The organism is Lewinella sp. IMCC34183 (assembly GCF_003390915.1).
Classification (GTDB): domain Bacteria; phylum Bacteroidota; class Bacteroidia; order Chitinophagales; family Saprospiraceae; genus Neolewinella.
Genome location: NZ_QMEM01000014.1, coordinates 1 through 91674, shown reverse-complemented (window position 1 = coordinate 91674; position 91674 = coordinate 1). Strand labels below are relative to the sequence as shown.

The following is a 91674-nucleotide window of genomic DNA, read 5'->3' as shown; positions in this document are numbered from 1 at the left end:
ATCTGTGACTGAATCTGCCGGCGCAGCCGATCTGCGGTAAGGAAGGTCTGCGTTGTTGGGTCTTTGAGTTGGTGCATTGGTGCGGTAGCCCGCATTGCTTCCGCCCCTCGCTGCGCTCGGATGCGTATGCCGCCGGGAGCGCGGAGCGCTATCCGCTAGTCTGCGTAATCCCTGCCCTGCGGGAGACTCTGTGTTAATCTGTGACTGAATCTGCCGGCGCAGCCGATCTGTGGTAAAAAAATACCACCCTACACCCTCGGCCGCCAGATTCAACAATCCACTCACTCACCAGGCAAAGCAAAGCAAAGGCCCCAAATCCCCGCTACGTCCGCGGTAACCCAAGCCCCTCCGATAAATCCATACCCACCGACCGCCCCAGTTTACCATAAGCCCCGCACCTGCGTCCCCGCCCGTACCTTTGACCCATGCACAAAAGCGGATTCGTCAACATCATCGGCCGGCCGAATGCCGGGAAGTCCACCCTCATGAACGCGCTGGTGGGGGAGCGGATGAGCATCATCACGGCCAAGCCGCAAACGACCCGCCACCGCATCATCGGTATCCTGACCACCGAGGACTGCCAGGTCGTCTTCAGCGATACCCCCGGCTACATCGAGGAGGCCAGCTACAAGATGCAGGAGAAGATGAACAGCTACGTCAACTCCAGTTTCGAAGACGCCGACGTGATGATCTACCTGGTCGATCCGCAGGAGGAATACGGAGAAGACGACCTGCTGGTCGGCAAGCTGCGCCGCATGGACGTGCCGCTGTTTCTGGTCTTCAACAAGCTGGACCTGGTAGACGAGAACCGCGTCAACCAGCTCGAGCGGCAGTTCAAAAAGTGGATGAAGCCGCAACGTATTTTCGGCATTTCGGCGCAGTCGGGCCTGGGGGTAGACGACCTGTTGGTGGCCATCAAGGAAGCCCTGCCCGAAGGACCGGTGTACTTTCCCGAAGATCAGCTCACCGACCGATCCGAACGCTTTTTCGTTTCGGAGATACTGCGTGAGCAGATCCTCGAGCAGTACCACCAGGAAATACCCTACAGCGTGGAGATCGAGATCGAAACCTTCGAGGAAACCGAAACCAAGGACGGAGAAGAGCTCGCCCGCATCAGCGCCGTCATCTACGTAAGCCGGAAAACGCAGAAGCCTATTCTCATCGGTAAGGGCGGCAGCTCCATCAAAAAGCTCGGCACGAATGCCCGCAAGCGGATGGAGGAATTTCTCGGACGAAAGGTATTCCTGGAGACCCACGTGAAGATCCGGGAGGACTGGCGGGACGACGAGCAGTGGCTCAAGCGGTTCGGGTACGATCGGTGAGGCACGCCAGTCGCTGCGCTCCTGACTGGTAGACGGGCGTGCGGCCCTGATAGAGACACGGCCGCGGTACCGTATGCTAGAAGGGAGTATGGCCCGGCACCGAACTTGTACGTACGGGCGGTACGTTGGGGAAGTACACCTAACTACTAGCGATCATGGCTGATTCCAAAAAAACCACCGACCACGACACCATCAAAAAATGGACCGAAGACCGCAACGGAGCACCTGCTAAAGTGGCGAGCACCGACGGGGGCGACGGCGAGATCATTCGCATCTACTTCGAACAGAAGACCGAAAACTCCGACCTCGAAAAGATCGGCTGGGACGAGTGGTTCAAGCAGTTCGACAACAGTAAGCTTGCCCTGCTGCACAGCACCGAAGCCGGCAATACCTTCAATAAACTGGTGAGCCGCGACTGACATCACGCCATCATTTTTTCAATCCAACAATCCCTAATTCCCCCCCCCATGGCAGAAGCCACCACCACCGACCACGCAACCATCCAGACCTGGGCCAAGAAGCACAACGGAGTGCCCGGCGTGGTCGAAGAAACCACGACCGCCAACGACTCCCGGCCACTCGCCATCATTTGGCCGGAGAACCGAAGCGACGCGAAGTTGCGCGAGATCAGCTGGGATACCTTTTTCGACCACTTCGAGCTGCGCCAACTGGCCCTGCGGCACGATAAAGAGGGAATGTCGAAAGATTACCGCTTCGTCGGAAGAGGGTAGCCCTAGGCCACCCCGCTGGCCGATTCTATTATTTCCAGTTGCAGAATTACGTCATCTAACGCGACGGCCGGAGCGGCCCCGTCGCGAACGACGGCGTGCATGTTTTCGAATAACCCCATCCACCGGCCGGTCTCGGTCATGACGGGCCCCCGCACGGTCAGCCCGTTCGTCTCCGTGTGCAGCAACCCGTGCTGCTCGGCCGGTTCCTCGCCGAAACGGTCATGGCCGGGCAGGATGCCGGCCTTCAACTGGTCCTCCTGCACGTCGATCCCGTACTTGACGTAGCTGCCCCGGTAACCGTGCAGGGTGTAGCGGGGGGTCGGCTCCCGCGCGAGCAGGCTGCAGGACAGGCTCACGCGCAGGGGAAGTTCGTAGGTAAGTTGCAGGTCGAAGGCGTCGGGGATGGAACTGTCCCTGCGCTGCGTCCAGGTGGCCCCGCTCACCTCCTGCGGACGGCCGAACAGGCAGATGGCCTGGTCGATGATGTGGGCCCCCAGGTCGTAGAGCATACCGGCCGCGGCCCCGGGCTTTTCTTTCCAGGGTTTGGTGTTGGGCTCGGGTTTCCACCGGTCGTAGCGGGCCTCGTAGTTGACCAGCTCGCCGAGGGCACCGCCGTCGACTACCTTGCGGGTGGTAAGAAAGTCGCTGTCCCACCGCCGGTTCTGAAATACGAACAGGTGCAGGTTATTGGCGGCGGCGAGGTCGCGCAGTTCCCGCAACTGGGCGGCCGTGGCGCAGGCGGGCTTGTCGACCAGCACGTGCTTGCCGGCCTCCAGGGCCGCCCTGGCGAATTCGTAGTGGGTCGCGTTGGGGGTAGCGATACTGACCAGGTCGATCGCGCGGTCGGCCAGCACGATGTCCAGGTCACGCGTGGGGTTCATCCCCGTAAATTCCGCGGCCAGCTCATCGGCCCGGCTGGTCACCACCCGTGCTACGTGGAAGCCGGGGTGGGCGCGGTAGAAGGGGGCCTGGAGATACCGGCCGGACAGGCCAAAACCAATAAGGCCAACGTTGATGGGAGGGGAAGAGCTCATGCGGGGGCGGTTGTGCGGGTAGTGATTTCCCCCTCCAACGCGATTCCCGTACCAAGGTTGGAGCGGGTTTCCGGCGCGGGTGCGCGGGTGCAGCGTATGCCGTAGCAGGGAAAAAAGCTCGCGGGCTTGTAGTACATTGCTTACGTATGGACGCGATCAGCATTTTGGTAGTGGAAGACGACCCGATCATCGCCGCCGATATCGAATCGAGTGTCAACCGGATGGGCTATGCGGTCACGGAAAAGATCGCGGCGGGCAAGGAAGTACTGCCCGCGGTCCGGCGGTCCCGGCCCGACCTGGTCCTGATGGACGTACAGCTGGGGGATGATATCGACGGCATCGAAGTGGCCCACCGCCTCAACCAGGAATTTCCCACCCCCGTCATTTTCCTCACCGCCAACAGTGACCGCGTGACCTTCGAGCGGGCCCGGGAAGCGGTGCCCGCCGCCTTTGTCTCCAAGCCCTTCGACGTGGTCGACCTGCAGCGGGGCATCGACCTGGCGATTCGGAATTTCAGCCGGCAGGATCAACCGGAGGCGTCCGACGGCGACAGCGTAATCCTGCAGGACCGGATCTTCATCCGGGATACCCGCCGCAACCTTTTCAAGGTGGAGTTTGCCGATATTCTCTACATCCAGGCACAGGGAAATTACTGCGACATATTCACCGTAGAGGGCAAGCATACGGTTACCTGCAACCTGAAGTACCTCCTCACCCGCCTGGATAACTACACTTTCGTGCGGGTACACCGCTCGTACCTGATCAACCTGGCCCAACTGGATTCCGTGGGGGAAGTATATCTCCACCTAAAGGGCCGGCAGGTTCCGCTCTCACACGGCTACCGCATCGATTTTCTTTCCCGCCTCAATACCCTCTGATCCATGCCCGCACGACCGCCGTTCCCGGGTCCGGCCCTCAGGATACTGCCACTGTTGCTGGGGGCCGTGCTGGCGTGTTTGCCCCTGGCGGCCCAGAGCACTTCGGCGGAGGCGGAAGCCTGGCTACAGCGGGCCCGCGAGTCCGAAAACGGCGACAGTACGGAATTCTACCTTGACCTGGCCCAAACGGCCGTGCAAGACCATGGCATGCCGCGGCTGGAAGCCGATATCCTCAGCGAATTGGCGGACGTATACTCCAACACCGGCCGGTTCGAGCAAAACCTCCGGGTAAGTCAGCGGGCCATCGACCTGTACCGGCTCGTTGATGCCCCCCGTGAAATTGCCTACGTCACCAACCGGCTGGCTCGCTCCTTTAAGAAGATGGGCGACGTGAACGGCGACCCGTCACTGCGCGACCGCGCCCTGGACTACGCCCGGCAGGCGGTCCACCTGGCCACGACCGCGCGGGACACCGCGGAAATGATGGAGGGATACAACCTGGTCGGCGTGCTGCACCGCGACCTCCGACAGTGGCCCCCGGCCCGGCAGGCCTACCTGGAGGGGCTACGGCTGGCGGAGGAGTCCGGCATCCGGAGCCAGGTCGTCGGCTCGCTCTACGCCAATCTCGGGCAGTGGTATATGGATTTCGAAAAGGATTATCAGCGTCTCATCGACGAGCTGGAGGCGGCCCGGGTGATCTACGACGAGCTCGGCGACTCCACGGGGATCGAGCATGCCTACCGCAACCTGGGACACGCGTACCTGCACATGGGAGATCTCGAGGAAGCTATTCGCTACGGCAAGCTTTCGGTGGCCGTGGCACAAGGTATCCGCGATCCCCACCGCCTGTTCAGTGCCTACGAGGAGCTGGCGGAGGCACAGGAGGAGGCCGGCCAGTACATGGAAGCCCTGCGTTCCTTCCAGACCGCGAGGAAGTACGAGCGGGCCACCCTCAGCCAGGAGGAAGGACGCACCATCGCCGAAATGGAAACCCGGTACCGGACCCGGGAGAAGGAAGCGACCATCGCCAACCGCGAAGCGGAACTTGCGCGGGTGCGCCGCACGCGGATGCTGGCCTTCGCCGGTCTCGGCCTGCTGGCCGTTGCTGTATTCTTCATCTGGCGGATCGCCCATCTCCGCCGACGGACCAATGAGGAGCTGACCCGCCGCAACGCCGATATCGAGGCACAACGCGCGGAGATCGAGGAGAAGAACCGGCAGAACGAGGCCCTCATCCACGAAATCCACCACCGCGTAAAAAACAACCTCCAGGTGATTTCCAGCCTGCTGAATCTTCAGTCGCACCACCTGGAGAAAGGCGACGCGCTGGATGCCCTGCGGGCCGGCCAGAGCCGCGTCAAAAGTATCGCGCTGCTGCACCAGACCCTATACCGACACGGCGCGCCGGCGGCGATCGGGATGGACGCCTATACGGACCTCCTGCTAAATAGTATCGGATCGGCCTTTGGCGTGCGGGGCGACCGCATACGCCTGGTCAACGAGGTCGTTCCCCGGGAGCTCGACGTGGACCGGGCCGTATCCCTGGGCCTCATCATCAACGAACTGGTAACCAACGCCCTCAAGTACGCTTTTCCGGGCGATCGCCGCGGCCGGGTGGTGGTCTCCCTGACCGAGACGGCCCCCGGCCGGCTGCGGCTGGGGGTAACCGACGACGGGGTAGGGACGCAGGCCACTTCCGACGCACCCGGGGCTACGCACTTCGGTACCCGGCTCATCGGTATCCTGGCGCAGAAACTGGGGGGTAAGCTTTCGTACGCCGCGGTAGGAGGGACCGGGGTGTACCTCGATTTTCGCGTCGACGAACCAGCGCTGGTGAGTTAGGTGCACGCGGCTCGTACAATTAAGTACCACTTTCGTACAACCCCGCGGGAGGCTCGTACACACGACCCGGGGAGCGGGCAGGGTAGCTGCTACCTTAGTGAGGCATACACTATGAACCACACTCTTTTCACATTCCTTTTTTAGACTTTTTTCGGGGGTTCCCTTTGACTTCCCGGATATTGGCGACCCCGGTTGCCGTTTTGCATTAGCCCTCCCTTTCGTGTGCGTACCGTTCGTCCCTCGGCGGGCGCCGGCCGCCGCGGGAGGGCATGGCTATGTATCGCGTGTACCCGGAACGTTACGGTCTTATCTTGGGCTTGTGCCTCCCTATTCTCTCCTTTCGTTACTCCTGCTGCTGGGCGTTCACCTGTCGGTGGGCTACCTGCGGCTATCCCGCATCCCCCGCAGCCGCTGGCTTTCTTTGGCCGGCGGAATATCGGTGGCTTACATTTTTCTGCACGTACTTCCGGAGTTTGCCGTGTACCAGGAGATTTTGTCCGGTAACGAGAAGATCGGCTGGCTGGCGTATCTTGAGTACCACGTCTACAGTTTCGCCCTGCTGGGCTTGGTGGTTTTTTATGCGCTCGAACGCGCGGCCAAGCGGTCGCGGGAGACTCACCGGGAGCCGCACAACGATCACGGGGAGCACAACGTGAAGATGTTCTGGATCCACATCGTCTCCTTTATGCTTTACAACGGAATCATCGGCTACCTGCTGGTGTGGCGGGAGGATCAGACGCTACTCGGGCTCCTCTACTACGTGGTTGCGATGGCGTTTCACTTCGTTGTGACCGACTACGGGCTTTATGACCACTACCGTGCGCGCTACCGCCGCCCCGGGCGGTGGCTGGTGGCGGCGGCCCTGGTGTCGGGTTGGGTGCTGGGGCTGCTGGGCCGCATCTCCCCGGCCTTCATCGGGATCATTTTTGCCTTCCTGGCCGGTGGGGTGATCATGAACGTACTGAAGGAAGAGCTGCCCGAAGAGCGGCGCAGCAACATCTGGGCCTTCGTGGGTGGGGTAGGGGCCTACTCCCTGTTGCTGGTGGCTACCTGACCCGCGGGTATCCAGGCTTGCCCGAACACCGCACCTGCGTTCGCGCCTAAATCGGATTAGCCAATTTGAAATTTCCTACATTGACGGGGCCAAACACATAAAGATGAAGACCGATCGCAGAAAATTCCTCCGCCAATCCGCCAAATTCGGGGCCGCCGGCCTGTTGCTGCCGGTGTGGGCATGCAACAACGGCAACACCAACGACACCGAAGCCGACGTGGAGGAGATCGACGCCAACGAGCAACGCGCCGAAGCCGCCGGGGGCACCCTTGACACCTTCGGTATTCAGCTCTACACCCTCCGCGACGTGTTCCCTCAGGACGTCAAGGGCACCCTGCGCAAGGTGGCCGATTACGGCTACAAGCAGGTCGAAGGGTACGAGGCCGACCAGGGTATTTTCTGGGGCATGGAGCCACAGGAATTCAAGGATTACCTCGACGAGCTCGGCCTCACCATGGTTTCCACCCACTGCAACATCGACCAGAACTTCGAGCAGAAGGCACAGCAGGCCTCAAGCATCGGCATGGACTACCTGATCTGTCCCTACATCGGCGCCCAGCCCAGCAAGGACGCCTGGCAGGCGGTCGTGGACAAGTTCAACCAGCGCGGACAGACCTGTGCCGACAACGGGCTGCGCTTCGCCTACCACAACCACGGCTACAGCTTCGAGAACGTGTACGGTATTGTACCTCAGGACTTCATGATGGAGAACACCAACGATATGGTGGACTACGAAATGGATATCTACTGGGTGGTCACCGGCGGGGCCGACCCCGTCGCCTACCTCAACAAGTACCCCGGCAAGTGGACGCTGTGCCACGTAAAGGACCGCGAACGGGACGCCGATCTCAGCGAAACGGAGGCTTCGGTCGACCTGGGTACCGGCTCCATCGACTTCGCCAAGGTGCTTTCGGTAGCCGAAGACCAGGGTATGGAGTACTACATCGTAGAGCAGGAACGCTACGTGGATTCTACCCCGCTGGAGAGTGCCGAAGTGGACGCACGCTACCTCCAAAACCTCAAGTTCGGAAACGGCTAATCGCTAGTCGTTGACCGCTACCCCCGTGTAAAACAGTACCCGGGTGCCTTCCTGCACTTCTTCGTCAATCCATACCTCCCCCTCGTGGTAGCGAATGATGCGGTCTACCAGGGCCAGTCCGATACCGGTACCCTCGAAGTCGCCGCTATTGGTCGAACGGGTAAACAGGTCGAAAATGCGGCGGTGCTGGTCGGGCGGGATGCCTATGCCATTGTCGGAGACATAAAACACCGGGAATCCGTTGCGGCGCTCCCCGGTAAAGCCTACTTCCACCCGCGGCACGGCCTGGTGGGCGCTGTACTTGAATGCGTTGGACAGGAGATTCGTAAACACGGTTACCAAGTGGTTCCGGTCGCCGGCGATGTCCGGAATATCGGGCTGGACGGTGCAGCAGGGCCGGCCATCCGATGAATTGGAAAAGTCGGCGAGGACGCGGTCTACGAGCTGGCTGACCGACAGGCTGTTGACCACCATGCGGGAGCGGTCGATACGGCTGAGGGCGAGCAGGTCATCCATAAAGACCCGCATGCGGTCCGCGTTCTGCTGGATCACCGACAGGTGGGCGATGCCCTCCTGCCCCAGGTTCGAGGAGAAGTCTTCCCGCAGAATTTCGGCATAGCTGGAAATGCCCCGCAACGGCGCGCGCAGGTCGTGACCGATGGTATAGCTAAAGACCTCCAGGTCTTCGAGTGCCTCCTGCAGGAGAGCATTGTGGCGGCGGGTGCTGGTATAGCGCTCCATGACCGTCTTTTGAATGAAGAACTGCAGCGCCTGCGCGGAGCCGATGTCGTCGTCGCTCCAGGAGGTGGAATGTTGCCGGCGGGTTTGCTCGTTGATGGCGAATTGGCGTTCCCCCCGTTCCCCGGCATGGCTGCCGAAGCGTACGGTTTGAACCGTTTCCGGCTTGAACCAGATTATCCACTGGTTGGCGGCGGGGTCGAGCGGGAGAAACATCATACCCGCGGCCTTGCGCACGAAGGGTTTCGCCGGTGGATAGTGGGCGCAGAGGTGATCCGTGTGCCAGATCGCGGTGTCGCCGACTTCCGCCTTCATCCAGCGCATGATCCCGTTGATCTCCTCTTCGGTGGGGCAGGCGCCGTGACGCGTCATCTCGTCTTCGGAACAGATCACGGCGCCGCGCGTCCCGCGAATGAGGTCCAGTACGGTCGTTCGCCCCTCGGTCAGTCCCTCGGCAAGGCCCTTTGCGTACACGATCTGGTCGTACAGCCGGTCCCGTACGCTATTGGCCTTGCGCCGCATCCGGAGGCTGCGGTGGTAAATGTGGTAGCCGATCTTTTGCTGGGCGACGCGCCCGGCCACCCGCAGGAAGGAGCGCATTTGGTAGTCGATATACACCGGCTCCACGCCGTGCATGTATACCGACCCCCACAGCTTGCCATCGATGATGAGGGAGAGGTGGCCGAGGGTCTTCAGTTCACTGTCCTCCAGGTACTTGATAAAGTTGGGGTTGGGTTCGCGGGCGGCGAGGTACTGGCGGAGTACCTCTTCCACCTCTGCCGATACCTCACCGCGGATATCCACGAGTGGGCGGTCCACGGACACGAAGTTCATGACGCTTTCCGCAACCTGGTGCCGACGGCTGGTAGCCGGTACGTCCGACGTCACGAAGCGGACATCCAGGAGGGAAGGGAGCTCGTCTTTCTTCGCCTCGTGGGTCACTATCCCGTTGCCGCTTTCGTCAAACTGCAGAACGATGGCGCGGTCGTACGCAAAGTGAAACGTGAGTCCGTCGCATAGGACCTGTAGCAGGTCATTGGTACTCGTATTGGACTCCAGCTCGTAGGTGAAGTCATTGAGCCGGGCGGAATAGTCGCCGGAGTGGGGCCAGGTGCGTCTTTCCTCGATCTCGAGAACGAGTTCCTGCCCGACGGTAGCCACCACGGCCTGGTAATCGCCCTTCGACCACCCTTCTGGATTCTGGAGGGCAACGACCGCGGGAAAGTCCTCGTGGATAAACTCGCAGATGTTCCGCACGAGCGGCTGGTCGAAGAGATCGTGCAGCGTCAGGTCTAGTAAATCCTCCGGATCCACCGGTAGAAATGCGCGCGCATTCGAGCTGGTTGCCCGAATGGCCAGGGTCCGACGATCGACGACCAGCACTAATGCATAAGATTGCACCTGGATATTCGGTGGCATGAAAGGCAAAGCTTTATATGCAAATCTACTATATAAGAAAAACTTAGTGCCCCAGCTCATTCTTCAAAAACCGCCCGGTATGACTTTCCGCCACCTGAGCTACGTCTTCGGGCGTTCCCGCCGCTACCAGCGTTCCCCCGCCCCGACCGCCTTCCGGTCCCATGTCGATAAGGTAGTCGGCTACCTTGATGACGTCCATGGTGTGCTCGATCACGATGACGGTGTTGCCCTTGTCCACCAGCTTTTGCAGTACTTTGAGGAGGTACTTGATGTCCTCGAAGTGCAGGCCGGTGGTGGGTTCGTCGAGAATGTATACGGTCTGCCCGGTGTCGCGCTTGGAGAGCTCCTCGGCCAGTTTCACCCGCTGGGCCTCGCCGCCGGAGAGGGTCGTGGCCCGCTGTCCGAGGGTGATGTAGCCGAGTCCGACGTCCCGTAACGTCTTCAGCCGGCGGTAGATCTTGGGGATGGGCTGGAAGAAGTCGGCGGCCTCCGCCACGCTCATATTGAGCACGTCGGTGATGGACTTTCCCTTGTACAGGATCTCCAGGGTCTCGCGGTTGAAGCGCATACCCTGGCAGTTTTCGCATTCCACTTCTACGTCGGGGAGGAAGTTCATCTCGATGGTGCGCATACCGCTGCCCTTGCACACCTCGCAGCGGCCACCCTTCACGTTGAAGCTGAAACGGCCGGGCTTATAGCCCCGGATCATGGCTTCGGGCAGCTTGGTGAACAGCTGGCGGATATCGGTGAAGACACCGGTGTAGGTGGCGGGGTTGGACCGGGGCGTGCGGCCGATCGGCGACTGGTCGATATCGATGACCTTATCAATGTTCTGCAGACCGTATACGCGGCTGTACTCCAGCGGTTTTTTCACGCTGTTGTAGAAGTGCTGCCGCAGGATGGGGTAGAGGGTCTCGTTGATGAGGGTAGACTTCCCGCTCCCCGACACGCCCGTCACGCAGGTGAGGGTGCCCAGCGGGATCTTGATGTCTACGCCCTTGAGGTTATTCCCCTCGGCGCCCTTCAGGGTGAGGAATTTGCCGTTGCCCTTGCGCCGCTTCTCGGGCACCTCGATCCGGCGGCGGCCGGCCAGGTAGTCGCTGGTGATGCTGCCGGCGTACTCCTGCTTCAGGAACTCTTCCGGTTTGCCGGCGGTCACCACGGCACCGCCCCGGACGCCCGCCCCCGGGCCCAGGTCGAGCAGGTAGTCGCTCGCCATCATGATGTCCTTGTCGTGCTCCACCACCAGCACCGTATTGCCGATGTCGGTCAGGTCGCGCAGGGCTTTGATCAGCCGCTGGTTGTCGCGCTGGTGCAGCCCGATACTGGGTTCGTCGAGAATGTAGGTGATGCCGGTGAGCTGGCTGCCGATCTGGGTGGCCAGGCGGATGCGCTGCGCCTCGCCGCCGGAAAGGGTACGGCCTGGCCGGTCGAGGCTCAGGTAGCCCAGCCCCACGTGCAGCAGGAACTGCAGGCGGAAGCGGATCTCCTTTAGAATGTCGGTAGCGATGAGGGTGGTGCGCTCGTCCATGCCCTCCTCGGCTGTCTCCATCCAGGTGCCCAGCTCGCCGAGGTCCATGCGGGCCAGGTCGCTGATGGTCTGCTCCTTGATCTTGTAGTGGCGGGCCTCCAGACGCAGGCGGGCGCCTTCACAGTCGGGGCAGGTATCGATGGTCATGAACTCCTCGGCCCAGGTGCGGATGCGCTCGCTGGTGGTCTCCTCGTACCAGCGCACGATCATGTTGACCAGGCCGTTGCTTTCCACGTCCCAGACCATATCGTGGGCGCTCTTGTCGTACTTGCTCTTCTTCTTTTTCTTGGTGTCCTGGCGGCCGTAAAGGATCACGTTCAGGGCGGCGGGGGGGATCTTCTCGATCGGGTCGCTCAACTTGAACTTCTCGGACTTGGCAATGGCCTTGATCTGTTTGAAGGTCGTGTTGTCGCGGGTGTCGCCCAGGGGCACCAGTCCGCCCTTATTGATGCTCAGCGAGCGGTCGGGGATGATCTTGGTGATGTCCGGGCTGTTCACCTGCCCCAGTCCCTTACAGGTCGGGCAGTAGCCGTAGGGGGAGTTGAAGGAGAAGGTATTGGGGCTCGGCTCCTCGTAGCTGATGCCGTTCTCGGCGTCCATGAGGTTCTTGGAGTAGGGGCTCACCTCGTTGGTTTCGGCGTCCTGTACGAACAGCAGGCCGTCGCCCAGCTTCAGCGAGGTCGCCACGCTCTGCCGCAGGCGATCGAGGCGGTCGGGGCTCATCTTGATGCGGTCGACCACCAGTTCGATGTCGTGCACCTTGTAGCGGCTCACCTGCATGCCCTCCTTCAGGTCCTGGATCTCGCCGTCGACGCGCACCTTGGTGTAGCCCTGCTTGCGCACCTGGTCGAAGAGTTCGCGGTAGTGGCCCTTGCGCCCGCGCACGAGCGGGGCCAGTACGATAATCTTCCGGCCATCGTAGGTATCGGCGATCTGGTCGAGCATCTGCTCCTCGGTGTAGCGCAGCATGGGTTGGCCGCTCACGTAGCTGTAGGCGGTACCGGCGCGGGCGTAGAGGAGGCGCAGGAAGTCGTAGATCTCGGTCACCGTACCTACGGTAGAGCGGGGACTGCGGTTGGTGGTCTTCTGCTCGATGGAGATCACAGGGCTCAGGCCGGTGATCTGCTCCACGTCGGGCCGTTCCATGGTGCCCATGAATTGCCGGGCGTAGCTGCTGAAGGTCTCCATATAGCGCCGCTGCCCTTCGGCGTAGATCGTATCGAAGGCGAGGCTCGACTTGCCGCTGCCGCTCAGACCGGTAATGACCACCAGCTCATTGCGCGGCAGTTCCACGTCGATGTCTTTCAGGTTGTGCTCCTTCGCGCCGATGACGCTGATGAAGCGCTCCGTGTGGGGGATTTCCGGCGTTTTCTGGGGCGGGGCCGCGGGTGCAATGCGGGCTTCCGGGGAGGGGGCCCCGGTAGGCTTAGCTGTCGATGAAGGCATAGCCTTAACAACCCGGTTGGGCGGGGTGTGGTTGTGTCGCCTGGTCGGGGTAGACGTTTGTTGGCGGTCGGGGCGGAAGCGATGCGGGTTACCGCAACAACGCAACAACGCACTGACTTTTCTACCACAGATTCGGCTTCGCCGGCAGATTTAGCCGCAGATTGACACAGATCAGCTTCGCTGCTGCCTTCGGCGGTTCCCGCACAACAGGGATTACGCAGATTAGCGGATAGCGCTGCGCGCTCCCGGCGGCACACCCGAGCACAGCGAGGGGCGGGAGCAATGCGGGCAACCGCAATAACGCACTGACGCAATGACCCAACAACCCACTGACTTTTCTACCACAGATTCGGCTACGCCGGCAGATTTAGCCACAGATTGACACAGATCAGCTTCGCTGCTGCCTTCGGCGGTTTCCCGCAGGACAAGGGATTACTCGGATATACGGATAGCGCTGCGCGCTCCCGGCGGCACGCACCCGAGCGGAGCGAGGGGCGGGAGCGATGCGGGCTACCGCAATAACGCACTGACGCACCGACCCGCCAACAAACCCGGTAACCCGGATCGGACGTGGACGTCCTCAACCCGAGCGGAGCGAGGGGCGTGAGCGATGCTGGCAACCGCGACAACGCACCAACCCAACAACCCACTGACTTTTCTACCACAGATTCGGCTTCGCCGGCAGATTTAGCCGCAGATTGACACAGATCAGCTTCGCTGCCGCCTTCGGCGGTTTCCCGCATGACAAGGGATTACTCGGATATGCGGATAGCGCTGCGCGCTCCCGGCGGCACGCACCCGAGCGGAGCGAGGGGCGGGAGCGATGCGGGCAACCGCAACAACGCAACAACTCAACAACGCAAAGACCCCAACAACCCCTAGGCCAGCCCAGCCAGCTCAACCCCATCAGCCACGTACCCTTGCGGCCCGTCCCGGAGAACGAAGCGGACAAGGTCGCCCTTACGCACGACGGGGACGCGGAGGTTCCGGCGGCGGAAATAAAACTCCTCGCGGCTGCCGTGCAGGCGGAGGTAGCCGTAGCCCGGTCCGGGGAGGTAAAAGACGACGGTACCGAGCGATGTAGGTTCCACGGCCGAAAGGTACGGGGGCGGGGCCACGCTTCGGGGTGGTGCGGCATCTTCGGGTTGGTTAAGCCAACGACCAAGCTTTCCCGGCCGGGCGTGGCACCCGCGCCCGCGCCCCTCCGTACCTTTGTACTATGCTGAAACCCGTATTCCTGGGCCTGTTCCTTCTGCTAGCAAGCGGCGCGCACGCGCAGCTCGATACCCTCGGTCGGTGGACGAGCCTGCAGTCGCAATCGAAGGGAGCTTTCGTGACCCAGAGCCCGGAAGAGATCATCTATACCACGCGGAACCTGATCTTTTTTGTCGACAAGGAGGACTTCAGCGTCCGCTCCCTTACCCGCACGGAGGGGCTGGCCGGCGGCCGGATCGACCTAATCCGCTACCACCCGCCCACGGGCACGCTGCTCATCGTCTACGAAAACAGCACCCTGGACCTCTACCGAGACGGGCGTTTCTCCACCCTGCGGCAGATCGACAATTTCAACTTCAGCGGCGACAAGCGCATCTACGATATCGCCTTCGGCGAGGATAACGTCGTATACCTGGCCGCGGGGTACGGAGTCAGTGCCCTCTCGCTCGACGAGCAGATCTTCACCTTTACCACCTTTACCGGGGTGCGGGTCAATAGCGTGGCTACCCGCGACGGCCGGCTCTACGCAGCCACGCCGGAAGGACTCTACGGGGTATCGCTGCGCGGCGTCAACATCAACGACTTCAATACCTGGGAACTGCTCGGCCCGCAGACCGGCCTGCCGGGGGACTACAACTCGCGGACCATCGTCACCTGGCGCGACAATCTCTACTTCGGGGTCGACAACGATGTATACCGCCTGGCGGGTGATACGGCCCTGCTGCACTACGACGCCCCGCCCCTGGACAACCGCCTCGCATACCTGAGCGGGGGGGCGAGTGGACTGCTGGCCGGTTACCGCTGTACCGGTTCCGGGTGCCGCGACCGGGTAGTGCTTTCGCTGGGAGAAACCCCGGGCGACGCGACACCCCTGCGCGACTGCGCCTACTTCACGAATTACGCCATCGAGGACGAGCGGGGACGCATCTGGTTCGGCGACGACGCCAACTTCATCCACTACCTCACCGAAGACGGCGCCGACTGCCGTAACCTGCAGTACCCCGGCCCCCCGACGGACCGCGTATACCGTATGGTGCACGACGGTACCGACCTGTGGGTAGCCCCCGGGCAGCTCGACGAAAATACGACCCCCTCCTTCGATTACGATGGCCTGTGGAAATACGACGGTGTCTCCTGGACGGTGTACAATCGCTTCAATACCGAGGTGCTGCGGGGGCAGGACGGGGCCGTCAACGGCGACGACGATTTTGCTACCATCATTGATGTCGATTACGATCCGGTCAACGATATTCATTACTTCAGCTCCTTTTTTGAAGGCGTAGTGGCGCTGGACCCGGAGGGAGAATTTACCCTCTTTGACGAGCGAAACAGCAGCCTCGAGCTGGCGCCGGACGCCGGGCCGGGGCGCATCCGCGCGGCCGGCGCGGCTACCGATGCCCAAGGGTATACCTTCTTCGCCGTGAGCCGGGCGGCCCGCAACGGCATCGTGAGCGTGCGCAGTCCGGACGGGGAGTGGGCCGCGCTGGGGCAAACGTGCGACCTGAATATCGCCATCGACCTCGCGGTGGACAATTACGGTTTTGTCTGGGTCGTCCACCGCGGCGGCGCTAACGGCGGTCTGACGGTCATCGACACCAACGGTACGCCGATGGACCCCTCCGACGACCGCTGCCGTACGATCCTGGCCAGCAACAGTCAGTTGCCCACCAACGAAACCCGCAGTATCGCCGTCGACCTGAGCGACCGCGTCTGGGTGGGCACGGCCGAGGGCATTGTCCTGTTCAGTTGTGGGCCTAACGTGTTCGACGGAGAATTTTGCGTCGGTTCCCGTCCGGCGGCGGAGGCCGAGGACGGCTTCGGCGGTTACCTGCTGGAAACGGAGGAGGTGCGTACTATCGCCGTCGACGGCGCCGACCGCAAGTGGGTAGGGACCAACGGCGGCGCCTTCCTGCTGTCCGAAAACGGCCGGGAGCAACTCCTACTTTTCGACCGAGGAAACAGTCCACTCCTCGACGACGTGGTGAAGAGTATCGCCATCGACCCGGTGTCGGGAACGGTCTACTTCGGAACCGAGCTGGGCATCATCAGTTACCGGGGGGACGCGACATCGGCGGCGGAGGGCTTCGTGGAGGAAATCGTCGTTTTCCCCAATCCGGTCGAGCCGGGCTACGATGGGCCGGTAGCCATCCGGGGGCTGGGGCGTGACGCCCGGGTCAAGATCACCGACATAAGCGGTAAGCTGGTCAGCGACGGCGTTGCGCAGGGCGGACAGTATACCTGGCAAGGCACCGACTATACCGGGCGGCGGGTAGCTACGGGCGTGTACCTGGTCTTTGCGTCCAGCAATCGACGCTTTGCCGTAGAAAACCCGGGTAGCGCGGTGGCAAAGATCGTCTTCATCCGGTAGCCCGCCCGGGGGATGTGGGCGAACGGCACTATCTTGGGCGGCGTGATCCCCGACTACCACTACCGTGCCGACCAGCCCGATCCGGCTACGACCCGCCTGCTCCACGTGCTCTTTTACGCCGCGGCGGCCCTGCTCCTGGTGGCCGGCGTCCATTCGCTCTACGTTTACGTTACCGGCTGGACGGCGGGCGACGACTACAGTCACCTCTGGCAGCTGCTCCTGGCTATCCTGTACCTGCTGGCCGCCGGCGCGGTAGCCTACGCGACGTACAACCACGGCGGGGGGAAGGAGGCGGCCCCGGAACGCTACGTGGACGTGGCGGCGGGCACGATGACCTACGCCCTCGATCAGTTGGCCGGGAAGCAGCGCGTGGACCTGACGCAACTGGCGCAGGTGACCCGGCCCTCGGTCCGGGAGCTCATCCTGGAATTCCGGGACGGGCGGCAGGTGATCCTGCCGGTATACCTGATCGAGGGGGAGGAGAAGCAACGCGAGCTCGAGGCGCTCCTGCAGAACGCCGCGCGTGCCTGATCAGGCCTTGTTGGCCAGCTGTCCGCAGGCCGCGTCGATGTCCTTGCCGCGGCTGCGGCGTACGGTGACCATCACGCCGCGGTCGCGCAGGTAGGTCGCGAAGTCGTCAATGCGGTGCTCGCTCGACTTGCGGAAGGGCGCGTTGTCGATGGGGTTGTACTCGATGATATTCACCATGGAGGGGACGCGGCGACAGATGCGGTACAGCTGCTCGGCATCCTCGAGGGTATCGTTGAAGTCCTGGAAGGTGATGTATTCGAAACCGATGCGCTTCTTGGTCTTTTCGTAGAAATACTCCAGGCTCTCGACGATGGATTCCAGGTTATTGGTCTCGTTGATGGGCATGATCTCGTTGCGCTTCGCGTCGTCGGCGGCGTGGAGGCTGAGGGCCAGGTTGACCTTGGTGTCCTCGTCGGCTAGTTTGCGGATCATCTTGGCGATGCCGGCCGTGGAGACGGTGAGGCGGCGGGGGGCCATATTGAGGCCGGTGTGGCTGGTGATGCGGTCGATGCTGCCTACTACCTCGCGGAAGGCCAGCAGCGGCTCGCCCATGCCCATGTACACGATGTTGGTGAGCGGCTTGCCGTAGGTTTCCAGGCACTGCTCGTTGACCAGGTATACCTGGTCGTAGATCTCGGCGGCGGTGAGGTTGCGCAGCCGCTTCATGCGTCCGGTAGCGCAGAAGCTGCAGGTGAGGCTGCAGCCGACCTGGCTGGATACGCACACCGTGAAGCGGTCGTCGGCGACCACGGGAATAAGTACCGACTCGATCAGGTGGCCGTCGTGGAGGCGGAAGCGGCTCTTGAGGGTACCGTCGGCGCTGCGCTGAAAGCGGTCGAGGGTGATCACCGGCAGGGTGTAGCGTTCCTTAAGCTTCTCACGTAAGGGAAGTGACAAATTGGTCATCTCGTCGAAGCTGCGGGCGCCTTTCTGCCACAGCCATTCGTACACTTGCTTGGCGCGGAACTTCTTCTCCCCCGACAGAATAAGGTCGGAGGTCAGCTGTTCCAGGCTGAGTGAGCGGATGTCGGGTCGGGTAGCGGTCAGTGTGGCCATGCACGAGCAACGCCTGACCCGCGACGGGGGTTGAAGCGGCAACCAAGCTCCCGGTCATACGTTACTAAACTCCGGCCCCCGGGCCCCTTTGCTTGCAGTGCACTACCTATGAACGTACCACCTAATTATCTGGACCTTTACGAGCAGGCGCTTCGCTACGACCGCGTGGGAGACCCCTACACTGCCGTGAAGCTCCTGAAGAAGGTGACCCGCATCGTGCCCGAATGGGCCGACGCGTTCCGGGTACTGGGTACGATCTATAGCCGCCGCCACGAATGGAAGCCGGCCTTCCACTACTGGAGCAAGACGGTGGCGCTCGACGCCGACGATCGCGACGCCTGGTGGCAACTCGGTCTGGCGGCCGTGCCCCTCAAGCGGATGCGCATCGCCCAGACGGTATGGTCCAAATTCGGTTTCGCGGACCTCGATACCAAGCGGCCCCTCGGTCTGCAGCTGCGTCACCAGGATGGCTACGAAATTCTCTGGATGCAGGCTTTGGACGCCGCCCGCGGCCGGGTCGTCAGCATTCCGCACCCCGGCAGCGGCATGCGTTACCGCGACCTGATGCTTTACGACCGCCGTGGTCAGCAGGGCTATAACGTCATCGGCCGCCGCCGCGTACCGATCTACGACGCGGTCACGCGCATCAAGCGGTCACCCTATCAGACCTTCAGCTGCCTGCTGCACACCGGTGACGCGGCCCGGATCGAGCAGCTCGAGCAACTTTGTTACGATGCCGGACTGGGGTTTGAAGTGTGGAGCAACGCGACGCGGGCCGTTCAGCACGATCGCGCCAACGCCAGCGACGACGAGCGGCGAGCCTTCCCGGAGTACTACAGCGACCTGCTGCCCCGACCGGAGAACGGTACCGCCCTGGTGGCAATCGCCGCTGTCCACCCGGCCGAAGTAGAGCGGGTACTCAACGCCTGGCAGATCATTTCACTGCAGCAATATTCTGACTTGCGCGGTTACTGAGCGATTCAACGAAGCGGATGGTCTCGGTTAGCCCGCCCAGGCAGGTAGCGCGGGGGTATTCGGAGAGATCGTGCAGGGTGGCCTGGTAGCCGGAGAGGAGCAGGCGGCTGTCGGGACAACGCTCGAGAATTTCCGCCGCGAGTTCCTCGACGGGCCGGGCCACGAAGGTGCTGGAAAGAATGGCGAATAAGTAATCCACCTCCGTGACGCGGACCAGATCCTCCAGGTCCTGGGGGGAAACGTCGGCGCCCAGGTACAACACGGGAAACCCACGCTTGCGCAGGAGGTACTGCACGAACAGGGTGCTGAGTTCCTGCCGTTCGCCCTCGGGCAGGAAAAGGGCGAAACGCGGTAGCCCCCCCGGCCCGGCGAAGGGAAGCTGGTCGGTGGCCGCCAGTAGTTTCTGGCGAATCAGGGCGCTGATGAGCGACTCCTGCACCGACCGGACCGAGCCGGTAAAATAGAGCAGCCCCAGCTTATCCAGCATGGGGTAAACCACTTCCATCATGGTCTCCTCGAAGCCCCGCTGGGCCACGTTGGTGTCGATGATGAAGCTGAACCGTTCGGGGTCGGGCTCCACGGCGCAGAGCGTGAGGGCGTCGAGCTCGGTGTCGGCGCTGATGTTGAGGGAGGATACCGACGCTACGGCCCGGCGGCGCTCCCGGTCGGAAAGGGCCGCGATCTTGCTGATGCGGTAGCCGTGGCGGTTGAGAAGGGCAATGTTGCAGAGCTCTTTCAGGTCCGGCTCCAGGTAGTACCGCACGTTATTCTCGTCGCGCCGGGGAGTGACCAGGTCATACCGCTGCTCCCAGGCCCGTAGCGTATGCGCCCGGATACCGGTAAGTTTTTCAACGTCGCTGATGGTGTAGACGACCAAGGGAATATGGTGATAGCGTGAAAGAACGGTGGCCGGGGGACTAACGCCACCCTAAATAAATGGTTCAGGAGCCCCCGCGACCTAACGTTCGGGGCCTTTGTGGTATTTTTCCCGGACGGAATCCTGCCCTATGCGTCTACCTCTACTTACTTTTCTTCCCCTCCTGCTACTCTCTGCCCTTCACGGCCAGGACTGCTATTACCAGTTGCAGCTAACGGATCAGGGCGGCGACGGCTGGAACGGTGGTGAGGTAACCGTGAGCGTGGACGACGTGACCACCACCTACACCCTCGACGCCACCAACGACGACGGGGCGCGGCGCGATTTGTTCTTCCCCGTGACCAACGGGGCGGAGGTGCGCATCGGATACCGCGCCGGGGCTTTCCCGGAGGAGGTGGGCTTCAGCGTGCTGGACAACAACGACAGCCTGCTCTATACCGTACAGGCTCCGGCGACCAACCCAACCCTGAACACCCTTACGGCCAGCTGCCGCACCTGCGCGCCGCCGCCGCTTTCCTCCATCGACTTGTACCGGGTGCGGTACAATTCCGTGGACATCCGCTTTCGCGGCACCCCCGGTGCCCCTACCTACGTGATCCGCTACGGGCCGGCGGGGGTAGATCCCGAGAGTGAGGACGTCACCCGCCTCGCTACCCAGGATACCATGCTCCGGGTGAGTGGACTGGATACCCAGACCGCCTACGACTTCTACATCGAAACCGAGTGCGCCGGTACCGACGAGACCAGCGTCCGGCGCGGGCCCTTCCGCATCCGCACCCAGATCCGGCGGGACGTGGGCGTGACCATGCTGCGGCAACCCGTAAGCGGCTGTCAGCACGACGGGATGGACTCGTTGACCGTCGGAATTACCAACTTCGGGGGGGAGGCCCAGCAGTTTATCCGGATCAACTTTACAGTGAACGGAGAGGACGGCGGCGTCAATTTCCCCTTCGACGGTATCTATACCGGCGTGCTGGGCGTGGACAGTACCAAGTACTTCACCTTCGATACCCAGGTAGACCTCAGCGAGGCCGGATACTACGAGATCAGGGTATGGACCGAGCTGGAGGACGATCAGGCTACCGGAAACGATACGCTGACCGCCACCGTCGTGAGCCTGCCCAAGATCGATGCCTTCCCCTACGTCGAAACCTTCGAGACGGACAACGGATTCTGGCTGCCCGCGCAGGGCGGTGCCGGACCGGTAAGCTGGGCGCGCGCCCGGCCCCGCGCGCCGCGTATCGACCGGGCGGGCGCGGGCGCGTACGCCTACGTGACCAACGCCACCGGCACCTACAACGACGACGAGCTGAGCTACCTCTCCTCGCCCTGCTTCGACTTTACGGGGCTGAACGAGGATCCCTACCTCTCCTTCCTGCTGTACGTGGACACGGAGGCGGAATTTGACGGCCTCTACCTCCAAAGCAGTACCGACGGCGGCCGCAGCTGGCGTCGTCTGCCCCGCAACGCCACCGGTATCAACTGGTATAACAACGGCCAGCAGCGGCAGTGGGACGGCGACGGTGGATTTGGCGGACGGTACGCCCTGGTGGAGCAGCAATTGGCCGGCCTGGCCGGGGCCGACGAGGTACGGCTGCGGTTTGTCTTCGAGAGCGACGGCGACAACCAGCGTGAGGGCGTATCCATCGACAACGTACGCATCACGCGCAGGCAGGGCACGGACTACGCCGCGGTACGTGCCCGCCTCTCCAACGCCCAGAACTGCGGGGAGCGCATCGATACGCTGGCCTTCACCTACACCACACTCGGCGGCCAGCCGGTGGATTCCGTCACCGTCAGCTACTCGCTCAACGGCGGTCCGGAGGTGAGCGCGCGCGCCCCCGCCCCCCGGGTACCCGGTACCCCCCTGACCTACCGCTTCCCCGAGCCGGTAACCACCGACAATGCCTTCCCCAACCGCATCCTCTTCCGGGTCACCGCAGACGGCGATATGGCTACCTACAACGATACCCTAACCTACGTCTACCCTCTGGCGCAGCAACTGCCCTTTCTGGTGGACTTCGAGGACGGGCGCCGGCCCGACGGCTGGGAAATTCCCGCCGACCTGACCATCGCCCGGCGGGCGGGTACCCCCTCCCTGGCCCTGACCGATAACCTCAACGGGCAGGACGGGGAAATGAACTTCACCACCGCAGCCTACGGTGATTTCCAGGCCTCCGACACCCTCACCTTCACCCTGCGGCTCCGCGATGCCGACGGCAACCCGGTAGCCGGTGGGCTGGTCGGGCTGACCGTGGACGCCCTGCAGAACTGCCCCGGTGTCGATGTCGGCGAGACGCTCATTGACCTCGCGGCCGTTCCCGCCGATTCGGTATTCCAGCTTACCGGCCTGACCGGCAGCGGCTACCGCTTCACCTTCACCGTCACGGGCGGCAGCCAGGACGTCTTCGTCACCTTTGACGACTTTGGCGTGCGCCGGTGCCCCGCCGATCTTAACCTGCGGTACGCGACCGACCCGCCCTCAGGCATCTTCGCCGACGACGGCACGGCTTACGTGCTGGTGGGGGATGGCCTCTCGCCCTATACCTACGCCTGGAGCAACGGCGATACGACGCAATCGGCCGATAGCCTGAGCGTGACGGATTACACCGTGACGGTCACCGATGCCGTGGGCTGCACCGACCAGCTTGCCGTAAGCGTGGACCTGCAGGCCGTCTCGACCGACGACCCCTTCGGCGTGTTGGCCGCGCTGGCGGTATTCCCCAATCCCACGGCCGGCCGGCTTGAAGTGCAACTGGAACTGCCGACCTACGAGGCGGTACGTATCGAGCTGTTCGACGGCGCCGGCCGACGTCTCGAGGTACGCGAACTGGGGCGGCGAGCGCGGGTTGCGGAGGAGGTGGACCTACGACAGCGTCCCGCAGGTGTATACTTCGTGCGGGTTACGGCCGGCGAGGCCGTGCGTACGCTGCGGGTGATCCGGCGGTAGCGGCGGGCTAGCGTATGCCCCGTTCGCGTAGGTTGGCTACGTAGATGGCGATATTGCGGGAATGCCCGGCCAGGGTTGAGGCGAAATTGTGTTGTCCGCTCCCGTCGCCGCGGGCGCAGAAATAGAGATACTTGTGTTCCTCCGGATCGAGCACCGCGTCGATGCTGCCTACGCTCGACATCGTAATGGGGCCGGGGGGCAGCCCCGGGTAGCGGTAGGTATTGTAGGGGCTGTCGAACTCGATGTGCCGGTTGAGGACCCGCCCGACGTCGAATTCCCGCGTGGCGAAGACGGCCGTGGGGTCGGCCTGCAGCGGCATGCCGATCCGCAGGCGGTTGAGGTACACGCCGGCGATGCGGGGCCGCTCGGAGGCTACCAGGCTTTCCTTTTCCACGATACTGGCCAGCGTATACACCTCGGCGGGGCTGAGGTCCAGGGCTTCGGCCTTTTTCAGGCGGTCGTTGGCCCGCCAGAAGCGCTCGTGCTCCTTTACCATGCGGGCGACGAAGTCGCGCGGCGTGGCGTTCCAGTACATTTCGTAGGTATTCGGGATGAAGAGCGTCTGCAGGGTTTTGGCCGTGTAGCCCAGGCTGTCGACGAAGGCCGCATTCTCAAAGAGGCTGAGGAAGGCCGCGCTGTCCGGCTCCAGAAACCGTGCCACCTTGGCCGCGACGTTCATGGGTTCGCGTTCGGTGGTGAGGACCACGTCCACGGTAGCCTGGGCACCGCTCCGGAGCTTGCGGATCACCTGTACGGCACTGCTGCCGGGGTTCAGGGTGAACCGGCCGGAGCGCATGCGCTCCCGGTAGAAGCCCATCTGCTGCGCCAGCGGATCGAAGAAGGTGCGGTTGGGAGTAATACCCTGTACGGCGAGGGTATCCATGACCTGCTCGTAGGAGCTACCGGTCGGGATTTCCACGGCTACCGGGCCGGGCGCGTCGGCGGGTACGACGGGTACCACCATGATCTGGTAATAGGCATATCCGGCGACGGCGAGACACAAAAGAAGAATAAGTCCGAGGATCCGTTTCATAGCAGTATATCAGAAAAACGCCCTGCCGGGGCCGGGGTTGCCGATGCAAAGCTAAGAAGCTGTCCGCTACGGGGCGAAGTGACGCCTAGTACTGCTCCTCGTCGCCGGGGAAGTTGCGGGCCTTGACGTCGCTGACGTAGGCGCTGGTGGCGTCGCGAATGACGTCAAACAGCTCGGCGTAGCGCCGCAGGAAGCGGGGGTGGAAGTCCTGGGTAATGCCCAGCATATCCTGGGTCACGAGCACCTGTCCGTCGGTGTGTACGCCACCCCCAATGCCGATGGTGGGGATTTCTAGGGATTCACTCACCTTCTGGGCGAGATCGGCGGGAATCTTTTCGAGTACGAGTCCGAAACAGCCCAGATCTTCGAGCAACTTGGCGTCCTTCATCAGGCGGCGGGCCTCGGCTTCCTGCTTGGCGCGCACGGTGTAGGTGCCAAACTTGTAGATCGACTGCGGGGTCAGGCCCAGGTGACCCATTACGGGAATACCCGCCGTGAGGATGCGCCGGATACTCTCTTCCACTTCCTGTCCGCCCTCGAGTTTCACGGCGTGGGCGCCGCTTTCCTTCATGATGCGGATGCTTGACTTGAGAGCCATCTTGCTGTCGCCCTGGTAGGTGCCGAAGGGCAGGTCGACGATTACCAGCGCCCGTTGCACGCCGCGCACGACACTGCTGGCGTGGTAAATCATCTGGTCCAGGGTGATGGGCAGGGTAGTTTCGTGGCCTGCCATCACATTACTGGCCGAGTCACCGACCAGCAGCACGTCGACGCCGCCGGCGTCCAGGATTCGCGCCGTGGAATAGTCGTAGGCGGTAAGCATGGCGATCTTCTCCCCGCTTTCCTTCATGGCCCGCAGGGTGTGCGTGGTCACCCGCTTTACGTCGCTCGCTTTGTGTACGCTCATGCGGCAAAGGTAAGTTGCGCAGCGCTACGCGGGGCTACCGCAGTACGACGCGCCGGGCACCGGCGCGGCCGGTGGCGTCCCGGATACGCAATAGGTACACCCCGGCGGCAAGTCCGTGCAGCCGTAACGGCAGGCCGCGGGCACCCGGATCGACTGAAAGATCCAAGACGCGCCGGCCGTCGGGAGCGAACAGGCTGATCTCCTCGACCGTCAGCCCGTCGGACCACGCGACATGGATGCGGTCGCTGGCGGGATTGGGGGAGACCGTCCATTCCGTTTCCGGCAGGGGGCTGTGGCCGGCCAATACGCAATCGTCGCCGAGTACGACGGTACGGTCTTCGCCCGTCACGTCGTCGCAGCGGCTGGCCACCTGCACCTCGTAGCTGTTGCACAGGTTGAGGTTGTTGATGGTGACGGAGAGTCCCGTGACCATGCGGGTCGTCCACGGATCCGTACCCCGCGGGCGGTACCGCACGCGGTACTTATTGCCGGGGGCGGCACTGGCGCCCCACTCGAGGAGCGTTGCGCCGGTCCGGTCGTCGTAGGTGGCCATGAGCGCCGGTGGGGGCGGGCAGCCCTGGGCGGCGGTGATGTCGAGGCAGTAGTCTTCCACCTCCCCGGAAAATTGCTGGTTGCTGCCGGCGGGGCAGGCGCCGGTCTTGACGGAGGTGAATTGCATGACGATCCGCATGCGCGTCAGGCCGAGGGCACTTTCCGCGGGGACGGTAAGGCTGCCGCGCGCGGCAGCGCCGCGCGGCGCGGATTGCTCCAGGGCCAGCTCGTCGGCCGCGAAGGTTCCGTCCTGGTTCCAGTCGACGTATACGTGCACGTCCTGGGTGAAGCCGCTGCCCCGGTAGTCGGGCGTCACCTCTATGGGGTATACGCCACCGGGTACCATGCTGCCGAGGGTTTCGTCGCCGAAGTTGCGGTAGCCGTCGATCTCGCGGCTCGACCGCACGTCCAGGATACCCGGGATCTCCACGCGGGCGATCCACTCCTGTTCGTTACCGAAGCCGGTAGGTACGCAATACTCGGCATCGAGACAGACCCCGCAGCCCAGCGTTTTCTGCACGCGACGACCCTGAAAGCGGGTGGCACCCCCCGTACAGTTGGTGCGCAGCTCGACCTCGTACATGCGGCAGTTGCGCAGGCCGGTGAGTTCGATCTGGGATTCCCGGGTGGTCAGCTCGGTCCAGGGGTCCTCCCCCGTACGGTACCGCAGGGTATAGCTAAGGGCATTCAGCAGCGGCTCCCACTCGGCCACGAGCCGGCCGCCGGGCAGGGCGGCGACGCGGTAGGCGTCCGGTAGCCGGCAGCAACCGGGCGTTTCCAGGGTGAGTTGCTCGGACCGGGCCGTATCCGTTCCGCAGGAGGCTATTAGCTGCAGGTCGTACTCCTGGCAACTCGGCAGGCCGGTCAGGCGGTAGGGGGGCGTGAGGGCGGAAATGGTGGTCCACTCCGTCCTTCCGTGCAACCGGTACTGCAGGTCGGTCCGCGTGGTGGAGCTCGCAGCCTGCCAGTCGAGCCAGAGATCGGAGGAAGCGTCGCCCGGGGGCGCCGCGGTAAAGGAGGTCGGTGGCAGGCAGCCCACGCAATCTTGCATCAGGCGCCGCACCGCAGCCCCCAGGTCGAGCGCGCCACCGGTAGCCGTGACCCCGGCCAGGGTCGGCAGGGGGCGCAGCGTGGAGAGGAGCACCCCGCGCAGGTAGCGGGCAGTAGCGGGCGGGTCGCTGCGCAGGCGCAGGCCCAGGTTGGGGCAGGGGGCCGAGTAGAGCAGGGCGAAGGCCCCGGTCACCGCCGGTGCCGCGAAGGAGGTGCCGTATACCTGCCCGTAGGAGTTGCCCAGCAGGGTGGTGTAGACGCCCTCGCCGAAGGCGGCCAGGTCGACGGAAGTAGCCCCGTAGCCGGCGTCCTTTACCTTCTTGCCCCGGGTGTCGATATTGGTGACCACTACCAGGTACTCCGATCCGCAGAGCGAGGGCAGGTCGCCGACCTCGTCGACGTCGAGGTCGCGGTTCGGTACCGCGGCTACGTTGATGATGCCGTGGTGGCCCAGCGTATCGTACAGCGCGCACCACAGCGGACTCTGGGAGGGGAAGGCCCGGTCGCGGCCCCAGCTGGCGTTGGTGGCCACGACGTAGGCCCCCTCCCGCCCGCCGGTAGCGTCGTAGCGCAGCCGCGCCTCGAGGGCGTAGCCGTAGGCCTGGATCACTTCGGACTCCAGGGGGTCGAAGTCGTTGGTGATCGTCATCACCCTGGCGCGCCAGTTGACGCCGGTCACGCCCACGCCGTTGTTGCCGACGGCGGCGAGTTGTCCCGTGACCGGCGTGCCGTGGTCGCCCTTGCCCCCCTCCACGTCGTTGTTGTCGAGGGCCGTATTCCAGCCGTAATAATCGTCGATATAGCCGTTGCGGTCGTCGTCCCGGCCGTTACCGGGCACCTCGTCGCGATTTACCCAGAGGTTGGCGATAAGGTCTTCGTGGTCGAGGTCGATGCCATTGTCGATGTTGGCGATGACGATGGTGTCGCCGTTGGGGGTCACCCCGCCGGTGGTCACTTCCCAGGCGGCTTCGGCGCGGTAGTCGGCGCCGTTCTCGCCGCCGATCTGCCCGCTGTTGAAAAACTGCCACTGCTGTCCGTAGCGGGGATCGTTGGGCCGGCGGCGCAGCGACAGCCGTCGGTTCAGTTGTACGCCCACCACGTAGGGATCGCGGGCGTACTCTGCGCGCAGCTCCGATTCCGCGTACCGCGCCCAGTCGAACGTTATCAGCCAGGCGTTGATGCCGCGACCCAGGGGACGCCAGGCGGTGATTTCGGAATGGGTAAGGGACCAAGCCTTACCGTCCGTACCCGGCCGGAGCTGGACGATCAGTTGGCCCTGCGCGTAGTCCAGCGCCTGTCCCCCCAGACCGACGGGGCCGAGCAGCAAGAGGAGCAGTACCGGGAGGGGAAAGCGCATAGGGAGATTCTGACCGCCGAAGCCAATTTACGGGTTCCCCCGCCGGTCGCACGGCACGATCGCGGACATTGACGGTCAACTTACCTACGTCCGCAAGTAGGTATTCGGTTGCGGGTCAGGTAGCCGCGCGTCGCCACAGCGACCGAACGACGATCAGCAACAGCAAGAACAGCGCCACCGTGTACTGAACCTTTAATGCGGCCACCGGTACTACGCCCATCCGGTTGACGCCCCAGAGCAGCAGCAGTGTCAGGGCCACCATGGCCACCAGGCCGGCGAGGTGGCCGAAGCCGGGCAGGGTGGACAGCGCTACCCGCCGGTGGATGACGTAGGCGGTATAGAAGAAGCTGGCGACGGGGACCGCCAGCAGCACGAGGTCATCGGTGTCGCCGGCCGGGCCGCCCTCCACGTACCTGACCACCAGTAAACCAACGGCCACTGTAGCGGGTACCGCCACCAGGTACAGCAGGGCGCTGTAGAGGTAGTTCCAGGGGGGGAGGTGGTCCTCCTCCCGCTCCATCCAGCCGGCCAGCAGGGCGGCGAAGGGAATGAGCGCAAAGTAGAATACCACTTCGGTAGGGTGCTCCGCGGCGGACCGCAGGAAATCGGGCAACGTCATGCGGGCTAAGGTAAGGTATCGACCCACCGCCAGGGAAGCAGACGCGTCAGCCGCAGGCGGAAAGTTATCCGCTCCAGGAGGTTGCCCCGCTGGTCCAGCAGGAGACGGGTGTCGGCGTCGGCCACTAGCGGCACGGCGAGCTGAAACTGCTCCCCGAAAAAGTTGAGCGTGAGGCCGCCCACCCAGCGAAACTGATTCGTCTGCTCCTGATTGAGGGTGCCCCGGGCTCCGTAGGCCCCGGCGTCGAAGTACAGCCCTAGTGGGCCGGGGAAGGGCAGGTCGCCGTCGAGGTTCAGCGCCGCCAGGTAACTGTTGCTGCGCCCGAAGGGGAAGGCCGCGGGGATCGGCGCCCGGAAGCCGCCCTGCCGGGTCTCCAGCTGCTGCTGGTACCAGCCGCCCTGGCTCCGGCCCAGGTACAGATCGTCGTAGGCGTAGTCCGAGTCGGCGTTGTCCACGAGCGAAAGGGCGCTACCGGGGGCGGCCAGGCCGTCGCGGTTGTCGTGTAAGAGGTAGTACCCTCCGAAGAGGCGCCAGCGCAGAAACTTGTTCCGCTGGTACTGGTAGCCGGCCCGGTAGGTGGCGTCCAGCCGCAGGTAGTCCGAGGCAATGAATTCATCGCGGTCCCCCTCGCGGTACTCTATCCGGAAACCGTAGGCGACCGGATTGATCTCCCGGTCCAGCCGGCTTTGGTAGCCCGCCCGCAGAAAGGTGGTACTGATCCGGCGGGCGTTTTCCCGGAGTCCGCCCCCCGCATCGAAGTCCGGGCGCCGCTGCTCCAGACGGATGAACTGGGAGTAGAGCTCGCTGTACCGCCCGGAAGGGGCCGGGTGGTCGAGGACGAAAGTGGTGCGGGCCGCCCACCGGTCGTACCCGTAGACGCCATCGAGCGCCGGCGGGTCGAAGTCGCTGAACCGCCGTACCCCCCCGCCTACGGTCACCCGTTGCAGCCCCGGCAGCGGCCGCGTCAGGCGCAGGCGCCCCCCGGCGAAGCCCGCCAGCCGCTTGCTGCCGAAGCCGTAGAGCGGGGCCAGCAGGAATTCTAAGGGGCGGGGCTCCAGGGTGCGGTTGTGGAAGGCCAGGCCGGCCAGAACCCCGTCGTTCTCGTTGAATCCCAGCAGGGGAGAGACGAACAGCTGGCTGCGTGGCCCCTCCGCGTCGGTGATCAGCGCCAGTTTCGGTAGCCAGATGCCGGCTGCGTGCTCCCGCTGCCGGGCCGCCGTATTGAAGGCCCCCTCATCGACCGTTTCCATGGCGTCGCGCAAATAGTCGTCGGCTTCGAGTGGAACAAGGGCGGCGTAGAAATCATCGGGCTGCGGGTGGCGGAACTGCCAGTCCCGGTAGTACTCCCGGAAGGCCGCATCGAGGCGATCGATGCCTATGCGCTCCTCCAGGGCGGTCAGTACCAGTTCGGGTTTGCTGTAGGCGGCTATCCAGTAATTGATCGAGCCCAGGCTGTCGGCGGGCGTGTCCGGAGCCTGGTCGCGCCCCAGGCGGGCCATATAACGGTAGCCGAGGGCGTCCGGGTCGACCTCCCGGCCGGGGATGAACTGGCTGCGGCCGTTGCGGTCCGGGTAGAATTCGCGGGTGTAGCGGCCTTCGTAGTAGCTGTTGAGGCCCTCGTCCATCCACGCGTGGTCGCGCTCGTTGCTGCCCAGCACGCCGTAGAACCAGTTGTGGCCGATCTCGTGGGCGAGCACCTCGTCGAGGCCGTAGTCGGTATAGCTGCGGCCGATCACGGTGATCATGGGGTACTCCATGCCCGCGCCGGCGCTGAGTGCCGATTGTACACCCGTCACCTGGGGGTAGGGGTAGGGGCCGATGTGCTCGCTGTAGAAGCGGGTGGCCCGCTTCAGGTAGTCGATGGAATTTTTCCACAGGGCGGCCTCCGTATCGGTAAAGAAGCTCCACGTATCGATGGGCGGATCCTGGCGCGGACGCAGGTGCAAGGTGTCGTGTAACACCATAAACCGCTTGTCGGCAAACCAGGCGAAGTCGTGCACCCGTTCCGCCGTGTAGGTGAGGGTCTTCGATCCGGTGGCGCTGGCGGGAAAGAGCTGATCGACGTATCCGAAGGCCAGTTGCAGGGGGTCGGCGGCGTCCAGTTGTTGACGGGTCTTCGCGGCCCGTTCCAGCAGCCACTCGCGTTCCGTGGCGGTTTGCAGCTCGCCGGTCGCCGCTACCACGTAGTTCTCCGGCACGGTGATGCGCACCCGGAAGTCACCGAACTCACTGTAGAACTCACCCTGGTCCAGGTAGGGCATCGCGTGCCAGCCGTTGCGGTCGTAAACGGCGGGCTTGGGGTACCACTGGGTGATCTGGTAGGACTCGCCGACGTGGCCGAGGCGACTGAAGCTGGCGGGGATCTTCACGCGGAAGGGCGTGGTGATGGTGGCCGTCGCTCCGTTCGCCAGCGGAGCGTCGAGGTAGAGGACGCCGATGTCCGGGTCGTCGGTAAACCGAAAGCGTGCGGCCTCACCGTTGACCCGGAAGTCGAGGCTGTCGAGTGTACCGCGGCGGGCGGGGTCGGCGAAGTGGAAGGCGGTATTGCCGTTGCGCAGTTGCTGCCGGGCGAAGGCGGTATTGTCGCTACTGAAGGCGCGCGGCCAGAGGTGGAAGACGATGGAGTCGAGGGCCTCCGCGGCATTGTTGGTGTAGGCAAGGCGCAGGTCGGCCGCGAGCGTGTGGTCGGCATCATCGAGCCGTACGTCGATGTCGTAACTGACGTACTGTTGGAAGTAACCGGCGGGCTGGCCCAGCAGCGGACAGGATAGCAGAAGGAGTAGGATCAGGCGCATGGGTGTAGGTGTACGCTACAGCAGTTCACCGCTGAATCCGAACGGGAGCAGGTGCCCGGCCCGCTCGAAGACGTACACGGGACCGGCTTCCCCCCGCAGGATGAGGCGGATATCGTGACCGAAACGTCCCTCGTGCTCGCTAAGTATCTGCCGGCACGATCCGCAGGGGCTGGCCGGCGTATCCAGCACCCGGTTGGGGGCCTTTACCGTGACCGCCATGGCTACTACCGGCATACCGGGGCGCAGGGCGGCCGCGGCGGCCATGGCGTTGGGCTCGGCGCAGATGCACATGGGGTAGGCGGCATTCTCGGTATTGGCGGCGGCCACGACGGTGCCGTCCTCCAGCATTGCGGCGGCCCCCACCTTGAAGTTGGAGTAGGGGGAGTAGCTATTCTGGAGGGCGGTGGTGGCGGCGGCGAGCAGTTCGCGGTCCGCTTTGGAAAGTTCTTCGGGGCGCGGTACCGACAGGTAGGAAATGGTATGACTGCGTTGGTGCATGTCGAGGTTTTCGTTGTTGGTCCCGGCACGTCCGGCCAGGCAAGATAGTTACCGACATCGGATGTGGGGCGGTTTGCGATCCGCGCATCGGATGAAGGCTCCCTGCGGTCGCCGCGCATCCGATGAGCTGTGCTGTTGGGTATTTGCTACCGACATCGGATGTGGTGGACATCGGATGTCGGGTTGTCCGCATCGCGCATCGGATGAGGCCTCCCTGCGGTCGCCGCGCATCCGATGAGCTGCGCTACGCATCCCCCCGGGGGCGCAGCGACCGGCCGATGAGCCGCCGACTACAGCACTACCATACTACAGAACTAACCACCTACCGAATCTCCACAGCCTCAGCAGCATTCACGAACAGCACGTTGCCGATGTCGTCATAGCCGGCGAATACCTCTTCCTTCATCCGCTTCAGGGCCTCCTCCCGGAAACCCAGGATGACCAAGTCCGCCTCCCCCGACTTGCGGGCGATGACGCTGCGGCTATCCGTATTGTCGCCGCGGCAGAGCACCTCGATGTTGGCGCGGCTGATGGGCAGCTTGCCAGTCTCGATCAGGTCGTAGAGGCGTTGCTCCTCGCTGGCGAGCTTGGATTCCTCGAATACGGCGAACAGCCGGATCTCCGCGTTTTTCCAGTCGCTGTGGCCCGTCATCACGTAGGCCAGCAGGATCATGAGGTTGGAGCTCTCCAGGTGGGCGCGGGTGATCCAGATGTGGATGGTGCGCTTCAGGCCGAAGCCCCGCTCGGACAGCCCTAGGATACCGATGTTGAAATCCACCGATTTGATCAGCTTGAAGTTGTCGATGATGTCCTCCAAGCCGTCGCCGCCGCGCTTGGAATACTCCAGCAGCAATAGGTTGTTCTCCGTGCCCGCGATGCCCGGAAACTGGATGATCTGGGCGATCGCCGAGGTGTAGCTGGGCGACACGATGGTGTCGATGTAGATCCGGCTCTCGGTGGTCTCCGCCATGCGGATGATGCGCTCCTTGGTGACCTTCGCCGCTTCGGAGGTGTCGTGGCTGAGGTAGCCGTTGACGTAGTGCAGGTAGGTGCCGAAGCCGTACTTCTGCGACAGCCACCGCAGCAGGTCGAAGGCGCCCAGGCGCGTGAAGGTGGCGTCGCTGACGGCGATCACGCTCGGTCGCCACGTCTTGGTTTCCTCCTTTTCGGCCTTCTGCAGGAAGATCTGGATGCGGCGGCTCACCTGGAAGATCACCCCCTGAAAGATGAGCGCCAGGCTGCGTTTGTCGGGGTTACTCGCCGTGATGTACAGGTATAGCAGTCCGATCAGCACCACCGCCGCGGCCGCGTAGGTGGAGTTCATGAAGAACATGAGCCCGAAACAGGCGATGGCCCCGAAGAGCGATACGTACCACTTCGACTTGAAGGTGGGCCGGTAACTGGGGTCGGCGGCAAAGTGATTGAGGAAGCTGATCAGGCAAAGCGAGCCGTAGGTCACCATGAAGAACATCGAGATGATCTCCGCTACGCTGTCCAGCGCTCCCAGCAGGATGAAGAAGGCCGCCAGCACCACGGTGACGAGGCTGGCGTTGTACGGCTCGGCCCGCTCGCCCTTCCCCCGGGCCAGGAACTGGTTGATGCCGGTAGCGGGAAAGATATTGTCCGCTGCAATGGCCTGCAGGGTGCGCGGAGCCACCAGGATGGACCCGAGCGCGGAAGAGATCGTAGCGGCAGCCAGCCCCAGCGGCACGATCCACCAGCCCTGCCAGGCGATGTCGGCCATGATCAGGTTACTCGTGTCGGCCAGGGCCTCCGGCGGGGCGGAAGCGGCCAGTTTCCAGGCCATGAAGAAGTAGACCACCATGCCGCCGATCGTGGCCGCTAGCGTACCGCGCGGGATGGAGCGCCCGGGATCGCGGAGGTCACCCGAAAGCCCTACCCCCGCTGTCATGCCCGTAAAGGCGGGAAAGATGATGGCAAATACCGTAAAGAAGCTCAGTTCCGGCAGGTCGGGAGCGGGCGGGGCCGCAGGTGCGGGGCGCGCGGGACGGGCCTCGGCCACCCCGCCGGGATAGTACACCGTATCGGGCGTAGTGCCCCCCTCGGCCTCGGTGAGCAGGTCGGTGAGCGCGGCGTCCGTGGTTTCCGTATCCGCGGTGTAGCTGTTAAAGAATTCTACCTGGTGCGCCCGGCCGTATTCGGTAGTGCCCACGAAAAAGGCCACCAGGGCGATGGCCAGCGTGGCGACCACGGTGTAGAGCACCTTCACGCCGAGGTCGGCGCCCTTGGTCAGGATCAGCAACGTCAGCAACAGCAGGGCCGGGATACCGATCGTCTGCGGAAATTCCAGCAGGTAACCGACCCACGGCATCAGCACGTACGTCTCGCGCAGCCAGGAAACCAGCGGCTTGAACGCCTCGGTGAAGGCCATGATGTAGAAGGCTACCGAAATGGCCTGCGAGAGGTACAGCGCGATACCGATCGTGGAGCCGATGACCAGCCCGAAGCTACGGGAGATGATGTAGTACTCACCTCCTCCCTCCACCTTCTGGTTGGTGGCGATCTCGGCGATGGCCATCGCCGTAGGGATCGTCACGGCGTGCCCGATCAGGATGATGCCGATCGTTCCGGCCAGCCCCACCATGCCCACCGCGAATCCGAACCGCAGGAACATGATCGCGCCCAGGATCGTGGAGATCGCCGTGAAGAACACCGGGGCGGTGCCGAATTTTTGCTTATCCATGCGTTATCCCGGGCCGGGCGCCTCGGCGAGGTAGAGGTAGTTTTGGAGAATGGCCTCTACCTCCTGCCGCAGCTCGGCGTCGTCCTGGTTCCGCAACTGGAGCAGGAGCTGCTGGGCGATGTACTGCCCGCGGCGGCTGTCGATCCGGTAGTCGAAGCTGTTCTCGAGGATCTGCGGATCGAGGCTCGCGAAGTAGTCCAGTCGCTCGGCGGTGTTCTCGGCGAGTTGCAGGATCACGTCGCGCGCCCGGTCCACGTTCCCCGACTGGAAGTAGGGCCCCAGCATCGTGAAGGCCTCGTAGAAGAAGGGGAAGTTCATGTTCGGGAAGGACGCGAAGTACCGGTCCCCGATCTGTAGCGCCCGCTCCACGTCGCCGCGCTGCAGCAGCTCGTTCATGGTCCGCAGCATCATCACCTGCATCGACTGGATGGCCGGCCGGTAGCTGGTATTTACTTCCGTGTCCACCTGGTCGAAGTTGCCCCACGTCCAGACGTTCATGATGAGGTCGTAGTTCTTGTCGACGTCGATGCTGCCCGCTCCGATGTTGTTGTATACGTCCATTTGGGAGGCGGTGCGCGTGGCGGTCAGCTGCAGGGCCAGGCCCTCGAGCTGCATGTAGTCCTCCAGGCCCAGGAACTTGGACGGCTGGCAGGTCACCGCGAAGTAGATCGGGCGCTTGTAGAAGTTGGAGTTGATGATGTCCATGATGGCAATCACGTCCTTCTGGATCGCGCGCGGATCCACCCGGACCGGGATATTCTGCACCGGTGTCTGCCCGGCCGGCGTGAGCCAGGGCGCCTGGGCGAGTTGGCCGGGGTCGATACGGATATTGACGTTGCAGGAGGAGTACGTCGTCTCAATGATGCGCCCGCTTGGGGTAGCCAGGTTCTTGTCGGTCGCCAGTTCGTTCATGAACTGGTCCAGGGTGATCTGTGGTCCCGAGGCGCAGTCGGCCTCCGGGTTGGCGGAGTTGTAGAACTGGATCTGGTTGCGCAGGCGGCCGCGCATCTGGTCCTCGGTCAGTTGCAGGTCGATAGCCGGGGAGTCGTTCATCCGGTAGCGCAGCAGGTCGATGTACCAGTCGACGGCGATGAGGCTGAGGTTGACCACCCGTACGTCGGTGCGGATGCCCTCCACCTCCTGGGCGTACCACAGCGGATAGGTGTCGTTATCGCCGTACGTGAAGATGATCGCGTTCTGATCGACCGACTCCAGGAAGTTGTGGGCGTAGTCGCGCGCGGCGGTGTGGTTGGAGCGGTTGTGGTCGTCCCAGTTCTGCGTCACCATAAGGATCGGTGCCAGGAGCACCAGCGCGGAAACGCCCAGCGCGGCTACCGTACCCCGGGCCCGGAAGCGTTGTTTCAGGAACTCATAAATGGCGGGTACGGCCATTCCGATCCACATGCAGAATACGAAGAAGGAGCCGACGAGTACGTAGTCACGCTCCCGTGGTTCGTTGGGCGGCTGGTTGGTGTAGATGACGATACCGATACCGGTAATCACGAACAGCGCCAGCAGGGCCAGGAACTCCTCACCGCGCTTGCCGGAGTGCCAGAACAGGCCCATCAGTCCGAAGAGGAAGGGCAGCAGGAAGTAGGTGTTGCGGGCGGGGTCTTCGCGGTAATCGGTAGGTAGCTCGTCCAGGTTACCGAGCCGCAGCTCGTCGAGAAACTTGATGCCCGTGATCCAGTTGCCGTTGCTCTTGTCCCATTCGTAGTAGCCCTGCTCACCGTTCTGGCGGCCGGAGAAGTTCCACATGAAGTAGCGCCAGTACATCCAACCCAGCTGGTAGTTGAACATGAACTTCAGGTTGTCAATGGCCGAGGGGCGCCCGTAGGGCAGGGGCTGGGAGGGGTCCAGGCCCATCCATTGCTTGTAGAGTCCGGGGCGGCCCTGGGAGCCGTCCGCCATACGCGGGAAGAGCATCTTCTTCCCTTTTTCGTACTCCGGCGTGACCTTGAAGTTGGTGTATTCGTAGCGGTCGCCAACGAGCCCGTAGCGGTCCTCCACCTCCGTAGCGATGATGTCTGCCTCGAAGTGGGGCCCATAGATCAGGCTGCGCTCGCCGTACTGCTCGCGGTTGAGGTAGGGCAGCAGGCTGGTGACGTTGTCGGGGTTGTTCATGTTGACCGGCGTCTTGGCGTCGGCCCGAATGACGACCACCGCGATGACGCTGTACGCGATCAGGATGGAGGTAATGCCCATAGCCGCCAGCTGTACGCCCTGGTCGTGGTGATTGTGGGCGTAACGGAAGGCCAGGTAAAGCAGCCCGCCGTAGGCCGCGAGGGTGGGGAGGATGCCGATGTGGACGGGCAGGCCGGCATTGACCATCCCGATCTCGAACCACTGCCAGACCGAGGGCACGCCGATGATGACCAGCGTCTGGATGATGCCGATCATGAGCACGCCGCACACCGCAGCCACGATGAACTGAGCCCACTGCGGAAGCTTGCGTCGCCCCAGGAAAAACGTTGCACCTGCGATCACCGCAATCCCCAGTATTGACTTGCCGGAGAAGGCACCGGCCGTCAGCAGGAGGCTGGCGGCGAAGAGGTAGCCCACGATCTTTCCGACCCGGTTGAGGATCAGCTGCCCGCGCTCGCGCAGGTAAAACAGCAGCGTGATGAAGGGCAGTACCAAGATGCTGAGCAGGTGGACCCCGCTGGACAAACCGATACAGAAGATGCTGAAAATCAGCCAGCGGTAAGCGATGTAATCGCGGTCGGAGGGGGTGGTGTAGTAGCGCATCGCCGCCCAGACCGTCATACACGTGAAGAAGAAGGACATGGCGTACACCTCGCCCTCGACGGCGGAAAACCACACGGAGGTGGTGAAGGCCGCGCAGAGGCCGGCAACGAGGCCGGCGCCGGCTACCGCGATGACCTGTCCGCCGCCCACCTCGGCGGATTCGTCGCGGCCGGTCAGGGACAGCAGGCTAAATCGGATGGTCGACCAGGCGATGAAGGTGGCCCCAAAGGCCGTACAGATGGCGGACATACCGTTGACGAAGGCCGCGATGAGGGCCGGGTCGTCGGAGAGGATACTGCCGAGGCCGGCGAAGAGGCGACCGATGAGCAGGAAGAGCGGCGCCCCCGGGGGGTGGACGACTTCCAGCTTATAGGCGCCGAGGATAAATTCCCCTACGTCCCAGAGGCTGCCCGTGCGCTCCACGCTGAGCACCAGCACGGAGGCGGTAAGTAAAAAAACGATCCAGCCGGTAAGCTGGTGAAGGCGGTGGAGTTTACCCATGGCGGAAAGCTTGGAAAGTCGGAACGCCGCAAAGCTACTAATTATTAGGGGGCGGCCCCGGCTCGTCCTTTCGCCAACAAAGTAGGAGTTTTTACATCCAGTCGAAAGAGTCCTGTTTGCGGTCGGGATGGTCCCCGTCGCCGTGCGCCGCCGTGAAGTCCCAATCGTAGTTGTCCAGGCCGGCGAGGCCGGCGACGAGCAGGTCGATACAGTGCTCGATGTCCTGCTTGCTGGCCATCTCGGTGACCTGGTGCATGTTCCGCAGGGGAATGGAGATGGCCCCGGCGATGCTGCTCTGCTTGCCGTACCGCTGCAGGGCGGCGGTGTCGGTGCCGCCGGCGGGCAACAGTTCGAGCTGGGCGGGGATGCCCTCGCGCTTCGCCGTTTCCTTGAGGTAGTTGACCATGCGGTAGTCGGAGATCACGGAGCCGTCGAGCACCTTGATGGCCGCCCCCTCGCCGAGGCAAGTAACGTTCTCGCGCGCCGAGCTGCCCGGCACGTCGTAGGCGATGGTAACGTCCAGCCCGAAGCCGAAATCGGGATCGATGCTGCCCACGCTGCCCATGGCACCCCGCAGGCCCACCTCTTCCTGTACGGTGAAGGTGGCGTAGAGGTCGTAGGGCAGCTCCCGGTCCTGGAACCGCCGGAGGGTTTCCAGCAGGATGAATACGGAGACCCGGTTGTCCAGCGACTTGCCGGTTACGCAGTTTCCGATCTCGGTCAGGTCGCGTTCGCGGGTGATGGGGTCGCCGACGGATACCAGCTCGTCCACGTTTTCCTTGGGCAGGCCGAGATCGATGAAGTAGTCTGAGATGGGGACTACCTTGGTCCGTTCCTCCTGCTTCATGATGTGGATCGGCTTGCTGCTCATGACCCCGAGTACGTCGCGGCGGCCGTGAACAACTACGCGCTGGGCGGTAAGTGTCTTGGGGTCGAAACCACCGAGCGGCAGGAACCGCACGAATCCTTTCTCGTCGACGTGGTTGACGATGAAGCCGATCTCGTCCATGTGGGCCGCGACCATCACGCGCTTTTGCTCGCGCCCCCGCTTCAGGGCGATGACGTTGCCCATATTATCGACGGATACCTCATCGGCCAGATCACGGAGCTCGGCCAGGATCCGGTTGCGGATACGCCGCTCGAAGCCGGACACACCGGGGGCTTCGCAAATTTGTTTAAGGAGCTCGAAGTTTTGCATACACAGCGTTTCTCGATGCAAAAGTAAACGATTGTAAGGACAATGATTGTTCGAGCCATACAAAAGGGGGCTGCCAACCCCGGTAGTCGTTGAGGCCTCCCTACGGGGCTATGCGGCCGGCACTATAAACCCCGGCCCGCCGTTAAGCGTACAAGCATTTCTCTTTCTACCAACAAACCAACCATTTATGGACAGCATCAAGATCCTCTGGGCCGACGACGAAATCGACCTTTTCAAGCCGCAAATGTTATTTCTCAAGAAAAAGGGCTACGAAGTCGTAACGGTGACCAATGGACACGATGCGCTGGAAGAAGTAGAAAGCGATAAGGATATCGACATCATTTTCCTGGATGAGAGCATGCCCGGCCTCACCGGACTCGACACCCTGGCCCGGATCAAGGACCTGCAACCGTCCATTCCGGTCGTGATGATCACCAAGAACGAGGCCGAGGACGTCATGGAGCAGGCCATCGGGAGTCAGATCGCGGACTACCTGATCAAGCCGGTCAATCCCTCCCAGATTTTGCTTACCCTGAAGAAGATCGTCGACGAGAAGCGGTTGGTCCGCGAAAAGACCACGAGCGACTACCAGCAGGACTTCCGCCAGCTCCTCATGCAGATCAACAGCGGACTCGACAAGGAGGAGTGGGTCGATATGTACAAGAAGATCATCAACTGGGAACTGAAGCTCGACGAGAGCAACAGCGACCAGATGGGCGAGATCCTCGCCGTCCAGAAGCGGGAGGCGAACGCCGAATTCTCGAAATACGTGGAGCGTAACTACCTGGACTGGGTAGCCGGTAAGGAAGCGCCTATCATGTCGCACAACCTGATGCGCGAGAAGGTCTTTCCCCACGTCAATAAGGAGCGGCCCACCGTTATGGTGCTGCTCGACAATATGCGCTACGACCAGTGGAAGGTGATCGAGCCTTACCTGGCCGAGCTGTACCGCATCGAGGAGGAGGATTACTTCTACAGCATTCTGCCTACCGCCACCCAGTACAGCCGCAATGCCATCTTCGCCGGCATGTGGCCCGCCGAGATCGAGAAGCACTACAAACAGTGGTGGGTTAACGAAAACGACGAGGGCGGAAAGAACAACCACGAGGCCGATTTCCTCGGCAAACAGATCGAGCGGCTCATGCGGCGCGGCGATGTCAAGTGGGAGTACACCAAGGTGACGCGTACCAACTTCGCCCGGCAGATGCAGGACCGCGCGCTGGACTTCCTCAACAACGACTTCAGCGTCATCGTCTACAACTTCATCGACATGCTCAGCCACGCCCGCACCGAGATGGAGGTCCTCAAGGAACTGGCCGGCGACGAGAAGGCCTACCGCAGCCTCACCCGCAGCTGGTTCGAGAATAGTCCGCTGTGGGCCACGCTGCGCCGCCTGGCCGAGCGCGACATCACCCTGATCATCACTACCGACCACGGTACCATCCGCGTCAATACCCCCAGCCGGGTCGTCGGTGACCGCGACACGAGCACGAACCTGCGCTACAAGCTCGGTCGGAACCTGCAGTACGAAGAGAAGGACGTACTCGAGGTCCGCGAGCCCAAGGAAGGCAAACTGCCCCGCCCCAACCTGAGCAGCAGCTACATTTTTGCCAAGGAGGATAAGTTCTTCCTCTATCCGAACAGCTACAACTACTATAACAACTACTACCGGGATACCTTCCAGCACGGCGGTATCAGCCTGGAGGAGATTGTCTGTCCGGTCATACGGTTGCGTACGCGCTAGCGCCGGGCGGCAAGCTGATGCGTCCGGCCGGTTGCCGTCGCCCCAGCGGAATCCCCGGGGTGACTCCCGTTCCCAATTCTTTCCAGCTTTGGCCGCTACATTGGGCGGATGAAGATCCTAGTAGTGGAAGACGAGCAGGGCTTGCGCGAGGCGATCAGGGCGTCCCTGAAAAAGGAAGGCTTCCTGGTGGAAACCGCGGAGGACTTTCACGTAGCTTCGGAGAAGGTATTCGTATATGCCTATGACTGCATCCTCCTGGATATTATGCTGCCCCACGGTAGCGGGCTGGATCTGTTGGAGGAACTGCAGCAGGCCGGCAAATCGGAGAACGTAATTGTCATTTCGGCCAAAAATTCCGTGGAGGACAAAGTCCGGGGCCTGGCACTCGGGGCCGACGATTACCTCACCAAGCCCTTTCACCTTGCGGAGCTTAACGCCCGCGTCAAGGCCGTACTGCGGCGGAATACGCTTGGCGGTAAGGAAGAGGTGGCGTGGGCCAACGTGCGCATGGATCTGGACAACAGGCTGGTGTTTATCGGCGATCGACCGACAGATCTCAATCGCAAGGAGTTTGACACGCTCCAGTATTTCTTGCTAAATCCGAACCGGCTGGTGACCCGTACTGCGCTGGCGGAATACGTGTGGGGTGACCATATCGACCAGTCCGATAATTTTGATTTTATCTATAGCCAGATCAAGAATATTCGTCGGAAACTGAAACAGGGGGCCGCCGCAGTCAGGATCCAGACCGTGTATGGGGTTGGGTACAAGCTGATTCATCGATGAAGCTGCTTAACCAGTCCCTGCTGTACCTATTCGTACCACTATTTGTCCTGATCAGTGCCTGGGCAGTCGTATTTTATTTCAGCATGCTCGATGAGGTGTACGACAGCATCGACGACGGGTTGGATAACTCCAAACTGCTGATCATCACCAAAGCCCGGGAAGATGCTTCCATCCTCAACCGCAGAGAATTCGAAGAGGGGAATTACGCGATCCGGGAAATGCCGCGCCCGGCCGCGCTACGCGTCACCGACCTGTACCAGGATACCCTCATGTATATGCTCAACGAGGAGGACCTGGAGCCGGTGCGTATGCTGACTACGGCCTTTGAACTCGACGACCGGTATTACGAGCTGAAGGTCATTAATTCGATGGTGGAGGAGGACGACCAGATCGAAAACCTCCTCTGGTCGGTGCTGCTGCTCTATTTACTGTTGCTGGTCAGTATTGCGCTGATCAATAACCTCGCGCTGAAAAAACTTTGGCAACCTTTCTATCGCTACATGGGCCAGTTGAAGGCCTTCCGGCTGGATCACGGTGGGCCGCTTACCGGAATGAATACCGATACGGAGGAATTTCTTGAGCTCAAGCGATCCGCGGATGCCCTGATCGGGCACAGCCGGGAAGTGTACCGCAACCAGAAGCGCTTCAACGAGAATGCCTCGCACGAATTACAGACGCCGCTGGCGGTCATTCATAACAAACTGGAACTGTTGCTGGAGGGCGGCCGGTTGTCGGAGGAGGATGCCGCGGCCGTCGGTCAGGTAATGAAGACTACTTCCCAACTGATACGGCTGAGCCAGTCGCTCCTCTTGCTCAGCAAGATCGAAAACAAGCAGTTTTTTGACAACCAGCCGGTCTCCGTGAACAGGGTGGTGCGCCGCGTATGCAATGAACTCGAAGAATTACTGGCGCACCGCAACATTGACCTCGACTACGCGGGGGGCGTCGAAATCGTGGTGGAAATGGACCCCCACCTGGCCTACATTCTGGTCGCTAACCTGATCCGCAACGCCATCTTTCACAACCACGCGGGGGGGCGCATTCAGCTGATCTTCGCTTCGGAAGCTTTGACCGTACAAAACACCTCAGCGGGTGGGGAGCTGGCTGTCGATAAAGTGTTCAACCGCTTTTACCGGGAAAGCAGTTCCCGAAAGAGCAGCGGATTGGGCCTGGCTATGGTACGGGCTATTGCCGATCTGTACGGCTTCCGTGTCGCCTATCGGTACACCGGAGAGCAGGTGTTCTGCGTCCGCTTTGGTGGCAGGGAGAAGTAGCGGCTTGTGGTCTGTCTTCCCACTTTCTTCCAGATTCACCCCCCAACTTGGTGGTAGTTACTCATCGGGGTACCCTACCGGTCTGCCGGCCGGGTGCCCGTAATGCTACTGCCCCATGCGCAAGCGACAATCCATACTTGCCCTTCTCGCCCTTTCTCCTTCGGTCACCTGTTCGGGCAGTCATCCGCAAGCCAAGGGGTGCCCTCCGTGATCAAGAACAACTTTGGCGCGGCCTACCCGAAATCGACCGATGTGGAGTGGGAGCGAGACGGCGAACTGTACCAGGTTGAATTCGAAACGGCCGAAGGCGTCGACCACGAAATATGGTACGACGCGTACGTGAACATCCGGCGGGAGGAAGTAGACATTTCGACCGCGGAGCTTCCGGCCGCCGTACGCCGGACTGTGGCCGCCGACTTTGCCGGCTATACTATCGACGACGCGAAACGGGTGGTCACGCCCGAAGGAGAAAGCTACCAGATGGACCTGGAGGCCCTGCTAAAAGAAGATTGGGTAGTCACCTTCACCGCCGACGGCCGCCTCCTCTCAAAAGTGGAAGACTAAAGCGCACCCCTACTCCAATCACTAAAACCATGATTATGAAATATTTATTGAAACCCCTGTTCGCCGTTGCACTCGTGCTGGCCACCTTCGCCGTGCTTGCCTTTTCCATGGTACGCCAATCTACGCAGCCTAAAAGCCAACCGAAGCTCCCGGGGTATTCCCTGGAGCGTCCGGATAAGTCGGATGAATTGGCGGATATCCTGATCGAGGTGTCCGGCCTGACGGACGTCGACGACCGCACCCTCGCCTGCGTACAGGATGAGCTGGGGGTAGTTTTCTTTTATGGCCTGGAAGAGAGAAGAATCGTACGCGAGCTGCCCTTCTCCGACGTGGGCGACTACGAAGGCATAACGCGGGTGGGGGACCGGCTGTACGCGCTGCGTAGTGACGGTAAGCTGTTCGAGATCGACGACTTTGCCGGGGAGGATTTTCACGTGACCACCTACGATACAGGAATACCCGTGAAAAACAGCGAGGGGTTGGCCTACGATCCGGCCCACCATCGCCTGCTGATCGCGGGCAAGAGCAGACCGAAAGATGACCGATATAAGGAAGCCAAGGTCGTCTACGCCTTTGACCTGGATACGAAGGAAGTAGCTCCGGATCCCGTTCTGGCCTTTACCGCTTCCGCCATTGGCCGGGCCCTGAAGGCCGAGACCGGACAGTGGGATGGAGACGCCAGTATCAATCCCTCTGCGATCGCGGTACATCCCCTTACGGACGATATCTACGTGTTGTCCTCCAAGGATCACCTGCTGTACGTCTTCGACCGGACCGAGGAAGTCAAGGGCATCTACCCCCTCAGCGAACGCCGATTCGAGCAACCGGAAGGCATCACCTTCCTGGACGACGGAACGATGTTCATCTCCAACGAGGGGAAGAATGGAGCGCCTACACTCTATCGCTTCGACTACGCGCAGGCCAAGTAAAATGCGGTTTCCAACCGTGCAGTAAGATGCGGTCTCCCGACTGCGGTAGTACGATGCAGCCTCTGGCTGCGAAGCTCAGGGCAGCCCGCTCAAACCCCCATTGCTCATTAGGCTCCGCCCCCGATGATCAACCGTAGTTTCCCGCCCCCCTTCCAGCAGCCTTTCGCGCCGGGAACCAGAAGGTCTCCAATGCTTTCCCGTTCAGCGTGGCCGACTGTACGTACTTGTTCTCAAAGGAAGTGTGCCCGGCCACGATCGTGAAGGTCGTGCCCCGGCCGTAGCGCTCTCCCCGGTTGATGACGACCCGCTCGAATAGCGGACTGCCGATCTCGTACACGGGTTCCGTGGCCGGGCCGCCATCGGTTTGGAAGAGGTCCACCGCCGACAGTATGAACCAGGCGCTCCTTTGCCCCTGGTCCTCGTCGCCCAGGCAGGCGTTGGAACCGCCGAAGCCGTAGTAGCGGTCCACGATGTCGCGGTTCCACCGCTGGGTGAGCCAGGGTTTGCCGGCCCAGCTGAAATGCATCGACTGCTGGTTGCCCTGAATAACGGGGTAGTCCCAGTACAGTGCGTTGGGTGCGTTGTAGCACCAGGAACTGCTGATGCGGAAGCCACCGTCGAGCCGCTGCACGAAGCGGTCCCGGCCGATCTTGTCGACGAGGGCAGGCACGTGCTGCGGGACGAAGGAAGTAAGCCGCCAGGCGTAGCCCCCGGTGGTAAGGAAGCTATACCGGGCAAAAAGACTGGAACGTACTATGTTTACAGTTTAGGCCGGTAGCGCAACCGCTGGCGGGGGTGGCCGTCTGCGCCACGTATCCCGACGAACGGTGCGTACGCAATTGCCCTGCCGGTAGCCCATCCGCCCAATTTCAGTACGTGACTTCTTTCGCCCGTTACCGCCGGATGACACCGGTCCTCCTGCTGTTTCTGCTGGTCGCCGGCGCGAATCACGCCACCTACGGACAGGAAGCCGATCGGTTAGGCGGTGAGAAGTTGGCCGGCCTCTCGTTGTACCGCGACAATTTCCTTATCGCGTCGGTGCCAGGAGTGGGCGGTGCCGACAGGCCGGGCAGTGATGCGGTGTTTCAGATCAGCTTCAAGCAACGCGTGACCCGGAACCTGTTCGGTAGCGGCATCGCCTGCTATGGCACCTACAGCCAGACGGCTTTCTGGGACGTGTATCGTACATCGTTTCCTATCCGGGACATCAACTACCGGCCCGGGGCCTTCTTTTCGAAACTTATATACAGGGGGAATGAGCAGCCGGTAGGCAGGGCTGAATTCGTCGTACACCATACCTCCAACGGCCTGCCGGGCAAAGCCTCCCGCAGCCTGAACCGGCTCTCCCTGGGCTATACCTTTCCGGTAAGTCGTGGTACGACAATCAACCTGCGGGCGTGGTACCTCTGGGGATATGGAGTGGGGAAGCACAACTACCTTGATTACATCGGGCTGGCGGGCCTCAACGTATACCACGAATTCAAACCGGACGTGGCCTATGCGCGCCTGACCATCAACAAGGGCCTCAACCTGGACGACCGGGGCCTCGTACGGACCCGCCTCTACTGGAATCCGCTGCCAAAGGTGCCGGGCAATCACTACCTCCTGCTCGAATGGTACCTGGGATACGCCGAAAGCCTGCTGGAGTACGAGCAGTTCCAGAGTACGGTCCGGATCGGGTACGCGATACGTGCGGCGGACCTGTTCAGTTTGTGAAACTAATTGGGGCGGAGTCGATACTCAGCAATGCAATTGTTACCCGGAACCCGCCCGGCCAGGCGGGAGAAGGTAATTATCTTGGCGCCTCACCCCCTCTTACCGACCTTGTTACTTCCCTACCATACCGATGGACGCCTGGAAGCCGGCTGCGACGAAGCCGGGCGGGGGTGCCTGGCCGGACCGGTCTACGCCGCGGCGGTCATCCTGCCGCCGGGATACGACAATCCACGCCTCAACGACAGCAAAAAACTCGACGAAGCCGCCCGCGACGCCCTGCGCGGGGAGATCGAGCGGGATGCCCTGGCCTGGGCCGTCGCCAGTTGCAGTCCGCAGGAGATCGACCGCATCAACATCTTCCAGGCCAGCTACCGGGCCATGCACCGGGCCGTCGACGCGCTTTCCGTACCCCCTGACTTCCTGCTGATCGACGGAAAGTTCTTCGTGCCCCACGCCACCCTCGACCACTGCTGCGTCATCAAGGGCGACGGCAAGTACCAGAGCATCGCCGCCGCCGGCATCCTGGCCAAGACCCACCGCGACCAGCATATGATGGGCCTGCACGCGGCCTATCCGCAGTTCACGTGGAACACCAACCGCGGCTATCCTACCCGGCCCCACCGGGCGGCCATCGAGGCTTACGGGGCCACGAAACACCACCGGCGCAGCTTCACCCTGCTGCCTGGCGGGAAGCAGTACCGGCTGTTCGAGTAGGCGGGGCGGAAGTACGGTCCCACCGTGGACAGTGCCTGCGCGAACGAAAAGCGGGGTACTATTGTACTACGGTACGGGATTGCCGTGCGCTACGGTACTACCGTACTACCCTTTACTTGTACTATTTATGGATATCGTAGCAATCGTTGGCCGGCCCAACGTAGGCAAATCAACCCTCTTCAACCGCCTCATCGGCGAACGCCAGAGCATCGTCGACGACCAGAGCGGTGTGACCCGCGACCGGCAGTACGGCCAGAGCCACTGGAACGGCAAGGAATTCGCGGTGGTCGATACCGGCGGCTTCGTCCGCAACAGCGACGACGTCTTCGAGGCCGCCATCCGCGACCAGGTGCAGATTGCCATCGAGGAGGCTACCGTAATCCTCTTTATGGTCGACGTTACCACCGGCATCACCGACCTCGACGAGGAAGTAGCCCAGATGCTGCGCCGTGCCGACAAGCCCGTACTGCTGGCCGTCAACAAGGTCGACAACAACCAGCGACAATTGGAGGCCAACGAGTTCTGGTCGCTGGGCTTCGAACAGACCTACTTCCTGTCCTCCGTCACCGGCAGCGGTACGGGCGAACTGCTCGACGCGGCCGTGGAGTACGTCACCAACCGCGACGAGGAGCCCAAGGAGCATATGCAACTCGCCATCGTCGGGCAGCCTAACGCCGGCAAGTCGAGTTTCATCAACGCCCTGCTCGGTGAGGACCGCAATATCGTCACCGACGTCGCCGGTACCACCCGCGATTCCATCAACAGCCACTACAATAAATACGGTAAGGAATTTACCCTCATCGACACCGCCGGCATCCGCAAGAAGGCCAAGGTGCACGAGAATCTGGAGTACTACTCCGTGATGCGGGCGATCCGCGCCATTGAGAAGGCCGACGTCTGCGTACTCATGATCGACGCCACCGACAAGGTCGAGAGCCAGGACCTCGCCATCTTCCGCCTTGCCCAGAAGAATAATAAGGGCATCGTCATCGCCATAAACAAGTGGGACCTCGTCGAGGGCAAGGAAACTAATACCGCCCGCGACTACGAGGCCGAGGTGCGCCGCCGCTTCGCCCCCTTCACCGACGTACCCGTCGTATTCATGAGCGTGACCGAAAAGCAGCGCATCATGAAAACCATCGAAGCCGCCGAACAGGTCTACGCCAACCGGACCCGGCGTATCACTACCTCCAAGCTTAACGACGTCATGCTGCCCGCCATCGAGCGCTACGGACCCCCCGCCTCCCGGGGCCGCGTGATCTCCATCAAGTTCGTTTCCCAGCTTCCGCTGGCGTACCCGGCCTTCGCCTTCTTCTGCAACCACCCCCAGCACGTCAAGGACAGCTACAAGAACTACCTGGAGAACCAGCTCCGCGAAAACTTCGACTTTACCGGCGTACCGATCACCATCTTCTTCCGGCAGAAGTAGTCGCGCTTCCCGCGGTCGCTTAAGTTCGGTAGTTTGGTAGTCGCGCTTCCAGCGGTCACTTAAGTTCGGTAGTTACCAATATTGGTGATTGCGTGGTCAAAATGTCTGTAATTGCACTGAACCCTATTATAACTGGCAACCTCCACTACCGAACTACCGAACTACCGAACTACCGAACTACCGAACTACCGAACTACCGAACTACCGAACTACCGAACTACCGAACTACCGAACTACCGAACTACCGAACTACCCATGCTACTCCGCGTCCACCCCTACTCCCTGCCCCTCCGCGATCCCTTCCGCATCGCCCACGGCAGCCGTACCGAACAGCCGACGCTAATCGTGGAACTGGCCGAAGGGGACTACTACGGGCTGGGGGAGACGGCCATGACCAGCTACTACGGGCTCGATACCCTGGCCTGCACTGCGGAACTGCAACACCTGGCACCCGCGTTCGCGCCCATCTTCGTGGAGCAGCTGCGCGACGAAGGCGTCGAGGCGATCCTGCGCGCTACGGTACCCGCCGACTTCAACCCCTTCCTGCGGTGTGCCCTCGACGTGGCCCTCCACGACCTGTGGGGCAAGCTGGAGGGCAAACGGGTAGGGGAGCTCTGGGACGTGGACCAGGTACGCGTACCGACCTGCTACACCATCGGGCTGGCACCGGTGGAGGAGATGGTGCGCAAGCTGCGCGCCTTTCCGTGGCCGGTGTACAAGATCAAGCTGGGCGGCGGCGACGACGACCTGTCGATCATCCGTGCGCTGCGGGAGCATACCAAGGCGCCCTTCTACGTCGACGCCAATACTGGCTGGACGGTGAAGCAGGCGATCGATTTCTCCGGACCGCTGCAGGAACTTGGTGTCGTATTCATCGAGCAGCCCCTGCCGGCCGGCGATACGGAGGGGCAGGCCGAAGTGCATCGCCATAGCGTACTGCCCGTGCTGGCCGACGAGAGCTGCCAGACGGAGGCCGACGTGGACCGCTGCGCGGACATCTTTTCCGGGATCAACATCAAGGTGGTCAAGTGCGGCGGCCTCATCCCCGCCCGGCGGATGATCGTGCGGGCCCGCGAACGTGGACTGCAGGTGATGGCCGGCTGCATGACCGAAAGCAGCGTGGGGATCAGCGGGATCGCCCAGCTGCTTCCGGAACTCGATTATGCCGACATGGACGGGGCGATGTTGCTCGCAGAAGACCCCGCTACGGGTGTCATTTTCGATCCGGCGACCGGCCACGCCATCTATCCAGACCGCCCGGGGACCGGCGCGCGACTGAAGGCGGAGGGCGGCGGCGCGCAGGTGCGGGGTTAACGTTTGAAAACAAACTTATCGGGTGGGGCCGGACTTCTAGCAGGGTAAACCATCAGCCAACAAGATATGTCCGTCCTTTTTTCTCGCTTGCTCTCCGCCCTGCTTGTCCTTTCCCTGAGCATCGCGCTGCCCAGCTGCGCCACCAATCCGGTGACCGGCAAGAAGCAACTTTCGCTGATCTCCGAGGAAAGCGAGATCCAGATGGGACAGCAGTACGATCCGCAGGTCGTGGCGGAGTTCGGCATCTACGAAGACGCCCCGCTGCAGAATTTCCTCAGCGAAAAGGGAAAGGCCATGGCCGCGATCTCCGAGCGGCCTAACCTGCCCTGGACCTTTCGCCTGGTCGATTCCGAGGTGGTCAACGCCTTTGCCGTACCGGGTGGCTTCGTGTACTTCACCCGGGGCATCATGGCCCACTTCAACAACGAGGCCCAGTTTGCCGGCGTACTCGGCCACGAGATCGGGCACGTCACCGCCCGCCACACGGTAGCCCAGCAGAGCAAGCAGCAGGTGGCCCAGATCGGCCTGATCGGCGGTATGGTGCTTTCGCCCGAGCTGGCCAGCCAGGGTGAGGCGCTGATGCAGGGTATGCAATTGCTCTTCCTGAAGTTCGGCCGCGACGCGGAGAGCCAGTCGGACGAGCTGGGCGTGAAGTACTCCACCGCCATCGGCTACGATGCCCACGAGATGGCCGGCTTCTTCAGTACCCTCAACCGCCTGAGCGGTGGTGCCGAGAACCGCGCCCCCACCTTCCTGAGCACCCACCCCGACCCCCTCAACCGCGAGGCCCGCGTTGAAAAACTGGCCACCCAGGCCCAGGCCGCCGGCACCCGCTCTTCCTACGAGGTAGACCGGAACAGCTGGCTACAGCGCATCGACGGCATCCTCTACGGAGAGGACCCCGCCCAGGGCTACGTAGAGAACGGCGCTTTCTACCACCCCGGACTGAAGTTTTACTTCAACATCCCCCAGAACTGGAAGCTGATTAACTCACCGACGATGGTCCAGATGGTCGCTCCCGACCAGAATGCCATCATGCAGATGCGCCTGGCCCCCGGCGACGACGTACAGTCGGCCGCCCAGCAGTTCATCCAGCAGAATAACGTACAGGTAACCGATAGCAACAACCAGCCGATCAACGGCCTCACCGCGACCACCATTGCCGGGCAGATCGCCCAGCAGGACCAATCGACCGGCCAGACCTCGAATCTCGGCACCCTGGCCAGTTTTATATCCTACGGAGGGAATATCTACCTGTTGGCCGGCCTCACTCCCGCCGCCAACTTCAACCAGTACGCCCCGTCCATACAGGCTACGATCCGCAGTTTCGCGCAGTTGACCGACGCCAGCAAACTCAACCGGAAAGGCGAACGGCTCAAAATTTACACGACCAACCGCGCGAAGACGCTCCAACAGGCCCTGCTGGATGCCGGTATCCCCCAAAATCGCCTGGAGGAATTCGCGGTCCTCAATGGTATGGAACTGAACGATCAGCTGCCGGCCAACTACATGTACAAGGGTCTCGGCGGAAGTGCCCGCTAGTACTTACTGACCCAACTGGGCGGTGGGGCCTCCCCGGCTGCTGCCGGACCCCATCGGCTCCATGGCCTCGTAGGCAGCGGCCTGTACCCGCTTGCGGGTTTTCAACTTGCTGAGCTTATTCGATTCGGCGCTCGGAAAGGTGCGGTTGGAAAGGAAGACGTAGACCATATCCTCCACGGGGTCGACCCAAACGGCGGTGCCGGTGAAGCCGGTGTGTCCGAACGTGCGCCCGGAGGCGTCCTCTGCCAGGTTCTGGTACTGGTTTTCATCAAGTTGCTTCATGTCGAAGCCCAGAGCCCGACGGTCCTCACCGGGGTAGCGGGTAGTAAACTCGTGAATAGTTTCGGGCCGGAAATACCGGCGGCCACCGTAGGCGCCCTTCTGGAGGAGCATCTGAAACAGCGCGGCGACGTCGTGCGCCGAGCCGAAGAGTCCGGCGTGACCACTTACGCCGCCCATCATGCCGGCCCCCATATCGTGGACGTAGCCCTGCACGGTACACATCCGGAAGTAGTTGTCCACCTCGGTGGGCGGGATCCGATCGCGGGAGATGGAGCGGAGCGGATTGTAGGTCAGGGATTCCAGCCCCATGGGCCGGTAGAAGTGCCGGGCGGCAAATTCGTCGACGGTGAGTCCGCTGACCCGGTCAACCAACTTGGCCAGCAGGTAAAAGCCCAAGTCGCTGTAGCGGTAGCGGCCCACGTTGGTCAGTTCGCTGTCGTAGATCCGTTGCCATACGGTATCGATACAGGCCTTGTTCATGTAGAGCTTGTCCGTTACGGGGACGATGAAATCACCGGTCTGCGCGGAGCGGTAGTACTGTGAGCTTGGCTTGGGATGGCGTCCCGGGGTTAGGGTATAGCGGTAGAAAGGGATCCAACTGTGCAGACCGGCCCGGTGTGCGAGCACCGCGCGCACCTTGAGGGGGGCCTTGTTGGTGCCCTTGAGTTCGGGGAGGTAGTAGCCCAGGGATTTGTCTAGGTCGACCTTGCCGTCCTCTACCAGCTTCATCACGCAGAGCGTGGTGGCGGCCACCTTGGTGACGGAGGCCAGGTCGTAGACGGCATTGGTCGTGACCGGCGTCTTGTTGGAGTAGGTGTGGCTACCGTAGGCCTTTTCGAATACCACCTTGCCGTGGCGGGCGACCAGTACGACCATTCCGGGCGTGGCATGCTGCCGGATAGCCTCGTTGGCGATGTCGTCCACCCGCTTGGCGAGAAGCTCGCCATCGATGCCCACGCTCTCGGGGGGTGCGTAGCCCATGCGGTAGTTGGCGGTGGTTTCGAGGCCGGCGTTGTAGGGGGTCTTGGTGCTGGCCGTGACGGGCAGGCGTCCCGTGATGCGGTTGGCTCCGAAGAGTGCCTGGGCAGCTGCGTCCTGAGCCACCTCGTCGCGGCTGTACGCTTCGAGGATGGTACCGAAGTCGTCGAGGGCTTTGAGGCTGTACGGGTTACCGAATACGGTCAGGATAAGCTTGCCCCGCTCGTCGATCGCCCGGAGCAACCGGAGTGTTTCGCGGGAGATCGGCACCTTCTCGATGAAGCGGCTTCCGTCGCTGTAGAGGCTCACGATCACTACGTCGCCCGCGTCGATACGTGCCATCAGTTGCTGCTGCTCGGCGGCGGTCGGGGTGGCGGAGGTGGTGAGGTGGGTCAGGTTGCCGTAGTCGTCGAGCCGCTGGGTGAAAACGGTGGGCTGAGAGGCCCCGATACGGAGGGATACGATCTTACCGCTGATGGGCGTCTGGACGGGAACGAGCCGCTGGGCGTCACGCACCAGAGTCATGGAGGCCTCGTAGAGCTCCTGCTTCAGGTTTTTGGCGGCGGGGGAGTTGAGGTCGGCGCGCACTCCTTCGACGGACGGGAAAGAGGGCTGCGTCAGACCGAGCCGGTACTTGGAGAGGAGGACGCGGCGGACTTTGGTCTCGACGTCTGCGGGCCGGATCTTCCCCTCCACCATATAGCGTTTGATGGCCGTGAAGGAGGCGGCAATGTCTTCGGGAAGCAGCAGGATGTCGGAGCCGGCGGCGATGGCTTCCGCCTCGACTTCGCCGTGACCGTAGTGCTTGGTCACGCCCTTCATTTCGAGGCCGTCGGTAAAGATCAGCCCGGTGAAGCCCAGGTCGCGCCGCAGCAGGTCCGTCACGATGGGTTTGCTGAGGGAGGAGGGGCGGTTAGGGCGCGGATCGAGGGCCGGGATCTGGAGGTGAGCGGCCATGATGCTGCCGATACCGTAACGGATGAGCGCCTGAAAGGGGTAGAGCTCGATGCTGTCGAGCCGGGCGCGGCTGTGCTTGATGACGGGCAGGTCGAGGTGGCTGTCGACGTCGGTATCCCCGTGGCCCGGGAAGTGCTTGGCGCTGGCCAGGATGCCGTGGTCCTGCAGGCCCTTCATGTACATGTAGCCCTTTGCGGTAACGTTGTAGCGGTCTTCCCCGAAGGAGCGGGTGGCAATGACGGGGTTGTCCGGATTGTTATTGACGTCGAGCACGGGACTGAAGGAGACGTTCACCCCGATGCGCCGCAACTGGCGGGCGATCTCCGTACCCATGTCGTAGAGGAGCTGGTTGTTGCGAATTGCTCCGAGCGCCAGCTGTTTGGGGTAGGAGATGGTCTGGTCCGGGAGGCGCATGCCCAGGCCCCACTCGGCATCCATGCTGACCATGAGGGGCAGCTTGCTCAGGGCCTGGTACTGATTGGTAAGCTCGAGTTGCTTTTCGGGGGTGCCCTGGAAGAAGCACAGCCCCCCGACGTGGTAATCAGCGATCTGCTGCTTGACGCTGGCGATGTGGTCAGCCCCGAGGTCGCTGTGCGCCCGGACCATGAAGAGCTGGCCCAGCCGCTCGTCCTCCGACATCGATTGATATACCGAATCCACCCATCGCTGCTCGCCGGGACTCAGCTGGGACAGGTCGGGACGGTAGACCTGCTGGGCGGAAACCGAGGGAGAAAGGAGTAAGAACAGGCAGATAAACGGAAACAAAAGGGATTTCATGGACCGGAGGATAGTAAGCTGGGATTATTGACGCCGAAACAAGTGGCCGGGGCCACTGATATATAACGCCATTAATATACACTTACCATGCGGCCCTGCCCCTAAATATTCCGTAAATCTTTAAATGGCAGACTACTCTTCGTCCGTATCCCCCCGCGTGGCCCTATCCCTCCACTAAATCCCCTGAATAGAGGGGGAAATCGGCCATGAATGCGTGTACTTCCTCACGGATGCGCGCCAGTGCCGCGTCGTCGCCGGCGTTGGCGTTGGCGATGACCTCGTCGATCCAGGCTACGGTCTGCCGGCAATCCTCCTCGCGGAAGCCCCGGGTGGTCACGGCGGCGGTACCGATGCGGATACCGCTGGTGACCATGGCGGACTTCTTGTCGAAGGGGACCATGTTCTTGTTGAGGGTGATGTCGGCTTTGCCGAGGGCCACCTCCGCATCGCGGCCGGTAATGTCCTTGTTGCTCAGGTCGATCAGCATGCTGTGATTGTCCGTTCCTCCGCTGATGATGTGGTAGCCGCGCTCGGTCAGGGCGTCGGCCATAGCCCGGGCGTTGGCGATCACCTGCTTGCCGTAGGCCTTCCAGCCGTCACTGAGGCACTCCCCGAAGGCCACGGCCTTACCGGCGATGACGTGCTCCAGGGGGCCGCCCTGCATGCCGGGGAAGACGGCGCTGTTCAGGATGCTGCTCATCTTGATCGTGTTGCCCTTCTTGGTGGTGCGTCCCCAGGGGTTGTCGAAGTCCTTGCCCATCATGATGATGCCGCCGCGGGGTCCGCGAAGGGTCTTGTGGGTAGTGCTGGTCACGATGTGGCAGTGGGGGAGGGGGTCGTTGAGTAGGCCGGCGGCAATGAGGCCGGCGGGGTGGGCGATATCGGCCAGCAGCAGCGCGCCGACTTCGTCGGCGATCTCCCGGAAACGGGCGTAGTCCCAGTCGCGGCTGTACGCCGAGGCGCCACACACGATCAGTTTGGGCTGTACTTCCCGTGCCTTTGCCGCGACTTTTTCCATGTCGATGCGGCCGGTTTCCTCCTCTACGCCGTAGAAGTTGGCCTGGTAGTTCTTGCCGCTGAAGTTGGCCGGGTGACCGTGGCTGAGGTGACCGCCGTGGGCCAGGCTGAAACCAAGGGTCGCATCGCCGGGCTGCAGCAGGGCCAAGAACACCGCGGCGTTAGCCTGGGCGCCCGAGTGGGGCTGTACGTTGGCATATTCGGCGCCGAAGAGCTTACAGAGCCGATCGATGGCCAGTTGCTCGACCTGGTCGACGATCTCGCAGCCGCCGTAGTACCGCTTGCCGGGGTAGCCCTCGGCGTACTTATTGGTCAGGCAGCTACCCATTGCTTCCATAACGGCGGCGCTGGTGAAGTTTTCGGAGGCAATCAGCTCGATGCCGTGGCGCTGGCGCTCGAGTTCCTGGTCGATGAGGTCGAATACGGCGGTATCGCGGTTCATGGGCGGGGGGTTGTGGGTGCAAAGGTACGGCACGCGGGAGGTACCGGTAAAGGAAACGCCCGCCCCGCGAAAGCGGAACGGGCGTTTATGTAGCTGAGTAATCGGTAGGTCTAGGCGACGGGCTCGGCGTCGGCCTTCTTGCCCCTGCCATTGCGGTTGGCGCGGGCTTCTTCCTCGATGCCCATGAGCTTGGCCTTGATCTTGGCTTCCACCTCGTCGGCTACCTCGGGGTTATCTAGCATGAACTGCTTGGCAGCCTCGCGGCCCTGGGCGATCTTGGCGTCGTCGTAGGCGTACCAGGCACCGGACTTCTGGATGATCTCCTGGTCGACGCCGAGGTCGACGATCTCGCCGGACTTGGAGATACCCTCACCGTACATGATGTCAAATTCGGCGATCCGGAAGGGGGGCGCCAGCTTGTTCTTGGCCACCTTCACCTTCACGTGGTTGCCGACCACGTTGCCTTCCTTGTCCTTGATGGCGGCACCGGTACGGCGAATGTCGAGACGCAGCGAAGCGTAGAACTTCAGGGCGTTACCACCGGTGGTGGTCTCGGGGTTACCGAACATCACGCCGATCTTCTCGCGCAGCTGGTTGATGAAGATGCAGCAGCAGCCGGTCTTGCCGATGGTACCGGTCAGCTTACGCATGGCCTGCGACATCAGGCGGGCCTGGAGACCCATTTTGCTGTCGCCCATCTCACCTTCGATCTCGGCGCGGGGCACGAGGGCGGCGACGGAGTCGACGACCAGGATGTCCACGGCACCGGAACGGATCAGGTTCTCGGCGATCTCAAGGGCCTGTTCGCCGTTGTCGGGCTGGGAAATGAGGAGGTTATCGGTATCGACGCCGAGGCTCTGGGCGTAGAAGCGGTCGAACGCGTGCTCCGCATCGACAATGGCGGCAATGCCGCCGCGCTTCTGGCATTCGGCGATGGCGTGAATGGCCAGGGTAGTCTTACCGGAGGATTCGGGGCCGTAGATCTCGATGATGCGGCCCTTGGGGAAACCGCCGATGCCGAGCGCTACGTCCAAACCGAGCGATCCGGTTGGGATAGCCTCTACGTTGGCGGCCTGGCTCTCGCCGAGGCGCATGATGGTGCCCTTGCCGTACGCCTTGTCCAGACGATCGATCGTCATCTGGAGGGCCTTGAGCTTGGCGGCGGTGTCTTTGCTATTATCTGCCATTATCCTGTTTGTTTGAAACTGCTTTTGTTTTGCGACGCTACAAATATAAACACATTGTGAGTGCCCCGCAAGTAAAACCACACAATTCAACGAATAAAAATCCATTTTTTGGATACATATCCGGAAATATAAATTATATGGTTATGTAAATTGTTTGAAATATATCTGGCTGCTAAGCCGGATGGGGAGCGATGCGCAGCGGCCCGCTCCGTAGTAAGTAGAGCAATTCCACCCGCTGAAAAGTTGGGTCGAAAGACGTATGCGGGCCAACTTGCGATCTGCTCGACCTGGCCGCCGTCTGGAACCGCTTCAGCGGTCACGGGCCTGATCGCGTTCGCAGCCGGAAGCCACCCCCCGCTAGCGGAGTTTAGGGTTGTCGCGGTGCCGGTCAGTATCGCGGGCGGTCTTCTTCTGCAGGTTACGGGCAAGGGCTTCCGTGAGATCGGTGCCAGTCTGGTTGGCCAGACAGATAAGGACAAAGAGGACGTCGGCCAGTTCGTCGGAAAGCTGGCCGGGGGCGGCCGCCTCGTCCGCCGGGGACTTAAAGGATTGCTCACCGTAAAGGCGGGCCATCAACCGGGCGACCTCGCCGGTCTCCTCCATCAGGATGGCGGTGTTGGTCAATTCGTCGTAGTAGCGGACGCCGACCGTGGTGATCCAACGATCGACGGTATCCTGTGCTTCGCGGAGGGTCATGGCGTAACGTGAACAGGCACCGGACGCGTCCGGTGCCTGTAGGTGATTGGTTAGAAGGCGAAGGCTTTCCTAATAGGAATTCTTCAGTTTGAAGGTGGAGCCGTTGACCTCGACGGAGTCGCCGTTGTGCTTGCCGCGCAGGGCGAGGTAAAGCGGGCTGTCGGTGGAGATACCGCGGTATTTCTTGCCGTTGACCTCAAACTCATCGCTGGCCGCTCCGACGAAGAAGTTGCCGCGATCCGTCTCGATGATGTCGCCAAGCTGAATTTCCTCGGTGGGTTCAATGTCGTCCAGGTTGGCCAGCGTCCGGATGTCGTGTTGCAGGGCCTCCACGACGGACGCCCGGGCCTCGACCCGGTTGATGGACTGGTCCACCTTGCCGTCCTCGAAGTGGTTTTGCTCTTCTTCGTTGGTTTCCTCCGCCTCGTCCATGTCGGCATTCTGCATGGACATCATGTTCTTGTAGGAGTTCTCCTTGATCGTGAGCAGCCGGGCGGCTACTGCCTGCTTTTCCTCGGTCTGTTCTTTGGTAAGTTGCATGGGTAATGATTTGGCTAGTGCAACGGCTCAGCGCACCGCATGTTTGCCCAAATTTGATCAAGGCCGTGAACATCCGCCGACTTTGGCGTTTTACATAACAGACAGTACACTTACGTATTGTCGTTAGCCATTCCCACCCGGATACTCTGGCTGTGCTGAACATGCCGCCCGCGCGGGCCGTGCTCCGCACAGCCGCCCTTATCCGGGCATGACTGTTTATCGCATGCCTCACCTTACGGGTGCAGCCATCGCAACTTCTAAGGTCATGTCTTTTGCTGGGTTTTTGGTTAATGTTCGGGCAAGCTGGAAACCCCGGCTTGCCTTTTTTTTGCCTTTCCCAGAGGTTTGGCTGGTACAGGCTCGCGGTAGAGAGATGTCTCTTACCTATCGTTGTTTGGCAACCCACTCCACGTGCCGGCGGATGCGCTCGTCAGCGAGGAGCTTTTCCTTGGTATTGTAGTCACGGGCCAGCTCCTTCTCGTCGGGGATCAGGCGATGGATGCCCTTGTGGCAGGCCCGGCAAATGCTGATGCGCCGGTGCGTCATATCCTCCTTCGTAAAATTCTTCACGAAATAATTTTTCCGGTGCACCGCCCGGGGGATAAGGTGGTGCTCCGTAAGCGGCTTCGTGCGGTGGCACAGCTCGCACTCGCCCTTCGGGCCCCGGAGGCGATCGGTATAGTTCTTTCCCTTGCGCGGCATACCTAGTAAACAACCGCCCTGGAGACGGTTCACCAGGCTACGGCCAGCAGCGTAGCGACTGTCTTCTACCAGCTACGAAGCACCACCGTATAAGTGAACGCGAGCAAGGCGACCGTGAGCCCCCTTAGTGCGCTTCCAGCCAGTTCTCTCCCACGCCCGTTTCCACCACGATCGGCACGTCCAGGTCGGGCAGGGCTTCCCGCATCAGTTCCTCGATCAGGGGGGTCACGCGCTCCACTTCGTCCTTGGGGGCGTCGAAGACGAGTTCGTCGTGGACCTGCAGGATCATGCGGGTCTTGAAGTTTTGCTCCCGGAGGGCCTTGTGGATGCGGATCATGGCCAGTTTGATCATGTCGGCCGCCGTGCCCTGGATGGGGGTGTTCATGGCCATCCGTTCGGCCAGGGACCGCGACATACCGTTCTTGCTGTTGATGTCGCGCAGCCCGCGCTTACGGCCGAGCAGCGTGCTCACGTAGCCCTCCTCGCGGGCCTGCTCCACGGTGCCGCTCATGAATTTCTTCAGTCCGGTAAAGCGCTCGTAGTAGTTGGCGATGAGTTCGCTGGCCTCGGCCCGGCTGATCTCCAGCTCTTGGGTGAGCCGCTGGGCGCCGGCCCCGTACAGGATGGCGAAGTTGATCGTCTTGGCCTGGTAGCGCTGCAGGCGGGTGACCTCGTCGTAGGGGACGCTGAAGATGAGGGCGGCGGTCGCCGTGTGGATATCCTTGCCCGTTTTGAAGGCATCGAGCATCCCCTCGTCCTGGCTCAGGGCGGCTACCAGCCGCAGTTCGATCTGGGAATAGTCACTGGCCAGCAGGATGTGATCTGCGTCGCGCGGGATGAAGGCCTTGCGGATCTCGGCCCCCTCCGGGGTACGCACAGGGATATTCTGCAGGTTCGGGTTGGCGCTGCTCAGGCGACCGGTGGCGGCGATCGTCTGGTTGAAGCTGGAGTGGATGCGCCCGTCCTCGTTCATCAGCAGGGGCAGGGCGTCCACGTAAGTGCCGAGCAATTTGCTCAGGCTGCGGTGGCGCAGGATGAGCTTCACGATGGGGTAGTCGGCGCTCACCTCGGCCAGGGTGGCCTCGTCGGTCTTGAACTGCCCGGTCTTGGTTTTGCTGCCCTTGTACGGTACGCCCATCCGTCCGAAGAGGATCTCGCCGATCTGCTTCGGGGAGCCGATGTTGAATTCGGAGCCGGCCAGTTCGTGCACTTCTTTTTCGATCGAGCGGAGTTCCTCGGTGAGCACCTTGCTGTACTCCTGCAGGAATTCGCCGTCGACGTTGATGCCCGCCAGCTCGATGTCGCGCAGGACGGGGATGAGCGGTGCCTCCACCATCTCGTAGAGTTCGGTCAGTTCTTCTTCCTCCAGCTCGGGCCATAGGGCGTGGTAGAGCCGCAGGGTAATGTCGGCGTCCTCGCAGGCGTAGGCGACCACCTTTTCCACGGGCACGTCGCGCATTGTCAGCTGCTTTTTGCCCTTGCCGATGAGGGCCTCGATGGGTACGGGTTTGTAATTGAGGTATTCCTCGCTCACGATGTCCATCTTATGGCGCTTGTCGGGGTGCAGCAGGTAGTGCATCACCATGGTGTCCAGCAGCTTGCCCCGCACGGGTGCGCCGTAGCGCTCGAGGACGATCATGTCGTACTTGAGGTTCTGGCCTACCTTGTCGATCGACTCGTCGGCCAGTACCGGTGCGAATTCGGCCACGATGGCCTCGGCCACAGCGCGCTCCGCGGGTACCGGTACGTAGTAGGCCGCGCCGCTTTCCCAGGCGAAGGACAGGCCCACAAGCTCGGCCGTGGTGGGGTCGACACTGGTCGTCTCGGTGTCGAAGGAGAGCAGCGTCTGCCGGGTCAGCTGATCGAGCAGGGCGGCGCGCTCCTCGGCGGTTTCCGCCTTGCGATAGTCCTGCTCCGTGTTTTCGATGTTCTGGTCGGCGATGGCGTGGGCCGGCGGCTGGCGGAAGCTACGCCGGGGCGCGGCCGCGGGTGCGGGGCCGGCGGCGGGGGCGAACAGGTCCCCCTGGCTCGAGGATTTTTTGGTCTCCTCCTCCACGCCCAGTATCTCGTTGGCAATGGAGCGGAACTCCAGCTCGCGGAAGACGTCGGTGAGGTAGTCGCGGTCGAAGTTCTCGATGAGGTAGGCCTCCGGGTCGAAGGTGATGGGTACGTCCTGGATGATAGTCGCGAGCTTCTTGCTCAGCAGGGCCTGTTCCCGGAACTCCCGGAGCCGTTCCTGGTTCTTGCCGCGGATCTTGTCGGTATTGTCCAGCAGCTTTTCCATGCTGCCGTACTGGTCGATGAACTTGGCGGCGGTCTTGGGGCCGATGCCCGGTACGCCAGGGATGTTGTCGACCGAGTCGCCCATGAGCCCCAGCATATCGATCACCTGCTCGGGGTGCTCGATGCCCCACTTCTCGTTGATCTCGTCCACGCCGAGGATCTCGATGCCGTTGCCCATGCGGCTGGGCTTGTACATGAGGATGTTCTCCTCCACGAGCTGGCCGTAGTCCTTGTCGGGCGTGACCATATACACCTTGTATCCCTCCCGGGCCGCCTGCTTGGAGAGCGTACCGATCACGTCATCCGCCTCGTAGTTCGGTACGATGATGATGGGGATCTTGAAGGCCTGCAGGATCTGGTGGATGTAGGGGAAGGCGATGCCGATGTCCTCCGGCTGTTCCTCCCGGTTGGCCTTGTAGTCGGCGGCCAGTTCGTGGCGGAAGGTGGGGCCGTCCGGGTCGAACACGACGGCCAGGTGGGTAGGCTGCTGGTTCTTCATCAGGTCCCACAGGGTGCGGGTGAAGCCATGCATGGCGGAGGTATTCACCCCCTTGGAGTTGATCAGTGGCCGGTTTATGAAGGCAAAGTGCGCCCGGTACACGAGGGCGTGTCCGTCGAGCAGAAAAAGGCGCTTGTCGGTGGCGGGATTGGGCATGGGGCGAAGATAGCAGGATACAACCGGACCGCATTTTCGCAGGACGGTATCCGCCGCACCCGCGTTCCCGCAAAAGCAAAGCCCCGGTCAGTGACGACCGGGGCTTGCCTTGCAAATGGGGTACGTGAATAGTGGTCTACTTATTGGGCCAGCTGCCCCAAAGGCTGCAGTGGCCGGCGTTGTCGGTGCCCGCTACGGTCGTCTGCACGCCGGAGTAGATGGCGTTCATGACGGCGCGGGGACTGTACTTGACCTCTCCGGTCTTGGTGTTGCGGAACCCCTTGCCGAAGTGCTCCTGGCTGAGGCCGTGGCCGGCCTCGTGGAGGGCGATGGTCTCCACGTCGATGGAGGTGGCCCAGTTGAACCGGTCGTTGTAGTAGATCTCGCGCCAGGCCACGTCGGACTTCCCGTCGTTGTTGGTGTCCACCTCCCGGCCGTTGGCGTCGAGCAGTACCAGGGTGAAGGTCACGCCGAGCACGTTCTTTCCCCGGGAGCCGAACACCTTGCTGAAGAAGGCACCCGGCAGCCAGCCGTTGTGCACGACGTCGGCCACGTAGTCGGTGCTGCCGCCGTAACCGTACACCGCCGAGACCAGGCCGGTGGGCTGGCCGGTAGCGGGAATGCGGAAGATATCCAGGTCGCTGCACGTGGCATCGTCCCAGGTGGTCATGGCCCGGTCGATGGCGTCGCTGGTCTGCCCCAGGGGCAGGTCGTTCGACGGGCGGGTAGCGTCGATGTAGTAGGAGATAGCATCCGTACCGTCGCCGGAGGTGCCCGGGGCGAAGTCGTAGGCGAGTTGCTTATTGCCGCGGTCGTTAAAGAAAACCCGGTTGCCGATCTCGTCGGCGTCGGCGGGGGTCACGAACTCGGCCATGGCGATGCGGACGCTGGATCCGTCTGCCCCTTTACCCAGACTTTTAGTAGAGACCGGGAGTTGGGCGTAGATCGGTTCCGGGGTCGCCAGGGCGATGTCGGCGACCGAAATTTCTTGCTGACAGCCGAACGTAAGCAGGCAAAGTGCCGCGAGGCCGGCGAGGCGGGTAGAAAAATGATTCATGCAGTGAGTTGGAATGAAATTGGTTGAAAAACAGTGGAAGCGCGTTCCGGAAACCCACGGGTCCGGAACATGTGGAGTCGCCCTGCCCGGCACATACCGGAGCAGGATGATAATTAGTTGTAGCTACAATTAATTGTCCGGTGCCTATAGAACGGGGGGTATCGGGTAATATTTGTCGACGGGAAAATTTAAGACCGGTTACATGATTTCGTCCGGCAAGGGCGCGGCCGTGCGGGCCGGCGGGCAAGCGAAATGGGGGAGGACAAACGGCTATCCGACTCCGGGAAAGGGTGATCGACCACCCGCGGATACGGACGCTGACCGTAGCCTACCGCGTAGCCACTACTGCTAGAGCGTGTAACAAATTAGATAGTAATAAATATTGTTTTAATAGTCTTACTATCAACTTTGCATTTAACACTGTGTTGTATGGGAAAAATCGACCCATGAAACGCGAAAACCCACTGCCCCTCTTCTTTATTCTCTTTTTCCTGGTCATGCTCAGCACCACCTCCCGTGCCCAGGTGGAGGCTACCGTCGCGGATTCCCTGCGGTCGGCGCGGACCGAGCAACTGCAGGAGTTGCGGCGGATCGAGGCGCTCACCAGCTACGGCCCGCACTACAAAAATCCCAACGCCGCCGGAAGGCTGATCACCCTCAACCGCGCGGTACCCCCCCTGCCCGCGGATTACGCTCCGGCACGGGTAATGGGGCCGACGTACAAAAACCGGAAGCCCGCGCTTACGCCCGCCGACACGACCGCCGTACGGCGGCGTTCAACGCCCCGACTGATGGGCCCCCGCTACAAGAACCGCGGTGCCAAGACGGGAAATCTGTAGGTTCTCTCCATCGCATCTTTTCCCAACCAGCCTTCCCGCACTATGACGCTTTACACCAAAATCAAGTGGGTACTCGGCTTTGCCCTGGTGTTCCTGCTGGTCCTGACCACCAACCTGGTCGACCGACAGAACTTCCGGGTGATGAAGGACTCCATGGAGGCCATCTACGCGGACCGGCTGGTGGCGCAGGATATTCTCCTCACCCTCAGCCGGCAGGTCTGGGAAACGGAGAGCCGCTACCGGGCGGGCGGCCCGGTGGTCGCCGGTGCCCGCCTGGAACATCCGGAAATCGACCGCGCGATCCAGCGGTTCGCCGCAACGACCCTGACCCGGGAGGAAGAAACGGTATTCTCCCGCTTACAGGCGCGTCTGCGGGAACTTAGCGCCCGCGAAGCCGCGCTGCAGGCCGGCGATGGCTCCCGGGACGGTGTCCTGGAGGCCCTGGGAAAGGTAAAGCAGGAGCTGGTGGATTTGTCGGCCATCCAGATGGTGGAGGGCCGCCGGCAGTTGTTTGCGGGTAAGAAAGCCGTCAGCTCGGCGGAGCTCTTCACCCAGCTCGAGATCGGTGCCCTCATCGTTCTCGCGCTCTGCGTGCAGGTGGTGATCCTCTACGCCCCCGCCACTCCGGAGCGGGCCTGAGGCAGCGCGCGCGGGCTTATTGATACCCCACCGCCACCGCCAGCAGTAGCCCCGCCCAGGCCCACAGCAACAGCAGCCCCGTAAGGGGCAAAATGAAGCGCAGCCACCGGTCGAACGGCACGCGACATACCCCGAGCATGGCGACCAGCCCGCCGAGGGAGGGGTTGAAGAGATTCGTCACACCGTCCCCGATCTGGAAGGCGAGGATGGATATCTGCGGACTCAGCTCCAGCGCCCGGCCGAGCGGGATCATCACCGGTAGGGTAGCGAGGGCCTGGCCGCTGCCGCTCGGGATCAGCAAATTAATGCCACTCTGGCCGATCGACATGCCCACCGCCGAAGCGTAGGTAGGCAGTCCGTCAAGGGCTTGTGCGAGGCCGTAGCTGATCGTATCCTGGATTTGTCCCTGCTCCATGATCACCTTTACGGTTGCCGCCATGCCGATGATGAAGGTGGCCGGGGCCATCTCGGCCACGGAGCGCATGCCTGCATCGGTTACCTCCCGCCCGTCGAGTCCGCTGGTCAGGGCACAAACGACGGTGACGATCAGAAAGACCGCCGAAATCTCGTTGATCCCGAAGCCCAGCCGAAAGACCCCGAACAACACGGCCGCCAGGCCCCCCAGGAAAACGGCCAGCAGCCACCAGTTGCGCCCGCTGATGCGGTACTCGGCCAGGGGGCGGGAGAGGGCCAGCCCCGAAGTATCCAGTCCGCGACCGATGCCCGATTCCGGATCGGCCAGCAGGCGGCGGTAGTAGCGAACGTTGTACCAGGCCGTCAGCGCCAGGGCGCCGCCGCAGAGGATCGACCGGAGCCACCACCCGCTGAAGAGCGGCAGTCCGGCGATGTCGTGGCCAATGCCTACGGTATAAGGGTTGATGGGCGAAAGGCCGAAGGCTACCGTCATGCCGCCGAGGCTCACGCCGGCCGCGAGGATGAGGTCACCCCCCAGGGCGAGCACGACCACCACGGCGATCGGTACCGTTGCAATGTTGTTTTCGTAGCCCACCATGATCCCCAGCATACCGTACACGAACGTCAGCAGAACGAGCAGGAGCTCGGCCCGCTGGGTGCCCATGCGGTACACCAGCCGGCCGACCGCGTTCTCGATGGTCTGCGTCCGCTCCAGCACCGAGAACATCAGGGCGCTCGCCAGGCAGATGAAAATCACCGGGGTAGCCAGCCGGTAACCCTCCGGAAAGGCCAGGAACATCTCGAACGGCCCCACCGGGGTGGACGGCACCTCCGCGTAGCTGCCGGGAACCACGCGCAGGCGCCCTCCGACGTCGGTCCGTTCGTAGAGGCCCGCCGGCAGGAGGTAGGTCATGATCGTGACCGCCACGATGATGGCGAAGAGCATGATCAGGGGCGGGGGGATACGGGAGAAAATGCGGCGCATCCGCTAAAAGTACGCTATGACCCGCAGCGAACTACCCGGACATCGGATGTGGCGTGCTGCCACATCCGATGTGCACGGGGGCGTGGATCGTGTAATGAGCTGATAATCAATGAAGTGATTTTTGGACATCGGATGTGCAAGCCAGCCGCCGCCCCCACATCGGATGTGGACCACATCCGATGTTCGGAGTGGCTGTGAGAAGCTCAGTAGGCCAGTAGCCCCGCCGCCCGCAGCTCCGCGGGCGTACCCTCGTGGCGGATGCGGCCGTCCTCGAGGTAGTAGACGTAATCGAAGTCGCGCAGCAGGTGCAGGCGGTGGAGGGTGCTGACGATCGTCCGGTCGGGGTAGGCGGCGAAGATGCGCTGGTACACGAGGGCCTCCGACTCCGGGTCGAGGCTGCTGGTCGGCTCATCGAGCAGCAGCAGGGTAGAGGACTCGGCCGCCAGCAACCCGCGGGCGATGCTCAGCCGCTGCCGCTGCCCCCCGCTCAGGTTGGCCCCGCCCTCGGAGAGCCACGTATCGAGCCCGCGCTCGGCGCGCACCACCACGTCCTCCATGGCAGCGAGGTGGATGGCCCGCTCGACCGCGGCGGGCTTGCGGGGCAATCCCATGGTGATGTTCTGCAGGATGGTCTCCTCGAAGATTTCCGGGGTCTGGGGGATGAGGGTGGTCTGTTCGAACAGCTGGGCGGGGGAGGCGGCCTGCTCTCCGTCGAAGGTGACGGAAATGGTATCCGGGGGATACAGGCCGCGGAGGTTGTAGAGCAGGGTGGTCTTGCCGCTGCCGCTGGGTCCGATGAAGGCGACGCGCCCGCCACGGGGCAGGCGTAGCCGGATAGCTGAGAGCCCATGCCCCTCCCCGTGCTCGCGGTCGTAGGTGAAGCTGAGGTCGTCCACCCCGATCTCCCGCCACTGCTTCGGTGCCTTGCTGCCGGGGGGCAGGCCCGGGCGCGCCAATTCCCCATAGGCCGCCGTGATGGGTTCGATGGCCGCCAGGTCGGCGCGGAGGCGGATGATGGTATTGTACTGCCCGGTGAGGGCGTTGAACATGTTGGCGAACTGGGTGACGTAGCCGATCAGGGTGACCAGCCCGCCAACCAGGAAAATCTCCCCGGGCGCGTAATTCTGGTATACGTAGCCGACCACGATAGCCACGTACATTAGCCCGATGAGGACGCCCGTCGTGAACCACTTCTGCTCGTTGAGCTGGGTGATGCGCAGGAAGGGCGGCCACACGGCTGCCACCCGCCCGTCGATCTGTTTGGCGGTCTGCTTGCCCAGCCGCAGGGTGGTCACGGTGATTATGTTACCCAGGTTGTCGGAGAGTCCCGACAGCAGGTCGTTCTCCCGCTCGTTCGTTTCCTTGGTCGCGGCGATGATGGGGCGGTCGAACGCCAGGACGCACAGCACCACGAGCACCCCCGTTGCACCTGCGACCCCGCCGAACAGCGCGCTGAACCAGACGATGGCCACGATGGAGATGAACATGCGCACGAGCGTCTGGAAGTAGACGAAGCCGTCGTCGAAGAAGGTCTTTAGGGCCTCGTAGGCCTTGCGCGTACGGTTGATGGTGTCGCCGCTGTGGTGCCGGCGGTGCCACTCCAGCGGCAGGTGTACTACCCGCTCGTAGGTTTCCATAAGCAGGCGGCGGCTGATGTCGTAGGCCAGGCGCCGCTCCATGAGCCGGGCGGGCCACTGGAAGGCCCAGAAACCCAGGATAGTGGCCATATAGGCCCCGCCGTAGATCCAGGCCCCCGTGAGCAGATCGCCGCGCCCTTCCTGGAGGTAGTTGACGAAGTAGCCGAAAATGATGGGTTGCAGCGATACGATCAGGTTGACGCACAGGAACATGCCGTAAATGAGCAGGTACCGCCCGTGCATGCCGCGGGCGTAGTGCCAGGAGGTGGCCAGCAGGTGCTGGTACGGGTTGCTGGAGAAGAATTCTCGCCACTGCCGGAGGGTATCGCGCAAAAGGGAATAATTTTGGCCGGTTGCAAAGGTCACTACCCGCGCCCAATACTTCCCCTGCCTTGGTCCGCCCTTTCGTCTCCCTCTTTGCAAGTGCCCTCACGCTGCCGGGTATGGCAGGGCAGTTTAGGCCCGAAGAAGCCGATGCCGCCGCCATCTCCGCCGCGACCCGCGCCTTTTCCGCCGCCTACGTGCGGGGCGACTTCGCCGCTATGGCCGCCGCCTATACGGAAACCGGGCACATCCTGCCGCACGGGGCCTCCGTCGTTTCCGGCCGCGACGCCATCCGGGAACGCTGGCGGCTGCCCCCCGGCGTGACGGTCCTGGAGTACCGTACCGAAACGGTCGAACTCCGGATTCTGGGCGACTACGCCTACGACCTCGGCCACTACGCCGGGCGGACGCGCCGCGCCGATGGTTCCGAAGCAGAGTGGGCGGGGCAGTACGCGATCGTGTGGCGCAAGCTCGACGGGGATTGGCTTATGCAGGTAGACATGTGGGAAGGCAGGGGGTAGCGGTGGCGGGCCCGGAAATTTTCCTACTTTTCCCGTCTGTACGCTCCTAACCTCGCCCATATGATCCGCCCCCTGACCCTTTTCCTCTTCGTACTGCTGACCGGCACCCTCCTTGCCCAGGAACACAGCCGAAAGCTGCCGATGGATACCATGTTCTTTTCCGAGGACGCCGTACGCATCAAGGGGGCGAACGTACCCTACCGCGTGGAAAGCGGGGTGCAGCCCGTCTACGACGATACCGGCAAGGTGACCGCGGGCCTGCACTATACCTACTACCGGCGTACGGACCGCGACGACCCGAACCGCCCCCTGCTCATCAGCTTCAACGGCGGCCCGGGCTCGGCTTCGGTGTGGATGCACCTGGCGTACACCGGTCCTAAAGTGCTGAACATCGACGAAGAGGGCTATCCCGTGCAGCCATACGGCGTGAGCGATAACCCCTATTCCGTGCTGGACGTGGCCGATATCGTCTTCGTCAACCCCGTCAATACGGGCTTCAGCCGGATGGCCGAAGGGGCCGACCGCAGCCAGTTCTTCGGGGTGAACCAGGACATTGCTTACCTGGCCGACTGGCTCAGCAACTGGGTCAGCCGCCACGATCGCTGGCGTTCGCCCAAGTTCCTCATCGGAGAGAGTTACGGTACCACGCGGGTGTCCGGCCTGGCCCTGGAGCTACAGGACAACCGGTGGATGTACCTCAACGGCGTGGTGCTGGTCTCGCCCACCGAGCTCGGTATCGAGCGGGCCGGCATCGTGGAGGCTGCCAACCGGCTGCCCTACTTCACCGCCGCGGCCTGGTACCACGAGCGGCTGCCGGCGGAACTCCAAAGTATGGACCTCGATCCCCTCCTGGCCGAGGTGGAAGCGTACACCCGCGCAACCCTGCTGCCGGCCCTCGCCAGCGGTATGGACCTGAGCCCCGAAGCCCGCCGTACGGTAGCCGGGGCGGCGGCCCGCTATTCGGGGCTGAACGCTCAGGAGTGGCTGGACAACAACCTCATGCCCACCACGGCCTACTTCTGGAAGAACCTGCTGCGGGGAGAAGAGGCGGGAGACTACACGGTGGGCCGGCTCGACAGCCGCTACCTGGGCATCGACGGTACGGCGGCCGGCGACCGGCCCGACTACAACAGCGAGCTGACCAGCTGGCTCCACTCCTTCACGCCGGCCATCAACTACTACCTGCGCGAGGAGCTGGGCTTCCGGACCGACCTGCAGTACAATATGTTCGGCTCCGTATACCCCTGGGACCGTTCCGGTGACCGGACCGGCGAAAACCTGCGGCAGGCGATGGCCATGAACCCTTACCTGAACGTGATGGTGCAGTCGGGCTATTTCGACGGGGCCACCAACTACTACGACGCCAAGTATAGCCTCTGGCACCTCGATCCGGGGGGCCGCATGCGGGACCGGCTCAGCTTCAAGGGGTACCGGAGCGGGCACATGATGTACCTGCGGCGTCCGGACCTGGAGACCGCCAACGAGGACCTGCGGGAATTTATCGAAGCTTCCCTGCCGGGGGAAAATGCGGCCCGCTACTAGAGGTACGACAATTTTGCGGTACCCGGGAAGGTTATCTAGTCCGATAACCCCCAGGAATGTACCGAGTCGTTCTGCTGTGGGCCGCCCTATTGGGTGGTCCCCTCTTTGCCCAACAACCCTTCACCTTCACCACCAAAACCCAGCCCGCCGGAGCGGAAGCCGGGGGCGGAATGGCCCGGATGGTCCTGGACCTGCCGGCCCTGCGGCGGCAGCTTGCGGAAAAGCGACTGACCCTGGACCTGCCCCTGCCCGACGGTACGTATGCCACCTTCACCGCGGCGGAAAGTAGCGTCTTCGCACCCGCGCTGGCCGCCCGCTATCCCCTTATCGGCAGCTACCGGGTCGAAGGGCCCTGGGGCGCCGGTCGCGTGGCCATTTCGCAGAAGGGAGTGGACGCCCTCCTGTACGGTCCCGCCGGTAGCTACGTCATCGAGGCGATCGGTACCGGCGACGGGTACCGGGCGTACTACACCGCCGGTGAGCATGACCCCGCCTACGACCTGCCGCTGGCCTGCGGCTACGACCCCGCCGACCCCCGGAACGTACCCGGTGACTTGCCGGCAAAGCCCGCTGCCGTGAAAGGACGGGCCAAGCGCGGCAACGACGCCCAGGAACTGCGCGTCTACGACATGGCCGTCACTAATACCGGCGAGTTCGCCACGGCCGTCGGTGGAACCAAGGAAGACGTGCTCGCCGCATTCAACACGGCCATCAGCACGGTCAACGTCATTTTCGAGCGGGAGGTAGCCGTGCGCATCAACCTCCTGCCCGTGTCCGAGGAGCTTATTTACCTGGACCCCGAGACGGATCCCTTCAAGGAGGCGAACAGCGGCATCGGGCTGCTGCCCCAGGTCATCGAGGCGTTCCTGGAGAACGATATTCCCGCGGGCAGCTACGACCTGGGCCACGTATTCACCGGCCGCTGCGGCGACGTGGGCGGCGTCGTGGGCGGCCTGGCCTGCAGCGGCAGCAAGACCCGCGGCGTCACCTGCCTGCAGGGCGGCAACGTGGCGAATACGGCCCGGCGCATCATGGCCCACGAGCTGGCGCACCAGTTCAGCGTCAGCCATTCGTGGAACCAGTGCCCCTCCAGCGCGAATCAACGCGCCGAGTTTACCGCCTACGAGCCGGGCTCGGGATCGACGATCATGTCGTACGCCGGTGCCTGCGGCGACCAAAATATCGGTGGCTTCGATGCGTACTTTCATACCGCGAGCCTGCAGCAGTTCCTGCACTTCACCGGCCGGGCCGGGGCGGCCGGCTGCGCCACCGTAATCGAAACCGATAACCGGACGCCCGAGGTACAGCTGGACTACACGGACGACTTCTTCATCCCACAGAACACCCCCTTCCGCCTCACGGGTACGGCCACCGACGCCAACGATCCGGCGGACCAGCTCACCTACACCTGGGAAGAGTTTGATCTCGGGCCGGCAACCAATCTCTACGAAGCGGAGGGCAACGCACCCATCTTCCGCTCCGTAGCGCCGTCCGCCGAAGGCAATACCCGCTACTTTCCCCGCGTCGACCGCGTGGCCAACGGAATCCAGACGAAGGACGAGGTGCTGCCTACCTACGAGCGTGACCTCACCTTCCGGCTCACCGCCCGCGACAACAACGAGGCGGCGGGTGGCGTGGAGTGGGCCGCCGTCAGCTTTCACGTTGCCGAGTCCGGTCCCCTCACCGTGAACGAGCCGGAAGTCAACGCCGAAGGGGCCTGGCAGGAGGGCGAGTACCGGGAAGTCACCTGGAACGTGAACGGCACCGACGAAGGCCCCGTCAACGCCCGCACCGTCGATATCCTCCTCAGCCGCGACGGCGGGCTCACCTTCGACGAGGTGCTCGCCGCGGGCGTGGCCAACAACGGCAGCACCTTCGTGACCGTACCGGACGGAGCGGGCGACGCCATGCGCATCATCGTGGCAGCGTCGGATAACATCTTCTACAATATGCACGCCGCGGATTTCAGCATTACTCCGGCTACGGAACCTACGTATACCCTGGACGCCGACCTGCGCTACGCCGACGTTTGTCAACCCGCCACCGTCACCACCACCTTCACCGTCGGTGACGTAGGTGATTTTACCGACCCCGTCACGCTCACGGTCGACCCGGCTGACCTGCCGGCCGGGCTGAGCGCCGACCTATCGCATACCCAGGTACTGCCGGGGCAGACGTCCGTCCTGACGCTCGATATCTCTCGGGTGACCCGCAGTGGTCGCATCGTGGTGCCCGTCACCGTTACTAGCGCGGGCCTGCAAGACAGCCGTAGAGAGATCGTCCTGGACGTGGTTTCCGACGATTTCAGCGACCTGGCGCTGACCGGGCCGGAAGAAGGAACGGAGGGCATCGGCCTGTCGACCGAATTCAGCTGGTCCCCCGCCCGCAACGCCGAATCCTACGACGTAGAGGTAGCCACCTCACCGGCCTTTACCGATGCGGTACGCTTCGCCTCGGCTTCCCGGCAGGCGGATACCCTCTTTTCCCCGGAGGCCTACTTCACCGCTAATACCGTCTATTATTGGCGCGTACGCCCCCGCAATGAATGTGGAGCCGGACCCTGGACGGAAACGGCGAGCTTCCGCACGGTTGGCAATCGCTGCGTGGCCTTCACCCCCGCCGATACGCCGGTGCCCCTGCCCGGTACCGGAGCCGGCGTTACCCGGCAGTCCACGATCACGGTGCCCGACCACGGGGTGCTCAGCGACCTGAACATTCCGGGGCTGAAGATCAATTACCAGTACACTTCTGACGTGACCGTGAGCCTGACGAGCCCGGCCGGGACCACGGTTACGCTCTTCCGCGAGCAGTGTTTCAGCGCCACCGGTATCGACGTGGGCTTCGACGACCAGGCACCCGAGCTCCTGGCGTGTCCGCCCCTGGACGGGCGACTCTACCGTCCCCTGGATTCCCTGTCGGCCTTCGACGGGGAAGACGCCTTCGGGGTATGGACGCTCGCCGTCACCATCAAGGAGACAAACGGTGCCGCCGGACAGCTCGTCGGCTGGTCGCTCGAAGCCTGCACCGACGCTGCGGCGCCCGCCCCGGTGATCATCGTCAACGAACCTACCCTGGTCCGGCCCCTGGGGCGCAATCCGGTCGTACGCAGCGACCTGGAGATCGCTACCGGCACGGACGCACCGGCCGCTACCACTTACCGGATTACCCGCCTGCCCGCCGACGGCCGGCTGGAGCGGGCCGGTCAGGTACTGGTGTTGGGGGATGCCTTCACTCAGGCTGACATCAACGACGGTCTGCTCATTTACGAGAACCTGGACTCCACCGGCGCCCGCGACAGCTTCGGTTTCGTCGTCACCACCGCGGCGGGGGGCTACCTGCCCGTGACCTCCCACGAGATCACCCTGACGGCCGACGCCATAAATCCCGTTCGCTCTCCGGATGCACTCGACGCTTCGCTGACAATCTATCCCAACCCTACGACCGATCGGGTGCAACTGCGCTGGTCGCCCGCAACGGCCCGTTCCGTGGCGATCGAGCTGTACGACCCCACCGGTCGGCGGGTGCTCCGGCAATCGGCCCGGTTGAGCGACGGAGAGGCAAGCCTCGACCTGACCGCGCTGCCCGGCGGCCTGTACGTACTTCGGCTGGGAAGTACGACCCGCCGCGTGGTGAAATACTAAGCTTCGGAGACGGCCCGGGATAACCCGTCGACCACCTCCTCGATGAAGTGGCGGTGAACGATGGTGTTCTTCTCCTCCCGGTTGATGATGTTGGTAGGTAATTCCTCGCCGTATCGCTCGCGTAGGTCGCCCCGAGTATGGGCGTAGATCAGGACCGGAATCCTTTTCCAGTCCGGGTCCTCGGCGAGCAGGGCGGCAAAGTCGAGGCCACGCAGGCGGTCGTTACCCTTCTCCTCGCGGCGGGTCACGTCGGAGATGATGAGGTCGATCTGGGTGGTAGGGTCGTCGTTGAACTTGTTCTTGTTCATCAGCAGCTGCATGGCCTCGTCGCTGGTTCGCACGATGTAGCAGAAGGTGTGCAGCCGGTCGAGGATGGCGAGGGGCAGGGCGTAGGTGAAGGCATCGTCGATCCAGAGGACGTTGTACGGCTCGGGGCGTGCCTTGATCTGCCCGATCTTCTCCTCCAGCGCGGCGTCGTTGCGGATGCCGAGTACCTCGAGGATTTCTCCCAGGTCGCGGAGATCGGAGAGTTCCCACATGACGGGCTTTATCCGGCGCAGCAGATTGGCCTTGATGGTATCCTTATAGTCCGACCAGTTGAAGCGCCGCAGGAACCGGCTCGCGGCCTGGGCACCCCGGCGGAACAATTTCAGTTTTTCATCTTCCGAGATATTGAAGTCGATCCAGCTGAAGCCGTCAACGTCGACGTACTCGACGAGGTCCTTGTACTCCGGGTGGTTGCGGATGAACTCGAAGTCCCGCAGGTTGCGTACCCCATCGGTCATGCTCCTGAGGAAGTCGGCCAGGGTATCCACGCCGCGGGCGCAGTTGCGGTCTACGCCGAGCTTGACGCCGATGGTAGGCCGCTGCGGGATGATGTCGGCTTCGTGGAACAGGTCGATCGGGAAGTTGGACATGATGCCTCCGTCGACGAAGAGGATCTCCTCCGGCAATTCCCCGGTGTAGTCGGCCACCGCGCGCCACTGCCGGCGCATCTCGTTCTCGCGGCCCTCCGTCCAGGCCAGTGAGATACGCTTTGGCTCGAAGAAAAAAGGAATCGACATCGACGCGCGTACGAAGCCGGCGGGGTTTTCCGCTTCCGGGCAATCGTAGTACAGGTGGGCCATTCGGGGAAACTCCACCTTGGTCTGGGTGGTGATATCGGCCGCTACGATCGCGATCTTGGGCGCCAGCTCCTCTGCCGTGATCTTCCGCCGGCGCTTGCCGTAGGTGCTCACGTGCTCCAGGTCGTCCGGCAGGTTACAGAGGTTGCGGCTTAAGCTTTCCCAGTCCTTGTGTTGGAGGATTTCCGAGAGCCACGTTTCGAAGTGCTGACCCGAGTTGATGCCGAGTTTCCCTTTGATTTCAGCGAAGTTGGTCACTAAGTGGAGGTACAGCTGGATCCGGTTGCCGGACTCGATGGCCTGCGTGAGCTGCTCCGCATCGAAGCCGCCATCCACGAATTCCATGAAGTTCTTGTCCGCGATCTTTGCCAGTACACGACCGCTCTTGCGCTCGGCCGGCGTACCGAGGTCCGCCATGAGCAGGGCATTGATCGAACCGGCACTCGTGCCGCCGAGGCTGAGAAACCGCAGGCCCATCTCCTCCAGCACGTACGTAAAACCGACCAGTGCGATGCCCAGGATCCCGCCGCCTTCCTGCACCAGGTTGACGTACTGATGGCCCTCCCCGTCGAAGATGTCCGAGTACCGGAAGCGGTCGCCGCGTTTCCTGCGGAACTCGTGGAGGTCCTCGATAATGTCAAATACGTGCTGCTCGTAATCGTGGGTATGCATGGTCGGAGGGGGGTAGAGGTCCACACCCTAAGTTACCAAATCAAAACCGGGCGCGGACGCGGGTGCGGGGCGGTTCAGCACGGCCGGAATCGGAGCCGGGGGGCGCCGCAATACGGTAGAAAGTCAGGAGGCAAATGCCGGGAGAAGGAAATGAGCCCGAATCTTCGTCGACAACGGCGGATCGGTGCCCGGGGTGCCGCTACGGGCGGCGGATAGCGCTTGGAGCTACCCCAGTTCTTCGCGCATCCGCTGCACCTTCCGCTCGAGAAAGTAGCGCCAGCCGACCAGACAAAACAGGAAGAAAAAGTTGAGGGGCACGTACAGGATCAGGGTGAAGCGCACCCAGGTGTATTCCCAGAACAGGAAGTACAGCGCGGCAACGCAAAACGTACGCATTAGGTATAGGGCGTACTTCTTCCGCCGGTAGGCCGGAGAAAGCATGGTGTTCTCGCGGGAGGTATAGTGCTTGCGCATGAGTTTAAGCCGTGAATCGTAGAGGTTTTTAGCAGGGTCCAAAATCGGTAGGTGTAAAGCGTGTTAAAATAGGGTTAGTCGGTAGGATAACAAATTTCTGGGTAAAAATTGAGGGTTGCAAGTATTAGATGTTCTGATTTTGAAATTTACGTCCTCACTACCGCCAAAAAGTGGTCAAACACCCTGTTCCGGGTTGAAAAACGGGTGGGCTATATTTGCGCCCCAACCATTCAGCCCCTCCGCATGCCTGGCCGCAATAAGCTGCAAAAGTTTGCCGAAGTCCTTCAGATGCCCAATGTCTACGAAAGCTTCAACCCGACGCAGCCGGAGTTGACGGGCGCCGGAGGCACCCTGACCGACCTGCGCGGCCGCTGGGCCGCCGACCACTTCGGCAACGATCACCCCATCACCCTGGAGCTGGCCTGTGGCCGCGGTGAATACACCCTGGATCTGGCCCGGCAGTACCCCGAACGCAACTTCATCGGCGTGGACATCAAGGGGGCACGCATCTGGAAGGGGGCCAAGACCGCCCTGGCCGAAGGGCTCGACAACGCGGCCTTCCTACGTACCCGGATCGAGGTGATCCGCCACTTTTTCGCGCCCGGGGAAGTGGAAGAAATCTGGATCACCTTTCCCGACCCCTTCCTCAAGAAGGGCAAGGAGAACCGCCGCCTCACCGCCGCCCAGTTTCTCCGGCAGTACCGCAGGATCCTCCACCCCGGGGGTGTCGTCCACCTCAAGACCGACAGCCGCGAGCTTTACGACTGGACCCTGGAATCCTTCGCCGACCAGCCCGCCGTAGACCTCCTCTACCACGACGACGACATCTACGCCAAGGACCTTCCCCTCCCGGAACTCGCCACGGAAACCTACTACGAGCGCATGCACAAGAACCTCGGCAAGACGATCACTTACCTGCGTTTCCGCATCGGGGCAGGGGAGATCGTGGGGGGCAAGGAGATGCCGGTGGGGTAGTAGTTGCGTCGTGGAGTTGTTGGGTTGTTGCGGTTCCCGTTTATCACTTGCCCCTCGCGTTGCTCGGGTGGTTGCTGGTTGCTGGTTTTGGGGCTCGCTTTGCTCGGGCGGTGGCGGGTTTAGTATTGAGGGTTCTCGTCTAACTCCGGTGGATTCGGGGTGCGGGGTACATTCCTCGATTTACGCGAGATGATAAGACTACCAGGATTCTATTCTTACTGGAGGCGTACTTTCGCTCCCTGCAGTAGTTGCCGTGAGCAAAGCAATACGAGCCAACCCGCAACCCGCAACCCGCAACCCGCAACCCGAAACCCGCAACCCGCAACCCTAAACCCGAAACCCTAAACCCTAAAACTGAGCAGTAACCTGCGCCCGCCCCACATGCACCACGTTAGCCTCCCCGGTTTGCCGCCCGTCGTAGAGGAGGTTAAGTTGCAGGTATTCGCCGAGGGTCTGGGTGACGCTGACGTTCCAGAGGAGGTTGCGGCCAGGCTGTAGCCCCTGGAGGAGGGCGAAGCCGACGGGACTGCCGGAGCGGCCATTTTGGAAATCAATCTGCACCCAGCTGAATCCGGCGTTGATCCAGTTGCGGTAGTTGCCGGTGAAGCGGGCTTCCCGCCGCAGGGTGAATTCGCCGTTGCCGGTTTCCAGTACGTTCTCTTCGCGGCCGATCACCAGGGTGGTGTTGATACTCACCTCTCCCGGTTGCCAGTTGACGCCGGGCTCCAGGCGGCTAAAGACGATCTTGAAGTCCTTCTCATCGAAGCGCTCCGAATCCGCCTCCCGCCGCCCTGTGATGCCCGCGGCCTCCAGGCTCAGCTGGTCATTGGGCCGGTAGCGAAAGCGCAGCTCCCAATCCTCCCGGCGGCTGCTCTCGTAGCCGGTGGTGAGCACGCGGCGGTTGCGCTGCTCGTCGTTGCTGAGCTGTACGTCGTAGCGCGGATTGGCCCGGTTAAAGAATAGCCCGTGGCGGCGGCGGACGGTCAGGGCGACCAGGTTGCTGTCGGCCACAGCAAGCTGGAAAGGGTTCCAGGGCAGGATGTCGTCGGCTTCCTGGGTCTTACGGTCGATGTTGATCGCCGTATTCAGCGCGAAGCGACGGAGGAATTCGCGAACGCCCCCCACGTCCCGCCAAACGCGGTCCGGATCCCAGTTGAAGCGCTGGTTGAGGCTCACGTTGTCCGTTCGGATGAAGTTGTTGTTGAATACGCTCACCCTTATGTAGTCGGCAATGTCGGGGAAGGGCGACAACACCACCTCGTTGGGCTGTATGCGCCCGTCGTTATTGTAAAGGCTGTCCTGCCAGATATACTGCCCCTGCCCCGGCCCCACGTACAGGTACTGGAAGTCCACCCGTGGCTCCTGGCCGCTGCCTACCTGATAGGTCGTCTGACTGGTGAAGGCGCGCTTTAGGGCCTCGGTACGCACATCGAACCGGCCGAGAAAGGTGGAGCCGGGTCGGTCCTCGACCAGGTCCTGCCCGGGGACGGCCAGTTCGCGGTATGTCAGGTTTCCCCCCAGTTGCAGGTTTCTTCCGGCCTGGAGCTTCCCCTCCGCGGCGACCTCCCGGGCCGAGGTACTGGCCCGTAAGGCGGTCGCGTCGGGCAGGTAGTCGTCGCGCAGGCTGGCGCTGAGGGAGAAACCGTACCGCTCGTTTTCCGGCGCGCTGAGGCCGAGGGTATAACGGTCGTACTGGAACGACAGCGGGGAAAGGGTATCCGCGTCAAGTGATCGGCGCACCGACTTCTCGCCGGCGTAGGCTGCCGCCAGCTCCCATCCCCCCCAGCGCTCGAAGGTCTTGCCGACCTGTAAGCTGGGTCGGCGGAAAGTCCCGACGCTCGCCGTATCCCGGCTGTTCAGCAGACTGAAACTACCCGCCGCCGACCACCCCGCCGCCGCCAGCTGCAGCAGGCCCTCGTGGCGTTCCCCCCGGTAGTCCTCCCCACGAACGAACTGCTCGTAGTCGTAGTCGATCCGTCCCAAGTTCTTGCGCACCAGCCCGAAGCCGCCGCCCGCCAGTTGCTCCTGGGCGGCATCCGGCCGTATGGTGCTCAGGCGGTTACTTAGGTTCCAGTTCCGGTAGAATTCGGGAGAGCGGTAAGGGTTGATGAAATTGAAGGTTTGCTCCACCAGCTCGTAGCGCCCCCGGCCGGCGATCGCCCAGCCGCTGCTGTCGGAGCCTATTTCCAGGGTCCGGTCCGCCTCCACCCGCAGGGCGTGCCCGACGTCGTCCGCGTCGTTGAGGTCGCTGAAGCGGTTGAGGTCCACCCGGCTGCGGCTGCCCTCCACGCGTACCCCGCCCTCCCCCCGGAAGCGGTATTCCCCACCGACGGCAACCAGCTGCTGCTGCCGGGGAGCCACCAGGTCGATCTCAGGCACGAAACGACCCAGGGGGCTGCAGCCCTCGTCGTAGCCGACGAATACGTACACCCGCTCGTTCGCCGGCCGGCCGGGGTCCAGGGCGTAGGGGCCGCCGCCGGGCCCCCGGTCCGTAAAGGTGGCCACGTAGCGGCCCCGTTCCGCGTCGGTGCTGCTCAGCAGGTACGACTGGGTGACGGCGCAGCCCACTACTGTGTCGCGTAACTCGTAAGTGGCCCGCAGCTCTGCCCTTCCCTCGAGCGTATCGATGCTGGATACCGGGATACCGTCCGGATTATCGCCGGCCAAGCGCAGGCTCTCGCGCTGCTCGTCGGTGAGCTGCAGGTCGCCGGTGGCCGTCTTGCTGTCCTGCTGGGAGTACAGGTTCACGTAGCCGGTGAAGCGGCCCTTCGTGTACCGGCTGCTGCCCGCCGTAAGGGTGCGCAGGTACCGCTGATCGGCGTATTCGTACTCCACGGTGATGCGGGCGTCGCGGGTGATGAGGCGGCGGGTGGTGAAGGTCAGCTCGGCCAGGTTGTAGTCGATCACGTAGTCGGCGTCGAGTCCGCGTTGCAGCAGCATACCGTCCAGGTACACCCGTTCGGTGCCCGCCAGGATGATCAGAAAGCGCTGCTCCCCGTCGCCGGTCAGCTTGTACGGCCCCTGGTTACCCTCCCCGGGTGAGATGTTCTGGCGGATAAACTGGCCGCGGGCCACGGCGATGCTGGCGGAGTTGGCCCATTCCCCGTCTCCTTCCCCGAGCCCGCCGGTGACGGTCGTGAAGGTGGCTCCCTCCAGCTTTTTGTAGTAGCGCATGAAGTAGCCCTCCGGGTTCCGCAATTCGTAATCGCCCGCGGTGAGCTGGGTGCGGTCCTTGCGCAGCTGGATAAAGATCCGGTCGAACTCCCGCAATTGCTGCGTCGTCCCCTCGGGCTGTACGGGCAGGTTCTCGTCGGTGATGGCGGCAGCCACCTCGATGCCGTTGCCGAGTTCGCCATTGAGCTGCAGGTTAAAGGCCGAGTTGAGTACCAAATCCTGCCGGTTACCGAAACTGATCGCCCGGCTGAAGCTACCGCGGGTCTGCACCTTGGTATTGTTGTCCAGCAGACCGGAGCGCACGTAGGGGTCGTAGGCGCCGATGACTAGCCCGGCTTCCTCCTGCCGCAACCGCGTGGAGTCCAGCAGGGCCACCCGCTCGTCCAGCGCAAAGGGAAGGGCGCGGTAGCGCAGGTGCAGGGAATCGGGTACCGGCGTGCCCCGCCAGCGCAGATAGCGCCCGGTCAGGATGTAGTCCTTCTCCGGTACCCGCTGTCCGTCGAGCCCGAACACTTCCAGGCTTCCGGGAGCGAGCGTCAGCGTATCCAGCAGCTGCCCCGCCGGGTGCACCGCCACGGTTTTTTCCCGCAGGTTAGACAAGTCGGATCCCTGACCGGCGAGCATACCGGTACCAAGCAGGCAGAGGACCAGCCACAGGGGGTTTGGGATCACGGGGTTGTAACGTAGTCGGGTAGTTCTGTAGTCTTGTAGTGGCGCTCCCTTCGGTCGCTGGTAGTTCTGTAGTGGCGCTCCCTTCGGTCGCTAGTAGTTCTGTAGTGGCGCTCCCTTCGGTCGCTGGTAGTTCTGTAGTGGCGCTCCCTTCGGTCGCTAGTAGTTCTGTAGTGGCGCTCCCTTCGGTCGCTGGTAGTTGTTTAGCGGGAAACACAACTTGTCGAACGCGTCAGATATGCGCGGCTACAGAACTACCGTACTACAGAACTACCGTACTACAGAACTACCGTACTACAGAACTACCGTACTACAGAACTACCGTACTACAACACCCCCTTAGTACTAGGCAGCCGCATATTATCCACGTCCCGCCGCTTGGCCATCTTGATACTTTTGGCCAGGGCCTTGAAGGTGGCTTCGATCTTGTGGTGCTCGTTGTCGCCCTCCACGCGGATGTTGAGGTTGCAGCGGGCCCCGTCGGTGAACGACTTAAAGAAATGGTAGAACATCTCGGTAGGCATGTCGCCGATCTTCTCGCGGGTATACTTACAGTCCCAGACCAGCCAGGGACGTCCACCGAAGTCGATGCCCACGGCGGCCAGGGCGTCGTCCATGGGGAGGTAAAAGCCGTAGCGTTCGATGCCCAGCTTGTCGCCCAACGCGGCTTTGAACGCCTCACCGAGGGCAATGGCGGTGTCCTCAATAGTATGGTGCTCGTCGATGTCGAGGTCGCCCTGCACCTTTACCGTCAGGTCGCAGCCGGAGTGGCGGCCCAGCTGGTCGAGCATGTGGTCGAAGAAGCCGAGTCCGGTGTCGATGTCGGTAGTTCCCGTACCGTCGAGGTCCAGTTCGATGGCGATGTCCGTTTCCTTGGTGGTGCGGCGAACGGTGGCCGTGCGGTTCTCGAGGCGCAGGTAGTTGTAGATGTCTTCCCAGTCTGTGGTAATCAGGGCGATGGTGTCGTCGAGGTCGCTCAGTTGCTGTGCCGACAGTTCACCGTTGCCGAGTTCGGGATCGTTGGCCAGCCAGAACCCCCTGGCACCCATGTTCTTGGCCAGCTGCATGTCGGTGAGGCGGTCGCCCACTACGTAGCTGCCGGGAATGTCGTAGGTGTCGTCGGCAACGTACTTGTCTACCAGGCCGGTATTCGGCTTGCGGGTAGGCTGGTTGTCTTTGGCGTAGGTACGGTCGATCAGTTGCTCCCCAAATTCAATGCCCTCGGCGGCCAGGGCCCGCACCATGGCATTGTGGGTGGGCCAGAAGGTATCCTCGGGGAATTCCGCGTTGCCAAGCCCGTCCTGGTTGGTGATCATCACCAGCTTGTAGTCGAGTTCGCGCACGATGCGGCCGAGCCATCGGAAGACGCCGGGGTAGAAGTCGAGTTTCTCTACCGAGTCTACCTGGTAGTTGTCGGGCTCGAGGATGAGGGTGCCGTCGCGGTCTAGGAAGAGTAGTTTCTGGGGCATGCTTGAAGGGGTTAAACACGGAGTTTACACAGAGGTAGGGCACGGAGTTGCCACGGAGAACTTACAAAGGCCGCTCTGTGAATCCTCTGTGCAGTACCTCCGTGGCATCACTGTGTTTAAATAAATGCGTGAAGTGCCGCCAGGAGTTGATCGTTCTCCTCCGGCAGGCCCGCCGTGATCCGCAGGCAATTCTTGGCGTTCGGCTGGTAGCTCTGGTTGCGTACTACGATACCCTTATCCAGCAGGTACTTGTAGATCTTGTCGGAATCCCGGAAGCGCACCAGCAGGAAGTTGGTCACCGAGGGGAAGATGTGGTCCACAAAGTCCATCTCACCCAGCTCCCGCTCCAGGCGGCGGCGCTCGCTTTTCAGCAAATCCACCCGTTCCTGCATCTTTTCCGGTGCCGCCAGGGCCTCCAGTGCGGCGGCCTTGGTCAGTACGTTGATGTTGTAGGGCATCTTGATGGCCCGCAGCATAGTGACGATGTAGGTACTGGCGTAGGCGGCTCCGAGGCGGACTCCCGCCATGCCCCAGCCCTTGGACATCGTCTGGGTGATGATGAGGTTCGGGAACTCGTCGAGCCGTGGCAGGAAGCTCTCTTCGGGAATGAAGTCGATGTACGCTTCGTCCAACACTACGATACCGGGGAAACTGCGGATCAGGTCCTCCACCACGCCGGCGTCCATCAGGTTACCGCTGGGGTTGTTGGGGCTACAGAGCCAGAGCACCTTGCAGCTGTCGTCCCAGCTGTCCTTGAGCGTTTCTACCGGGATGGTGAAATCAGGCTGCAGTGTCACGGCACGGAATTCGGCGTCGTTGATGCCCGCGGCCACCTTGTACATGCCGAAGGTGGGCGGGAGGGCGACCACGGCATCCGCGCCGGGATTGCAGAATACGCGGGTCACCTGGTCCACGATTTCGTCGGATCCGTTGGCGATGAAGATGCGATCGGCGTCTACGTCCTTGATTTGCGCGAGCGCCTGGCGGATGTCGGTGCTCAGCGGTTCCGGGTAACGGTTCATGCCGTTGTCAAAGGGGCTTTCGTTGGCGTCGAGCAGCACATCGGCGCGGCCCTTGAATTCGGAGCGGGCGCTGGAGTAGGGGACGAGGGTACGGATGTTGGGCCGGACGAGGGCCTTGATCTTCTCGTCCGTCCAGGAAATGTAGTCGGTGGTGGTGATCATGATCTTAATTCGGTTAGGATAGGCTGGCCGCCGCGAATCCGTTGGCGTCCGTCAGGGGCAGTACCGGTACGAACACTTCTTCGCTGGCCTCCGGATCGTCCGGGCGGTAGTCGGCACCCATGCGCTCGAAGTGTGGCCGGGCGTTGTCGATGTAGTAACCCGACGACGGCATCCACACCTGCATCAGGTACTGGAGCGCGCGGCCGAAGTCCTGGGGTAAGCCCCGATAGGTAAAGTGGGCGTAGGTACCCCCGGGTAGCCGCAGGAGTTCCAAACCGTCCGGCAGGGTATCGTCGGCGTTGGAGAGGGCGACGGCGGCCCACTCGGTGTACTCGGTTTCGGGGGTCATCCCGGCTTCGGTCAGCTTTTCCGGGTACTGCCGCAGCGAATAGCGGTAGCTGTCCGCACGCGCCGAAACCTCCTGGATGCGCGGACCGAAGCTGCGCCACAGGTTGGGCGTTTCCGCCGCCGCGAGTCGGGTGGTTTGCGAGAGCCCCACAAGATTAAGGGGCCCGAGGTCCTGGACTTCGATGTCGATCATATCGTGGAGTTATGCTTTGGTTAGGTCGGCGATCCGCAAACTTACCGCATTCCGGTGGGCCCGCAACTGCTCCGCCTCGGCGAGGACCTCAACGGTGGGACCTAGGTTGCGGAGCCCGTCGGGAGTGAGTTCCTGAAAGGTGATCTTCTTCACGAAGCTGTCCAGGCTCACGCCGCTGTACTGGCGGGCGTAGCCGTAGGTCGGCAAGGTGTGGTTGGTACCGCTGGCGTAGTCGCCCACGCTTTCGGGGGTGTGGTACCCCAAAAATACGGAGCCGGCGTTGCGGATTCCCCCGGCGAACGTCCGGGCGTCGGCCATGCCGAGGATAAGGTGCTCCGGCGCGTAGGCGTTGATGAAGTCGGCCGCCCCCCTCCATTCGGGGAAGACGACCGCCAGGCTGTTGGCGATGCTGCGCTCGGCGAGGTCGCGACGCGGCAGGTCCGCGAGCTGACGCAGCATCTCGTCCCGTACCGATTCCGCCTTCTGCCGCCGGTCGGTGACGAGCACGACCTGGCTGTCGGGCCCGTGCTCGGCCTGACTGAGCAGGTCGGCGGCAGCGTGGGCATCCGCCGCACCTGCGTCCGCGCACACGAGCACCTCACTGGGCCCCGCGGGCATATCGATGGCCAGCCCCTGGAGCTGGGCCAGCTGCTTGGCTACGGTCACGTAGGCATTGCCGGGTCCGAAGAGCTTGTAGACCTGCGGTATAGTGGCCGTCCCGTGGGTCATGGCCGCGATGGCCTGGGCGCCCCCGACGCGGAATATCTGCGTGATCCCGCAGAGGCGGGCGGCGTAAAGGATGGCGGGGTGAATGTTGCCGGACCGGTCGGGCGGCGAGCAGAGCACGATCTCCCGGCAACCCGCGAGCCGGGCCGGGACCGCCAGCATCAGTACCGTGCTGAACAGGGGAGCCGTGCCGCCCGGAATGTAGAGGCCGACCCGATCGATGGCCCGGCTTTCCCGCCAGCACAGGACGCCCGGCATGGTCTCCACCACTTCTTCCTGCAACTGCTGGCTCTGGTGGAAGGTCTCGATGTTCTGCCTGGCGGTCTGGATGGCCTGCTTCAGCTCCTCGGGCACCTGGCGCTCCGCGGCGTCGATCATGGCCGGGGAGACGGCGAAGTCGCGCAACTCGACCTTGTCGAAGCGGGCGGTATAGTCGCGCAGGGCATCGTCGCCGCGGTACTTGACCGCCTGCATGACGGCGCGCACAATCTCCTCGAGATTCTCCAGGTCGTTGGCCGGGCGCTGCAGGAGGGGCTCCCAGGCGTCGGCGGCGGGGTTGTCGTAGATCTTCATGCTTAGAGAATCATTTTTGCAATGGGTACGATGAGGATACCTTCCGCTCCGGCGGCGCGGAGGCGGTCGATGATGTCCCAGAACTTATCCTCGGCGATCACGGTGTGGACGCTCGACCAGCCCTCCTCGGCGAGGGGCAGTACGGTGGGGGAGCGCATGCCGGGAAGCATTTCGGTGACCTGCCGGATGCTGCCGTTAGGTACGTTCATCAGCAGGTACTTCTGGTTGCGGGCGGCAAGGACTGATTTTACGCGGAACACCAGCTGATCGAGGATTGCGCGGCGGGCGTCGTCGATGCGGGGGCTGGCGGCGATGACAGCCTCGGATTTCAAAATGATGTCCTGTTCCTCCAGTCCGTTTTTAAACAGGGTACTGCCGGTGGAAACCAGGTCACAGATCGCGTCGGCCAGGCCGATATTGGGGGCGATCTCCACCGAGCCGCTGATCTCGTGGATCTCGGCGTCGATGTCGTGTTTTTTCAGGAAGGCCCGCAGGCTGTTGGGGTAGCTGGTGGCGATCCGGCGGCCATTGAGGCTTTCGGGACCACTGTACTGGCTGCCGCGGGGGGTCGCCAGGCTTAGGCGGCACTTGGAAAAGCCTAGTTTCTGCACTACCTCCGCGTCTTTTTCCTTCTCGATGAGGGTGTTCTCGCCGATGATGCCGATGTCGGCCACGCCGTCCTGGATGTACTGGGGGATGTCGCTGTTGCGCAGGTACAGTACCTCGGCGTTGAAGTTGCGGGCCGGGGCCTTGAGCTGGTCGCGGCCGTTATCGATCTTGATGCCGCATTCCTTGAGCAGCTCGATGGACTCGTCGAGCAGGCGGCCTGATTTCTGAACGGCAATACGGAGGGGGGGCGTGGTTGGCATTTGTGGGGAAGTGCGGTTGTTCTGTGGTAAATGGCCCCGGGGAGTCCGCCGGCGGCAGTGCATGGGCTATTTCCCAAACAGAAAGGGAACAGGGTAAAAACAAAGAGGTCCGCCGGGCTTTCCCGGCGGACCTCTGAGCAATAGGTTTGTGGAGTATAAAGTTTATCGCACCAAACTACCGCTCGCCGACGGGGCGAGAAACGACGGAATGATGATGGTGAACTCCAAGAATCATGTGGTGTGGGGCGGAATCGAACCGCCGACACATGGATTTTCAGTCCATTGCTCTACCAACTGAGCTACCGCACCTGATATCGCTCGTTTCCCGGGCATTCCCGGTTTAAGCGGATGCAAAGGTAGGAATAAGCGGACAAACCTTGCAAGCCGATGGCGGAAAAACTTCTCCGACCCACTTTACCGCCCCGCGCTTTGCGGCACCGGTACCCCGACGGCGCGGCAGGCCTGCTCCAGGTGCCGCCAGTCGTGGTAGGTCAATAACCGCAGGGCATCGCCCAGCCGCAGGCGGATGATCCAGGCCAGCGGCGAACGGATTTTGACGCGGTTCAGGTCAACCTCCCGGGCACGTTCGATAAAGTTTCGCAGCTGCCGCTCGTCCGCCAGGAACCGATCGAGAATCGAGCGGTCGAGCACGGCACCCCGTGGGTTCATCTTTTTGGTGGTCGGTACCGGCCGGGTTCCCTGAACCGGCTTCATGCTGCTCGCCAGTTTGTTGCCGATCCAGGTACTGGTGAAGGTGGCAACCGCCGGTTTGTCACCGGCCGCTTCCAGCGCGGCAAAGATGCGCGCGTGGTAGGGGCCGTTCAGGCGGTTGAGGTGTTCCAGGCACTCCAGCGCGTTCCAGCGGTCGGCCGCGGGCCGCTTCCGCAGCTGCTCCGTAGGCAACTGGGCCAGGGTACGGGCCAGCGAAAGATTTTCTTCGGTGCGCGTTTCCAGATGGTCGAGGAGTTCGGTGGCTGATCTTGCTTTCATGCTTACAAAAGTAGGGGGGGCGTCGGGGGGCGATCTTGATCCAACGCAAGATTTAGCCCGCGCCCTTCTTTAGACGCGACAGGGTTTCCGGCGTCATCCGCAGGTAGTTGGCGATGTACTTGGCCGGCACTTCCTGGAACAGCCGGGGGCTTCGTTCCAGTACCCGGCGGTAGCGTTCTTCCGGACTGGGGGTGAGCAGGTCGATCTCCCGTTCCAGCAGCCCGCAGATCAGCCATCCCAGGGACGCCTCGTAGGCCGCATGCCGATCGGGGTCCGCGCGCATGAAATCGTGGTAGGCTCCATAGTTTGCTACCCGGAGCACGCTCTTGCGGAGCGCCTTGATACCGAACTTCGAAGGTTCCCCACCGACCTGGCTGTCGATGGCCGCGACTACCTCGCCCGCGTATCCGAAGCGCGTACACTGCTCCTCGTCGTTGATCACCACCGTGACCACGAGGGTCCCGCTCTCCACGTAGTAGAGGTTGCGATCCCGCTGTCCGGCGAGCATCAGGTACTCGCCGCGCCGCAGGGTACGGTGGCCGGTGAAGAGGCCCGCCTCGTCCAGGAGCTGTATCAGAGTCTGCACCGCTAATCGTTGGTCGGTTGTGGCTTCACCCCGGCCTTGTACTCCTCCCCGAAGCCCGAATTGTTCGGTTCGTATGGCGTGACGAATTCCGCCTTCACTCCGCCGCCCGGAATTTCACTTTCCCGGCGGAGCGCCCAGTAGATGCCGTTGAGGGCGAGTTTGCGCATCGACTCCTCCCTGAAGTCGAAGGGGTGGCCGAGCGTAGTGAAGAAGACCCGGGCCGCCCGGCCGCTGTCGCCCGTGTAGGTCTTGGTCCAGGCGACAGGGTTGTCGAGCGGAAACTCGTCGAGCCGACCCTCCGCCTCGTGGTTGGAACGCAGGCTGTGGCCCATCAGCAGCGGTTCGCTGTCGCCGCTCAGTTTCCAGTCGCCGCCGTCGACGTGGTAGAGCCAGGAGTAGGCCTCGAAGGGCTTCACGCCGTTGAGGATGGGGCTGTCTGCGCGTGCGTCGACCAGCGTGACATCGGTCAGGCGGCCGTGGCCGTCGGCGAAGTGCCCGTGGTGGGTGATCCACTGTTGCCCGAAGACCTTCGTGGGCCACGCGTTGTTCAGCACCATCAGGCTGCTGTCCTGCGGCTCGGTATAGCGGAAGGCGTGGGTGGACGTCCGGAACCCCACTATGGGGCGCCCGCTCTCGGCGTAGTCGGTGATCTTGCGGGCCTGGTCGGCGGGCAGCTGCCGGAAGCGGGTGAAGACCACCATCAGGTCGGCGTCCGCCAGCTCGTCGAGCTCGCTGATGTGGTACACGTTATTGGGGGCGATGTAGCCCGCGCTGTCCAGCGAGTAGCCCACCACGGTTTCGGCGCCCAGCTCCCGCTCTAAGATGGCGGCCAGCATGGGCATGGATTCCTCGGAGCGGTACTCCTCGTCGCCGGTCACGAAGACGATCTTTGGTGGGGGGGTGCTTTCCGTGGCCGCTACCCTATCGGGGGTGGCGGGGCCGCAGGTGCAGAGGGCCGTGGCCAGGAGCAGGGCGAACAGGCTGCGTAGGGTATTCATCTTGGGTTATTTCTTCGTTGCTGCGGGGAAGGGATGTTCCTCCAGCAGGTCGCCGGCGCGGTACATCTCCTTCCGGCCGGCCGTGGCGGTCCGTATGGCGTCGATGTCTTCCGGCGCGATCATCGGCGCTTCGTTGCCGAAGGCGTTGCGCACGTAGGTGAGTACGGCGGCCATTTCCTCGTTGCTCATGAGGCCGCCGTAGGCGGTCATGGGTACCTGTCCGTCGTAGCTTTTACCGTTCACTTCCAGCGGACCGTAGAGACCGTGCATGACCAGCTTGATCAGGCGTTTCTTTTCCCCGGTGACCCACGGCGATCCGGCCAGGGGCGGATAGCCGGTGGCGGCCAGTCCCCGCCCGTCCTGCTGGTGGCAGGTGCCGCAGTAGCCCTCCCGCTCGAAGATCTCCTCGCCGAGCGCGTAGGCCCGGGCGATCGGGCTGTCGGGCTTCTCCGCTACGGAGGTGGCGGGCGCAACGTAGGCGTTGTTGTTCATCTGCGCGCGGGCGTTCAGCAGTACCTCGCGGCTGAAGGGGTCCAGCTCCTGCGCTTCGGCGGCGGCCAGCACGGGTTCTCCCGCGGCGGGAGGCAGCCAGCTGGCACCGACGATGGCCTCCATGCGGACCCGCGGGTGAGGATCCTTGGCGAAGGCGGTCAGCCGCTGCGTGTCATCCTCTAACTGGTAGCCCAGGTAACGGACCACGCGGGCGGCGGCGGCGCGCAGGCGGTAGTTTTCGGCGGTGCTCGCCGCGTCCAGCAGTTTCTCGTCTATGGAGTGCGCACCCCAGCTGACGAACAGGGCTTCGCGCACGTACTTCTCGTAGTTTTCGTCGTTGCGGTCGAGGTCCGCTACCCATGCCTTCAGGGCCGGCATTACTTCCGTGGCATCGTGCTCCCGCAATTCGCGGCGGGTACGGTAGCGGGCGCGGTACTCCGGCAGCTTGAGGTTATCTAGCAAGGTGGTCACCGAGGCTCCCTCCACCTCGGGCGCTTCGACCAGCGGCCGTTCCGGGTAGGTGATGCGGTAGATGCGTCCGTGGACGTGGTCGCGCAGGGGATCGCGGGCGTTGTGCTGCATGTGACCCACCAGGACGTTGTGCCAGTCCACGAGGTAGAGGCTCCCGTCGGGGGCGAACTCCATGTCCACGGGGCGGAAGTTGGGGTCGGTGCTCGTCACCAGGTCCTGCCGCCAGCGGGTGGTGAAGCCCGCGCCCTTGTCGATCACCCGGTGCTGCTTGGTACCCAAAAAGCCGATGGTATTGTTGATCAGCAGGTCGCCCTGCATCTCTTCGGGAAAGTGGCGGCTGGAGACGATCTCCAGTCCCGAGGTAGGCCGCACGCGGTGGTCGGGCTCGATGAGGTCCTCGGCCATCGGTGACTCTACGCCGTAGACGTTGCGCATCGTGGAGGGGAGCATCCATTGCACCCGCGGTCCGCTGGTGTGGGCGAAGATCGGTTGCCCCCATTCATCAAAGATGATGCCCCAGGGATTGGGGATGGAAATCTGGGCCGTCCGTTCCAGGTAGCGCCGTGCAGGGTCGAAGCGGTAGAAGCCGCCGTTGGTGCCGCGTACCGGTCCGTAGGGCGTCTCCACGTTGGTGTGGAGGAAGACGCCCTCACCCATATAGATGCCGCCGCCGGGGTCGGCCTCGTAGGCGCTGATGTTGTGGTGGGTATCGTGGTCGTCGAAGCCGCTCATCACGATCTCGCGGGAGTCGGCCCGGTCGTCGCCGTCGGTATCCCGCAGGAACATCAGGTTGGTACCCTGTGAGACGTACACGCCGCCGTTGGCAAATTCGAAGCCCACGGGCAGGTGGAGGCTGTCGGCCCAAACCTTGAGTTCGTCGGCCCGCCCGTCGCCGTCGGTATCCTCCAGGATGACCAGCTTATCGTTGGGCAGGGCGTCGCCGGGCTTGTAGTGGGGGTAGCTGGGCATGAGGCTGACCCAGAGGCGCCCCCGGTCGTCCCAGTTCATCTGGCAGGGGTTGGCCAGCTCGGGGAATTCCCGTTCCGAGGCAAAGAGCTCGATCTCGAAGCCCGGCGCCGTGGTGAAGGTAGCCAGGGCCGCTTCGCCGTAGAGGTACTCCACGGAGTCGGCCGGCTCCACGGCGTAGTTGGTTTCCACGGGGGGCAGGGGGAGCGTCCGCTGGTCTGCGGCGGCCTGGTCGTAGGTTTCCCCCCGCAGGTGGGCGCGGATCGCCGCGTCACGGTTGACGGTCAGCTGGCTCACCTTTTCCTTTTCGTAGGGGTAGTTGTCCGGCCCGTACGGGTTGTAGCGGCGGCCGTAGGCATGTACGCCGTTGGGCATCTTGAAGTCGAGGAGCCAGAAGTGATTCTTTTCCTTCACGCGGGCCAGTAACTCGGGATCCTCCTCCTCCGGCACGGAGCCAAAGAGTCGTCCCGAGAGAAAAGCGGCTAGTTTCCGGTAACCCGCGTCGTTAAGGCTGATGCCGTCGGTAGTTAGGCGTTCGCCCGCCGCCATCCAGTCGTGGGAAGGATGGTAGAGGTCGATGAAGGGCACGCCATTGTCGGCGGCGATATCGCCCATGGCCCGGGTATAGCGTTCCAGGTTCTCGTTCTCGGCCACGCCGTCGGGCAGGTCAAGTTCGGTGGAGTTCTCAAACGCCAGCGGTGAAATAAGGACCAGCTGCGGGGCACTCGCGTCATTGTACCGCTGTTGCTGGGTGTAGCGGATGAAGCTGTCGAGTTCCAGGGCGAAATTGGTAAGCCCTGCCGCACCGCCGTAGCTTTCGTTGAGGCCGAAGAAGGCGATCACCACGTCGGCGTTCAGGGAGTCGAGCCACTCGTCTTCCGTAGGAAAGAAGCCCTGGCTGCCGGTATTCCGGCTCAGGTCGGGATTGTAAGCCTCCGCCCCGGGAAAGGCCCACGGTGACGGCCGGCTGGCGTGGGGCCGGAAGCCGGCGGTATTGCCCGGGTCGCACATATTCCGGACGGTCAGGTTGGCCTCCGGATACAACTGGTAGAGCGCCGCCTCGAAGTGGCCGAAGTAGGACATCCGGCTGCACAGGTTATTCCCGATGAAGACAATGTTGTCTCCTTTCTCAATCGTCAGCATCGCTTCCCGTTCCTCACTACCGCAACGGGTGAGGAACGGGATAATCAGAAGGAGGAGTAGACTGGATCGCACGCTCAAATGTTATTCGTCCGAATATACAAAGCCGAAAGTTTCGGGCGGAGGGCCTCCAGGCCCGATGCCTACGCGAGCGCAGCGAGTGGCAGCGTGTTCGCGGGTATTTCCGGTGGCGCAGCAACGTAACTTCCTACTTTGTAGCGTTCGGGCCTGAGGCCTTCAACCCGATATACCCCGGGCGGAGGGCCTCCAGGCCCGATGCCCACGCGAGCGCAGCGAGTGGCAGCGTGTTTGCGGGTATTTCCGGTGGCGCAGCAACGTAACTTCCTGCTTTGTAGCGCTCGGGCCCGAGGCCCTCAACCCGATATACCCCGGGTGGAGGGCCTCCAGGCCCGATGCCTACGCGAGCGCAGCGAGTGGCAGCGTGTTTGCGGGTATTTCCGGTGGCGCAGCAACGTAACTTCCTGC

Annotated in this window: 65 protein-coding genes and 1 tRNA gene; 27 read left to right on the top strand and 39 right to left on the bottom strand. The window is 62.6% G+C overall.

From position 1 onward, the window contains the following. Nucleotides 1-425 precede the first annotated feature (425 nt). The 3 genes from era to DQG19_RS20135 all read left to right on the top strand — a co-directional run bounded on the left by era (nt 426) and on the right by DQG19_RS20135 (nt 2053). A complete protein-coding gene (gene era / locus DQG19_RS20145) occupies nt 426-1322 on the top strand; it encodes a GTPase Era (protein WP_116128290.1) in 897 nt (298 codons plus the stop codon). A 155-nt stretch (nt 1323-1477) separates the two neighbouring features. Next, nucleotides 1478-1741 carry a hypothetical protein gene (locus DQG19_RS20140; protein ID WP_116128288.1) on the top strand — a complete coding sequence of 88 codons (264 nt, stop codon included), beginning with the start codon at nt 1478-1480 and terminating at the stop codon, nt 1739-1741. Between the two features lie 48 nt (nt 1742-1789). Further along, nucleotides 1790-2053, top strand: coding sequence for a hypothetical protein (locus tag DQG19_RS20135; RefSeq protein WP_116128286.1), 264 nt, complete (start codon nt 1790-1792; stop codon nt 2051-2053). 2 nt (nt 2054-2055) lie between these two features. On the opposite strand, the gene DQG19_RS20130 is transcribed toward DQG19_RS20135, so the two are convergent. Further along, nucleotides 2056-3087, bottom strand: a complete 1032-nt coding sequence (locus DQG19_RS20130; protein WP_116128284.1) for a Gfo/Idh/MocA family oxidoreductase — start codon at nt 3085-3087, stop codon at nt 2056-2058. 146 nt (nt 3088-3233) lie between these two features. On the opposite strand from DQG19_RS20130, the gene DQG19_RS20125 reads away from it, so the two are divergent. From DQG19_RS20125 to DQG19_RS20110, 4 genes are all read left to right on the top strand, one after another. Next, entirely contained in the window at nt 3234-3965 is a 732-nt protein-coding gene (locus tag DQG19_RS20125) for a LytR/AlgR family response regulator transcription factor (protein WP_116128282.1), read from the top strand. 3 nt (nt 3966-3968) lie between these two features. Further along, nucleotides 3969-5807 (top strand): sensor histidine kinase, encoded by a 1839-nt coding sequence (locus tag DQG19_RS20120; RefSeq protein ID WP_116128280.1) that lies wholly within the window; start codon nt 3969-3971, stop codon nt 5805-5807. A gap of 319 nt (nt 5808-6126) precedes the next feature. After that, nucleotides 6127-6861 (top strand): hypothetical protein, encoded by a 735-nt coding sequence (locus tag DQG19_RS20115; protein ID WP_116128278.1) that lies wholly within the window; start codon nt 6127-6129, stop codon nt 6859-6861. Nucleotides 6862-6964: 103 nt separating this feature from the next. Beyond that, entirely contained in the window at nt 6965-7900 is a 936-nt protein-coding gene (locus DQG19_RS20110; protein WP_116128276.1) for a sugar phosphate isomerase/epimerase family protein, read from the top strand. A 3-nt stretch (nt 7901-7903) separates the two neighbouring features. Here DQG19_RS20110 and DQG19_RS20105 read toward each other — a convergent pair whose 3' ends face one another. From DQG19_RS20105 to DQG19_RS20095, 3 genes are all read right to left on the bottom strand, one after another. Next, nucleotides 7904-10057 (bottom strand): sensor histidine kinase, encoded by a 2154-nt coding sequence (locus DQG19_RS20105; RefSeq protein WP_198661823.1) that lies wholly within the window; start codon nt 10055-10057, stop codon nt 7904-7906. Between the two features lie 43 nt (nt 10058-10100). After that, nucleotides 10101-13034, bottom strand: a complete 2934-nt coding sequence (gene uvrA / locus DQG19_RS20100) for an excinuclease ABC subunit UvrA (RefSeq protein ID WP_116128272.1) — start codon at nt 13032-13034, stop codon at nt 10101-10103. A gap of 878 nt (nt 13035-13912) precedes the next feature. Next, nucleotides 13913-14125 (bottom strand): hypothetical protein, encoded by a 213-nt coding sequence (locus DQG19_RS20095; protein WP_116128270.1) that lies wholly within the window; start codon nt 14123-14125, stop codon nt 13913-13915. 128 nt (nt 14126-14253) lie between these two features. On the opposite strand from DQG19_RS20095, the gene DQG19_RS20090 reads away from it, so the two are divergent. Together DQG19_RS20090 and DQG19_RS20085 are read left to right on the top strand one after the other, a co-directional pair. Next, complete coding sequence (locus tag DQG19_RS20090) at nt 14254-16617, top strand: hypothetical protein (protein ID WP_116128268.1); 2364 nt, start codon at nt 14254-14256, stop codon at nt 16615-16617. Between the two features lie 42 nt (nt 16618-16659). Further along, nucleotides 16660-17148 (top strand): hypothetical protein, encoded by a 489-nt coding sequence (locus DQG19_RS20085; RefSeq protein WP_116128266.1) that lies wholly within the window; start codon nt 16660-16662, stop codon nt 17146-17148. Here DQG19_RS20085 and rlmN read toward each other — a convergent pair whose 3' ends face one another. Then, nucleotides 17149-18204 carry a 23S rRNA (adenine(2503)-C(2))-methyltransferase RlmN gene (rlmN, locus tag DQG19_RS20080; RefSeq protein ID WP_116128264.1) on the bottom strand — a complete coding sequence of 352 codons (1056 nt, stop codon included), beginning with the start codon at nt 18202-18204 and terminating at the stop codon, nt 17149-17151. A 108-nt stretch (nt 18205-18312) separates the two neighbouring features. Between rlmN and DQG19_RS20075 the strand changes: the two genes are divergently transcribed. Then, a complete protein-coding gene (locus tag DQG19_RS20075; RefSeq protein ID WP_116128262.1) occupies nt 18313-19179 on the top strand; it encodes a tetratricopeptide repeat protein in 867 nt (288 codons plus the stop codon). On the opposite strand, the gene DQG19_RS20070 is transcribed toward DQG19_RS20075, so the two are convergent. Beyond that, the gene (locus DQG19_RS20070; RefSeq protein WP_116128260.1) at nt 19139-20056 is read right to left on the bottom strand and encodes a MerR family transcriptional regulator; all 918 of its coding nucleotides are present in this window, start codon (nt 20054-20056) and stop codon (nt 19139-19141) included. The genes DQG19_RS20075 and DQG19_RS20070 overlap by 41 nt on opposite strands. Nucleotides 20057-20186: 130 nt before the next feature. Between DQG19_RS20070 and DQG19_RS20065 the strand changes: the two genes are divergently transcribed. Then, complete coding sequence (locus tag DQG19_RS20065) at nt 20187-23006, top strand: T9SS type A sorting domain-containing protein (protein WP_116128258.1); 2820 nt, start codon at nt 20187-20189, stop codon at nt 23004-23006. Nucleotides 23007-23013: 7 nt separating this feature from the next. Here the strand turns inward: DQG19_RS20065 and mltG are convergent, their stop codons facing one another. The 9 genes from mltG to DQG19_RS20020 all read right to left on the bottom strand — a co-directional run bounded on the left by mltG (nt 23014) and on the right by DQG19_RS20020 (nt 38968). Further along, nucleotides 23014-24039: an endolytic transglycosylase MltG gene (gene mltG, locus DQG19_RS20060; protein WP_116128256.1), complete on the bottom strand. Its 1026-nt coding sequence runs from the start codon at nt 24037-24039 to the stop codon at nt 23014-23016. A gap of 85 nt (nt 24040-24124) precedes the next feature. After that, on the bottom strand, nt 24125-24946 hold the full coding sequence (panB, locus tag DQG19_RS20055; RefSeq protein WP_116128254.1) for a 3-methyl-2-oxobutanoate hydroxymethyltransferase: 822 nt from the start codon (nt 24944-24946) through the stop codon (nt 24125-24127). Nucleotides 24947-24980: 34 nt separating this feature from the next. Continuing rightward, the gene (locus DQG19_RS20050; protein WP_116128252.1) at nt 24981-27905 is read right to left on the bottom strand and encodes a S8 family serine peptidase; all 2925 of its coding nucleotides are present in this window, start codon (nt 27903-27905) and stop codon (nt 24981-24983) included. Between the two features lie 115 nt (nt 27906-28020). Beyond that, nucleotides 28021-28524, bottom strand: coding sequence for a hypothetical protein (locus tag DQG19_RS20045; protein ID WP_116128250.1), 504 nt, complete (start codon nt 28522-28524; stop codon nt 28021-28023). Between the two features lie 5 nt (nt 28525-28529). Then, nucleotides 28530-31319: a M1 family metallopeptidase gene (locus DQG19_RS20040; protein ID WP_116128248.1), complete on the bottom strand. Its 2790-nt coding sequence runs from the start codon at nt 31317-31319 to the stop codon at nt 28530-28532. 15 nt (nt 31320-31334) lie between these two features. Then, a complete protein-coding gene (locus tag DQG19_RS20035; RefSeq protein ID WP_116128246.1) occupies nt 31335-31817 on the bottom strand; it encodes a cytidine deaminase in 483 nt (160 codons plus the stop codon). 322 nt (nt 31818-32139) lie between these two features. Further along, complete coding sequence (locus DQG19_RS20030; protein ID WP_116128244.1) at nt 32140-34521, bottom strand: amino acid permease; 2382 nt, start codon at nt 34519-34521, stop codon at nt 32140-32142. A 3-nt stretch (nt 34522-34524) separates the two neighbouring features. Beyond that, on the bottom strand, nt 34525-37770 hold the full coding sequence (locus DQG19_RS21415) for a DUF2723 domain-containing protein (protein WP_232826565.1): 3246 nt from the start codon (nt 37768-37770) through the stop codon (nt 34525-34527). Between the two features lie 91 nt (nt 37771-37861). Continuing rightward, on the bottom strand, nt 37862-38968 hold the full coding sequence (locus DQG19_RS20020; RefSeq protein ID WP_116128242.1) for a M42 family metallopeptidase: 1107 nt from the start codon (nt 38966-38968) through the stop codon (nt 37862-37864). 187 nt (nt 38969-39155) lie between these two features. Between DQG19_RS20020 and DQG19_RS20015 the strand changes: the two genes are divergently transcribed. The 5 genes from DQG19_RS20015 to DQG19_RS20000 all read left to right on the top strand — a co-directional run bounded on the left by DQG19_RS20015 (nt 39156) and on the right by DQG19_RS20000 (nt 44265). Continuing rightward, complete coding sequence (locus DQG19_RS20015) at nt 39156-40712, top strand: response regulator (protein ID WP_116128240.1); 1557 nt, start codon at nt 39156-39158, stop codon at nt 40710-40712. Between the two features lie 108 nt (nt 40713-40820). Continuing rightward, nucleotides 40821-41498: a response regulator transcription factor gene (locus tag DQG19_RS20010; protein ID WP_116128238.1), complete on the top strand. Its 678-nt coding sequence runs from the start codon at nt 40821-40823 to the stop codon at nt 41496-41498. Then, nucleotides 41495-42772 carry a sensor histidine kinase gene (locus tag DQG19_RS20005; RefSeq protein ID WP_116128236.1) on the top strand — a complete coding sequence of 426 codons (1278 nt, stop codon included), beginning with the start codon at nt 41495-41497 and terminating at the stop codon, nt 42770-42772. The genes DQG19_RS20010 and DQG19_RS20005 overlap by 4 nt, the downstream gene beginning before the upstream one ends. A gap of 198 nt (nt 42773-42970) precedes the next feature. Beyond that, the gene (locus DQG19_RS20995) at nt 42971-43336 is read left to right on the top strand and encodes a PepSY-like domain-containing protein (protein ID WP_198661822.1); all 366 of its coding nucleotides are present in this window, start codon (nt 42971-42973) and stop codon (nt 43334-43336) included. 35 nt (nt 43337-43371) lie between these two features. Then, nucleotides 43372-44265, top strand: coding sequence for an SdiA-regulated domain-containing protein (locus DQG19_RS20000; RefSeq protein ID WP_157974620.1), 894 nt, complete (start codon nt 43372-43374; stop codon nt 44263-44265). 127 nt (nt 44266-44392) lie between these two features. On the opposite strand, the gene DQG19_RS19995 is transcribed toward DQG19_RS20000, so the two are convergent. Further along, the gene (locus DQG19_RS19995; protein WP_116128232.1) at nt 44393-45022 is read right to left on the bottom strand and encodes a glycoside hydrolase domain-containing protein; all 630 of its coding nucleotides are present in this window, start codon (nt 45020-45022) and stop codon (nt 44393-44395) included. Nucleotides 45023-45141: 119 nt separating this feature from the next. Between DQG19_RS19995 and DQG19_RS19990 the strand changes: the two genes are divergently transcribed. The 5 genes from DQG19_RS19990 to DQG19_RS19970 all read left to right on the top strand — a co-directional run bounded on the left by DQG19_RS19990 (nt 45142) and on the right by DQG19_RS19970 (nt 50980). Further along, on the top strand, nt 45142-45981 hold the full coding sequence (locus DQG19_RS19990; protein ID WP_157974619.1) for a phospholipase A: 840 nt from the start codon (nt 45142-45144) through the stop codon (nt 45979-45981). 108 nt (nt 45982-46089) lie between these two features. Then, nucleotides 46090-46695, top strand: coding sequence for a ribonuclease HII (locus tag DQG19_RS19985; RefSeq protein ID WP_116128228.1), 606 nt, complete (start codon nt 46090-46092; stop codon nt 46693-46695). A 127-nt stretch (nt 46696-46822) separates the two neighbouring features. Next, entirely contained in the window at nt 46823-48124 is a 1302-nt protein-coding gene (der, locus tag DQG19_RS19980; protein WP_116128226.1) for a ribosome biogenesis GTPase Der, read from the top strand. Between the two features lie 255 nt (nt 48125-48379). Beyond that, on the top strand, nt 48380-49438 hold the full coding sequence (locus DQG19_RS19975) for a dipeptide epimerase (protein WP_116128224.1): 1059 nt from the start codon (nt 48380-48382) through the stop codon (nt 49436-49438). A gap of 66 nt (nt 49439-49504) precedes the next feature. Next, nucleotides 49505-50980 (top strand): M48 family metalloprotease, encoded by a 1476-nt coding sequence (locus DQG19_RS19970; protein ID WP_232826563.1) that lies wholly within the window; start codon nt 49505-49507, stop codon nt 50978-50980. A 3-nt stretch (nt 50981-50983) separates the two neighbouring features. Here the strand turns inward: DQG19_RS19970 and DQG19_RS19965 are convergent, their stop codons facing one another. The 8 genes from DQG19_RS19965 to DQG19_RS19930 form a co-directional block, all read right to left on the bottom strand. Beyond that, entirely contained in the window at nt 50984-53974 is a 2991-nt protein-coding gene (locus tag DQG19_RS19965) for a glycoside hydrolase family 3 N-terminal domain-containing protein (protein ID WP_116128222.1), read from the bottom strand. A gap of 163 nt (nt 53975-54137) precedes the next feature. Continuing rightward, on the bottom strand, nt 54138-55433 hold the full coding sequence (gene glyA, locus DQG19_RS19960; protein WP_116128220.1) for a serine hydroxymethyltransferase: 1296 nt from the start codon (nt 55431-55433) through the stop codon (nt 54138-54140). A 110-nt stretch (nt 55434-55543) separates the two neighbouring features. Continuing rightward, a complete protein-coding gene (recA, locus tag DQG19_RS19955) occupies nt 55544-56620 on the bottom strand; it encodes a recombinase RecA (RefSeq protein ID WP_116128218.1) in 1077 nt (358 codons plus the stop codon). Nucleotides 56621-56977: 357 nt separating this feature from the next. Beyond that, nucleotides 56978-57316, bottom strand: coding sequence for a nucleotide pyrophosphohydrolase (locus DQG19_RS19950; protein ID WP_116128216.1), 339 nt, complete (start codon nt 57314-57316; stop codon nt 56978-56980). Between the two features lie 69 nt (nt 57317-57385). Then, entirely contained in the window at nt 57386-57856 is a 471-nt protein-coding gene (locus DQG19_RS19945; protein WP_116128214.1) for a hypothetical protein, read from the bottom strand. Between the two features lie 384 nt (nt 57857-58240). After that, the gene (locus DQG19_RS19940; RefSeq protein ID WP_116128212.1) at nt 58241-58558 is read right to left on the bottom strand and encodes a hypothetical protein; all 318 of its coding nucleotides are present in this window, start codon (nt 58556-58558) and stop codon (nt 58241-58243) included. Nucleotides 58559-58682: 124 nt separating this feature from the next. After that, nucleotides 58683-61496 (bottom strand): DNA polymerase I, encoded by a 2814-nt coding sequence (gene polA, locus DQG19_RS19935; protein ID WP_116128210.1) that lies wholly within the window; start codon nt 61494-61496, stop codon nt 58683-58685. Between the two features lie 136 nt (nt 61497-61632). Further along, nucleotides 61633-62553, bottom strand: coding sequence for a hypothetical protein (locus DQG19_RS19930; RefSeq protein WP_116128208.1), 921 nt, complete (start codon nt 62551-62553; stop codon nt 61633-61635). Between the two features lie 446 nt (nt 62554-62999). On the opposite strand from DQG19_RS19930, the gene DQG19_RS19925 reads away from it, so the two are divergent. Next, nucleotides 63000-63392 carry a hypothetical protein gene (locus tag DQG19_RS19925; protein ID WP_116128206.1) on the top strand — a complete coding sequence of 131 codons (393 nt, stop codon included), beginning with the start codon at nt 63000-63002 and terminating at the stop codon, nt 63390-63392. 42 nt (nt 63393-63434) lie between these two features. Continuing rightward, on the top strand, nt 63435-64031 hold the full coding sequence (locus tag DQG19_RS19920; protein ID WP_116128204.1) for a hypothetical protein: 597 nt from the start codon (nt 63435-63437) through the stop codon (nt 64029-64031). Nucleotides 64032-64047: 16 nt separating this feature from the next. Here DQG19_RS19920 and DQG19_RS19915 read toward each other — a convergent pair whose 3' ends face one another. Together DQG19_RS19915 and DQG19_RS19910 are read right to left on the bottom strand one after the other, a co-directional pair. Continuing rightward, nucleotides 64048-65430 carry a YfcC family protein gene (locus tag DQG19_RS19915; RefSeq protein ID WP_116128202.1) on the bottom strand — a complete coding sequence of 461 codons (1383 nt, stop codon included), beginning with the start codon at nt 65428-65430 and terminating at the stop codon, nt 64048-64050. Between the two features lie 203 nt (nt 65431-65633). Continuing rightward, the gene (locus tag DQG19_RS19910) at nt 65634-67400 is read right to left on the bottom strand and encodes an ABC transporter ATP-binding protein (RefSeq protein WP_116128200.1); all 1767 of its coding nucleotides are present in this window, start codon (nt 67398-67400) and stop codon (nt 65634-65636) included. A 110-nt stretch (nt 67401-67510) separates the two neighbouring features. Here DQG19_RS19910 and DQG19_RS19905 point away from each other — a divergent pair, with 110 nt between their 5' ends. From DQG19_RS19905 to DQG19_RS19895, 3 genes are read left to right on the top strand one after another with little or no spacing between them, the layout of a single operon-like run. Continuing rightward, complete coding sequence (locus tag DQG19_RS19905; protein WP_157974618.1) at nt 67511-67912, top strand: YybH family protein; 402 nt, start codon at nt 67511-67513, stop codon at nt 67910-67912. Nucleotides 67913-67972: 60 nt separating this feature from the next. Further along, complete coding sequence (locus tag DQG19_RS19900) at nt 67973-69454, top strand: S10 family peptidase (RefSeq protein WP_116128196.1); 1482 nt, start codon at nt 67973-67975, stop codon at nt 69452-69454. A 56-nt stretch (nt 69455-69510) separates the two neighbouring features. Continuing rightward, nucleotides 69511-73095, top strand: a complete 3585-nt coding sequence (locus tag DQG19_RS19895; protein ID WP_116128194.1) for a reprolysin-like metallopeptidase — start codon at nt 69511-69513, stop codon at nt 73093-73095. Here DQG19_RS19895 and DQG19_RS19890 read toward each other — a convergent pair. Together DQG19_RS19890 and DQG19_RS19885 are read right to left on the bottom strand one after the other, a co-directional pair. Further along, nucleotides 73092-74915: a patatin-like phospholipase family protein gene (locus tag DQG19_RS19890; RefSeq protein WP_157974617.1), complete on the bottom strand. Its 1824-nt coding sequence runs from the start codon at nt 74913-74915 to the stop codon at nt 73092-73094. The two genes, DQG19_RS19895 and DQG19_RS19890, sit on opposite strands and share 4 nt — an antisense overlap. Nucleotides 74916-75116: 201 nt before the next feature. Then, nucleotides 75117-75407 (bottom strand): hypothetical protein, encoded by a 291-nt coding sequence (locus DQG19_RS19885; protein ID WP_116128190.1) that lies wholly within the window; start codon nt 75405-75407, stop codon nt 75117-75119. A 201-nt stretch (nt 75408-75608) separates the two neighbouring features. Here DQG19_RS19885 and trmB point away from each other — a divergent pair, with 201 nt between their 5' ends. Continuing rightward, nucleotides 75609-76340: a tRNA (guanosine(46)-N7)-methyltransferase TrmB gene (gene trmB / locus DQG19_RS19880; protein WP_116128188.1), complete on the top strand. Its 732-nt coding sequence runs from the start codon at nt 75609-75611 to the stop codon at nt 76338-76340. A 348-nt stretch (nt 76341-76688) separates the two neighbouring features. Here the strand turns inward: trmB and DQG19_RS19875 are convergent, their stop codons facing one another. The 11 genes from DQG19_RS19875 to DQG19_RS19825 all read right to left on the bottom strand — a co-directional run bounded on the left by DQG19_RS19875 (nt 76689) and on the right by DQG19_RS19825 (nt 91263). Then, entirely contained in the window at nt 76689-80186 is a 3498-nt protein-coding gene (locus DQG19_RS19875; protein ID WP_116128186.1) for a hypothetical protein, read from the bottom strand. Between the two features lie 323 nt (nt 80187-80509). Further along, a complete protein-coding gene (gene hisB, locus DQG19_RS19870; protein WP_116128184.1) occupies nt 80510-81652 on the bottom strand; it encodes a bifunctional histidinol-phosphatase/imidazoleglycerol-phosphate dehydratase HisB in 1143 nt (380 codons plus the stop codon). Nucleotides 81653-81768: 116 nt separating this feature from the next. Continuing rightward, nucleotides 81769-82836, bottom strand: a complete 1068-nt coding sequence (hisC, locus tag DQG19_RS19865; protein ID WP_116128182.1) for a histidinol-phosphate transaminase — start codon at nt 82834-82836, stop codon at nt 81769-81771. Nucleotides 82837-82849: 13 nt separating this feature from the next. After that, complete coding sequence (locus DQG19_RS19860; RefSeq protein WP_116128180.1) at nt 82850-83377, bottom strand: GyrI-like domain-containing protein; 528 nt, start codon at nt 83375-83377, stop codon at nt 82850-82852. Nucleotides 83378-83386: 9 nt separating this feature from the next. Continuing rightward, nucleotides 83387-84676, bottom strand: a complete 1290-nt coding sequence (hisD, locus tag DQG19_RS19855; RefSeq protein ID WP_116128178.1) for a histidinol dehydrogenase — start codon at nt 84674-84676, stop codon at nt 83387-83389. 2 nt (nt 84677-84678) lie between these two features. Further along, nucleotides 84679-85545 carry an ATP phosphoribosyltransferase gene (hisG, locus tag DQG19_RS19850; RefSeq protein WP_116128175.1) on the bottom strand — a complete coding sequence of 289 codons (867 nt, stop codon included), beginning with the start codon at nt 85543-85545 and terminating at the stop codon, nt 84679-84681. A gap of 236 nt (nt 85546-85781) precedes the next feature. Next, nucleotides 85782-85854: transfer RNA gene (locus DQG19_RS19845), tRNA-Phe, on the bottom strand. 105 nt (nt 85855-85959) lie between these two features. Next, a complete protein-coding gene (locus DQG19_RS19840; protein WP_116128173.1) occupies nt 85960-86535 on the bottom strand; it encodes a DinB family protein in 576 nt (191 codons plus the stop codon). A gap of 52 nt (nt 86536-86587) precedes the next feature. After that, complete coding sequence (locus DQG19_RS19835; RefSeq protein WP_232826562.1) at nt 86588-87121, bottom strand: Crp/Fnr family transcriptional regulator; 534 nt, start codon at nt 87119-87121, stop codon at nt 86588-86590. Nucleotides 87122-87123: 2 nt separating this feature from the next. Beyond that, nucleotides 87124-88119 carry a ThuA domain-containing protein gene (locus DQG19_RS19830; RefSeq protein WP_116128171.1) on the bottom strand — a complete coding sequence of 332 codons (996 nt, stop codon included), beginning with the start codon at nt 88117-88119 and terminating at the stop codon, nt 87124-87126. Between the two features lie 6 nt (nt 88120-88125). Further along, a complete protein-coding gene (locus tag DQG19_RS19825; protein ID WP_198661820.1) occupies nt 88126-91263 on the bottom strand; it encodes a PVC-type heme-binding CxxCH protein in 3138 nt (1045 codons plus the stop codon). Nucleotides 91264-91674 lie beyond the last annotated feature (411 nt).

Coding starts and splice junctions, on each gene's coding strand:
- DQG19_RS20125 (WP_116128282.1), top strand. CDS start 3,234: ATGGACGCGATCAGCATTTTGGTAGTGGAAGACGACCCGATCATCGCC.
- DQG19_RS20030 (WP_116128244.1), bottom strand. CDS start 34,521: ATGGATAAGCAAAAATTCGGCACCGCCCCGGTGTTCTTCACGGCGATC.
- DQG19_RS20015 (WP_116128240.1), top strand. CDS start 39,156: ATGGACAGCATCAAGATCCTCTGGGCCGACGACGAAATCGACCTTTTC.
- hisD (WP_116128178.1), bottom strand. CDS start 84,676: ATGAAGATCTACGACAACCCCGCCGCCGACGCCTGGGAGCCCCTCCTG.
- DQG19_RS20035 (WP_116128246.1), bottom strand. CDS start 31,817: ATGCACCAACGCAGTCATACCATTTCCTACCTGTCGGTACCGCGCCCC.
- rlmN (WP_116128264.1), bottom strand. CDS start 18,204: ATGGCCACACTGACCGCTACCCGACCCGACATCCGCTCACTCAGCCTG.
- era (WP_116128290.1), top strand. CDS start 426: ATGCACAAAAGCGGATTCGTCAACATCATCGGCCGGCCGAATGCCGGG.
- DQG19_RS19900 (WP_116128196.1), top strand. CDS start 67,973: ATGATCCGCCCCCTGACCCTTTTCCTCTTCGTACTGCTGACCGGCACC.
- DQG19_RS20010 (WP_116128238.1), top strand. CDS start 40,821: ATGAAGATCCTAGTAGTGGAAGACGAGCAGGGCTTGCGCGAGGCGATC.
- trmB (WP_116128188.1), top strand. CDS start 75,609: ATGCCTGGCCGCAATAAGCTGCAAAAGTTTGCCGAAGTCCTTCAGATG.
- DQG19_RS20000 (WP_157974620.1), top strand. CDS start 43,372: ATGAAATATTTATTGAAACCCCTGTTCGCCGTTGCACTCGTGCTGGCC.
- DQG19_RS19930 (WP_116128208.1), bottom strand. CDS start 62,553: ATGAATCATTTTTCTACCCGCCTCGCCGGCCTCGCGGCACTTTGCCTG.
- DQG19_RS20130 (WP_116128284.1), bottom strand. CDS start 3,087: ATGAGCTCTTCCCCTCCCATCAACGTTGGCCTTATTGGTTTTGGCCTG.
- DQG19_RS19975 (WP_116128224.1), top strand. CDS start 48,380: ATGCTACTCCGCGTCCACCCCTACTCCCTGCCCCTCCGCGATCCCTTC.
- hisG (WP_116128175.1), bottom strand. CDS start 85,545: ATGCCAACCACGCCCCCCCTCCGTATTGCCGTTCAGAAATCAGGCCGC.
- DQG19_RS20135 (WP_116128286.1), top strand. CDS start 1,790: ATGGCAGAAGCCACCACCACCGACCACGCAACCATCCAGACCTGGGCC.
- DQG19_RS20040 (WP_116128248.1), bottom strand. CDS start 31,319: ATGCGCCTGATCCTACTCCTTCTGCTATCCTGTCCGCTGCTGGGCCAG.
- DQG19_RS20075 (WP_116128262.1), top strand. CDS start 18,313: ATGAACGTACCACCTAATTATCTGGACCTTTACGAGCAGGCGCTTCGC.
- DQG19_RS19915 (WP_116128202.1), bottom strand. CDS start 65,430: ATGCGCCGCATTTTCTCCCGTATCCCCCCGCCCCTGATCATGCTCTTC.
- DQG19_RS20120 (WP_116128280.1), top strand. CDS start 3,969: ATGCCCGCACGACCGCCGTTCCCGGGTCCGGCCCTCAGGATACTGCCA.
- DQG19_RS19895 (WP_116128194.1), top strand. CDS start 69,511: ATGTACCGAGTCGTTCTGCTGTGGGCCGCCCTATTGGGTGGTCCCCTC.
- DQG19_RS20105 (WP_198661823.1), bottom strand. CDS start 10,057: ATGCCACCGAATATCCAGGTGCAATCTTATGCATTAGTGCTGGTCGTC.
- DQG19_RS19965 (WP_116128222.1), bottom strand. CDS start 53,974: ATGAAATCCCTTTTGTTTCCGTTTATCTGCCTGTTCTTACTCCTTTCT.
- DQG19_RS19860 (WP_116128180.1), bottom strand. CDS start 83,377: ATGATCGACATCGAAGTCCAGGACCTCGGGCCCCTTAATCTTGTGGGG.
- der (WP_116128226.1), top strand. CDS start 46,823: ATGGATATCGTAGCAATCGTTGGCCGGCCCAACGTAGGCAAATCAACC.
- DQG19_RS20020 (WP_116128242.1), bottom strand. CDS start 38,968: ATGCAAAACTTCGAGCTCCTTAAACAAATTTGCGAAGCCCCCGGTGTG.
- DQG19_RS19830 (WP_116128171.1), bottom strand. CDS start 88,119: ATGAATACCCTACGCAGCCTGTTCGCCCTGCTCCTGGCCACGGCCCTC.
- DQG19_RS20140 (WP_116128288.1), top strand. CDS start 1,478: ATGGCTGATTCCAAAAAAACCACCGACCACGACACCATCAAAAAATGG.
- recA (WP_116128218.1), bottom strand. CDS start 56,620: ATGGCAGATAATAGCAAAGACACCGCCGCCAAGCTCAAGGCCCTCCAG.
- DQG19_RS19920 (WP_116128204.1), top strand. CDS start 63,435: ATGACGCTTTACACCAAAATCAAGTGGGTACTCGGCTTTGCCCTGGTG.
- DQG19_RS21415 (WP_232826565.1), bottom strand. CDS start 37,770: ATGGGTAAACTCCACCGCCTTCACCAGCTTACCGGCTGGATCGTTTTT.
- DQG19_RS20065 (WP_116128258.1), top strand. CDS start 20,187: ATGCGTCTACCTCTACTTACTTTTCTTCCCCTCCTGCTACTCTCTGCC.
- DQG19_RS19950 (WP_116128216.1), bottom strand. CDS start 57,316: ATGACCCTCCGCGAAGCACAGGATACCGTCGATCGTTGGATCACCACG.
- DQG19_RS19840 (WP_116128173.1), bottom strand. CDS start 86,535: ATGAAAGCAAGATCAGCCACCGAACTCCTCGACCATCTGGAAACGCGC.
- DQG19_RS19905 (WP_157974618.1), top strand. CDS start 67,511: ATGGCAGGGCAGTTTAGGCCCGAAGAAGCCGATGCCGCCGCCATCTCC.
- mltG (WP_116128256.1), bottom strand. CDS start 24,039: ATGAAACGGATCCTCGGACTTATTCTTCTTTTGTGTCTCGCCGTCGCC.
- polA (WP_116128210.1), bottom strand. CDS start 61,496: ATGCCCAATCCCGCCACCGACAAGCGCCTTTTTCTGCTCGACGGACAC.
- panB (WP_116128254.1), bottom strand. CDS start 24,946: ATGAGCGTACACAAAGCGAGCGACGTAAAGCGGGTGACCACGCACACC.
- hisC (WP_116128182.1), bottom strand. CDS start 82,836: ATGATCACCACCACCGACTACATTTCCTGGACGGACGAGAAGATCAAG.
- glyA (WP_116128220.1), bottom strand. CDS start 55,433: ATGAACCGCGATACCGCCGTATTCGACCTCATCGACCAGGAACTCGAG.
- DQG19_RS19970 (WP_232826563.1), top strand. CDS start 49,505: ATGTCCGTCCTTTTTTCTCGCTTGCTCTCCGCCCTGCTTGTCCTTTCC.
- DQG19_RS20045 (WP_116128250.1), bottom strand. CDS start 28,524: ATGACGTTGCCCGATTTCCTGCGGTCCGCCGCGGAGCACCCTACCGAA.
- DQG19_RS19925 (WP_116128206.1), top strand. CDS start 63,000: ATGAAACGCGAAAACCCACTGCCCCTCTTCTTTATTCTCTTTTTCCTG.
- DQG19_RS20005 (WP_116128236.1), top strand. CDS start 41,495: ATGAAGCTGCTTAACCAGTCCCTGCTGTACCTATTCGTACCACTATTT.
- hisB (WP_116128184.1), bottom strand. CDS start 81,652: ATGCCCCAGAAACTACTCTTCCTAGACCGCGACGGCACCCTCATCCTC.
- DQG19_RS19945 (WP_116128214.1), bottom strand. CDS start 57,856: ATGCAACTTACCAAAGAACAGACCGAGGAAAAGCAGGCAGTAGCCGCC.
- DQG19_RS20050 (WP_116128252.1), bottom strand. CDS start 27,905: ATGCGCTTTCCCCTCCCGGTACTGCTCCTCTTGCTGCTCGGCCCCGTC.
- DQG19_RS19940 (WP_116128212.1), bottom strand. CDS start 58,558: ATGCCGCGCAAGGGAAAGAACTATACCGATCGCCTCCGGGGCCCGAAG.
- uvrA (WP_116128272.1), bottom strand. CDS start 13,034: ATGCCTTCATCGACAGCTAAGCCTACCGGGGCCCCCTCCCCGGAAGCC.
- DQG19_RS20090 (WP_116128268.1), top strand. CDS start 14,254: ATGCTGAAACCCGTATTCCTGGGCCTGTTCCTTCTGCTAGCAAGCGGC.
- DQG19_RS20110 (WP_116128276.1), top strand. CDS start 6,965: ATGAAGACCGATCGCAGAAAATTCCTCCGCCAATCCGCCAAATTCGGG.